Origin of the sequence: Paenarthrobacter sp. NPDC089307, from assembly GCF_040685055.1 — a bacterium.
Classification (GTDB): Bacteria; Actinomycetota; Actinomycetes; order Actinomycetales; family Micrococcaceae; genus Arthrobacter.
Genome location: NZ_JBFBHE010000005.1, coordinates 227,980 through 340,304, shown reverse-complemented (window position 1 = coordinate 340,304; position 112,325 = coordinate 227,980). Strand labels below are relative to the sequence as shown.

Genomic DNA, 112,325 nt, shown 5'->3' with positions numbered 1-112,325 from the left:
GATGGCCACCACCGCATGACTCCCATCCAGGCGGCCAAGCTCGGCAAGGCCCTGGAACCGTATGACCTCTTCTGGCTTGAAGACTGCACGCCTGCCGAGAACCAGGAGGGCCTGCGCGTGGTCCGCCAGCACACCACCACCCCGCTGGCGATCGGCGAAATCTTCAACACGGTGTTCGACTTCCAGACCCTCATCAAGGAACAGTTGATCGACTACGTCCGTGCAGCATCCACGCACTTCGGCGGTATTTCCCCGCTCAAGAAAGTCATGGATTTCGCGGCTCAGTACCAGATCAAGTCCGGCTTCCACGGACCCACGGACATTTCCCCGGTGGGCTTCGCAGCGCAGTTGCACGTTGGCCTGGCCATCCACAACTACGGAATCCAGGAGTACATGCAGCACTCGGACAAGACCAACGAGGTCTTCCAGCAGTCCATGACCTTCACGGACGGTTACCTGCACCCGGGCGACGAGCCGGGCATCGGCGTCGAATTCAACGAAGAAGCCGCTGCCGCCTTCCCCTACCAGCAGGCGTACCTGCCGTACAACCGGCTCGTGGACGGCACGGTCCACGACTGGTGATCTTCCGGAAGCCCGGCACTGCCACGACGGCGGTGCCGGGCTTTTCTGCGTCCGGACAGTGGGGAGGGGTATTGTGAACGCTAACAACGTTGTAAATCAAGTGCTGGGGCCGGGCTAATGAGCTGCAATCATTTTGTGATCCGCAGCACTTGACCGCCCGTGTTGTTAGCGTTCACAATGGCATTCGCAATACGTTTTTACTGGCTTGTGCAGCCCCCAGCACGCAGGCCACCACCCAGCTTCACCGTGCCGGACGCGCAGATGCTCCGGCTGCATCAGAGTTCGCGGCATTGCTGCCGCGGAAGGAGAGCATCGTGAGATTGAAAAAACTCCTGGGCGCCGTAGCGGTTGTCCTTACCTTAACCGTCGGAGCCACAGGCTGCGGAAGCCGTGGAGGCGGGGCGGAGTCTTCCAGCAGCGCTGCCAAGCCGGCCGACTCACTGGTGGGCATCTCGATGCCGACGCAGACGTCGGAACGCTGGATCGCCGACGGCGCCAACGTTGAGAAGTCCCTGAAGGACCTGGGCTACAAGACGGACCTGCAGTTCGCCAACGATGACATCCCCACGCAGGTTTCGCAGATCGAAAACATGCTGACCAAGGGCGCTAAGGCCCTCATCATCGCTGCCATCGATGGCACCACCCTGACGGACGTCCTGGCCAAGGCCAAGGAACAGAACGTCAAGGTCATCGCGTACGACCGCCTGATCAACGGAACCCCGAACGTGGATTACTACACCACCTTCGACAACTACACCGTGGGCGTCCAGCAGGCCACCTCGCTGTTGACCGGCTTGGGACTTGTTGATGCAAGCGGCAAGAAGGTTGAGGGCAAGGGCCCGTTCAACGTGGAACTGTTCGCGGGAAGCCCTGACGACAACAACGCCAACTTCTTCTGGACCGGCGCCATGGACACCCTTAAGCCGTACCTGGACGCGGGCACCCTGAAGGTCCCCAGCGGCCAGACCAAGTTCGAGCAGGCCGCAATCCTTCGCTGGCAGGCACCCGTAGCCCAGAAGCGCATGGAAGATATCCTCACCTCGGCTTACAGCTCAGGAACCAAGCTCGACGGCGTTCTGTCACCGTATGACGGCCTGTCCATCGGCATTATTTCCGCACTGACCAGCACGGGCGGCTACTCCACCGGCAAGCTTCCCGTAGTGACCGGCCAGGATGCCGAAAAGGGCTCCGTGAAGTCCATCATCGCCGGCGAGCAGTACTCCACCATCTTCAAGGACACCCGCCAGCTCGGCGCCCAGGCCGTGAAGATGGTAGACGCCGTGCTCAAGGGCAACGAGCCTGAAACCAACGACACCAAGACCTACAACAACAAGGTCAAGGTTGTCCCGGCCTACCTTCTGAAGTCCGTCATCATCACCAAGGACAACTACAAGAAGGAACTCATCGACTCGGGCTACTACAAGGATTCCGACGTCAAGTAACCACGTCCCCAAGCTGTGGCCCCACCGCCCTGTGTTGCAGTGCGCAGTGAGGCGGGGCCACAGCATCCCCAGCGCCTGTCGAGTCCTCGGCCCGGCCCAGTTTCAACCAGTCAGCAGGAATTGACGATGAACGTACCCATTCTTCAAATGCGAGGAATCACCAAGACTTTCCCCGGTGTAAAAGCCCTTCAGGACGTCACCCTGGACGTCAACCGAGGTGAGGTTCACGCCATTTGTGGTGAGAACGGCGCCGGGAAATCCACCCTCATGAAGGTGTTGTCCGGCGTCTACGCGCACAATACCTTTGACGGCGACATTCTCTTCGAGAATGAACCCTGCGAATTTTCGAGCATCACGGACAGCGAGAAGCGCGGCATCGTGATCATCCACCAGGAGCTGGCACTGAGCCCGTACCTGTCGATTGCCGAGAACATCTACCTCGGCAACGAGCTCGCCAAGAACGGTTGGGTGGACTGGCGCAAGACCAACCTGGAAGCCGCCAAGCTGCTGGCCCGCGTCGGCCTCAGCGAGAATCCCGTAACGCCCATCCAGCACATCAGCGTGGGCAAGCAGCAGCTGGTGGAGATCGCCAAGGCGCTCTCCAAAGAGGTGAAGCTGCTCATCCTGGATGAACCCACCGCAGCACTGAACGACGAAGACTCAGACCACCTGTTGGACCTCATCCTGCACCTCAAGGGGCAGGGCGTCACCAGCATCATCATCAGCCACAAGCTCAACGAAATCCGCAAAGTGGCCGACGCCGTCACCATCATCCGCGATGGGAAGTCCATCGAGACGCTTCGCCTGGACCAAGGGCAGATCACCCAGGAACGCATCATCCGCGGCATGGTGGGACGCGACCTCGAAAGCCTCTACCCGGACCGGACCCCCAACATCGGCGAAGAAGTCCTCCGGATCGAGGACTGGACGGTCCAGCACCCGCAGGACCACTCACGGACCGTGGTCAGCAACGCCAACCTGAAGGTCCATAAGGGTGAAGTAGTCGGTTTGGCCGGCCTCATGGGTGCCGGGAGGACCGAGCTTGCCATGAGCGTCTTCGGCCGCACCTATGGACGTGCCGTCTCCGGCAAGGTGTACAAATACGGCCAGGAGATCAACACCTCCACGGTCTCCGATGCGATCGATCACGGTATTGCCTACGCAACCGAGGACCGGAAGCACTACGGCCTGAACCTGATCGAGGACATCAAGCGGAACATCTCCATGGCCGCCCTGACCAAGCTGGCCAAACGCGGCTGGGTGGATGGCAACCAGGAAACCACGGTGGCCAACCACTACCGGAAGAGCATGAACATCAAAGCTCCCTCGGTCGCTGCCATTACCGGCAAGCTTTCCGGCGGAAACCAGCAAAAAGTAGTGCTCAGCAAGTGGATGTTCTCCGACCCCGATGTCCTGATCCTGGATGAACCCACGCGCGGGATCGACGTCGGTGCCAAGTTCGAGATCTACACGATCATCAATGAGCTGGCTGCTTCCGGGAAAGCGGTCATCGTGATCTCCTCCGAACTCCCGGAACTCCTGGGCATCTGCGACAGGATCTACACGCTTTCCGCGGGACGCATCACCGGCGAAGTCCCCATCGCCGAGGCCACGCAGGAAACCCTCATGCACTACATGACTCAAGAGAAGGAATAGCCACCATGTCCGCCCTACGAGAATCCCTTGGCTTCCTCACAAGCCGCCTCCGCCAGGTTGGCATCTTCGTCGCCCTGATCCTGATCGTCATCCTCTTCCAGGTCCTGACCAACGGCATCCTGCTTGAACCCCAGAACGTCAGCAACCTGGTGGTCCAGAACAGCTACATCCTTATCCTCGCCATCGGCATGGTGATGGTCATCATCGCCGGCCACATCGACCTCTCCGTCGGCTCGATCGCGGGCTTCATCGGCGCCGTGGCCGGCGTGATGATCGTGCATTGGGGCTGGGCCTGGTGGCTCGCCATCCCGGCCTGCCTCCTGGTCGGTGCCCTGGTGGGTGCATGGCAGGGCTACTGGATCGCCTACGTGGGCATCCCCGCCTTCATCGTCACCCTGGCCGGCATGCTGATCTTCCGCGGTTTGACCCTCATTACCCTCAAGAACCAGCAGATCACCCCGTTCCCGAACGAACTGCGTGCCTTGGGTGGCGGCTTCCTCCCTGATATCTCCGGTGGCACCTCCGTCCTCGAATGGCTGACCGTCATCCTGGGCGTCGGCGGCACCGCGGCCATCCTCTTCCAGGCGCTGAAAGAACGCCGGGTCCGCCGCAAGTTCAACCTTGAGAACGAACCGATGGCATGGTTTGCCGTCAAGAACGGCTTCATTGCGCTCCTGATGCTGATCATCACCTTCCTGCTGGCCAGCTACCGCGGTACTCCGATTGTGTTGATCGTGCTGGCCGTCCTGGTGATCCTGTATTCGGCCCTGATGAACAACAGCATCTTCGGCCGCCACACCTACGCCATCGGTGGCAACCTGCACGCCGCTGAACTTTCCGGCATCAAGACCAAGAAAGTCACGTTCCGCCTCTTCGTCAACATGGGCGTCCTGGCGGCCCTCGCGGGCTTGGTCTTCACCGCCCGCCTGAACTCCGCACAGCCTGCCGGTGGCACCGGCTTTGAGCTGGACTCCATCGCGGCAGCCTTCATCGGTGGCGCAGCGGTGCAGGGTGGTATCGGTACGGTGGCAGGAGCCATGATCGGTGGCCTGATCATGGGTGTCCTGAACAACGGTATGTCCATCCTCGGCCTGGGCACTGACTACCAGCAGCTCATCAAGGGCCTGGTGCTCCTGCTGGCCGTAGGTTTCGACATCTTCAACAAGAACCGGACGGGCGCAGGTGGAGGTTCCTCCATGGGCCGCCGCTTCAAGTGGAAGACCACGCCTCCAGCAACCGAGGCGGCCCCTGCCGCCAAGGCGGAGCCTGTGGGCGTCGACGCGAAGTAGCATCCGATGCCACGCGGCGAACAGCCGCCCACGGTGCGGCCCCGGGTACTGCCCGGGGCCGCACCCGACTCGCCAACCCGGCCCCCGGTCATGGGGGACGTCGCGAAGATGGCCGGGGTTTCGCACCAAACCGTCTCCCGCGTCCTGAACAACCACCCCAACGTCAGCAACAACACGCGGGAGCGCGTGGAAGCGGCGATCGCCCGCCTCGGCTATCGCCGGAATACAGCGGCGCGGAGCCTGGTGACGCGGCGTTCCCGGACCATTGGTGTCCTGGCGTGCGAAACGGGCCAGTTCGGACCGGCGAACACCCTTCTGGGCGTTGAGCAGGCCGGCAGGGAAGCCGGCTACTTCGTCAGCATCGCCAACCTGCGCGAAGTGACCAGCGAAAGCATCAACGACGCCATGGGACACTTCAGCAGCCAATCCGTGGACGGGATCGTGATCCTGGTTCCGCATCCCGATGTCCTTGCAGCCCTGCGGGACGTCTCCGTTCCCGTGCCTATTGTGGCCGTGGGTGCCGGTGCTGGAAACCAGCTCACCGGTGCCTCGCTCAACCAGCGATTGGGTGCCCGCCTCGCCGTTGAGCATTTGATCGGGCTGGGGCATCGCAGCATCGCGCACATCTCGGGGCCAACGCACTGGATCGACGCCGCGGAACGCATCATGGGCTGGCGGGAAGCGTTGGAGGCGGCCGGACTTGAAGCGAACGTGTTGCTCCAAGGTGCCTGGGATGCCGCATCCGGGTATCGGGCCGGCCTTGAACTCCTCCAGCACGACGCCGTCACCGCAGTCTTCGTGGCCAATGACCAAATGGCCGTCGGCGTCCTGCGCGCCGTCCAGGAAGCGGGCTGCCAGGTGCCCGCAGACATCAGCATTGTTGGCTATGACGACCAGCCAGAGGCGGAGTTCTTCATGCCGCCGCTGACCACCATCAAGCAGGACTTCGAAGAACTTGGCCGCAAATGCATGGAAGAGGTCCTGCACCAGCTGGAAGGGGAGCCCGGAACACGGGACCAGATCGTGGATCCGCGCCTGGTCATCCGGGCCACGACGGCGGCGCCAGCACACCAAAGGCGGGCACACTAAACTAGGAGCCATGACTTCCACCAGTATCCCTGCAGTCGACACTGCTGCCGCCCGTGCCCGTCTTCTTGAACTCATCAAAGAGCTGGCGGTGGTCCGCGGCAAGGTGATCCTCTCCAGCGGCAAGGAAGCGGACTACTACATCGACCTCCGCCGTATCACCTTGCACCACGAGGCCTCCAAGCTGGTGGGTCAGGTCATGTTGGCAATGATCGACGACGCCGGCGTTCCGGTTGAGTGCGCGGGCGGACTCACCATGGGCGCGGACCCCGTGGGTACCGCTGTGATGCACGCTGCCGCCGAGGCAGGCCGCGCCGTGGACGCTTTCGTTGTCCGCAAGGCCCAGAAGTCCTACGGCATGGGCCGCCAGGTGGAAGGCCCCTCGGTTGAAGGCCGCAATGTGGTGGTCCTCGAGGATACGTCCACCACCGGCGGGTCCGCGCTGACCGCCGTCGAGGGCGTCCGCAAGGCTGGCGGCAACGTGGTAGCCGTCGCCGTGATCGTGGACCGCAACACTGGTGCCAAAGAGAAGATCGAAGCCGAAACCGGCGTTCCGTACCTCTTCGCGTTCGGCAAGGATGAGCTCGGCCTCGACTAAGGAGTTTTTGTACAGCTAATGCCCTCAAGAGCGCATCTTAAGGGCATTAGCTGTACACAAACTGCGGGGATGTAAGGGAGTGCCCGCGAAGCCTATGCTTGCTGCGTGGACGTACAAGTAGGGAAGCTCCCGGCGCCGCCGGAGGTGACTGAAAACCTTCCGGCGCCGGTTGTTCCGGAGCCGGACAAGGCCGGGGATCCGGGCTCCTGGGCCCGGATCCTGCCTTACGCTGCCCGGCTGAAGAAGACGTCCCGCCGCAACTTTTTGATCACCGCCGGGGTTTCCGCAGCGCTCGCCGGCGACATGCTCTTCACTCGCCGGGTCCAGGCTGAACGTCGGGCCACCAAGATCCTCCGCGTCCCGGACGCGTACTCGGACCTGTACTTCCCCAAAGCCAGCTGGATCCTCTTCCCCGGGTACAAAACCAGCTGGGAAGAAGCGCAGTGGATACTCAACTCACTGCGTCCTGCCCTGCACCAACGCGGCCGGCTGGCCGCCGTCGGGTATTCCAACCTCGGCCTGGACGTTGACGAGATCGTCCGCGAAATCATCCTCCACGTCCGTGAACTGGAGCTTGAGAAGCTGTACTTCTACGGCCACAGTTTCGGCGGAATGCTCGCCACCCAGGTCGCTGCGCGCCTGCTGGAACTCCACGGAGTGGAAACCCAGGTGATTGTCCTGGATTCGAGCCCGTTCAGCCGCGCGGATGTCCTGGACCAGAGCTGGTTCGACGGCGTGGTGTTCCTTTACGAGAATGGTTTCCGCATTCCGTCGGTACTGCGGGGCGGGTACGAACTGGGGGAGCGCGTGGTCCACAAGGACGAGCGCACCTGGCGTCAGATCCTTGACCAAACGCTGGAGCAGCTTTCCCCGATTGCGCCGTCGAGCGTGCTGATCCAGACGGAATCGGCCTATATCTACCACTTCGACGGGCTGCGGTTCGCGGGCAAGATCGGCGGGACGCGGATGGCGTTCCTGGGCAACCCGCAGGACGGAACGGTGGACTACGAGTCGGCGCGAGCAGGGTGGAGCAAGGTTTTCGGCGCCAACATGGCGCTGCCCACGCTCAGCACGGATGGCGCCCGGCCCGCCCACGCGAGTCCGCAGTGGAATGGCGGCGTGTACCGGCCGTTGCTCGAGCGTGTCCAGGATGAGCTGGTGCCACTGCCGCCGGAACCCGAGGAACCTGAGTACCTGGAGCCCAACGGAAAGGTCATCCGGCCGGCCTAGCGGGGGCCACTCATCTCAGCGCAGTGCTTCAACCTCGACGGCGGTAAGGCCCGCCTCGCGCAGGAAGCGGCCGACGTCCCCGAACTCCTTGGAGAAGCCTGCCAGGAAGTGCCGCATGGCGGCCTCGGGGGACTGCAGGATCATCAGGTCCGGGCTGAAATACTCCGCAGGGGTGGAAGGGACGCTGAGGCGCCACGTTTCGGCCATGATCTTCAGGACGTCCGGAAGGTTGGCGGTGGTTGCCGCGTAGTCCGCCACGACGTCGTCCTCGGTCCCGCCCGCCGCAAGGAGTCCGATCGCCGAGACCACCCCAGTCCGGTCTTTGCCCAACGAACAGTGGACCAGGGTGCGCTTGCCGCGGGCCACGGGCCGCAGGGCGTCGGCCACCCAGCCGGGGCGAAGCCGGATCCAGCCCAGATATAGCTCGCCAAGATCCTCCCCAGTTTCCACGGCCTGGAGGGAACCGGCAATGGCGTTGGGGTCGAGCGGGTTGTTGATGAGTTCGACGGCGGGCGAGGCTGCCGCCGCAGGTCCACCGCCGTCGTCGTGAGCTGAACCGCTATGAACCATATCGTTGTGAACCAACCACGGAACCAGCGACCGCTCGAGGTCGCTGCGGAGGTCCACGATGGCCTGGATGCCGTGTTCCGCCAGGAAACCCGACGTTGCAGCGGCATCCAGGCCAAACGGCTGGCTTCCCCTGAGTATCCGGCCGCCGGCCAGTGGACGCAGGTTGAGGACAGCCATGGATGTTCCTTCTTAGATCTGGCTCTTGAGGTCGGCCACGGAGTTCAGGATCTGGTTGGGCCGGAAGGGGAAGGACACGATTTCCTCGCGCTGCGTGATTCCACTGAGCACCAGGACCGTGTGCAGGCCCGCTTCCATCCCGGCCACAATGTCGGTGTCCATGCGGTCGCCGATCATGGCGGTGGTCTCGGAATGGGCATCGATCTGGTTCATGGCGGAGCGGAACATCATGGGGTTCGGCTTGCCCACGATGTAGGGTTCGCGGCCGGTGGCTTTGGTGATCATGGCTGCGATGGCACCGGTTGCGGGCATGGGGCCGTCCTTGGAGGGGCCGGTAGCATCCGGGTTGGTGGCGATGAAGCGGGCGCCGGCCAGGATGTGCCGGACGGCCATGGTGATCGCTTCGAAGGAGTAGGTGCGGGTTTCACCGAGGACCACGAAATCGGGCTCGGTGTCCGTGAGGATGAACCCGGCCTCGTGCAGTGCCGTGGTGAGGCCGGCCTCGCCGATGGTGTAGGCGCGGTTGCCCGAATCGGAGGACTGCACCTGGTCCTTGAGGAACTGGGCCGTGGCCAGCGCCGAGGTCCAGATGTTCTCTTCGGGGACTTCGAGGCCCGATGCGCGCAGGCGGGCGGCAAGGTCGCGGGGAGTGAAGATGGAGTTGTTGGTCAGTACCAGGAACCGCTTGGACGTATCCACCCAGCGTTGGATCAGCTCGGCTGCGCCGGGAATCGCCTGGTTTTCATGGACGAGGACGCCGTCCATGTCCGTAAGCCAGCATTCGATCTCGTGACCGTTCCGGTAAACGGATGCGGACGGGTGGGGCGTGGTTTCTTCTGCCATATTTGCCTCCAGCTGGGGTTGTTTATGCACTGCGTCCCAGTCTTTCATCATTCGGGCCGCTGGACATCCCGGAGGTCTCCTTATGTGGGTAGTTCTGTCCATGTGGATAAAGGTTTTGACTTGTGCCACGCACAGTGGTCTGCACTACGCTTATGGCTGCGCGGTACGGGCAACACCGTGGGTCGGGGGATCGACGCGGTGGGTTTCATGTCGTCCCGCTTCAGCAGGTCCCTCGTTCCGGATCGACCACTGGGTGTGTCCGCAGGGATCTCCCGGTGCCCACAGCATGTGAAAGGGCCTTGCCATGAGCACCAACAACGGCGTACCGCAGCCTCCATACAATCCTGACGGCGTACCCCAGCCGCGCTATGACACCGGCCAAGAACAGTACCGCCAGTACCAGCCGGGCCAGACGCAGCCCATGTACCAGCCGGAAGCCCAGCAGCCGGAAGCCCAGCAGCCGGGCCAGCCACAGGACGCGCCGACGCAGGCTTTTCCTGCACAGCAGGACCCCACCCAGGCCTTCCCTGTGCAGCAGGGCCAACCCACCTACCCCGGCCAGCCCACCTACCAGGGCCAGCCCACCTACCCGGGCCAGCCCACGGGACCTGGCCAGAACCCCGGCGACCACAACAAGAAGTCCTTGTTCCTCATCCTGGGCGGTGTCGCCGTCGTCGTGATTATTGCGCTGGTTGTGGCGTTCACGTGGCTGATTCCGTCCATGACCAAGCCGACTGCCGTGGAGTCTCCGTCGCCGTCCGTGACGTCCTCGGACGAGGCGTCCGACGCGGCCGCCGAACCATCCGCAGAGGCGGAGCCGACCGGCGAAGCCTCAGCGTCCACCGACATTCCCGCCGGCGCCATCCCGCTGCCGGCAGCCTGGGAAGGGCTTGCCGGGCCCAGCAATGTTCCGGCCGACGACGACCCCTTGTTCAGCAAATGGGTCACGGGAGAATCGTCGTTCCAGTACCTGGCGGAGTGGACGCACGACGAGTCGTTCGGCATCACCAAGGACCCCACCACGGGCGAAGAGATCCAAAAGAAGGCCCAGGGAACCGTGGAGACCGACGGCGACGGAATCGCCTTGGCCTACGCCTTCTTCGCAGAGTCCGAGGAAGGGAAGTTCGGCAAGGACCCGGCGGAGATCCAGAAGGCACTCAAGGACATCGAAGCCAGGTACAAGGGCATGACCGCCACAGAACTTCCGCAGAACCTGGTGGGCCACAAGTGCGCGTCCGACTTCAAGACCAGCATGCCCGAGATCCGTGAGTTCCGTCGCGGCGAGGCAGTGGTTGTCAGCTTCACCTGCACCAACGCGCGCGGCGAAGCCATCCAGGCAGTGAACCTCTTCGCGGTAACGCCATGGGGAACGCCGCAGATGCTGGGAGTCAGTGGGCACAAGGAATACTGGGACGCCCACCCGGGCCTCATGGAGAAGCTGGCCAACTCGTACCGCATCAATAAGTGGAAGCTCGGCTAAGTCCGGCCAGGTACCGACACGGGCAGGGCTAAAGTTGAGGGGTGACTGACCTTCCCCCCAACACCGCCCTGCCCACCCCTGCCCAGGCTCCCGCGGAAGCCACAGCGGAAGGCGAGGCCGAAGCGAAGCCGGAGGTCGGCGTCGGACCCTGGGAAGGCGAGTGGCCGCTCGGCGAGCACTGGGATCCGGACCTGTTGAGGGACGGTGACCGCCGCAACGTGGTTGACCAGTACCGGTACTGGAAGCACGACGCGATCGTCGCGGACCTGGATTCCAAGCGGCACGAATTCCACATCGCCATCGAGAACTGGCAGCACGACCTCAACATTGGCACTGTGGTGCGGACCGCCAACGCCTTCCTCGCCAAGGAGGTCCACATCATCGGACGACGGCGGTGGAACCGGCGCGGGGCCATGGTCACCGATCGCTACCAGCACGTCCGCCACCACCCCACCGTCGAGGATTTTGTCCAGTGGGCCGAGGGGGAGGGGCTGGCTGTGATCGGCATCGATATTTTCCCCGATTCCGTGCCATTGGAGACCTACGACCTCCCCAGAAAGTGCGTCCTGGTGTTCGGGCAGGAAGGCCCCGGCCTCACGCCCGAGGTGCACGATGCCGCCGTCGCAACCCTTTCCATCGAGCAGTTCGGCTCCACGCGTTCCATGAACGCGGCATCGGCAGCAGCGATCGCCATGCACGCCTGGGTGCGCCGGCACGTCTTCAACCAGCCGGTGTAACGCGCCCGCCGCCGCCGAGATGGCATTTAATGACAGTCCCAGAGCCTCGGATTGTCATTAAATGCCATCTCGCGGAGCGCGTGGGTGGCCAAGCTGTGGATAACGCCCCGGAGGCCGGACTGAGCAGCCAAAATGGGGCATGCGCAGGGCGACACTTCCGGAACATCTGACCACGGGTTCCTTCTCTGTGCGTGCTTCCGACAAAGCCGGCGTGACCCGGTCCCGGACCCGTGCCAAGGACTTGCTGCAGGTATCCCGGGGAATCCGGATGCCGACAGGGTCCGAGGCTTCCGGGGCCTCCGCCTTGAGGGCTTACACGGAACTGGACGATTCATCCATCCTGGTCTCCTTGTCGGCCGCCCGGATCTGGGGCGTCCCATTGCCGGGCCACCACAGCGGGGATTGGCGCATTCATGTTGCCCGACGGAGGGGGGTTCAGCTTTCCACGGCGGGTCAACGTGGCCGGACATCTCCTTACCCTTCTTCCGGAGGAGGTAGATGAGTACGACGGCGTCAGGGTCACCTCGCCCGCGCGGACGTGGTTGGACCTGGCTGCGCTACTGACTTTGGAAGAGCTGGTCGCAGCGGGCGACCACCTTGTGTGCTCCCATGGCGCGGACTTCCCGGCTCCCAAAGACGCCTTATGCAGCATCGCGGAACTGACGGAGATCGTGCGCCGCCATCCAGGCATGCGTGGGGTGCGGACGGCCCGCGCCGCACTCGAGCTCATCCGTGTGGGTGCGGATTCCGCACCGGAAACGCACATGCGGCTGGCGTTGGTCAACGCGAGTCTGCCTGAGCCCGTGCTGAATCACGTTGTGCGCAACCACTTCGGTGATCCCGTGCTGTGGCCGGACGCCGCTTACCTCGAGTTCAGGGTCTCGCTTCAATACGACGGACAACACCATGGCGGCGCGGACCAGCACGTCAGGGACATCGAGCGCCAGGAAAGGTCCCTCGCCCATGGCTGGCTGGAAGTCCGGATCTCCAAGAACGACCTCCAAGGTGACAGACCCGCCGTCGTGCATAAAGTACGCCGCGCGCTCGAAAGCCGTGGCTGGTGCGCGAGATGACACTTAATGGCAATGTCAGCGCGCAGGATTGTCATCAAATGCCAACTCGGCGGAAGTGTTAAGGGCCACAGTGACCCGAAACACGGCGTCCCGGCGGATATCGCTAGGATGGGTGCTAGCCGTAAGCGGTCTACTCCAGGGTTACCAACCCACAGACGAATTCAGCATAGGAGTCACCATGCCCATTGCAACCCCAGAGATTTACTCCGAGATGATCGACCGCGCAAAGGCTGGCGGATTCGCTTTCCCCGCGGTCAACGTGACGTCGTCGCAGACTCTGAACGCTGCGATCCGCGGTTTCGCCGAGGCCGAATCCGACGGCATCATCCAGGTTTCCACCGGTGGCGCAGCCTACTGGTCCGGCGCTTCGGTCAAGGACATGGTGGCCGGTTCCCTGGGCTTCGCCGCGTTCGCCCGCGAAGTTGCCAAGAACTACAACGTCAACATCGCCTTGCACACGGACCACTGCCCGCAGGACAAGCTTGCAGACTTCGTCCTGCCGCTGCTGGCTGCTTCCGAGGAAGCCGTGAAGGCCGGCAAGGACCCGATCTTCAACTCGCACATGTGGGACGGCTCGCACGAGACCCTCACCGACAACCTGCGCATCGGCCGCGAACTGCTGGAACGCGCAGCAGCCGCCAAGATCATCCTCGAGGTTGAAATCGGCACTGTCGGCGGTGAAGAAGACGGCGTTGAGAACGAAATCAACGAGAAGCTCTACACCACCACCGAGGACGCCCTCGCAACCATTGAGGCCCTCGGCGCCGGCGAAAACGGCCGCTACCTCACCGCTTTGACCTTCGGCAACGTGCACGGCGTGTACAAGCCGGGCAACGTGAAGCTCCGCCCGGAACTGCTCAAGCAGATCCAGTCCGAGGTGGGCGCCAAGATCGGCAAGGAAAACCCGTTCGACCTCGTGTTCCACGGCGGCTCAGGCTCCACGGAGCAGGAAATCGCCGACGCCGTTTCCTACGGCGTGATCAAGATGAACATCGACACCGACACCCAGTACGCGTTCACCCGCCCGGTGGCCGGCCACATGTTCTCCAACTACGACGGCGTCCTGAAGGTCGACGGCGAAATGGGCAACAAGAAGACCTACGACCCCCGCGTCTGGGGCGCTTCCGCCGAAGCCGGCATGGCCGCGCGCATCGTCGAAGCAGCACAGCAGCTCGGATCGGTTGGCAAGACCTTCTGATGTCCGACGAATTCCGGAAGAACCTGATGGGGCCGGAGCCCACGCTCCTGCCCGCCGAGAACGAGATCTACCAGCACCTGGCCCTTGGCAAGGAAGCACTGGACCTCGTGGCCCAGAACCCTACCTCGTCACTTTTGTGGGCGATCCTCGCTGAGGAAGCCTGGGCCGAGGGCCGGACCATCGAGTCCTACGCCTACGCCCGCGTGGGCTACCACCGCGGCCTGGACTCGCTGCGCCGCAACGGTTGGCGCGGCGTCGGACCAATCCCGTGGGAGCACGAGCCCAACCAGGGCTTCCTGCGTGCGCTCTACGCATTGGGCCGGGCAGCTTCGGCGATCGGCGAAGCCGAGGAACCGGAGCGGATCGAGAAGTTCCTGAACGACTCGGACCCCAAGGCCAAGGCAGCGATCGAAGCCCGCTAAGGCGTCGAGCAATTAATGACGGCGACCCTCACCAAAAGGTGAGGGTCGCCGTCGTCGTATGTAGCGGGTAAGGCTAGGCCTTGCGGGGGATACCCGTGCGTGCCATGGCCTCGGCGTAGGCGCCGTGGATGGCGTCCAGGTATTCCTGCTGGCGGGTCGGAGTGCCGGCAAAGGAGCGGCCACCGAGCGAGCGGACCTTGAACGTCTTGAAGCCGCGGCGCGCGATGCTGGCCGGGGCGGCCTTCATGAGCTGGTCGGCCAGGCGGTGGGCTTCGTTGCCGTGGGCCACCAGAGCGGAGGTGCGCGGCAGGAGCTGGAGGAGGCGCAGGAGCGGCTTGAGACCCTCGGTGATGTTGGCTGGCGTGAGCTTGCCCGGTTCCTCGTTGGGTTCAATCCACGGGTAGGCGTTCCACGGCATCATCAGCTCGGGACGGAGGCCCAGCTGCCACTGCATGCCAAGCATGCGCGTGGTGGCTTCCTCGTCGCCGGGAGTGATGAAGCCCTCACCGGACGTGGTGCGCTGATTGGAGAAAAGGCTGACGATCCGGCAGTCATCCATGCTGTGGGCGGGGTCGATGTAGAGGACCTCGCTGCCCGGCTTCTGCTCCTTGATGGAGTCGCACAGCTCGTTGACCTCAGCGATGTGCGGTTCGTAGCGGCGGTTCCAAAGGATTTGCTCGGGTGATTCAGTCGCCAGTTCTTGCATCAGGGGTTAGGTCTCCTAGGTGTTACAGCGCACCGTTCGGAGGGGCCGCGGGCATGCCGAAGCCGAACCTCAAAGGGTGCTGTTGGGGGCTAACTAACCTTACCGGACTTAGTGCGTCGATGGTGGCCGAACCGGCGCGCCACCGAATGCGACACGGCGTGTTGCCCGGGAAACGTGTCAGGCGTCTCGACGGCGGTGCGGCCTTTCGGGCAAGATGCCCGGTATGGAGAAACAAGAGTCGTCCGCTGCCGCCGTTTCCGCTTTCCAGGAGCTGGGTTCAGAACTCGCCCCGGCAGGAGTGGTGATGGGGAAGATGTTTGGCGCCAGCTCGCTCATGCTGGACAAGAAGGCGCTGGCCTGCCTGAACGGCGACAAAGTGGTGTTCAAACTGGGCAAGGAAACAGCAGAGCACGCGCGTGCCCTGGCTCTGCCGGGGGCTGTGCTCTTTGACCCCTCGGGCATGAACCGGCCGTTCAAGGACTGGGTGGAGGTGCCTTCGAGTTCACGGGCTGATTGGCCCGCGTTCGCCGAAGCAGCCCTGCGTTTCGTGGCCGGCGGCTAAGCTGCCCAAGGCGCCCCGAGCCGGCGTCGAAAGCTGCCGTTAACCCAAAAGTGCAGTGCGGCCGGATGGTGCTTTTTTTGCCCCGGATAATGACGGTGAAACCACTGGTTTCGGGGAAACCGTTCGGCCTCCCCACCAGCTCAGCATCATCAACCGTGGGGGTTACACAATGGTCGCAAAGACGGCATCCAATAAGGCAACAAAGGTTCGTGCGCTTCTTGCGGGCGGGCTCGTCCTGGGCGTAGGGGCCGCATTCACGTTGGCTGCATGGACGGACAACGAATGGGTCTTCGGTAATTCCGGTGGGGACAAGGGTCCCGGCACGCTGACTTACCACATGGAGCAAAACACCTTCAGCAACACCAACGGCACCGGCGCCGATGCGTGGAGCGACAAGCCGAACATTCCTACGGTGCCGAGCTCGGCCACCGACGGCGCATTGACGTTCGGCGCCATCTCCGCCGCCTTGAAGCCCGGCGACACTGCCTATGCGCCCATGCAGCTCCGGGCCGCTGCGGGTTCTGAAGCCCTGACAGCCACGTTGGCAGAGGCAGTGAAGCTTGGCGGCACAGCTCCGGCCGCTGACACCACCACCAACTCCCTGGCCTTGTACAACGCGTTGAGCTACCGGGCAGTGCAGGGCGTGACTCCGGCGAACTGCGCAGCAGGAACACTGACGGGCGGCACCGACATCGTAGGCTCAGCTGCGGCCAGTGTCCCGCTGACCACTGTCTCCGCCACTCCCATCTCCCTCCCGAAGGGTCCCGACGCGTCAACGGCCGGATCGGCTGTGAACCTTTGCTTCGCCATCACCCTCCCGTCCGCCGTGACCGACGTGACGCTGCAGGGTAAGCAGACGGTTCCGCTGTGGAGGTTCACCAGCATCGCCGGCTCGTAGTACCGCTCTGTGACAGAGCCCTTGACCCGGACCAGAAGCTCGTCCCCATTGCCCCCTTCGGCCCCTGCCTTAGGCGGGGCGGGCTTCTGGGCCGTCGTGCCCACCATCCTCAAGGTCTCCCGCGAGATCGCACTGACCCTGGTGGCCCTGCTGGGGTTGCTGTGCATCGTGGCGTTGGTCCTGGGATTCGTTTATAAGGCCTCTTTCGTGGTCTTCAGGACCGGATCCATGGAGCCGCTCTACCCGGTGGGGGCATTGTCCCTGACTGTCCAGGTACCAGCAGCGGATCTCGTCCCGGGGGACGTCGTATCGGTTAAGCGCCCCGAATCCGGCGTCCTGGTCACCCACCGCGTGGTGTCGGTGGAATCTGGCGGTTCCGGCGCCTCCTTACGGCTCAAGGGTGACGCGAACAGCTCAGAGGATCCGCTGCCCTATCAGGTGGACACAGCCCAAAAGGTACTGGCAACGGTACCCGCGGTGGGTTCCTGGGTGATGGCAATGAGGGGACCAGGTTTTATCGGCGCCGCCACGCTGGCCGTGGCAATGCTCGTTGTATGGGCGTACTGGCCCAAACGGGCGGCACGTCACAAAGGTGTGGTGGCACAAGGGAGGTGATCGAGCAGTGAAGCAGTGGATCCGGATGGTGGGGCACGCAGCGGCGGTGTGCGCCGTCGTCGTCAGCGCCCTGAACTTTGCCGTTCCCGCCCAAGCTGCCGACAACCTCATCCCCATACCCCAGACAGGGACTCCAGGCCTCCTGTGGCTTTCGTCGTCCGTGTACCCGCTGGAGTTCCCGCAACTGGCGCCCGGCGATTCCTTCGTGTGGCAGATCGGTTTGTCGTTGGAAAAACCTGAAGCCACGTCCTCGCTCCAGCTCACGGCCGCAGGGGGCCTGGCCGCTTCCGGCGGCTATGCCATTGCCGTGGACGAATGCCCGTCCCCGTGGCAGGGCGACAGCGGCCTGAACAAGCAGCTTGAATGCCCCGCCGGATCAACGCAGAGAATCCAGCCCACCCGCCTCAACGACTGGAACCAGGGCGTCCGCGTCCCGCTCAGCAACCTCCGGACTGGAACCTCGCCGTACCTGCGGTTCACGCTCGCCGGACCCGTCGACGCCGTTCCTCCCCAAGGCGCAGCGCTCACCTTGGGAATCGGGATCACCGCCATGGGAGACGACGACGGCGGGAGCGCACCTTCGCTGCCACCGGTGGCCGGTGGCGGAAGCAAGGAGCCGTTGGGAAACACCGGGGCGTCGTCACTGCCTGCCCTGTTCGCCGGGGGTGCGCTGTTGCTCCTGGGAACGGCGGTCCTTGCATTGCTGAGGCGCCCACGTGAAACACCGGAGCAGGGCGCATGAGGGCCCGGCGTTCGATCCTGGTAGCGGCAGTTTCGGCGATAGCTTTGGCGGCCACAACCAGCCTGACCACTGCGGCGTGGACGGACAGCGAATGGGTGAGGAGCGCCGTCGGAGTCAGTTCCCCCGGCGACTGCAGCACCAACTCCATGTTCACCAACCAGGCCTGGGCCAGGGAACTGCACGGCACTGTGCTCAATACCAACCTCGATACCGTGGCCGGAGTCCAGGGGCTGACCGTGGTGAACAACGGCACGGCCGCCACCCCCACGCCCCCGTCCGCCGTGCTTGTCCCCGGCACCACGGATGCCTACGTCACCAAGATCCCGGTGACGGCGTTGGGAAGCAGCCCCGTTTCGTTGGGGTTGGGACTGGGCGCGCCTGTGGGCGGTTTGGGCACATACACGCAGTGGGCGCGCTCGCAGAAAAGTGGGCAGGCGCATGGAGCTGCCGGCCTGGTGTCCGATCAGACCGGTGCGTTGGACGTCGCGGGCACCTCGCAGGGAGCTGCCACCGCGCCAAAGTCGGCCAGCATTTCATTGGGGAACATTGTTCCGGCCTCCCTGTCCGGCGTCACCCTGGATGTGGGAGCCGTCGCGTCCTCGTCCGCCCTGGATGCCTGTGTCATGACGAATGGCTGGCCTATGCTGAACGCCTCGCCCACGGTCCAGCGGCAATACGGGATCGCCGGGCTGGACCTGACAGCGGCGATTCCCGCCGTCGGGACGCTGTCCACGCAGGGGGCATCCTTGGTGGGTGCCGTTCCGACGCAGCTGAACACATTCTTGGGCACCACCGGCTTGGCCAACCAGATCAATGATGGCATCAAGGGAATCGTCAATCCTCTCTTGGGGGGCTTGGCGGTGGGGTCCTTCAGTACTACGGCTTCCTTGACGACCGATCTCAACGGGGTGACCGCAATGATGACCGAGTCCATGACCGATGGCATCGTCACCATCAACCTTGGGGCGGGCACCGTGAAGGTCAACATTGCCTCGCTTGCCGGGAGCGCGACCACTGGGCTGAATGGCATGGAACCAAACCACGCCGTGGTCCTGGACGCGGCCATGACAGCCGCGGTAACCACCAGAGTCACGGCATTGCTGGATTCCTGGAAGAACCGCGTGCTTTCCGCGCTCACTTCTGCTCTGGGAAATGCCCAGTTGGCCTCCACTACAGTGGTTGACTTGCGGGCCCCGATCCTCGGCACCCCTTTGGCCAAGATCACCGTCAAAACGGGCCCCGCGACCGTGGCGCAATTTATTGCGGGCTCGGCCTCCGGTCCTGACGTTTCCGTCGAAGTCCTGGGCGGAGGCGGTGCGGTTGCTGCCCTGGTCAACACCTTGCTGACGACTCTGACCAACAGCGCGAACGGGGTCGTGCAAACCGCCTTGGCAACGACCGATTTCGTCGCCAAGTCCACGGTCTTCAACGCGAATCTGGTTTCTAACCTGGGCAGCAGCCTCCAGTTACTGATCACACCGGTGATCAACGCCGTCGGGCCTGTCCTCACGGCAGTCCGCACCCTGGTGGCCATCAACGTTAACGTGCAACCCGATCAGGTCTGGCCCGGTACCAAGCCGGCGGATGTCACGGCTGCGGCGGGGGAGTACAAGGTTTCTGCGATCCGGGTGGGGCTGGTGGACAGCTCGGGCCTGCTGAGCTTGTCGTTGGGCAGTTCGTCGGCCGGCCCTGCCGCACTGGTGGTTCCCTGACTTGTCCACAACTGAACGCCAACGCCGGGCAAACACCAGAGAAACCGTTGCCATCGGCTAAACTTGGCTGGTAAGAGCCCCGAACCTCTTGCGTATGCCTTGCCCCCGGGCAGGCTGCACCTGTAAGCATCGGGGCGTTCTCATGTACGGCGTCGAGTCCTGGTCATCCGGCTGGGCCTCGCCCGAAAAGAATGGGGGAGGATCCCATGCCCGCTATCGTGATCGTCGGAGCCCAGTGGGGCGACGAAGGCAAAGGCAAAGCAACCGATCTGCTCGGTGGCCGCGTTGACTACGTGGTCAAGCCCAACGGCGGTAACAACGCCGGGCACACCGTGGTTGTTGGCGGTGAGAAGTATGAGCTGAAGCTCCTTCCCGCGGGCATCCTGAGCCCCAACGCAATTCCCATTATTGGCAACGGCTGCGTGGTGAACCTCGAGGCCCTGTTCCAGGAAATCGATGGCCTGGAAGCCCGTGGCGCGGATACCTCCCGCCTGCGCGTTTCAGCCAACGCCCACCTCGTTGCCCCGTACCACCAGGTGCTGGACAAGGTGACCGAACGCTTCCTCGGCAGCCGCGCCATCGGCACCACGGGCCGCGGCATCGGACCGGCGTACATGGACAAGGTGGCCCGCCTGGGCATTCGTGTCCAGGACGTCTTTGACGAGTCCATCCTCCGCCAGAAGGTCGAAGGATCGCTGCGCCAGAAGAACGAGCTCCTGGTCAAGGTGTACAACCGCCGCGACATCATTGCTGACGAGATCGTGGAGTACTTCCTGTCCTTCGCCGAGCGCCTTCGCCCGCTGGTCATCGACAGCACGCTGGAGCTGAACAACGCCCTTGACGAGGGCAAGGTGGTGCTCATGGAGGGCGGCCAGGCAACGTTCCTGGACGTGGACCACGGCACCTACCCGTTCGTCACCTCGTCCAACCCCACGGCCGGCGGCGCTTCCGTTGGCTCCGGCATTGGCCCTACCCGCATTTCGCGGTCCATCGGCATCATCAAGGCCTACACCACCCGCGTTGGTGCCGGACCGTTCCCCACGGAACTGTTCGATGAGATGGGTGTCTACCTGCAAAAGACCGGTGGCGAGTTCGGTGTGAACACCGGCCGTCCCCGCCGCTGCGGTTGGTACGACGCCGTCCTGGCCCGCCACGCTTCCCGCGTCAACGGCTTCACGGACTACTTCGTCACCAAGCTGGACGTCCTCACGGGCATCGAGCAGATCCCGGTTTGCGTTGCCTACGACGTCGACGGCGTGCGCCACGACGAAATGCCCATGACGCAGACCGAGTTCCACCACGCGGTGCCGATCTTCGAGTACTTTGACGGCTGGACCGAGGACATCACCGGCGCCCGCACGCTGGAGGACCTCCCCGAGAACGCCCGCAACTACGTGCTGGCCCTGGAAAAGCTCTCCGGCACGCGCTTCTCGGCCATCGGCGTCGGCCCGGACCGGGACCAGACCATCGTGGTCCACGATTTGATCAACGACTAAGTAGTTATTGGCTTACGACGACGGCGGGTCACCTTGGTTCCTCACGGAGCCGAAGGTGACCCGCCGTCGTCGCTTAATGCTTTGCGCCTAACCCCCGAAGCGGGAGCCGGTCAGGTCAGCTGCCGCTGCCGAGGTGAATGGTGACCACGGTACCCGAGCCGGGTGCCGCCCCGATCTCAAGGCGCCCACCCGCTGCGGCAACTATCCGTGCGCAGGTTGCCAGCCCCAGCCCGGTTCCGGGAGGGTCGTCTTCCCGGTGCAGACGGACCAGCGGGTCCAGAACGCGTTCGCGGTCGGGTTCGCTGATCCCCTTGCCGTTATCGATCACCCGAAGGGCTGCGCCGTCATCCGTCCGGAACCCGGTCACATGGATGGCCGGGGGAACGCCCGGCCGGCTGTAAGTGGCCGAGTTTTGAATGAGGTTTTGAAGCAACACCCTCATCTGGACGGGATCGGCGTTGAAGCCCAGATCATCGCAGTCCACCGAGGCGCCCCTTGCCTCGAGGCTCGCCGCCAAATCCTGAACTACCTCGCCGACCAGCGCCTTGAGTGAGAGCGGTGCGGGCCGGACATCTCCGCCGATTGTGGCATAGGCGAGGACGTCCTCCACCATGTTCAGCATCCGCTGCCCGGAGTTGGCCACAACGTCCAGGTACTGGGAGATCTTGGCAACCGGGGTGTCCTCCGCGACCGTCTGGCTGAGTTCGACGAAGCCGAGAATGGAGGTCAGGGGATTGCGCAGGTCGTGGCTGATGCGGCCCGCGAACTCGGCAAGGAGGGTGTTACTGCGCTGCGCTTCTGCCAACGCTGCGGCCAGTTCCCGCGCCCGGTGTTCCAATGCGAGGGCTTCGACCACCTCCGCTGCCAGGATTTCCAGACCTTGGCGTTGCCGGTCGCTGAGCAGGCCGGTTTCCCTTGCCCCAGCGCAAAGCGTTCCGAGCACAAATCCGTCGTCGCTGACCAGCGGCACGGAAGCGTAGAACCTGATTGCGCCGCGGCGGCCATCGACGAACGGGTTGTCGCGGTACCGCGGGTCAAGCGATGCATCCTCCAGGACCGTGGAGCTTCCGCTTTGGAAACCGACGGCGCACATGGAGTCCTCACGGCTGCACAGATACGGCTCCAGCCCTGCGGTGGCCACCTGGTACTGAAAGTCTTCGGTGATGATGTTAATGGCCGTCACTGGCTGCCCACACACTGTGCGGGCCAACTCCACAAGGTTCTGTAGCCGCTCCGAAGGTACGGGAACCGATATCTCCAACCCCGGTCCGGGGACCGGCAGGCCCTTGCGCGACAGCACCGCATCCCTGGGCAACTCGCCTACGCTCATCCGGCTATCCTGCCAGATGAACACGGCACGTCCTTGTCACAAACAGCAGCCTGGCCTTGGTGTGCGCGGCGCCAGGCGTCCCGTCACGCTACTAGCGGATCTCTAAATGAGTCAGCGCCCGGACTCGGTGCCCGCAAAACAGGTGCTGAGCACTTGGCTGAGGATGTCGTCGGGAACGGCGTGGCCGTGGCCACTCACGACTAGCGATTCCCCCTGGGGTGCGCAGTCGACGATCCGTGTGATGACCTCAATGGCCCATGGGCTGTTGCTGCCGGCGATGGCCAACAGAGGGGTCTGGATCCGGGCGAGTTCTCCTTCCGGAATCTGCCCTTCGTTGCAGAGTGTTATGTCGATGGGCAGAGTGTGCGCCAGTGCTTCGAGGTGCCCCCAGTAGGGTCCTTCTTTCATTCCTTCAATCGCCTGGGCAGGTGTTCCCATCAGTTTCAGGAAGAGTTCCACTGCACGTGAGCGATCGCCCGCGGCTACCAGGGATGCCAGCTGCCCGGCGAACGCGGAGCTGGGGCCGGGAGTGAATGGTGGCTCGTAGACGGCAATTTTGCGGAAACCGACCCCGGCAGAGGCGGCCGCGATGGCCAGTGCTCCTCCGGAGGAGTCGCCAAAAATGAATGGTTCTTCGCCGATGCGGGAGACCACAGCTGCGAGGTCTTCGACTTCGCGTTCGACGGAGATTTCCCCGAGTGGTCCGCTGTCGCCACGGCCGCGACGATCGTACTCATGAACAGTGAATCGATCGCTGAGCAGTGCCGTCAGACCTTTTTTGGATTGCCGGTCGCAGAATGCCCCTGCTGCGATAACAAGGGCCGGCCCGCTCCCCGTGGTGTCGATTGCCAAGGTGGTGCCGTCGAGTGATGTCGTCGTAATCATTGCTGACCTCCGTGCGCCAGGTAGTGGACATAGTCTGCGAGCTTGTCGAGTGTTGTTATGAACCCTGCCTGGTTCCGGGGGAGCCTGACGATGTCGGGTACATGTGTTTGATGCAGGCGAAACAGGGTATTTCCTTCAGGAAGCCCGGTGAGGGTGATGCGGACGGTCATGCCCGTATGTTCTTCGTGCCAAACGAGGCTGGACGGCGCTTGAACTTCCAGGAAAACCGAACGTGTGGCGTAGGTCGCCCCGGAGCTGTCATTGACTATGAGTGTTTCAAAACGCCCGCCGGGGTGCGGGTCGATGTGAATTTCTTCCACGGGTGCGCTGGCCCCGAGCGGTGCCCAGAAATGAGAGAGGTGTCCGGGTTGCGTCAGGCATGCGAAGACGAGCTCTGGTGGGGCATCGAAGACCCTTTCGAACATCAACCCCGTGTCGGTGTCCTTGCTGCTACTTTCCATCCCGGCCTTCTTCGCCGCGTTGGAGCAACTTGAGGTGCTCATCCAGTTTGTCCAGGCGCTCGTCCCACACCTTGCGGTGTTCCTGGATCCAGTCACCAACGTCGTCCAGGACGGCCCTCTCCAAATGGCAAGGCCTGAACTGGGCGCTTCGGGTCCGCGAAATGAGGCCGCTGGCCTCAAGCACCTTCAGGTGCTTCGAAACGGCTGGCAATGACATGGAAAATGGTGCCGCCAATTCCGAAACCGTGGCGTCGCCCTGGGCGAGGGCGGACAGGATCGCCCGCCTCGTGGGATCCGCCAGTGCAGCAAAGGCCGCATCCAACACACTGGCCCGGCCGTTCACGTTGAAGTCTCCATGTGCTTACTTTACCTTTTGGTTAATTAACTAACCAGTTAAAAGTGAAAATGACTGCAACCCCATCTCCGGGACTAATTTCGTCAGCAATGCGGTTACCTCATTTGGGGCTGGACCCGGAATACGAACGCAACGAAATGACGACGGGGAACGAGATACATGACGACAGAAATTGCCGACGGCGTCGGGTTCCGGTCCCGGCGGGGGCCCATCCTGATTGCCCTGATGCTTTCCACGGGCCTGGTGGCCATCGATTCAACAATTGTCGCCACGGCGGTGCCGTCCATCGTGGAGGACATCGGCGGCTTCAGTTCCTTCCCTTGGCTTTTTTCTGCGTACCTCTTGGCGCAGGCCGTCTCCGTGCCCATCTACGCCAAGCTGTCCGACGTCGTGGGCCGAAAGCCGATCATCCTGAGCGGCATTGGCTTGTTCCTTTTGGGTTCCATCCTCTGCGGGCTGGCATGGAGCATGCCCGCGCTCATTGCGTTCCGCGTCCTTCAGGGCCTGGGAGCCGGCGCTGTGCAGCCGGTGTCGATCACGATCGCGGGAGACATTTACACCTTGGCCGAGCGGGCCAAAGTGCAGGGTTACCTGGCCAGCGTCTGGGCTATTTCTTCCGTGGTCGGGCCGACGTTGGGCGGCATCTTTGCGTCCTTGGGAATCTGGCGGTGGATCTTCCTGATCAACATCCCGCTCTGCTTCCTTGCCGGGTGGATGTTGGTGCGTACTTTCCACGAGAACGTCGAGCGTGCCAAGCACAGGATCGACTACCTGGGCGCCGGACTGCTGACCGTGTCCTTGAGCCTGCTGATCCTGGGCGCTCTTGAGGGTGGCCAGGCGTGGGCCTGGAACTCACCGGTCAGCATCACGGTCTTCGCGGTGGGCGCATTGCTGTTCGGCGCTTTTGTCCTTGCCGAGCGGAGGGCGGCTGAGCCGATTCTGCCTGCGTGGGTGATTTCCCGGCGGTTGCTTGCCACCACAGCGTTGATTTCCTTTGGCGTTGGCGCGGTCATGCTGGGCCTCACGTCCTACGTCCCGACGTTCCTGGAAGGAGCGTTGAAGACCTCTCCGATCCTGGCTGGCCTTGCTTTGGCTGCCCTGACCTTGGGCTGGCCCATCAGTGCGTCCCAGGCCGGCCGGTTCTATCTCCGGATCGGGTTCAAGCGGACCGCGCTGATTGGGATCTCCATCTCGGTGGCGGGCGCTGCGGTCCTCGCGTTCACGGCGTCCTCGCCCAATGTCCTGTTGGTGGCGCTGGCCTGCTTCATTGTGGGTCTTGGCCTCGGGCTGGTGGCGACCCCCAGCCTCATCGCCGCCCAGTCAAGCGTGGAGTGGAACGAACGCGGGGTGGTCACGGGAACCAACCTGTTTGCCCGTTCCATCGGCAGCGCCTTGGGGGTGGCCGTCTTCGGTGCGATCGCCAACGCCATCTACGCCGGCGGCCCGTCTGCCGGAGCTGATCCGCAAACAACTGTGAACGCTTCCGCAGCTGTGTTCCTGGCCGTGCTTGTCAGCGCTGTTCTCACGGTGGTGGCCGTCATCGCCATGCCCGCTGCCCAACGCGCCGACACCAACACTCCGGCAGGCGCGAAGGCCGCCGCAGCACCTGTGGAGGACTAGTCTCGAACCCATGGATGAACTGATCACCGGCACCCTGGAAAAGCTCTTCGAAGGCACCGTATGGGCCGAAGGGCCGGTCTGGGTACCGGGATCGCAGACAGTTCGGTGGAGCGACATCCCCAACAACCGCATCCTTGAGTTCAATCCCACCACAGGCGCCACGCGCGAGTACGCCACCGCCGTCGAATACACCAACGGCCGCACGCTTGACCGCGACGGGAGCGTGGTGCAGTGCAGCCATGGTCGCCGGCGGGTGGAACGGGACCACGACGGCGAGGTGACGGCGATCGTCGACTCGTTCGGTGACCACCGGCTCAATTCGCCCAACGACGTGGTGGTCGCCGCTGACGGGACGGTGTGGTTCACCGATCCTCCCTACGGAATCCTGCCGGGCACAGTTGAGGGCCACGAAGGCGAGCAGGAGTACGGCGGCTGCTACGTATTCCGGTTCGACCCAGTCGCGGGAGAACTGAGGCCCGTGGTCACGGACCTGGTCCATCCCAACGGGCTGGCGTTCTCACCCGACGAGTCGCTGCTTTACGTTTCGGACACCGCCGGGGCTTCCCATGGCGTTCCGCTTCGCATCGCCGCCTATCCGGTGGAGGGTGGCGTGTGCGGGGCCGGAAAGACGTTCGTGGAGCTTGAGGAGGACAGGGCCTCTGACGGTTTCCGCGTTGACGTTGAGGGGCGCGTCTGGACTTCCGCAGGTGCGTCCGTGCGGGTGTACGCGCCCGACGGCGGTCTACTGGCCGCCGTCGAACTTCCGGAAAGGGTCTCGAACCTTTGTTTCGGCGGGCCCGATGGCCAGGACCTCTACATCACGGCCACGACGTCCCTGTACCGCCTGCGCACGGCGACGCGTGACGCTGTGGGTGGGCGGTAAGCAGAGTCACCCCTGATTTGTAAGGCTGCTGTGGTTCTGGCCGGGGCGGTTCGGTACGCTGGGTCAAAGCGTCACCACTGCTATCAGGGGAGCCAAGGTGTCAGGACCCAATCCGGACCCGTACGAGGACAAAATCACGGGTTTGGAACCCGGCGGGGGAGTGCCGCCGGGCGAAACCCCTCCGGGCGAATCTTCGGTAGCCGGACCCCAAGGCCACGATGAGGGCGGCCCGGGGAAGGGCAGCCAGATTCTGTGGATGTCGATCATAGGTGTCTTCGTACTGTTGTCGATGCTCTACTTCATCGGGTACATCGTGGGGTTCTTCGACTAAGGCTGCGGCGGAGGAATAGCTTGGCACAAGTGGCAGTTGACGCTCACATGAAGGCAATCACCTACAGCAAATACGGAAACCCGGACGTCCTGGAACTGACGGACCAGCCCATGCCGAAAGTTGGGCCCGGCATGGTTCTCGTCAGGGTCAAAGCAGCCTCGGTGAATCCAGTGGACTGGAAGATCATGGCCGGCTACCTGGACCCACTCATGGACCTCCAGTTTCCGGCCATTCCAGGCTGGGACGTTGCCGGGGTGGTGGAGTCCACCGGTATTGACGCACCGCACTTCAAGCCTGGTGACGAGGTCATCGCCTACGGCCGCAAGGACTACGTCCACGGCGGCAGCTTCGCTGAGTACATCGCCCTCCCGGAGCGGCTCCTCGCCCGCAAGCCTGAGACCCTGGACTGGAACCAATCTGCTGGCCTGCCCCTCGCCGGGTTGACGGCCTTCCAGGTGCTGAAGCGCCTGGAACTCGCGGCGGGCCAAACCGTGTTGATTCACGGTGGGTCAGGCGGCGTGGGTTCCCTCGGAATCCAAATCGCGAAAACCTTCGGAGCAACGGTCATCGCGACGGCTTCTGAGAAGAACCATAAGTTTCTCCGGACCTTGGGAGCCGAGCCCGTTGCGTATGGAGAAGGCCTGGCAGACAGGGTGCGCGCCCTCCGTCCGGACGGTGTCGACGTCGTCGCCGACTTTGTGGGTGGCAACCTCTCAACCACCCTGGAGGTCCTGAAGGAAAACGGCAGGCACGCATCCATTGCCGACAGCGACGTCGAGGAGCACGGAGGCACCTGGATGTGGGTCAACCCGATCGGTGCGCAACTGCAGGAGCTCGCTGACTTGGTGGATGGGCACAAGCTCCAGGTGGAGGTAGCGGAGACGTTCCCTTTGGCTGAGGCAGCAGACGCGTTCCGACTCAACATGGATGGACACACGCGCGGCAAGATTGTGGTCACCGTGGGTGCGGACTCTTAGCCGGCTTGCCTTCAAGGAGCATTTTTGTGAGACTGAACTCCTCTGTTCCCCAGTGTTAGGCCGATGTTTTGACGGACATTCAAGGTTTCGCGACGCAAACCAAGCGCTGACACGCACCTGATGTCCTTCCGGGCCGGTGGTTGCAGCGCATTCGCTGAAATCACTGGAGTCCACGAAACATCATGTTTGGAACAAAGAACCCGTCCATCACCCTGACCGACGTCACGCTCAACTGGCCGGACGGCACCGCTGCCCTCGCCGGGATCTCCGGAACATTCGGAACCGGTCGCACAGGCCTGGTGGGATCCAACGGTGCCGGAAAATCGACACTGCTGCGCCTCATTGCCGGAATCCTCACCCCGACCAGTGGCCGAATCACAACTACTGGCGATGTCGGCTACCTCCCGCAGACACTCACCCTCATCACGGATTCAACCGTGGCGGACATGCTCGGCGTCGGCCATAAAGTGAGGGCCCTGCGGGCCATCGAATCCGGCGACGCCTCAGTGGAGAACTTCGAGATCCTGGGCGACGACTGGGACATCGAAACCCGTGCGGACGAGTCCCTGCGCCACATCGGCTTTTCTGCCACGGACCTTGACCGGAACGTTGGCGAAATCTCCGGAGGCGAAGCCATGCTGGTAGCCATCACTGGGCTTCGACTCCAGAGGACGCCGATCACCCTCCTGGACGAACCGACGAACAACCTGGACAGGGACGCGCGGGCCAAACTGTCCGGCCTTCTATCCTCCTGGCCGGGAACGCTGGTGGTGGTCAGCCACGACCTCGCCCTGCTGGAGCTGATGGACAATACGGCGGAGCTGCACGGCGGGGAACTCACCGTGTTCGGCGGCCCCTATAGTGCATGGCGGGCGCACGTGGATGAGCAGCAGGCCGCCGCGGTCCAGGCTGCCCAGGCCGCGAAACAAACCGTGAAGGTTGAGAAGCGCCAACGCCAGGAAGCTGAAGCGAAGTTGGCCAAACGAGCCCGGACCGGCCAGACGAGCTATGACAACAAAAAGGGCTCCAAGATCCTTATGAACCAGCGGGCCTCCGACGCCCAGGTTTCCGCAGGGAAGTTGCGCTCGGGATCGGACGACAAAGTCGATGCCGCCCGAGCTGTCCTCGACGCGGCCTCTTCCAGGATCCGGGAAGAGGAGCGAATCAGCGTGAACCTGCCGGATCCGGACGTCCCCCGGAGCCGCCGGATTGCCGAGTTGCGGGGAATAAACCGGACTTTCCTGGTGGAAGGTCCGGAACGGGTGGCAATTGTCGGTGGCAACGGGGTAGGAAAGACCACACTCCTGGAACGGGTGTTTCGCGGCGTCGAGGCTGGCGCCCCAGGCGGCCGCCTCCTCACTGAGCGGGCCGGTTACCTGCGGCAGCGACTCGATGGCCTGGACGACGCCGCGACCACACTGGAAAACGTGCAGGCCGCTGCGCCGGATGTGCCCGTGGGTGAAATCCGCAACCAATTGGCTCGTTTCCTGCTGAGGGGTGACAGTGTCTACCGGCCCGTTCATAGTCTGTCCGGCGGAGAACGGTTCAGGGTCTCGCTTGCCAGGCTGCTCTTTGCCGATCCGCCCCCGCACGTACTGATCCTCGATGAACCGACCAACAACCTGGACATCCAGAGCGTGGACCAGTTGGTGGACGCGTTGAACGCCTACCGGGGTGCCGTCATCCTGGTGAGCCATGACGACGGCTTCCTGGGCCGCCTCGACCTGGACCTGGTGCTGGGCCTGGACCGCGACGGGTCACTCACCGAAATGCCGTCGCTGTCACGGGAAGGCACCGCCGAGGCGTGAAGTTGCCTTAGCTCCGCGCTTCCGAGGGAGTGAAGGTGGCCAGCGAATCAATGGCAGTCGTGAGCAATGCGCGGGCATGGTCCGCGGTGATGACACCACTGAGCCAGCGGCCAGAAATGCCTTCCACGAGGCTGGTGAGGATCTCGGCGGTCACGGCTGCCTGGTGCTCGTCGAGTCCTTCATTTGCGGCCGATATGGCCTGGGAGATTTGCTGGTTCCACTGGACAGTGGTTCGTCGAAGGGGCTCGGCGAGGTCCTGCTCGAAGATCGAGCAGGCCCTCAGCTCGTTCCACGCCACCGAATTACGGCGGACGTCGGCGTCGTCCCTGATCTCATCAAGCAGTAGGTGCCTGAAATGATTGGTGCGGCCTTCGGCGCTGGGTGAGGGGACGCCGTCGTTCTTGCTGACCTGCTTGTTGATGTGTTCGAGCGTTGCGGCCAGCAGGCCGGCGCGGTCCGTGAAGTGGTAGTACAGAAGCCCCGGCGAGACACCGGCTTCTGCCGCAACATCGTTGACCCGCATTCCCCGAACCCCGTTCCTGGCGATGCAGGTGGTGGCGGCACTGAGAATCCTGTCCAGTTTTTCACTCATGCTTTGACAGTAGTGCGTGCTCACCACTTTCGGGCACGGCAGGGGTGGGTGGGGTGGGTGGCTCGGGCCAGAGCCGGAGCGCGGCGAGGTAGCCCAGGGCTCCGATGAGGGTGGACCCGAGGAAACCAACGTCGATTCCGCCGGCGAGCTGCGAGAACGGTCCAGTGTAGAGGGATGTGTCGGTGGCGAGGACGCCAAACAGGGAGCCGACAGCCCAGGGAATGACCGCACGCAGGTTCCAGCCGTGGGTAAACCAGTACCGACCGTGCGGCCCGTCGGCACGGAAGAGCTGCAAATCCGCCGCGTGGTATTTTCCGCGGCGCGCCACCAGGAAGCCCAGGACGTTGATGGCCACCCAAGGTCCGGCGAAGCCGTTGAGCACCAGGGTCATGGCGGTGATGGAGTCCACTGCGTTGAAGACGAAGACACCCAGGTAGAGGAGTCCGACGGCGATCACGGACGTGATGAGCGTGGTGTGGATGCGGCGCAGCCGTGGGAAGAGGGCTTCGAGGTCCAAGCCGCTGGCATAGAGGTTCAACACCCCTTGGCCGAGCCCGCCGGCCAACGCAATGATGAGGATCGGGAGCAGGTACCAGGCGGGAGCCGAACGGACGAGGTCGGTGACGTATGAGGCCCCGAGTCCAGGCATGGCAGAGGCTGTAAAAGCGCCGAACAAGGCCGTCACAAAGAGGCCCAGGAACACACCCAGGCACGTGGCGCCGATGACAGACCGGTCCGAGTAGCGCTTTCCGGAGATGCGCCGGCTGTAGTCGCCCAGCGTGGGCGCGTAAGACAATGGGCCGCCGACGGAGATGACGGCCGAGAGAATCCACGTAGGCCAGAAATCACCCAAAAGGTAGTCGGCGTGCGAAGAGCCGGGGCTGAACGTCGGAGCGAATGCCACAACGCCGATGAGCAGCAGGACGCCAACCACCGGAGCGACGAATTTCTGCATCGCCACCACGGTGCCGTGCCCGAAGAGTGCGACCAGGACGATCTCCACCGAAATCACGGCGTAGCCGATGCCCAGCGTGACGCCGTCGACAGGAATACCCAGGAGCCGTTCGGCAGCAGCAACCAGGGCATCGCCCGAGGTCCATACCGCGATGGCAGCGTAGGCAAGGGCGAACAGAAGGGTCAATGTGGACCCGATCAGTCGTCCGCGGGTTCCGAAATGTGCGGCGCTGGAGACGGTGTTGTTGGTACCCGTCCGCGGTCCCAGGAGCGCCATGGGGGCGATGAGGGCGGTGCCGAGGAGAAGGCCGGTCAGGCTGGCCGTGGCTGCACCGACGAAGTCCAGGCCGAAGGTGATCGGAAGCCATCCAAAAACGATGACCGAGAAAGCGAAGTTGCCACCGAAAAACACGGTGAACAGGTTCCGGGGGCGGGATGTGCGTTGTTCGTCGGGAATGAATTCAATACCGGCCGACTCAATGCGGCCAAAGCGGTCCTTGTGCGCGGATGCGGCACCGGCGGAATCCGCGTCTTTGCGGAAGCGCGTGCTGATCATGGCAAGCCTTTCGTGAGGTGCATCACTCGATGCAACGCCAACCATAGTCCTGACTGAATTTTCAGTCAATATGACCCAACCGCACCCTGGTGACCGGCGGGCTCCCTACCCGCCGGACAACGAGCCGCGGGCAGCCCCCACCATCCCCTCGACCGCGCGGGCAAGGTGCGTGCCGCGGTCGTTGACGCCGTCCCATCGGACCAAGGCCTGCGCATTGAGGCCATCGACCATGCCGAGGATCTGCCAGGCTACGGCTGCGGCATCGGAAACGTTGAACACCCCGGTGGCGTTGCCGTCCTCGACAACGCCTTGGAAGACCTTCTGCCAGGCATCCATTTGCTCCCGGACGGAGGCGGCAAGGGTTTCGTTGCGACGTCCCAGCGTCCAGGCCTCTACCCAGATTGCCGTGACGTCGAGCCTGCTGTTGTCCAGGAGTGTCTCAACCAAAACGCCAAGCCGTTCCGAGGGTCCGGGCTGCTGGCTCAGCAGGCTTGCGACTTCCCGCGTCTCCGCGGACACGATGGTGGCGAAGGTGCTTGCGACCAAAGCGTCCATGGTGGGCTGGTAGTGCGCCACCAGGCCCGAAGCGACTCCCACCCGGGCGGCAACATTGCGCAGGGTCAGGGCCGTGAGTCCTGATTCGAGAGCGATCAGGCGGGCGGCTTCGGTGATTTCTGCAGCGCGTTCTTCGGGGGACTTCCGGACTATGCGCTTTTGTGGGGTGCTTGACATCACGGACCAGTCTAGTCTACGTTTTGTGAATTGTTGATCAGTTGGTCAACAAAGATCCCACAGCACTAAAAGAACAAGCTTTGACCGACGAAGGAGTCCCCATGGTCTGGAGAATGCCAGCCGAAACCGCACCCCACGAGCGCACCTGGATGGCGTTCCCCCGTGCCGGCGTGACGCTCGGGGAGGACCCCGCATCGGCTGACGAAGCGTACGCGGCGTGGACAGCAGTGGCCCATGCCGTTGCCGAATTCGAGCCGGTGACCATGGTGGTGGACCCAAGCGAGCGCAAGCGCGCAGCACGCATGCTGGGCGCCGGCGTCGAACAGGTCGAGGCGCCGTTGGACGAATTCTGGATGCGCGACGTCGGACCCACCTTCGTTGTGGACGACGAACGCCCCGGCGTGCTTGGCGCCGTGGACTGGATCTTCAATGGATGGGGCGCGCCCGCCTGGTCCGAATGGCAGAAGAGTGCCGGAATGGCCCGGTTTGTCGCCGCAAATTCCGGTGCCGAGCTGGTTGGCTCGCTGCTGGTCAACGAAGGCGGGGCCATCCACGTTGACGGTGAAGGAACTGTGCTGGTTACTGAAACCGTGCAGCTGGATCCGCGGCGGAACCCTTTTGCTGACAAGGCAGCCGTTGAGGCTGAGCTCGCCCGCACCATCGGCGCCACCAAGGTTATCTGGGTACCGCGTGGACTAACGCGCGACTACGAGGATTTCGGCACCCGGGGACACATCGACATGGTGGCCACCCTGCCCACATCTGGTCGCATCCTTCTGCACTCCCAGACCAATCCGCAGCACCCGGACTACGAGGTCAGCCGGAAACTCCGGGCATTCCTCGAAACCCAGACGGACGCGGCCGGCAAGCCGTTCGAGATCGTCCCGCTGCCTGCGCCGGAAACGCTGACTGATGACGAAGGCTTTGTTGACTGGAGCTACGTCAATCACTTGGTGGTCAACGGTGGCGTGATCGCGTGTGGCTATGGCGAGGAACGTGCGGACGCCCTTGCCGCTGAGATCCTGGCCGAGGTCTACCCTGGCCGCCGGGTGGTTACTGTGGATGCCAGGCCCATCCTGGCCCGTGGCGGCGGCATCCACTGCATCACCCAGCAGCAGCCCAAACTTGCCGAAGGTGCAGCGTAATGGCCCGGTTCGACGTCGTGGAGGCTTCCATCGCGCAATTGCGTTCGGCGTTGGAAGCAGGCGAGGTGACCAGTGTGGAGCTCACCCAGGCATACCTGGACCGCATCGAAGCGTACGACCGCAACGGCATCAGGCTCAACGCGATGGTGGTCATGAACCCCGATGCTTTGGCCGACGCCAAAGCCTCGGATGAACGGCGGGCCCAAGGTGCGGTGCGGGGCCCGTTGGATGGCATTCCCTACACGGCCAAGGACAGCTACCTAGCAAAAGGCCTCACTGCCGCGGCCGGTTCGCCGGCTTTCGAGCACCTCGTGGCCCAACGGGACGCGTTCACCATCGAACGGCTCCGCGATGCCGGTGCGGTGTTGATCGGCCTGACCAACATGCCGCCCATGGCCAACGGCGGAATGCAGCGCGGCGTGTACGGTCGCGCCGAAAGTCCCTACAACCCCGACTTCCTGACAGCAGCGTTCGGTTCCGGCTCCTCCAACGGTTCCGGCACTGCGACGGCGGCAAGCTTCGCGGCCTTCGGCCTGGGTGAAGAGACCTGGTCAAGTGGCCGCGCACCGGCGTCGAACAATGCCCTGTGCGCTTACACCCCGTCGCGGGGCGTCATCTCGGTGCGCGGCAACTGGCCCCTGGTTCCCACTATGGACGTCGTTGTCCCGCATACCAGGACCATGGCCGACATGCTTGAGCTGCTCGACGTGGTCGTGGCCGACGACGCCGATGCGCGCGGAGATTTCTGGCGGGCGCAGCCATGGGTCCAGCTGCCGAAGTCCTCGGAGGTCCGGCCGGAGTCCTATGTGGCGCTGTCCCCGGAAAAGGTCGACGGCGGTCAGCGGGCTTTGCGGGGCAAGCGTTTCGGGGTGCCGCGCATGTATGTCAACGCTGACCCGGACGCCGGGACCAGTACGAAGCCGGGCATTGGCGGACCCACCGGGCAACGGATAGAAACGCGGAAGTCCGTGATGGAACTCTGGGAGGCTGCGAAGCGCGACCTCGAAGCCGCGGGGGCCGAGGTAGTCCTGGTGGACTTCCCTGTGGTCTCCAATTACGAAGGCGACCGGCCCGGCGCACCCACTATCGCCACGCGGGGCCTGGTCTCGCCCGAGTACCTGAAACGGGAGATCGTGGACCTCTCGGCGTGGGCGTGGGACGACTTCCTGCGCGCGAACGGCGATCCTGCCCTCAACAGGCTTGCCGATGTGGATGGTGAACAAATCTTCCCCCACCCCAACGGCGCCCTCGCTGACCGGTACAACGGATTCGATGACCACATCTCCGAATATCCCCGGCATATCCGCGAATACGGCGTTTCCCGATTCACCGAAATTCCCGAGCTGGAAAACGGTGTGCGCGGCTTGGAAGAGACCCGGCGTGTTGACCTGGAGGAATGGATGGACGGGCTCGGCCTGGATGCCGTGCTGTTCCCGGCAGTGGCGGACGTGGGGCCCGCTGACATGGACGTCAACCCGGCCTCTGCGGACCTTGGCTGGCGCAATGGCGTGTGGGTGGCCAACGGCAACCTCGTTCCCCGCCACCTCGGCATCCCCACGGTCACTGTGCCCATGGGAACCATGGCTGACATCGGCATGCCTGTGGGCCTTACCTTCGCGGGCCGCGCCTACGACGACACGGCGTTGTTGACGCTGGCGGCAGCTTTCGAAGCGAGCGGTTCGCGTCGCACGGTCCCGCCGCGGACGCCACAGCTCGCCTAACCGGCAGCGGCCACGAACGACGGCGGCAGCCCACCTTTGGTTCTTTCCGGAACCAAAGGCGGGCTGCCGCCGTCGTTGTTTATGCGGTTGGCGCGGAAGGCCTACTTGGCAAGGAAGCGGAGCAGGATCTCGTTGATCTCGGCGCCGTGCGTCCAGAGGAAGCCGTGCGGTGCGTCCTCGATCTCGACGTACTCAGCCGAGGGCAGGCGCTTGGTGAATTCGCGGCCGGTGGCGTCGATGGGCAGGATGCGGTCGCCGGTGCCGTGGACGATCAGGGAAGGAACGGTGACCTTTTCGATGTCGGAGCGGAAATCGGTCAGCCAGGTGTCGACCACTGCGAACGACGCGTACCAGGAGGAGCCGGCGGCGACGTTCCAGGAGTTGCGCAGTGCTTCTTCGCTCAGGCGGTTTCCGAGGAAGTTGTCGGTGTTGTAGAAGTCTTTGTAGAAGTTGGTGAACCAGGAGTAGCGGTCCTCGATGGCGGCGTTGCGGATGCCGTCGAATACGGAAGAGGGTACGCCGGTGGGGTTGTCGTCGGTCTGAAGGAGGAACGGTTCCAGCGATGCCAGGAACACGGCCTTGGCGACGCGGGATTCGCCGTAGGTGCCGATGTAGCGCCCAACTTCGCCGGTGCCCATGGAGAAGCCGACCAGTACTGCGTTTTGCAGGTCCAGGGTTTCCAGGACTGTGTTGAGGTCGGCTGCGAAGGTGTCGTAGTCGTAGCCGGTGGTGGTCTTGCTGGACTTGCCGAATCCGCGGCGATCGTAGGTGATGACGCGGTAGCCGGCATTCAGCAGGGCGGCGGTCTGCTTCTCCCAGGAAGCGCCGTCGAGGGGGTAGCCGTGGATCAGGACAACTGGCTGGCCTGTGCCGTGGTCCTCGTAGTAGAGCTCGATGTCCGTGGTGTTTTCAGTTCCGACTTTGATGAAGCCCATGATTCTGTCCCTTTTCTCGAAGTAGAGAACGACCGTTCTCTCTCTGCTTCCAAATACTATAGAACGATCGTTCTCATTTCAAGTAGTATTGGCATATGGATATTTCCGAAGTCCGGCAGCGCATCGTTGCCACGGCTGATGGGCTCTACAACGCCAAGGGCATCCAGTCCGTGGGAATGGACGAGTTGCGCACCGCGGCCGGGGTGTCACTGAAGAAGCTTTACCAGGAATTCCCGTCCAAAAGCAGCATCGTCATGGCTGTGCTGGAGCGACGCCACGAGTCCTGGACCGAAGGATTGGACGCTACGGTAAGCCAGGCTCCGGATCCGAAGGCCAAGCTGCTGGCCATTTTCGACTACCTCGCCGGATGGTTCTGCCAGGATTCCTTCCGGGGCTGCGGCTTCATCAACAGCTTCGCGGAGTTGGGGGCCATCAGTCCCGAGGTTGCCGAATATGCGCGGAAGCACAAGGAGTCATTCCAGGTATACGTCGCCGGCCTCGCCGCGGAGGCGGGCGCACCGCCGCACCTTGCTCCCCAGCTCTCGATCCTGGCCGAGGGGGCGCAGACGACGGCGGCAATCGCCGGATCGCCCGAAGCCGCCGGACAAGCGCGGCAAGCCGCCGAAGTGTTGATCGAAGCCGCCCTGGCCCAATCCGCCGTCGTTCGTTAAGGCCTGCGATAAGGGTTTCAGCGGGCCTCGAGCTCGTCCAGCGTCTTGCCCTTGGTGTCGGAGGACATGAGGGTGGCGACCGCCGAAACCAGGCAGATGCCGAGCGTGGTCAGGCCGATGACCACGGGGATGTTGGCTGATCCCGGCGGGGCAATGGCTGTGAACAGGCTGGGGAAGAACGAGGCGATCATGAGGCCGATGTTCTGGGAGACGGCGAAACCAGTGACGCGCATCCGCATGGGGAACTGCTCTTGGAAGAACGTGGCGAAGGTGGCGTTCCACATCTGGAAGAGGATGCCCTGGACGATCACGACGCAGACGAAGACCAGTGGAAGGCTTCGCTGTTCGATGGCCCAGAGGTAACCCACGGTCAGCAGTCCACCGGTGACCCCTCCGGCCACCATCAACGCCCGCCGGCCGATCTTGTCGGACAGTGCACCGAATGCCGGGATGGTCAATACCGCGGTGACGTTGGCGGCCATCGTCACCCACAGGAATTCGCTGCTTGAGAAGCCGATCCCGTAGCCCTTTTGGGTGGCGAAGGAGACGCCGAAAATCAGGGTGGCCATGCCGATGACGTTGGTGAATGTCATCGCGATGCAGCGGACCAGGACCCAGGGGTGGGTCCGAAGCAGGTCGACCAGTGGGAAGCGGCGTTTGGCGGGAGTCGCCTCGGACTGTGCCAGATAGGCCGGGGGCTCCTGGACGCGGCGGCGGATGACGTATCCGGCCAGGATCACCACTGCGCTCAGCAGGAACGGCAGGCGCCAGCCCCAGGAATGGAAGTCCTCGTCCGGCAGGAGCGCGGCGAGCGGAATCAGCACTGCGGTAGCCAGGATCGAGCCGACCTGCGTGCCCTGCAGGCTGAAGCTGGCAAAGAAGCCGCGCCGGGCATCGGGGGAGTGCTCCACGATCATGGCACTGGCACCACCCAGCTCGCCTGCGACTGCGAAGCCCTGGATCAGGCGGAGGATTACCAGGAGGGCCGGGGCAAGAAGGCCCACCTGTCCGTACGTGGGCAGGAGGCCGACGGCGAAGGTCGCAAAGCCCATGAGCAGCATGGCGAAGACGAGCACCTTCTTGCGCCCGTGCCTGTCGCCGTATGCGCCCAGGACCACTGCGCCCAAGGGCCGGGAAACATATCCGACGGCGTACGTCGCCAGGGAGGCGATGATGCCTACGGTGGGATCCGCAGTGGGGAAGAAGATGGTGGGGAACAAGAGCGTTGCTGCCAGCGAGTACAGGGCGAAGTCGTAATATTCGAGCGCGCTGCCGATCCAGCCGCTCATGGTGGCCTTCTTCGGGTCCTTGCGGGCAATGCTGCCGCTAGGGGCTGGAAGGGCTTCCTTACGGTGCATGACGGTCACGTCGCTGTACTCCTCTGGCGTCGTTGGCAAGGAACAAGAACACGTCTTGAATCGATTCATAAAGCATACGACGTGACCTGCGTTACGTCAAAGGCATGAGGCTCCTCGCCGGGCCATGGAAGACTGGGGGCATGTCTTTCCGTCCCGTAAGGCCGCGACCCACCTCCAACGCCGGCACCAGCCTGACGCCACCCCGCGAACAGGCCCGCCACATCGCCATGAGGCTCGACGACGCGTGGCTGAGGCTCCAGACCCGCTTGGCGATCCGGCGGGGCCGGGTGGAGACGGTCATCCCTTACACCGGTTACGGGAGCACGTCCTGGATACGGGTCCTGGCCAGGGTGGTCCGCAGCGATCCAAGGGACGCCACCGGCCATGCAAATCCCCTGCAGGAGAGCATGCGCGGTTGGCGCAACTTCACCAGTGCCCCGGTTGCCCACGCAGCCGTGCAGGTCACGATCGACGGCACTACCCACGACGTCGTGGCCGACCGCGGTGGGGTGGTGGATGCCCGTATTCCGGTGGCACTTCCCGCCGGGTGGCACACCATAACGTTGAAGTCCGGCGACTCCCGGACGGTGGAGGCGCCGGTGGAGGTAGTGGCGGACCACGCTGAATTCGGTGTCGTTTCGGACATCGACGACACCGTGATGGTGACCGCGCTGCCGCGTCCCTTCCTCGCGGCCTGGAACACTTTCGTGCTCAACGAGCACGCCAGGACTCCGACGCCCGGCATGGCCGTGTTGTACGAGCGCATTGCCCGCACCGCGCCCTCCGCCCCGGTGTTATACCTCTCCACAGGGGCATGGAACGTGGCTCCCACGCTCTCGCGGTTCCTGTCACGTAACTTGTACCCTGCCGGACCCAAGCTCCTGACCGACTGGGGCCCCACTCCGGACCGCTGGTTCCGCAGCGGCCAGGAACATAAACGGACATCCTTAGAACGCCTGGCCGAGGAATTTCCCAAGATCAAATGGCTGCTGGTGGGCGATGACGGCCAGCATGATGAAGCCATCTACTCCGAGTTTGCCCAGCGCCACCCGGAGAACGTGAGGGCCATCGCCATCCGCCAGCTCTCCGCCGGTGAGGCAGTCCTGGCAGGCGGCCGGTCAAAGTCCGGCGGCCAGCCCACGCCCGGGGTTCCGTGGATCTACGCTCCGGATGGAGCCGGGATGTCAGCGCAGCTCGAGGAACTGGGCATTATCCGCAACGATGTCCGGTCTGCCGATGACCCTGAGGAAGGCGACGTCCAGGCCTGATCCGAGGGTCCATGCCAAGGGAATATCAACTCACAGTCAGCGGCCTGGCGGCGTCTGACCTGAAGCGGGCCACTTGCGTGATGATGCCGAGCGTGGCGAAGGCCATGAGGACCACGGTGTAGGCCTCCAGTGTGGGAACCAGCCCCCAGATGGGAGCCCACAGTCCGGCAAAGACCACCGGGATGCTGAAGGACAAATATGCGGCTGTGTAGATACCGGAAAAGACGCCTGCCCGCTGCTCTGGCCCAATGTGGGGTGCGATCAGTCGGAGCTGGCCACCGAATGAGCCACCGAAGCCGATCCCGCCAATCACCGCACCGATCCAGATCACGGCAAGCCAGTGTTCGCTGATGCCAAGGAGCGTTGCGAGTGCCCCGGCGAGGATGAGGGAAACCCCGATGAGTGAACCATGCCGTGCTGGGTGCCTCGCGAACACGAATCCGGCAACTGCTGCGGAAAAAGGACCGATGAAGGCTGTGAAGCCGGCTACCAGGCCACCGTCCAAGGAGAAATGGAGTCGCAACAAGGCCGGTGAAAGCCCGAGGAACAGTGCGGGGAACATCCACCCCGCCACATGGACCGGGATGCTCGCGGCAAACTCGCGCCTGATGCCGGCCGGAAGGCTGAGCCGTGGCATGAGCGAGCCTGCTGCGCCGGGTCGTTTGACGGCAGTCTCCGAGGTCAAGCTGACAAATACGATGCCGAGGACCATCGCGACCGCGAGTCCTGCGAAGATCAAGGTGTTGGCGTCGCGGCTGAATTGAACTGCTGCCCCGGTCACCAAGGCGCCGATTCCCAGGCCTCCAGCAACGGAAGCGCCCGTCAGTCCGCCAGCGAGCTTTTTGAGGTGGGCAGGTGCTTGCTCGGCTATGGCTGCGTTGAAGGCGCTGGTTGCCAGGCCCGTGGCGACGCCTTGGAGGGCCCTGGCGACAATAACCCAAGTGATGCCCGGCGCCACAAGGAAGACCACCATGGATACCAGTTCCAGGCCGAGCGCAATCAGCATGACAGGACGGCGGCCCAGGTGATCGGACAGTGAGCCCGCCACCAGCAGCGCCACCAGCAGGCCGATGGCGTAGATGGAGAATGCCACGCTCAAAATGCCTGACGAGAAGCCCCATTCCTGTTGCCGAAGTGAAAGCAGGGGAGTGGGAGCGCCGGCGGCGAAGAAGAAGGCCGCGAAAACCAGCGCGAGCCCGGCAAACGCAGTTTTTGGGGGCAGGCTATGGGACATGGGAACTCCTTGGACAGATCGGTCTAATTAATCCAAGTTAGACAGGTCTGTTCAATGAAGTCAAGAATTTTTAGACAGATCTGTCTGATATGATTGAGTATGGCTTCAACAAAGGTTTCAGCCCGGCAGCGGCTCCTTGATGCTGCCGACAGGTTGTTCTACTCCGAGGGCGTGCACACGGTGGGCATCGACCGCGTGATCGGAGAGGCGGGCGTGGCCAAGGGCTCGCTTTTCTACAACTTTTCCGGCAAGGACGAGCTCGTCGCGGCGTACTTGGCAGGCCGGGACCATCAGCGGCGCGAGCGGATTTCCAGGCACCAGCAAGGCTTGGCTGATCCCATCGACAGATTGCTCGCGATGTTTGACGCGCTCCAGGAAGCCGTGGATTCTGCGGGCTGGAAGGGCTGTCCGTTCGCGAACGCCAACGCAGAGGCGCTCCCTGGAAGTGTTGAGGCTGTCGCGCTCCGGACCTTCCGCGACTGGCTTGCCGGTGAGATGGAGGCCCTCTGCCAGGAAGCCGGGATCGCCGAACCTGCCGGCGTTGCCTCCAGGCTCCGGCTTCTCTATGACGGCGCGGTCGCGAATTCGCACCTCGATGCGCAGCCGGAAGCCGTCCGGTGGGCGAAAGAGCTCGCGTCATCGGTCCTGGAGAACTCGCCCCGTGTCCCGGACCAGGCGATGAAGGCCGTTTCCGGGGTGTCGTCGTCCGGGTCAGGCGGAGGTTTGGCTTAGTTCAGCCGCCTTTCTTGGCGCCCCAACGGATCCCCGCCGGATGAGGCGAGCCACGAGTTCCGGGCTGGGCGAGGCCGTTTTCCTGCCCTCGATCTGCCGGATCAGGGCGGCGGCGGCAGCGGCTCCCATGTCGTACACGGGCTGGGCGATGACCGTCAGCGGCGGGGTGGTGAGGCGGGTCCAGGCGAAGTCGTCGTACATCAGAAACGAGACGTCGTCGGGAATGGCCAGTCCCGCTTCCTGAATGGCTTCCACCACGCCCAATGCGATGAGGCCGTCGGAGGCGATGATGGCCGTGGCGGCGTCTGGACCGGATAGCAGTTCGCTGGTAATCCGCTTGACTGATTCACCGTCCCCGGCGTTGAGCCTGACCAGGTCCTCGGGAAAGTCCAGGCCTTCTTCATCGAAGGCGCGGCGGATGCCGTCGAGGCGGTCCGAAATCTGCGAGGAGTCCAGTGTCATCCCCTGCACATAGGGCTGTTCGGTCTTGAGGGTGGAAACGAAGGCGATCCGCTGGTGCCCCGCTTGGATCAGGTACTTGGTGGACTCGTGGGAGATGGCACCCATGTCCACGGCGAAAGTCTCTGCGTCCAGTCCTTCCGCGGCTCGGTCCAGAAGTACCAGCGGCCGCCCGGACTCCCGGACCTGTTGCAGGTGCGCGGTGTCCACCGACGACGCGGGGGCCACGATGAGCCCGTCCACCCGCTTGTCCAGCAACACGCGGACGGCGTCCACTTCCGCGGCCCTTTCCTCGTCGGTGTTGATGAGGATGACGTTGTAGCCACTCTTCTTGGCGGTGTCCGTGATGCCCCGGGTGGCGAGGCCGAAGTGCGGGTTTTCGATGTCTCCCACCACCACGCCGATGGTGTTCGACTTGCCGGTGTTCATGCTCCGGGCGAGCTCGTTGGGGCGGTACTCCAGCTCTTCCGCAGCGGCCAGGACCCGCTCGCGGACGTCCTCGCTCACCGCGCCGTAATTGCCCAGCGCGCGGGCCGCCTGGGCTTTGGAGACTTTTGCGGCTTTGGCGACGTCGGCAACCGTTACGTCCCGCCGTCGGGATCCCCCAGTGCTCATCTTGACCTTTCACGTTGGGTGTTGACGCGGCTTTGTGAGTTCCGCTACATTTCTTATCAATCGATGTGAGTCCGGTCTCAATCCTAGGGGCTGAGACCGGACTCAACAAGACCCGGCATCGAGCAATAACTTTCAGCGGCTCCTGACAGCACCGCTTTCCCTCCCACGATTGGACAACGCTGTGATCAAACTGAACTTCCGCCCGGCAGCGCTCGCAGCAGCAGCCTTGGCGGCAATCCTCGCCCTGGCCGGCTGTGGTGGAGCTCCCGCAAGCAGCTCGCCCTCAGCCGACAACCCCTACGGACTCATCCAGCCCGGCACCATCCGTGTTGCCAGCCTGGGGGACTCCAAGCCGTACACCTTCACCGATGGCTCCGGTAACTTCACCGGCTTCGATGTTGAACTGTTCAAGGACGTGGCCCACCGGGCCGGCGTGGACAATGTCGTCTTCACCGGCCAGGACTTCTCCGGGCTCCTGGCGGCCGTCGCGAACGGCCAGTTCGACGTCGGCGTGGCCGCTATCGGCATCACGGGCAAGCGCAAGGAGACCGTCGACTTCTCCGATGGCTACCTTGCCGGGTACCTGACGGTCATCACCACCAAGACCTCCGGCATCAAGGACGTAGACGGCCTCAACGGCAAGCGCCTGGGCGTAGTCCAAGGCACACTCCAGGAAGCCTATGCAGTAAAGAACTTCACCTCGGCCCAGCTGGTGCGCTTCCCGGACAACAACACCGCCATAGCCGCGGTGAACAGCGGCTCCGTGGACGCACACTTCCTTGACTACGAGGCCGCCAAGGCCTACCAGGAGCAGTTTGGTTTGGTCAGTGCCGCCGACATCCCCTCCTTTGACGCCCCGGCCGGTTTCGCAATCGCCAAGAATAAGCCCGCCTTCAAGGAAGCGTTGAACAAGGGCCTCGCCGCAGCCATGGAAGACGGCACCTGGAAGAAGCTGTACCAGAAGTGGTTCCCGGGTTCGCCGATGCCCGAGCAGTACCTCCCCAAGGCCGAGCAGACTTCCAGCCCGTCTCCTTCGGCCAGCAAGTAGCCGGCCGGCAAGCAAGCCGTTCCGAACAACCAACAACGTCTGAGAGCACCCAATGGATTGGCTCAATACCATCAGCCGCACGTTCTTCGATTTTGACTCAATGGTCGAAGTGCTGCCCCAACTCCTGGGAGTTGGCCTCCTCAACACCCTGATCATTTCCATCGCAGCAACCATCCTCGGCGTAGTGATGGGCATGGTGGTGGCAGTCATGGGCATTTCGCGGTCCAAGTGGCTGCGGATTCCGGCGAGGATCTACACGGACCTGTTCCGGGGGCTCCCCGCCATCCTCACGATCCTGCTGATCGGCCAGGGGTTTGCCCGGCTGAGCCAGTCGGTCTTCGGACCCTCTCCGTACCCGCTGGGAATCATTGCGTTGAGCCTCATCGCCAGCGCCTACATCGGAGAAATCTTCCGTGCCGGCATTCTCAGCGTGGACAAAGGCCAAGGTGAAGCCTGCCGGGCCCTGGGCATGAGCTACGCCAAGTCCATGACCCTGGTGGTGGTGCCGCAAGGCGTTCGCAGGGTGCTGCCCGCCTTGGTGAACCAGTTCATTGCGATCGTCAAGGATTCTTCCCTGGTGTACTTCCTGGGCCTGCTGGTCAGCGAACGGGAACTCTTCAGGGTAGGCCAGGATGCAGCTGTACTGTCCGGCAACTTATCCCCGCTGGTCATGGCAGGCATCTTCTACCTGGTCATCACCGTTCCCCTGACCCACCTCGTCAACTACTTCGACAACAAGTTCCGCACCGGCCGCCGTCGCCCTTCCGCACCCACCAGTGGCCTGAAGGAAGTCAAGGAACTCGATGCGGCTTCGCCGCTCATCACCGGGAGCAACACGTGAACCTCACAAGCAGCAGCACCAGCACGGGCAACTCAAGCAAGCCGGCCCCAGACATCGAAAAGTTCCACGGGTCCAGCCTGGAACTGCGGAACCTGACCATGGCCTACGGGGATGTGGAGGTACTCCGAAACGTCAGCCTCACCGTGGCTCCGGGCACCACCACCTGCATCATCGGCCCCTCCGGTTCGGGCAAGTCGACGCTCCTGCGTGGCGTCAACCGCCTGCACGAACCCAAGAGTGGCGACGTCCTGCTGGCCGGAGACAGCGCCCTCAAGGTCAAGCCGGACATCCTGCGGGCCCGCATCGGCATGGTGTTCCAGCACTTCAACCTCTTCCCGGACCACACGGCACTGGAAAACGTTGCGCTCGCACTCTGGAGCGTGAAAGGAATGTCCAAAGCCGAGGCCCGGCAACGCGCCCAACGCCGCCTGGCGGAAGTAGGCCTCGCCGAACGCGCCGATCACCGGCCCAGGGACCTCTCCGGGGGACAGCAGCAACGCGTCGCCATCGCCAGGGCACTGGCCATGGAGCCCGAGGTCATGCTTTTCGATGAAGCCACCAGCGCCCTGGATCCCGAACTGGTCAAGGGCGTCCTGAACCTCATGGCCGGCCTGGGCCGCCGCGGCATGACCATGCTGGTGGTCACCCACGAGATGGGCTTTGCCCGCAAAGTGGCCGACCAAGTGGTGTTCATGGACGAAGGCGAAGTCGTGGAGGTCGGCACACCCACCGAACTCTTCGACAATCCACGCAGCGAACGCCTCCAGCGCTTCCTTTCGGAAGTCCTCTGATGGGTGCCGTAACAGCGGCAGCCATCCGCACCGCCGTCGTCGGGTTCGGCGTGTCCGGCAGCGTGTTCCATGCGCCGCTGATCCAGGCCGACCCGGACTATTCGCTGGATGTCATTGTCACATCGGACCCTCGACGCACGGCCGAGGCGGCGCGCCTCTATCCGCAAGCGAGGATCGTCCCCACTCCGGAGGACATGTTCGCCCTCGCCGGCGACCTGGACCTGGTGGTCCTTGGAACCCCGCCACTCACTCATCTGGAGCTTGGTGCCACGGCCATCGCCCACGGGCTGAACGTTGTGGTGGACAAGCCTTTCGTGACGACGGTTGCGCACGGCGAGGAGCTGGTTGCCAAGGCGTCCGACGCCGGCGTGCAGCTCACCGTCTTCCAGAACCGCCGGTGGGATGCCGACTTCCTGACGCTCCGAAAGCTGCTCCTGGAAGGTGCCCTGGGCGAAGTGCGGGCCTTTGAGTCGCGCTTCGAATGGTGGCGGCCGGACGGCTTCGGCAACTGGCGTGATTCGGCCACCTTGGCCGAGGGCGGGGGGCTGCTCCATGACCTCGGCGCCCACCTGATCGACCAAGCCATCCAACTGTTCGGCCCTGTGGAGGAGAGCTACGGGGAGACCGCCAACAACGGTCCCTATCCTGACGCGGCAGACACAGAAGCCTTTGTATCGTTGCGCCACGAATCAGGCGTCCGCACACGCTTGTGGATGAACGGCATGGCCGCGCAAGTGGGCCCGCGGTTCCACGTCCTCGGCTCCAAGGCCGCGTACACCAAGTGGGGACTCGACGGCCAGGAACCGGCGCTCGCGGCCGGCATCACGCCGTCGAACGCTTCTTACGGCGTTGAACCCCAGGAGGCTTGGGGGCTCCTGGGAGTGGACGGTTCAGCCGTGGCAGTCCCGGCGGAAAAGGGCGACTATCCGCAGTTCTACAGGCAGCTGGCAGCCTCGCTCCGTGGGCATGGCCCACTGCCAGTGCAACCGGCCGAAGCGCTGGAAACCCTCAGGATCATCGAAAACATTCACGCCTTCGCGTAAAGGCGTCCCACCGCATCAACACATAGAAAGGGAGAACCATGTCCTCCACCAAGCACGTCGCCGTCATCGGCGGCGGCATCCTGGGCGTTTCCACCGCCGTTCACCTGCTCCGCCAGGGCGCCACGGTGACCCTCCTGACGGAGCAGGGGCTGGCCAGCGAAGCCACCGGCCGCTCCCTGTCCTGGCTCAATTCTGCCGGTGAGCGATCCACCCCCTACCACCAGTTGCGGGTAGCCGGAATGGACCGGTACCGCACGCTTTTCGCCGCCGATCCTGGCCGTGAATGGCTGCAGTTCGGGGGAGGGCTCATGTGGAATGCCGTCGGGCAGAGCCGGGTCACCGAAGCCCGCCACGCTTACGAGAAGTCGATCGGCTACGACTCCAAGCTGCTGGCCCCTGGGGAAATCGCCTCAGTGACCCCTGGCATCGATGCCGGCGCCGTCCCCGAGAACGCCATCTTCAACCCGGGCGAAGGCTGGGTGAGCCTCCCGGACCTGGTGAACTTCCTGATGGAGGACTTCCACGCCTTGGGCGGCGAACTGGTCCTTAACGCGGGCAAAGTGTCGGTAACGGTCGACGGCGGCCGGGCCACCGGCGTCGAAACTACCGGGGGTGCCACTTATCCCGCGGACGCTGTGCTCGTGGCCTGCGGTGCCGCGACACCCGCCGTGGTGAAACCTTTGGGTGTTGAGATCCCGAATGGTTCCCCGGTGTCGATGCTGGTTGTCACCAAACCGGTGGAACACCAGGTCACCGCAGTCATGAACACCCCCCGGGCTGCCGTGCGTCCCAACCCAGGCAACACCTTCGCCCTGGATCACGACTGGTACGAGGAAAGCATCACCGAGCACCCCGATGGTTCGTTCACGATCCCGGATGACGTGGTCCAGGAGCTGGCCGACGAGTCGTCCAAACTCATTGCCGGCAACCCCGAGCTCAAGCCGGCATCGTGGAAGATCGGCTACAAGCCCATCCCCGGCGACGGTGAGCCGGTCTTCGGGGAACTGGACCAAGTGCCGGGTTGCTTCGTGGCGTTCACGCATTCGGGTGCCACGTTGGGCCTGATTGCGGGCGAGCTGCTGTCCGGGGAGATACTGACCGGCGAAAAGCACCCGATGCTTGCGACGTTCCGGCCCGGGCGCTTCTCGTAGCTCCTCCCTGGCGGGCCGCCGGCGCCGCACCTACCGGGACCGCACATAACCGGCACCGCACTTAACCGGCACCGCACTTAAAGGCCAACGGCCCCGATACGCCATCTGCATAAGCGTGTCGGGGCCGTTGGAGTCTGTGAACTCGCCGGGCCTGATCGGGCTGGGGGGAAAGGAAACCGATCAGACCCGGCGGGGCTTTGTTGTTTGGTGGTCTTACTTGGTGGTTTCGGTGCGTTGGGTGCCGGTGAAGGCGAAGGCGATGGTGGAGGTTGCGCCTTGGAAGGTGTTGTCGGCGGTGGTGGGGAACGCGGTGGTGACTTTGAGGTTGTCGGTCTTGGCGGAGGTCACGGAGGTGAGGTTGTTCAGGACCTTGTTCGCTGCGATGACCGGGGCTGAGGCCAGGACGGTGGTTTTGGTTCCGCCGCAGGTGTAGGGCGCTGCGGCGCCGGTCCAGGCCACGGAGCAGTTTTCGATGGTCAGCTGCAGGCCGTTGGTGGCATCGGTAGTGAGCAGGGATGCGGTGGCCCCGGCGGAGGTGGTGAGGGTGACGTTGTTCAGGTCCGAGTTGCCGGTGTTGGCCAGGGTGACGAGTTTTTCGACCTTGTCACCGGGGAGCAGTCCTGCGATGGGGACGTTGAGGGTGTTGGCCGGTCCGGGGGCGCCCAGGGCGATGGTGACGGTGCCTGCGGTGACTGCTTGGGAGGCGGAGGTGGAGGAGGTGAACGCGCCGTAGGTTCCCATGCCGGCGACGGCGGCTGCGGTGCCGACCAGTGCGACGGAGGCGAGGATTTTGCCGGAGGTGGTTTTGAGGCTGATGGCCATGGGGATCAGTGTTCCTTTCGGTTGGCCACCGTGAGACCGGCCGGCCTGTTGTTCCAGCCTTCCTGGCTGACAGGAATTACTTTGCCGGGCCTGGATCAAGAACAAATCCTGCAAACCCACAACACTTCCTCAGGAAAACCTCAAGATCACCTCAGCACCATGTCCCGGTAAACCTTCCCTTGCAATACCCACGGGACTGTGGCTAAGATCTCATTCATCAGGGTTAGAAAAGAGACCTCCTGCTGGAGGTTATTTTCTGCCCTTTTTTGCTACCCGTGAAAAGGTGACCTCAGGCAGGGGCAGTTTCCCGACAGAGAGGTCGGACGAAATGTCCAGTATTGTCATCCGCGGTGTGCACGATGTCGTGTCTTACATCGACGCCCGCCCCCGGATCTCCGGGCGTGCAGGGCTAATTTGGTGGCTCGCCTTAGGCGGCCTGTTCCTGGATGCCTTCTCCAACTCGGCTCTCAGCGCTGGACTTGGCCCCATGACCAAGGATCTGCACTTGAGTGCCACGCAGGTGGCCGTCCTAACGTCTCTTGCGTCGTGGGTTGCCATTGTTTTCAATCCCATTGGTGGGTGGATGGCCGATAAATGGGGGCGAATTCCTCCGCTGATATTTGCAAAGTTCCTTGCACTGGCCGGCGCTGCATTCGCAGCGTTTGCTCCCTCTTTCGAACTTGTCCTGGTTGGCCGGTTCTTTGTCGGCGCCGCCTACGGCATTGACTTCGCGATCGCGATGGCGCTCCTGGCCGAGTTCACGCCAGCCCGGTTCAAGAGCAGGCTTAACACGTGGCAAGGAATTTGGTATTGCGCCGTAAGTGCCAACCTGCTGCTGGCCATCACGTTCTACAACATGGGGGTGGGCGAATCGATCTGGCGTTATGCCGTCGGCTCTGCAGGCGTGGTGGCGTTGACGCTGTTTTGCGCCCAACTGCTCTACATGGTGGAGAGTCCAACATGGGCCGCCCGTAAAGGCCTGGTGGAACGGGCTGCGGCATCCATGAGCAAGATCTACGGGGAGAAATTCCTAGCCGCGCCGGTTGAGGACCGCTCCCCGATCCTGAACCAGGCAACCAGAGGATTTGCCAACATTGCGTTGATTTTCCGTGGTATCTACCTGCCCCGCACGATCCTGGCAGCAACCATTCAAATAGGGCAGTCAATCCAGTACTTCGCTGTGGGCTGGTACCTGCCGATCATCAGCCTGACGCTGTTTGGACAGGATTTTGTGGTTGCCACGCTGGGGGCGCTGGTCTTCAACCTGTTCGGCATACTCGGTGGATTCCTGTCACCGGCCATCGGCAAGAGGTTCGGGCTACGCAAGGCCTCCGCCATCGGGTTCGGCGCCGTGTTCATCATGTTGCTGCTCCTGGGACTCTTTTACCAGAGCCTGCCGACTGTACTCGCCTTCCTTATTCCATCGCTCTTTATTCTTTTCCATTCGGGCGGTCCGGGGGCCAATGGAAAGAGCATCTCAACGCTGTCATTCCGAAGCGAACTCCGGGCCGGCGCCAATGGAGTCATTGGGGCCCTTGGCAGTACTGGCGCCGCGCTTGGGCTGTTGGTCTTCCCGCTTCTCAAGCAGAGCTTGGGCCTCGGCCCGACGTTCTTGATTCTGGCCGCCGTTCCGCTTGCAGCCTGCGTTGTCTGCAGCGTTATCAAGTGGGACCCAACACGCGCATCGGTCAGTCCTGACGAGGAATTGAACGCCCCGCAATTCAAGAGTGGGCTGCAGCACCCAGAGTTGAACCGCGTCTAGAAGGTAGGTCATGAAGCAACGAGCAATTCTCTCGATAGATGAAGGAACCACTGGGACACGCGCAGCCTGGGTCACCGTCGATGGGGCGGTTCACGGCCTGGAATACCGGCACCTTGCCGTGGCAAGCCCGCGGCCGGGCGTCGTGGAACAGGACGCCGACGAAATTCTCGCAAAGACCATTGATGCTTGCAGGGTCGTTGTGCGACGGGCGGCCGAGGCCGGCGTCGAACTCGTAGCGGTGGCCCTGGCAACGCAGAGGTCGACGGCGGTGCTCTGGGACACTGCCACCGGCAGGGCTTTGGTGCCTGCAATGGTTTGGCAGGACAGCCGCCACGCCGCAGAACTCGCGCAACTAGGCAAAGAATGGAACGAGCGACTGATTTCCTTAGTCGGACGTCCCGCCGGTGTCCGATCGCCCTACCTGTGGGCGGCCCATCATCTGCGAGAAACTGAGGCCGTTCGTGAAGCCCACGCAGCGAACAGGCTGGGTTTCGGCACGGTGGAGACGTGGCTCCTGTGGAGTCTCACCCGGGAAAAGAGCTACGTTGCTACCGCCACGAATGCATCCTCGGCCGGGGCGTACGTGCTCGCAGGGCACAGCTATGAAACAGCATGGATCGATACCCTCGGATTCCCGCAGGAGCTCCTCCCGGAACTCCGGCAGGATGCCGACCGGCTGGGGCACACTGATCCGGCCACCTTGGGAATCGAGCTGCCGGTCCTGGCTGCCATGGGAGACCAGCACGCCGGCACCGTGGGCCTTGGCTGCCTGCGCGCCGGCCAGGCAATGTGCGTCCACGGCACGGGCAGCTTCGTTGACCTGGTCACCGGTGTACACCCGCCGGTTAAATCCGGGCTTTATGAGGGAACCCTGACGCTGACGGCGTGGAGGAGGCAACTCCAGACTGTCTACGCCGTGGAGACATTTACGGCCACCACCGGCTCGGCCTTGGACTGGATCTGCAACACCCTTGGCTGGTTCGAATCATCGCGGCAAATCAGCGAACTCGCCTCTCAAGCTTCAAGCGCCAACGGCGTCATGTTCGTGCCCGCTTTGACGGGTATCAGGATTCCGGTGGTGGAGCCCGCGGCCCGTGCTTCCCTGACTGGCCTGTCCATGGCCAGCACCAGAGCGGAGCTGGCCTACGCAGTTCTGGAAGGCATCGCCCACTGCGTAGCGGGCAGTGTTGAAGCCAACCAGGAAGTGGCGGGCCTGGCGGTGGCACAGATAGTCGTCGGCGGCGGCATGTCCGCCAGCGACTCCCTCATCCAAATGCAAGCGGACCTGACAGGTCTGCCCATGCAACGGCTGGCCCATTCGGAAACCGCCAGCCTTCGTGGCGCCGCCTTCATGGCGGGCTCGGAAGGACTCCTTTGGGAAACCCTCGGCGCTGCGGCAGCCAATCTCAGAGGCGGCGAAGTCTTTGAACCCCGGCTGTCACCCGAGGAACGGATGGAGCGCAGGGACGGATGGAAGCGGCGAATAGACATTGAGTTGCAGGTTGCACGTTCCTGACAAGGACCTCCTCCTGCGCTGTTGCGCACCAATCAACAAACAACTTTGCACCGGAAAGACAAGCACATGATCTCCATGCCCGCACGCAAACCCAAGCTGAAACGAGCCGGAATGGTCTCGGATACGCCACTCAAACTGAATCGGAAGGAACACCTCGACGCCCTCGACGGCGGCACATTCGACATGATCGTCGTCGGCGGCGGGGTCACTGGAGCCTACACTGCGATGGACGCATCCCTTCGGGGCTACCGGGTTGCATTGCTGGAGAAGGACGACTTCGCTTCGGGCACCTCGTCCAAATCCTCGAAGATGATCCACGGCGGCCTGCGCTACATCGAACAGGGAAACCTGCCTCTGGTCAGGCACTCGCTCTTGGAACGCCAGAGGTTGCGCAAGAATGCCGCCCATCTGGTCCAACGCCTGCCCTTCCTGTTTCCTGTGCTCTCCCAAGACGGGGTGTTCGACCGCCGATTGGCCGCCGGCTTCGAGAGCCTGCTGTGGACCTACGACCTCGCCGGGGGCTGGCGCGAAGGCGTCCTGCACCAGAAGCTCAGTAAAAACGAGGTGCTGTCCCACTGTCCTACGTTCAAGGCTGAAAACCTCGAGGGCGGCTTCATGTACTACGACGCACGCGCTGACGATGCCCGGCTGACGCTGGCGCTGGCCAGAACAGCGGCATTCCATGGTGCCACTGTTCTGAACGGTGCCAGGGTCAGCGAAGTGACGAGGCGCAGCGGCAAGGTTGATGGCGTCGTGGTCGAGGCGGATGGGCGGGAACTTTGCGCCCGCGCCAAAGTAGTCATCATCGCAACCGGTGTGTGGCTCCGGGACTGGACCGGCGCAGCCAAGGACGCCGATGCGCCCGCCATCCGCCCGGCGAAAGGTGTTCACATCGCGGTGCCTTGGAGCAAAATCCGCAATGACTGCACCGTGACCATCCCCGTCCCGGGCAGGAACCGGCGAGCAACCATAACCCGTTGGGGCAACACCTCCTACCTGGGGACCACCGATGAGGACTACGCCGGCGATCTTGACGATGTGAATTGCACCAGGGACGAGATGGATTTTCTGCTGGACGGGGCCCGGACTGCGCTGAACATGGACATTGAGGCGAGCGACGTGCTCGGCAGCATTGGGGGCTGCCGTCCATTGGTTGGACCTCCCGGCGGAAAGACCATCGAGGTCAAGCGCAACCATGAAATCAGGACAGACCACGACGGGCTGGTGACCGTCGTCGGCGGAAAGCTGACCACGTCCCGGCATATGGCGCAGCAGACCGTGGACGCAGCGCAGAAGGTGCTGGGACAGAGCCGTCGCTGCCGCACCTCCAACGCCTACCTCCTGGGTGCTGCCGGGTACGACACCGAAGCCGTTGTTGCCTCGGGCGGCCTCGCCTCCCACCTGGGTGAAAGGTACGGCACGGAGGCCAGGTTCGTGACGGACATCCTTGCGGAGGACCCGTCATTGAACAGTCCCATCGTTGAGGGGCTTCCCTATGTGGAAGCGGAGGTGGTCTACGCCGCACGCCACGAGATGGCCCGGAGCGTTGATGACATCCTCTCGCGCCGGACACGGGCCAGGATGATGGCCCGCGACGCGTCCGCGGCGGCGGCAGCGAGGGTAGGGGAGCTGCTCATGAAGGAACTGGATCTGCCGGCCACCGTCGTAGAAGCCCAAGTGAATTTTTACAAGAACCAAACAGCGCACGAACGCGCAGTCCTGATGGGAGAGAACCGGAAATGATCAGCAAAGAGGCCGTCAAACGTGGCTACAACAGGGGCAACTACACCGTAGGTGCACCCACCCAGCCGCACCACGCAGCCACCCTCGGGGCCCTCCCGGGCGAACCGTACTACGCCTCGGCCAACCCATGCATGGTTAACGGAGAAACGCTGGAACTCCTTTCTGCTGCGACTGACAAGGTGGTGACCGACGCTGGGCTGGTCCGGGACGGAACCCGCGACTGGTGGGCCGGAACCATGATCGCCGAAACGAGCGGGTGCCGGGCCACCCCGGACGCAGTGATCGTGCACGTTTCCAGCACTGAGCAGGTGCAGGCCGTCATGCGTATTGCGCATGCAGAGAACATTCCGGTGACCGTTTCCGCCGGCCGAAGCAATGTCACCGGGGCGGCCCTGCCCGTATCCGGAGGAATCGTGCTGGACGTCTGCGGGCTGAACAAGTTCGTTTCCTTTGACGGGATCAGCCAGATCGTCGAGGTGGAAGCGGGGGTCTTCGGCGACGTTTTCGAAGAGACCATCCAAAGCCGATACGGCATGACAATGGGGCATTGGCCGTCGTCCTATGCCATCAGCACCGTGGGTGGTTGGGTTGCCTGTCGTGGGGCCGGGCAGCTCTCCACCCGGTACGGCAAGGTTGAGGACATGGTCTACGGCATGGATGTTGTGCTGGCGAACGGTGATCTTGTCACTGTGGGTGAGAGTGCCCGCTCCGCCGTGGGCCCGGACCTCCTGCAACTCTTCATCGGTTCCGAAGGCACCCTGGGAATCATCACGCGCGTGCGTTTCAAGCTGCACCGCCTTCCGGACTACGGCAAAGCCCTTGCCTACGGTTTTGACACGTTCGCGGCCGGGCTGGAAGCTTGCAGGCAGATCATGCAGGAAGGTGCCACCCCGGCCGCCTTACGGTTGTACGACCACTTGGAAAGCGGCGTGCAATTTGGTCTGCCCGACACCAACGTGCTTCTCGTGGCAGACGAGGGGGCCAGCGAAATGGTCGACGCCGGCCTGGACGTCGCCGAGCGGATTTGCGCCTCCACGGGCACCCGGCTGGATGGTGATGCCATTTTTGAGCGCTGGCTGGACACCCGGTACCTGACCGGTAAGAGCGCCGAGGGCTTCAAAAAGAGCCCTGGGTTCGTGGCCGACACCCTGGAGATGATCGGCACATGGAGTGCCCTTCCGGCGATCTACGGGGAGGTGGTCGAGGCGATTAACAGCGTCCCTGGCACCTTGGCCGGATCGGCGCACCAATCCCATGCCTACGTTGACGGTGCCTGCCTGTATTTCTCCTTGCGGGGCGAGGTCGAGGTGCAGGACCGCGCAGACTGGTATCGGGCGGCCTGGGACGCCGCCAATGAGGTGATCATCCGGCACCGGGCAACCCTTAGCCATCATCACGGCGTCGGATTGCTTCGTGCCCCTTACATGGAGAGGTCGCTGGGAAGCGGCTTCGAGGTGCTGCGTGCTGTCAAGGCCGTCTTGGATCCGCGAAACCTGCTCAACCCGGGCAAGCTGGGCCTGTGAGGTACGGCCGGGCGGACTTCCATGGAGCAGAATTAGCTGATGATTGATTTCCCGCCGGAGCTGGAAATGCGGCTCACAAGGAACCCTGTGATTGCTTCGGTTTTCGGGGCGCACTCGATACCAGGATTCGTCAGCTCCGAATGCAGAATCTGCATTCTGGCGCACCTGGAACTGCACGAGCTGGACGGCGCACTCAAAGTGTTGGACAGGGCGGGAAAGTTCACATTCGTCAATATGGACGCCTGTGCCGGCCTCGGGCAGGACAAAGGTGCCCTCGAATACTTGAAGAAGATCGGTACACGCGGTGTGGTGAGTACCCGGACGGCCATGATCCAGCGGGCGAATGCCATGGGCATGGTGACCATGCAGAAGGTATTCGTGACGGACCGGTCCAACCTGCCCCGCAGCACCGCGGCCATCGAACAGAGCAGACCGCATCTGGTGCAACTTATGCCATGGCCCGTTGTGTCCCATCTCTCCCAGGGCGAGCTGAAGGGCTTGTCTCCGTTTGTGGCCGCCGGGTTTGTCGCGACGGCGGCAGACGTGGCCAAAGCGCTCCAGGAAGGTGCCAAGGGGATATCCACCAGCGCCGCAGAGCTGTGGGACCTCGCGGTTCGATAAACCGAAATCTCAACCACCAAGAACAAAGGAACGTGAGCATGGCCGGGACTTATTTTCAGGTAATCGCGCACTACCACGTAAGGAATGGCGAAGAGGATGTCGTTGCCGGCTTCCTCAATGAGCTCGCCGCTGCCAGCAGGACCGAGGCGGCCAACTTGTCCTACGACTATTTTCGGAGCCTGGAAGACCCGGGTCACTTCGTGATCCTTGAGCGGTACACAGATGAGGCCGGGTTTGCCGCGCACCGGGAGTCAGCCCACTTCGAACGTATCGGCTTCCAGCAGATCATCCCCAGGTTGGAACACCGCCGCGTTGAAAGCTATGAAGGAGTGGACGTTGCTTAGCGCGGTCCTTTACAGCGCCGGGGCCGGGCGCCCCTACGCGAACAGCAACCCGCTCGCACTTGAGGACCTGCCAGTGCCGGAACCACGCAGGGGCGAAGTTCTGATCAGGATCGAGCGCGCCAGCCTTTGCCATTCTGATCTGTCTGTTGTTGACGGATCCCGTGAGAGGCCGCTGCCCATGGTGCTCGGGCACGAGGCGGCGGGAACCGTGATCGAGGTTGGTCCGGGCGTGGGCGACCTCGCGCCGGGGGACCGTGTGGTGGTGGTGTTCGTACCAAGTTGCGGGACATGCCGGTCCTGCGCTGCAGGAAGGCCTGCGTTGTGTCACCGCGCCGCCGAGGCCAATGGGAGCGGTGACTTGCTGAACGGAGAGGCCGCGCTGAGAACTGCGGACGGCAGGCGGATCAATCACCATTTGGGAGTTTCAGCGTTTTCCGAGTACGCGGTCGTGGCCCGTGAATCCTTGGTAGCCGTGGATTCCGATGTCCCTTGGGACGTTGCCGCGATGTTCGGCTGCGCAGCGCTCACCGGGATGGGTGCGGTACTGAACACTGGAGCCCTCCAACCGGGACAATCCGTTGTGGTCTTCGGTCTCGGCGCGGTGGGTTTGATGTCCGTCATGGCCGCCGCCCAAGTGCCTGGCACCACCGTTATCGCCATCGATCCACTCGAGGAAAAGCAGCAGTTGGCATTACAGTGTGGTGCCGATTTCGTCGGCTCCCCGGAATCAGCCCCGGCTCTGGTTACGGCGCATACCGGACAAGGCGTGGATCTGGCCGTCGAGGCCGTTGGCAGTGCACGCGTCATGGAAGCTTGCCTCGGCCTCCTGGACCGCGGAGGTGCCCTTGTGTCCGTGGGGCTTCCTCACCCGGACCAGCAACTGAACATCCAGGCGCTGCAGTTCGCGGGCAGGGGTATTCGGCTCCTGGGATCCTACATGGGGGACTCAGTCCCTGAGAGGGACGTTCCCGCGTACCTGCAGCTCTGGCGCGACGGCAAGCTTCCATTGGAGCTTCTGCACACCGATACCAAACCACTGGCAGAAATCAACGCAGGCCTCGATGCCCTCGCCGACGGGCGCGTGGTGCGCAGGCTCTTCGTCCCGGGCGGCTGATGTCCCGTCCGGATCGAGCAGTTTCGAAGAAGCCATCGCCGGGGGCCGAGCCATAGCGTTTTGAGTATCGGAAACATCCACGGCAACTGAGGAGATGGGTCACATGGCAGGGACTACAACCACTGGCAAGGACAAGTCCTACGACGGCTTCACCGAGGACGAGCGCGCCGCCATGAAGGAGCGGGCGCAGGAGCTGAAGAAACGCCCGCGTACAAAATCAAGCGCCGCTGACGGCGAGGCCGATGTGTTGGCCAAAATCGCGGAGATGCCTGAATCCGACAAGGCAATGGCTGAACGACTGCACGCAATCGTGAAGGAACAGGCCCCGGAGTTGACCCCGAAGACCTGGTACGGGATGCCTGCGTACGCCAAGGACGGGAAGAACATCGTCTTTTTCAAGAGCGCAGACAAGTTCAAATCCAGGTATGCAACGCTCGGGTTCGAGGAGAACGCCATGCTCGATGACGGGGCGATGTGGCCCACCTCCTTTGCCCTCACGGAAATCACGCCGGACGTGGAAGCCAGGATTGTTGAGCTCATCAATAGGGCACTCGGCTAGCGGACCAGGTGCCGATGACGTTGACCAGCTAGTAGGTAGGGTCCGGGTTCGGGTGTGGCGGAACCGGGCCGGGGTCAGGCACTGGTGTTGGGCCCGGCGTTGGGTTGGGGTCCGGTATGGGACTCGGAGGAAACGGCGTGGTGGGATCCGGCGGCGGTGGAACAGGGCCCGGGTCCGGTGGGAACGGCTCTGGCTCATGGGTTGGGGGCAGTGTCATGATCTCTCCTTTGCGTACTGATGCATGGTGCTCCGGGTAGATAACAGCAGCCTAGGCACGGGCACGCTGATGCGCCACCACCTTGCGGGCACTTTCCGATTTTAGGTCATATGACCTAAAATCGGATCATGAATGATCTACTCAAGCTCGATGTCGCAGGTCCTGTGCTGGTTGTCGGCGGTTACGGAACGGTTGGCGCCGCACTCACGCGCCACGCCTCAGCCCTCTGGCCCTTGCTCCTGACGGGCAGGAATCCCGACCGCGCGGCACACCTGACCAATGAAAACGTCCGTGCGCAAAAATGGGACCTAAGCCAGCCCGAACCCTTCGATGCCCAAGTCAGGGCAGTCATCAGCACTGTCAACGACCCCGAGGACAGGGTGCTCCGGGCAGCAGTCAACGCTGGCATTCCATACGTCGATGTCACCCGTTGGACCAGCCGGGTCACCCGGGCCATCACGCTTGCCGCTTTGTTGAAGCCGACGGCGCCCGTGCTTTTGAGCTCGGGATGGATGGGTGGCGTCACCAGCACGGTGGCCGCAGCCCTCGCGCAGGAGGTGGGTGCAGTTGCCGACGTGGACATCTCCATCAGATACGACGTCAATGACAAAGCGGGAGCGGATTCCGTCGACTTCATGGACCGGCTGGGGCTGGACTTCGAGGCACGAAAAGGCGGCAAGGCCGCCGTCGTACGTCCTTTAACTGACACCCGCTGGGTGGATATCGCCGGGCACCGCACCAAAGTTGCCCGCCTCGACACCCCCGAGCAATTCACGCTGCCGCTCACTTTGGGAGCAGGTTCGGTGGCCACGCGGATCGGGTTCAGTTCCAATACGTCGACGACGGCGTTGCTCGCCGCGCGTGCGCTGGGACTGTTCCGCTGGGGGAGCGGAGAGAAATGGGCGCCGTTGCGTCGGTCGCTTCTTTACTCGCCCGGATCGGGCGGGACAGCCCATATTCGCGTGGATGTGCGTGGCTCCGGCGGCACCAGAACCGCAGTGATTTCCGATCCGCTGGGCCAGGCGCATCTCACAGCGGTGGGTGGGCTCCTTGGGCTCCACGAGGTCCTTCGCGAAGAAGCCCATCCCGGCGTTTCCTTCCCGGAATCCTCGCCGGAACCTGCGGAGCAGCTCGCCAAACTCGAGTCATATGGTGTGACAATATTGAGGTCATGACCGAAAGCAAGGGTGCGCTGCGGAAGGCGGCCCTCCTGGATGCTGCTGAAGAAGTACTGGTCACCAAAGGCAACGCAAACGCTGCCATGCGGGACTTCGCAGCCGCCGCCGGGGTGCGGATCGGTCACCTCCAGCATTACTTTCCCACCCGGGCGGACCTCATTCGCGCAGTCCTTGAGCGGGCCCTCGTGCGCTCGCTCCAGCGGCTCAACAACGTTACCGAGGTAGACCTTTCGCCAGGAGCGACCGGCCGGCTGGACTCGAGTGATTCCTACCGACTGCTGTCTGCATTGCTCCAGGAGCATTCGGACATGGCGGACATCAGGATGCACCTGGAGATCTGGGCACTTGCTGCCTCGGACGAGCCAGCTGCCAGTGCCCTGCGGGGATTCTATTCGCAATATGCCGCGCACGTTCGGGGCCTGGTCCAGAGAGGCCGGCCGGGGCTTTCGCAGCAGGAAGCCAGCGCCGTGGCGGCCACGGTTGTGAGCTTGTTCGAGGGCGCAGCCGTCACACGTTCAGACATTGCGGGCCTGCGAACGGTGCAGGGCGACGAGGCAATTATCCGCACTGCACAGTGGCTGATTCACGAACACTAGTGGGTGATTTACGAACGCTAACGGTTGATTCACGAACACCAGCGGCAGGGTTTGCCCAGTGCGCCAGGAGGGCAAAACCCAGGTCCGCGAACAGTCTCAAAAAAGTTTGTACTTCTGCGTAACCCTTTGGCATGCCCTGACGATTACGACTTTGAAAGGGCCGAGCTGGAATTTGTCCCCCATCATCTTCCAGCTCGGCTCTTCCATGCCCGGGAATTTTACCGGCCAGTAGGTTCCTCCTTTAGTAGGCCGGGCAGAGCAGTTACCCTTGGTGGAGTCATCCGTGGTGAAAGGCGGATGACCTGGCTCCCAGCCGGACCAGCCGCCGATCGAAAGTCCGAATTCTGTGACCGACGCATTGACCGACGAAGCGCTCCAAGCACTCCAAGGCAATAACGCGGAACTGTTCAGCGTCGTTTACCAGTCGTACGCGGGCCAGGTTCTCGGGTACTTGACGGCCAAAGGCGTCGCGGATCCGGAAGCAACCACACAGGATGTCTTCCTGGCGGTCCTGCCCCGGTTGGATGCGATCAGCGGGGGCGTGAATGGCCTGAGAACCTTTATCTTCTCCGTTGCCCACGCCCGTATGGTCGATGAGCATCGGAAGGAAAGCCGGGCACCTGACCAGCATGAGTTCGAACCCGAGCGGGATGGGCGCGAATCAAGCTCTGCAGAGACCGAAGCCATGCTCCGCCTGGCGCCCTACGAGGTGATGGGGCTTCTGGAAAATCTGGGCGACGAGCAGCGGGAGGTACTGACCCTGCGCATCGTCGCCGGCCTTACCGTGGACCAGGTGGCCGGAATCATGGGGAAATCTGCCGGCGCAGTGAAGCAACTGCAACGGCGGGCAGTTATTGCACTCCGTGAGCATTCGGCAGTAAAGGAATACGTGTCGCCATGACATTCAAGGATCTGGAACGCGAACAGATCGTGGACGAGCTCCTGCTCGACGCCGATCTTGTGGAAGCATCGGACGTTCGGCAGGCGCTTCTCGCCATGGGCCGCTTCGCAGACGCAGCGGCCCCTGCGCCCAGCGCGGAACTCGCAGCCATGCTGGCTGGACCACACGACGAGGTGGCCAAGCGCCGTTGGCGGCATAAGCACCGGACTGCAGTTGTGGGGGTCGCCGTGGTGGCGGCGATGGGCCTCGGCGTCAGCGGTGTTGCCGCGGCGAGTTCCGGATTTACCCGGAGCCCATCCTTCGAGGTGCTCGTGGAAGGCCTCGTGCCTCAGAGGGCCGCTGCGGCCCCCGTTGTACTGGTACCCGATGCACCCAAGGTCAGCACTGCGCCTGCCCCGTCGGCAGACCCCGCGACAATCCCGCAGCTGCCGCAGCTTTCCCAACCGGACCAGACCACCAAGCCCACTCCGGCTGCCGCGGCGACCCTCCCAGGGCAAATGCCGGTGCCGGCTGCCCCACAACCGGTGGAGCAAACGCCAGTGCGCACCCCCGCCGTCGTCCCGGCAGTACCAGCAGCACCAGCAGCTCCGCCAGTCCCAGGCCCCAAGCTGCAGCCCGGCCCAGTTGTCCCCGGCAACCAGCCGAGCAACGCCATTCCCTCACTTTCCGATCAGCGGCCCCCGGAGCAGCTCAAGGCTGCGGCGGAAAAGCTGAAGCAGCTGAAGAAACCGGTGGAACGACAGGGGGCCGGCAAGGCTCCCGCCGTGATTCCCAACATGGGGCGGCAGTAGGCTTGGTCCATGATGCACGTCAACGATCCCGCCGTCGTCGAGCGGTTGATGCGGACAAAAGGTACGTGGGCCATCGTTGGCCTCAGCAACAATGAGTGGCGTTCTGCCTACGATGTTTCGCTGTATGTCCGGGACAAGATGGGCATGGAGATCATCCCGGTCAACCTCAAGGGCGAGGACGTGCACGGCGAGAAGGGGTACAAGAGCCTGGCGGACATTCCCGCGGAAAAGCACCCCATCGATGTCGTGGATTGCTTCGTCAATTCCGAGCGCGTGGGCGCGGTCATCGACCAGGCGATTGCCGTAGGCGCCAAGGCTGTCTGGCTCCAGCTGGGCGTATTTGACGACGACGCCACGCAGCGCGCCCGGGATGCGGGCCTGGACGTCGTGGTGAACTCGTGCCCGGCCCGTGAAGGCTGGCATTACGGCCCTTAATCTGCCGTTGTGTTTCTTCTGCTAGATTGCTGCTGACTCATCTCTCTAGCCCCGGGGGAAAGCCATGTTTGGCGACCGCTCTGCAATGCCATTTTCCATTTCCAGTAGACGGACCGCCTTAGGTATTTTCGGCGCTTCCATAGTGGCTGGCCTGACTGCGTGCACTGCCGCCGAAGGGGCAGAAAGTTCGACGCCGGAGCTGACGCCCACGGACGCGGCAGAGCCGACCGCTACGCCGACGCCCACACCAACGCCTGCTGCAACCAAGCGGATCCGTCGCACCTTCATCCCGGACTTCCAGTTGCCGCCCATCGTGGGTGGCCTCGCGCCGGTCATCACCAAAATTCCCACCAAACACCCGGTGGTTTTCCTGACGATCGATGACGGCAACATCAAGACTCCGGAATCGGTCAAGCTCATGGCCGAGTACGATTACCCGGCATCCCTGTTCCTGACCAGGGACACCATTGCAGAGAATCCGGCGTTCTTCACAGCGTTCAAGGCACAGGGCAGCCTGGTGGAAAACCACACCGTGACCCACAACATCAACATGGTGCGGCAATGGGGATACCAGCAGCAGCTCAACGACATGGTGGGGATGCAGGAGTATGCCCTCCAGCAATACGGTCGCCGGCCTACGCTCTTCCGTCCGCCTGGCGGGGCGTACTCGAACGTGATGCGGCAGGCTGTCGCCGCTGCCGGAATGAAAGCGATCATTACCTGGGAAGCCAAGGCCAACGCGGGCAAAATGGACTACCAGGTGGGCAACTCACTGCGGCCGGGTGACATTGTGCTCATGCATTTCCGGGCGGAGTTCGCTGCGGATCTTGCAGCTTTTCGGGCAGCCCAGCTCGCGGCGGGGCTGGAAGTTGTCCTGCTGGAGGATTTCCTGGGCGTGGCGTAGGCGTGCCGGGACCGATCACAAGACAGTAGGCTCGCTCCATGGACGTTTCCCAGCTCCGTGAGATCTGCCTTGGCTTTCCGGGCGCCTTCGAGGACTTTCCGTTCGGGCCGGAGACGTCCGTGTTCAAGGTTCGAGCCGCCGTCGCCGGCGGTGCCAGGCACGAGGCCAAGATGTTCGCACTGTCCTCCATGGACCCTGACAACTGGTCCGTGAGCTTGAAGTGCGAGCCCGCGCTGGCCGAGCAACTGCGGGCCGCCCACCCGGAGATCACCGGAGCCTGGCACATGAACAAGACCCACTGGAACGGTATCCGGCTGGACGGTGCCCTGCCTGATGGCATGGTCCGGGACATGGTGGAGGACTCTTATGACCTTGTGGTGGCCACGCTGAGCCGCAAGCAACAGGAGCAACTTGGCTGGGCCCGGCTGGCGCGTCCACAGGGCGGCTAACACACCTGCGGAACCCCTCCCCACGGCGCTGACATGGGACTAGATTGATACTGCATACCTAAGGACCTCAGCCAGCAGGCTGGTCAGGAGCGGTTTGATGCTGGATCAGAGAACACAGGACCATCTGTGGAACTTCCCACGAGCGCGCTGAGCAGGCAAACCGATGCGCAGACTCCCCGAATGTGCCTCCGTTCTTCAGGATGAGCGAACCCAGCGATGGGTGATTGCTTTGCGCGCTGGCGCAGGAGTGTTTCTGAGAGGTAAAAACGGGCTCACAGGGGCCGTGACGGACTTCCGAATCACCGGAAAAGCCGCGGAAATACAGGGAACCAGGCATCAAAACCGGTGTCCTCGTGTGGTGATCACGTCCTGCGGAAAGGCTCTCGCGGAGGGCCCGTGAAAAGATCACACTTTGACAAATGTTGATCGAAACTGCGGAGAAATATTGATTTTCGATCACTCGTGGTGAAGTATGTCACACGAAGGTTGGTGCTGCCAGAGCGTCAGCCCAGACTGTCCGACTGGACGGCCCTAGCCGCCGGAGTCGGCCTTACGAGTCACAAAAGGGGTATTGAAATGACCATTCAGCACCAGTCCGTCGGTCGCCGTGGATTCCTGCGCGGAGCACTCGCAGCAGCCGTACTCGTGCCCATGGGGGGAACCATTGCATCCTGCGCCGCAGGTGGAGGCAGCACCAACACCGGCCCCACCGGCACCGTCTCCGACACCAACCCGTTCGGTATGGCAGACAAGGCCACCCTGGACGCCGTGATCTTCAAGGGCGGCTACGGCATTGACTACGTAGATTTCGCCGGCAAGATCTTTGAGAAGACGCACTCGGGCTCCACCGCCAAGATCGCCCCGTCCACTGACATCGCCCAGGAACTCCAGCCCCGTTTCGTCGGCGGCAACCCGCCGGACCTGATCGACAACTCCGGCGCGAAGGCCATCGGCTTCAGCACCATCCTGGCCCAGCTCGAGGACCTCACCCCCGTGGTGGAGGCCAAGAACCTTGAGGGCAAGGTCATCAAGGACACGCTGTACACGGGTGTGCTGGCCCCGGGCACTTTCGATGGCAAGCTCGCAGCCCTGAACTATGTGCTCACCGTCTACGCCGTCTGGTACTCCGACTCCCTGCTCAAGGAAAACGGCTGGACCGTTCCCAAGACCTGGGACGAGATGTACGCGCTGGGCGAGCAGGCGAAGGCCAAGGGCAAGTACTTGTTCGTGTGGGGCAAGGAAGCCGCCACGTACTACCAGGAACTCGCCATCGCATCCGCCATCAAGGAAGGCGGGGACGAGGTCCGCCTCGCGCTGGAAAACCTCAAGGAAGGTTGCTGGTCGCACCCGGCCATCCAGTCCGTTTTCGCCGCGCTGGACAAGATCGTGAAGGCCGGCTTCTTCAAGCCGGGCGGCTCGGGTACGCAGTTCACCGCTGCTCAGGCGCAGTGGAGCAACGCGCAGGAAGCCGTGTTCTACCCGTCCGGTTCGTGGATCGAAAACGAGATGAAGGACCAGACCAAGGCAGGCTTCAACATGATGGGTGCTCCGGCCCCGTCGGTCAGTGCCAGCCCCAAGATGCCGTACACCGCCCTGCACAGCGCCGCCGGCGAGCCTTACGTCGTCCCGTCCCAGGGCAAGAACGCCGCGGGCGGCAAGGAAATGCTCCGCATCATGCTTTCAAAGGAAGCTGCCACCAACTTCGCCAAGACCAAGCTGGCTCCAACCATTGTCAAGGACACGGTTCCGGCCGATGGCTTCGGTTCCACGGCCCTTGTTTCCCAGACCAAGATGCTGGGCGACGCCGGCGACAAGATCTACACCTGGAACTTCATTGACCTGTATGGAACAAACAAGGACCAGCTGGTTGTCTGGAACACCTTCCTGGACGGCAAGTCGGACGTCGCAACCCTGACCTCCGCCCTCCAGAACATCACCGACAAGGTCCGCAACGACAGCTCGGTCAAGAAGATCGAAGTGAAGTGACCGTAGTGAAAACAAAGCAGAGCCGGAACGACGACGGCCTGGCCGCCGTCGTTCCGGCCATGGCCCCGCCGCAGCTGGTCAAGAGGCGGCGGAAGCCGCTGACATGGGACAAAGTGAGTTTCTTCGCCGTGTTCCTCGGACTGCCGCTGGCGATCTACCTGCTGTTCGTGATCTGGCCCTTCATCCAGGCGTTTGGCTACTCGCTGACGGACTGGTCGGGCTTCTCGCCCACGCAGAACTTCATTGGCCTCCAGAACTACACCAAGATCTTCACGGACGACATCTTCATGAAGGCCATGGGGAACAACATCCTCCTGGTCATCTTCCTTCCGATCATCACCATCATCCTGAGCCTGGTTCTCGCGTCACTGGTGACGGTGGGTGGAAGCAGCAAGGGCCAGATCAAGGGTCTTCGGAATTCGAGTTTCTACCGCGTTGTGTCGTTCTTCCCGTACACAATCCCGGCCATCGCCATCGGCATCATGTGGGGGCAGATCTACGATCCCTCCGGCGGCCTGCTGAACGGCATCCTCACCGGACTGGGCCTGGACCAGTTCAAGGACTTCGCCTGGTTGGGTGACAAGAACACGGCCATGATTGCCACCATGTTCGTGATCGTGTGGGGCTTCGTCGGCTTCTACATGGTGTTGTTCGTGGCCGGCATCAAGGGCATTCCCGCTGAACTGTTCGAGGCCGCGAGGATCGACGGCGCCGGACGGTTCCGCACCGCTGTATCCATCACCATTCCGTTGATCCGCGACAACATCCAGACCGCCTACATCTACATGGGCATCCTGGCCTTGGATGCCTTTGTCTACATGGCGGCATTGAACTCGGGCGGTGGTCCTGACAACTCCACGCTGGTCATGGCGCAGCAGTTGTTCTTCACTGCCTTCAGCAAGGGACAGTTCGGCCTCGCCAGTGCAATGGGCGTGGTGTTGGCCATTGCGACGCTGATCTTCTCCGGCTTGGTTTTCCTGGTCAACCGGCTCACCGGCGGCGATAAGGATGTGAGCCTCTAATGATCACAAAAGTCTCTACTCCCGAAATGAAGTCCCTGCACTTCCAGCCGCGGACTCCGGCAACATCCACTGGCGACAAAGTGGTGGGAGCGGTGTCGCACACCGCCCTGACCATCTGGACGCTCATCGTGATCCTTCCGCTCCTTTGGACGGTCATGTCGTCCTTCAAGACGTCCAGCGAGATCTTTGCCTCGCCATTCGCCTTGCCGTCCCAGTGGAACCTGGACAACTACATCAAGGCGTGGAGCGAGGCAGGCATCGGATCCGCCTTCCTTAACTCCGTGCTGGTTGTGGCTGTGGCCTTGGTGATCGTCATGGTCCTCGGTGCCATGTGTGCCTACGTGCTTGCCCGGTACACCTTTCCCGGCAGCAGGGCCATCTACTACCTGATGCTTGCCGGCCTGACGTTCCCGATCTTCCTTGCCATGGTGCCGCTGTTCTTCGTCCTGAAGAACATGGGACTGCTGAACACATTGCCAGGGCTGATTCTGGTGTACGTCGGCTTTGCCCTGCCGTTTACCGTGTTCTTCCTCTTTTCCTTCTTCAAGTCACTGCCGCACGAGATCACCGAAGCGGCCGCCCTTGATGGTGCAGGGGAGTGGCGGACGTTCTTCCAGGTCATGCTGCCGATGGCCAAGCCTGGCCTCGCCTCGGTTGCCATCTTCAACTTCCTGGGCCTGTGGAACCAGTTCCTGATTCCGGTGTCCATCAACGCCGCCGGTCCGCGCGTCTTGTCCCAGGAGCTTGCAGCTTTCGCGGGCCAGATGGGGTACGCGGTGGACTTCGGGGCGCTGTTTGCCGCGGTGACGGTCACGGTTGTTCCCGTGCTGATCGTCTACATCATCTTCCAGCGCCAGCTGCAGGGTTCCGTCTCGCAAGGCACCTCAAAGTAGTACGACTGCGCTAAAAACAGCGCTCGACGGCGGTCCGCACCCAAGGCGCGGGCCGCCGTCGGGCGTTGGCGTAGCATTGCCTGATGTTTGAACCATGCCTGCTGGGCAACGATGTCACCATGCGTTTACTGCGTCCCTCCGATGCGCCTGCCCTCGCGGCTGCGTACGTGCGCAATCGTGATTACCTGGCGTCCTGGGAGCCTGTGCGTTCGGAAGAGTACTTCACGGAGGAGTGGCAGGCCGCTGACATTGCCAAGCGCCTGGCCGCACATGAGGCCGGTGAGCAGTATCCGATGGCTTTGATTGCCGGGGACGAACTGGTGGGCCGGTTCAACCTGGCGGGAGTGGTCCGCGGCCCCTTCCAGAGCGCGGGTTTGGGCTACTGGGTGGACAAGGACCAGGCGGGCAAGGGCCTGGCGTCAGCCGCGGTTGCCGTGATCGTGGACAAAGCCCGGAGCGGGCTGGGGCTCCACCGGCTGGAAGCCGGGACCCTGCTGCACAATATTGCTTCCCAGCGTGTGCTGCTTAAGGCCGGCTTCCGGAAGATCGGGATGGCACCGAACTACCTGCAGATCGCCGGAAAATGGCAGGACCACAACTTGTACCAGGTCATCCTGCACGACTAAGCATCCTTAGCTTTCTGACAGGATGGAATGGAACCGATAGTGCAACGAAAGGCAACAGCCGTGATTTTTATTGTGGTCAAGTTCAACGTCAAGCCCGACTGGTCCGATCGCTGGCTGGACCTCGTGGCCGACTTCACCGAGGCCACCCGCGCGGAGCCGGGGAACCTGTGGTTCGATTGGTCGCGCAGTGTGGACAACCCGAACGAATTCGTCCTGGTGGAGGCATTCCAGGACGATGCCGCCGAGGCCCACGTGAACAGCGACCACTTCAAGAAGGCAATGGCGGACATGCCGCAGGCCCTCGCCGAGACGCCGCAGATCATCAGCCGCCAGATCGAAGGCAGTGGCTGGGACCGCATGGGTGAGCTGACCATCGCCTCCTGAAAAGCAACGCGGGGTCACTTATGGCCCATCCCAAGGGGATTTATGGGCCATAAGTGACCCCGCGTTGCTTCTAGTCTTCGCTGTGCAGTTCCCGCTGCCGTGCGCTGAGCAGCTCAAACTCAGGCCGGGCAGCCACGAACCGTTCAACGGCGTCGAGCATTTGCTGAAGGTGGGCGTGATCCGGCGCCACCAAAGCGGCACCGATCAAGGCGCGGCGGTGTTGGTCCTGAAGGCCGGTCTCGGCCGCAGAAACCTCAAAGCGCCGCTTGAGTTCGGCCACCAGTGGCCTGATCAGCGAGCGCTTCTCCTTGAGGCTGTGAACATCGCCCAGCAGTACGTCGAATTCGATCCACCCGATCCACATAAACCCCATTCAACAGCAACGCGGGGTCACTTAAGGCCCATGTCAGGGGCGTTTATGGGCCAAAAGTGACCCCGCGTTGCTAGTGGTCTTGACGGAATCTTGAGCGAACGCAGCAAGGGGTCTTGAGTTCGGCCCGGCAGTGTCTATGAGGTTGGCCCAAAATGGCCCCTGACTCATCCGCTGCTAGTTACCAGGACTGACATCGTGACCCAAAACCCTGCCAGAGCCCGCGCCCGCTCCCGTATCGCAGACATTTTGTTCGCCTGCACCGCAACCCTGGCTGTTTCCGCCGTCGCCGCTCCGATGGCACACGCCGAACCCGGCAAAGGAGCGGTGGTCCGGCCATCGTCCAGTGTTTCGGCCATGGCAGGGCAGGTTGAGCAGACCGTGGTGGTTCCGGTGACGGCGGGCTTGGAACCCACGCGGGTCAAGGGGAGCATAGTGGTGGCCGGGAAACCCGAGGGAACGGTGCGCGCCACCGTCAACGGCAGGGTCATCCTTGAAGCGCAGGCGGCCACGACCGTTGCCTTGGACCAGGCAGTCAACAGTGCGGACGTGGTCAACCAGCAGCTCACTGTGGGTCTCCAATTCATTCCGGCCACGCAGACCATGTGCGTCATTTCCAACGCCACGGCCACCCTCAACAACCTGGCGGTCGACTTCTCCGGAACCGCAGAGGTTCCCACCACGGTGGGCGGGTTCTTCCCGGTGTCCGTGCCCGCCATCGTGCTTCCCGTCCCTGCGGATCCCGGCGCAGATGTGTCTGCGGCGATCATGGCGGCTTCTGCCGCGATGACCCACCGCTACCCGGACGCCCAAGTCAGCGTGGTCCCGGAGGGCAGCCTCAGCGCCACGACGGCAGGCCTTCCGGCCGGAAGCCGCGTTCTCAGCGTCGTGGGCGATCCCGGCGAAACCAGCACCAAGCTCGCCACCACGGCAGGGCTCCCGCAGCTCATCCTCAGCGGCCACGAGGAACAACTCCGTGCCGCTGCCCGTGCACTTGCCAGCGACAAGACCGCGCTCGCCGTGACCTCCTCCGTGACCGGGCTGACGGCCGCCTTGCCCGCTTCACCCGGACTGGCGCAAAGCCTCAAGGACCTCGGCAGCAGCACGCTGAAACTCTCCGGTTACGCTGCGCCGGAGTCCTACGTGGGTGTCACCCAGTCCCAGTTCGGCGGCCCCGTCCAAGGGGTCAAGGTCCAGCTGAAAGGGACCCACACGGCAGTCCCGGCCAACGCCCAGGCCCAGCTTTCGGTTTTTTGGAACGACTACCTGCTGAGTTCCAAAAACCTCGACGGCGGTGACAGCTTCTCGGTGGACGCCGAGGTACCTGCCGGGCAGCTTCAGGCCAACAACGGTCTCCGGATACGGCTCGCCGCCCTTCCTGCGGGCGGGGATTGCACCGGACCGGCCGGCGTCATGCCCATGGAGGTAACCGTGGACACCGAGGGCAGCACCTTGACGGCAGTCCGGGGTGGTTCCCTGAAAGCCGGGTTCGCGCGGTTCCCGCAAGCCCTGGGCCAAAGCCTTCCCGTGGCGTTCGGCGATGGCAACGCGCAGGCCAACACGGTCAACGCAGCCACGCTGGTAGCTTCACTGCAGCGGGAGAGCTCCACCCTGCTGGACACAAGAATGGTGGGCCTTGATGCCCTGGCCGGCTCCAGTGAGTCCGGGCTGGTGGTGGGCGCCACGGGCGAGGTGGCCAACAAGCTCTCAGCACCCCTGCGCTTGGCGGAGTTCCGCACCATCTCCCCGGACGACGTCGAATACGGGGTTGGTACTGCGGCTCCGTTTGCCGTCCTTGAGGCTTTCGAACAAGGCGGCCGCGATCTGCTGCTCCTCGGGGCGTGGGCGCCGGAAGGCGACACGGCTGCAGCTGCATTGCAGGCATCGCTGACCTCGCACATCAGTGGCGTCGAGGGTGGCTGGGCATCGCTGTCCCGGAACCTGCTGGTCACCCAGCCCTCGGGAACACCTGTCCTGTTGGAAAGCAACGTGGTGGTTCCGCAAAAGGCCGTTACCGACGACTACCGCCCCTATGCCTGGTGGATCGGTGCAGCAGTTCTGGTGCTGGGCCTCGCGTTCGCCGTGCGGACTGTCCTGGCGCGACGCCACGCCAAGGAAGCGCGGGCCTATGTGGAGGCCGAGGTGAAGGCAACAACGCCTGCGGAACATGGGAAGTAGCCTCGCCACAGGCTGGGCACGGCTCGGAGCACCCGTTGCTGGCCGGAAGGTGCCCGGCACGAGGATCGTGGCCGTGGTGGCGGCGTTGGTGGGATACCTCGCCTGCCTCTACACCATTGGCCACGGCAACAACCTGGACTACTCGGACGCCCAGAGCCACCTGACCATCGCCCGGCGCATCTTCGACAGCAAAGCGCCCGGCTTCGAGCAGCTCGGCACGGTGTGGCTACCCATGCCGCACCTTCTGCTGGCGCCTTTCGTGCTGAACATGTGGTTGTTCAGCACCGGCTGGGCTGCGGGGCTGCTGGGCATCCTCGCGTTGTCCGGCACGGTGACCGGGCTCTACCTGATCGCTGCGCGCCTCGGTCTGGGCAGGGCGGGCCGCCTCGCCACGACGCTGGTGGTCCTGGCCAACCCAGCGGTCCTTTACGTCTACACCACGGCGTTGACCGAGCCCGTGCTGATCATGTGCATCGTGGGCGGCATGGCGGGCCTGGCACATTGGGCCACCAGCCGCCGACGGATGAGTGCCGGCGAACTGGCAGTGTTCGCGGGGATCCCGTCCGCCGCAGCGGTCCTCTCCCGCTATGAGGGGTGGGCCCTGGTGATGACCGGGACGCTGTTCGTGCTGATCGTCTCCAAACGACGCACGGGCCAGTGGCGGGAGGCCCTCACCATGGCCGGCGGGTACGTGATGATCCCGGCCGCGGCGGTGCTGTGGTGGCTCTCCTACAACTGGGCCATCTATGGCAACCCGCTCGAGTTCATGTTCGGGCAGTACTCCGCTTACGCGCAGCAGAAAAACATCACCGACGGCGGCCTGTTGCCTACCAAGGGCAACCTCGGACTGACGCTGACGACTTTTCATTGGTCGCTGCTGGAGACAGCAGGCGTGGTGGTCCTCGCAGCGGCGGCGTGCGGCGCCGTCGTGCTTGTTTTCAGGCGCGGCTTCGCCAACAGCACCCTCCTGGTAGCGGTGACCGGCAGCGCGTATGCCTTTGCGCTGCTCAGCCTTTACCTGGGCCAGACAGCCATCAACAACGATCATTCCCTCCCCACCACCTGGTGGAACAACCGGTTCGCGCTGACGGCATTGCCGCTGGTGGCCATTCTGGTAGCCGTGTTCGTGCACGAACTGGCGCGCATCCGGCCGGCACTCCTGCGACCGTGGCTGATCGGCACCTTGCTGGCGGCGTTGGTGGCACAGAACGCGTGGTGGATCGGCGACCCCACGGGCAGGCTCGCCGTCCTGGCAGAAGGAAGGATGTCTGCCGAATCCACCACCAACTCCACCGCGGCCGCGCGGTGGCTGAACCAGCACTACGAATCAGGTGGAATCCTGATGGACGAGAGCGCGCGCGGAAACGCGGTGCTGCCGGTAATGGGGATACCGCTCAAGGAAATCTACAACAGGGCCTCCGGGGACTATTTCGCCCCCGCGCTGGATGATCCGGCGAAGTACGCCAAGTGGGTCTTCGTCAATGTCGAGGCCGGCACCGGGGCCAGGGACTCGGGTCCCACCGACCTGGTTTACCAGGCAATCATGAAAAGCCCTTCGTTTGGCGTGCGGTACTCCGTTGCCTTCTCTACGCCAACCCACCGGATTTATGAAAGGTCCTCTGATTCATGACCCCCACTTCCCTTGTCAAAGGGCATTACAACCGGCAGTCGATCGGGCAGACGCTGCTGGCCGCCGGACTGGTGACCGAGGAACAACTGCAGCGTGCTCTGGACCGGGCCGCGAGCGAAGGTGGTTTGCTGGGACGGCACTTGATCCTGGAAGCGGGCTTGGACCGTCGTCGAATATATGAAGTCCTGGCCCGGCAGTGGGACGCCCCGCTGGTGGACCTGGTGGCCGAGCCGGCAGACGACGAGCTGATGGAGCAACTCATCTTCAGCGAGCTCGGGGAACCGCAATGGTTGCCATGGCGGATGGAAGGCGGCGTCCTGACCGTGGCCACTGCTGTTGCTCCGTCGGGGCGGATCGCGGAGGAAGCGGCGGCGAAGTTCGGGGCCGCCGACGTCGAATTCCGCACCACCACGGACTGGGACATCAACCAGTCCATCCAGCGCTCCTTCCGCCGGCACCTCCTGTACGAATCCGCCGAACGCCTGGCTGAAGAGCGGCCCGGGGACTCCGCCCGGATAGCACTGACGCCGTGGCAGCGTTACCTCCCGGTGGTCCTGGCAGCGGCGATCATGCTTGGCTTCGTGATTTCCCCGCTGACGGTAATCATTGTTCTCCTGACCGCTGCCAACGTTATCTTCCTGATAAGCATTGGATTCAAGTCGCTGGCCAGTCTCAGGCGGCCCTTCGACCTACTGCACGAAGCAGCGAGGCTGCGGGCGCGGAACAAGGAGCGCAGGCAACGCGGCCTGTCGCCCGTCGCAGCTGAACGGATCCCCGACTCGGAGCTGCCTGTCTACACCATCCTGGTTCCCGTGTTCCGTGAAGCCAACATCATCGACAAACTGCTGACCAACCTCGGGCAGTTGGACTACCCCCGGTCCAAGCTGGATGTCCTTGTCCTCCTGGAAGAAGACGACGCCGAGACCATTGCCGCGGCCAAGGCCTCGAAGCCGCCGGAGTACGTCCGCATCCTCATCGTTCCCAGGGGCGAGCCGCAGACCAAGCCCAGGGCGTGCAACTACGGGTTGACGTTCGCGCGGGGTGAATACGTGGTCATCTACGACGCCGAGGACCGCCCCGATCCCGTCCAGCTGCGGGCCTCCATTGCAGCCTTCAGGCAGGATGAATTCGAGCGCCGGCACCTGAACCCGGGCCGTAAACCCCTCATCTGCGTCCAGGCAGCGCTGAACTACTTCAACGCGGACCAAAACGTTCTCACCCGCATGTTCACCATCGAGTACACGCACTGGTTCGATTCGATGCTCCCGGGCCTGGACAATTCAGGAATTCCGTTGCCCCTGGGCGGTACCTCCAACCACTTCGTTACCGCCCTGCTCAAGGAAGTTGGCGCGTGGGATCCCTGGAACGTTACGGAGGACGCGGACCTGGGACTCCGGGCGGCGGTGGACGGATACCGTGTTGGCGTCATCGACTCCACCACCTGGGAAGAGGCATGCTCCCAAGTTCCGGCGTGGATCAAGCAACGAACCCGCTGGATCAAGGGCTACATGATCACCTCAGCGGTGAATACCAGGAACTCCCTGCGGTACATGAAGAGCACGGGCGTGGCCGGAACCATTGGCTTCCTCGGCCTGATCCTCGGAACGCCGCTGGCTTTTCTGGCGTACCCGCTGGTGGTGGGATTCACGGTGGTGACGTACATCGGCTACGACATTGTGGGCCTGGTCCTGCCCGGATGGTTGCTGGCAGGAGGTGTGGTGTCCATGCTGTTCGGCAACGCCATGATGATCATCGTCTCCGGCGTGTCCACGCTCCGCAGGCACGGTTGGCGGATTGCGGTGTTCGCGTTGCTCAACCCTTTCTACTGGGTGCTGCATTCAGTGGCGGCCTGGCGCGCGGCCTGGCAGATGCTCACCAGCCCGCACAAGTGGGAGAAGACCCCGCACGGCCTGGAGGCGGAATACCACGACGACGGCCACTGGGTCGGGTGAGGAACCGCACCTGATCTTGAGCCAATCTTGAGCAAATGCCGCACAGAGGTTGAGTAAGCAGCGCCACACTGATTCCAAAGCCGAGGGATGACCAGCTGAGGGGGTTGGACAGGTGCTTGATTCGTTTTCGGTCAGAGTCGCTTTGGGCGTCGTCACAGTGACCCTCCTGGTGTTGTTCTGCACCTCCTTCCACCGCACGCGCTCGCCATATGCCGGCTGGTGGAGCGTGGCCTTGCTGGAGTTCATGGCAGGCAACGCAGCTTTCCTGCTCAACGGAAGCTCCCATCAGCAATGGGCCAATCCTGCCGGAAACGTCCTGGTTGTGGCTGGCGCGTTCAGCGTTTGGGCCGGAGCCCGCTCCCTGCGGGACCTCAAAACCGCACGCTGGCAACTGGTCGCAGGCCCGGCCGTCACCGCCGTTGCTTCTTTCCTTGAAGGCCCCGCAACCAACGTCTGGTCCGGAGGGTTTGTGTACCTGGCCATGATGACCGCCGGCATAGCCCTGGCTGCACGGGACCTTTGGCTGATCAAGGCTTCCCACTCCCAGGTCCACAAGGCGTTGTCACTGGCCGCCGGTCTCCTGGCTGCGTATTACCTGGGCCGCTGGACCGTCTATGCGGTGGAGGGCCCTGCCAGCGATACCTTCCGGACCTACTTTGGGCCGGGACCGTCCGGGCTGGTATCGCTGGTACTGCTGGTGACCGTGTCCTTCAGCATGACGGCCCTCACCAGTGACCAACTCATCAAGGGATTGAAGGAGCGCGCAGCCCGTGACCACCTGACGGGCCTGCTCAACCGGGGAACTTTCCTTGAACTGGCCACCACCGAACTCAACCGCCTGCAATCCACAGGGTCAGGCGCGGCCGTGGTGCTGGCGGACCTGGACCACTTCAAGGCAGTCAATGACGAATACGGGCACGGTGCCGGTGATGAGGCATTGAAGGCTTTCGCGGCTGCCTGCGCCGCGTCAGTAAGGTCAACGGACCTTATCGGCCGCTACGGCGGAGAGGAATTCGTCCTTTTCCTGCCGGGGGCCACGCAGGAGCGGGCGGAAAGCATCGCCGTCGAGATCAGCCGCCGGATGGCTGATATGCGCGCTCCGGACGATGTCCCGTTCCCGACCATCAGCTATGGAGTGACCTCCAGTGTCTCTTCCGGGATCGATCTGGACTTCATGATCGAGGTAGCTGACGCAGCGCTTTACAGTGCCAAGGCACAAGGAAGAAACCGGATTGTTGGAGCCGACCGCCTTGAGGCGGCCACTATTGCGGATGAGGCACGATCATGACCCTTAACGAACTGACCACCAGGATCCAGGTCCAGCACAACCAGGAGCTGTCCGTGTTCAGGCGGGACATCACCAGCGCCCCCTACAAAGCCGGGACAGCCACGTCCCTGAACGCCGACCGCCGCTCGGTCCGGATGGGCCCGGTCCAGTCGGTTGAGGACGGCAATGCGAACCTGACCATCGTGGCCGACGTCGAAGGCCTCGCCTGGTTCACCGCGGACAAGGGGCTCCTGGGCAGTTGCGTCACAGTGTCCATCGCCGGCCACCGGAGGAATACCGGCACGCGCGTACACCTTCCGCTGCTTGAATGCGACGCCTGGATCGAGGCCATCCTGGGCGGATCCTGGATCTCCCATGTCTACCGCATGGGAAACAAGGCAAAGCCCGATGGCCGGTTGGACATTGCCTCCTATCGCCTGTTCCTGGACGAGCACCGCAACCCCGTTCCCAAGCCCCAGGCCGTGGCCGACATGTCGCTGCGCAGCCTGGATGAATCGTGACCAGCACCAAGCCACGCAAGCTGGTCTCCACTGACGATGACCCCCGGATACGAAGCATGGAGCTGCAGGTCCGGGAACTCATGGAGGAACTCCATCACGTCCGCAACGAACAACACCGCGATTCCCTCACTGACGCCCTGACCGGCGTCGGCAACCGGCTCGCCTTGGCTGGTGCCTTCACGCAAGCCACGGATGCCGCGGCCGACGGCGCTGCCCCGCCTGCCCTGCTCCTGCTGAACCTGGACGGCTTCAAGGCCTTGAAGAACTCTGCAGGCCACGCCGCCGCGGACCAGGTCCTGGTTACGGTTGCCATGCGTATCCGCTCGGCAGTGCGGGAGAACGACGTCGTTACCCGCCTGGGCGGCGACGAATTCGCGGTGCTGATGACCGACACCCCCAAAAACCGGGCCACCGCCGTCGGGAACCGCATCCTGGCCGCGCTGGAACCCACCATCGACCTCGGCAACAACAGCGTCCAGTGCGGCGCGAGCATGGGCCTACGGATAGCCGGGCCGCAGCACACGTTGGAGGACCTGCTCCAGGAAGCCGATTTCGCCGTGGAGGAGTCCAGGAGCGAGGGCCGGCACAAGCTCAAGATGTTCGATCCCGTGACGCTGCACTCCCGCCAGCTCCAGCGCCGGATCGTGGGTGACCTCCGCGAAGGAATCCATTCCGGGCAATTGGTCCTTTATTACCAGCCGATCGTGGACCTCGCTACCGGGACTATCCAAGGATGCGAGGCGCTGGTCCGTTGGAAGCATCCGGTCCACGGGCTCATCATGCCGGACCAGTTCATCCCGGTGGCCGAAGCCACCGGGTTGATTGCTGAGTTGGGCCGGTGGGTGCTGCGGACGGCAGTGAGCCAACTGCGGCTGTGGCGCGACAACCCGGCCATTCCACAGGCTCTCTTTTCCATGCGCATCAACGTCTCGGCCGCCGACCTTCAAAGCCTGGAATTCGTCGATGACGTCCGCGATGTGCTCCTGGCGGAAGGTTTGTCCCCGGATTCGCTGGTCCTGGAGCTCACGGAGAGCGCCATCATCCACAACAACGAGCTGGACCGATACACACTGCTGAGCCTGCAAAGGCTGGGCGTGGGACTGGAAATCGACGACTTTGGTGCCGGCTATTCCTCGATGGGCTACCTGAGGAAACTCCCGGTGGACCGTGTGAAGGTGGACCGGCAGTTCGTGAAGGACCTGGGCACGGACCCCACGCAGCTGGACTTCCTGGCCGCAATCCAGCAAGTCATCCGGTCCTGCGGACTCGAAGGGGTCTGGGAGGGCATCGAGACGGCCCAGGAAGCCGAGCTGCTTCGAAGCATCGGCTGCACAAGTGGCCAGGGGTATTACTTTGGCCGGCCCTTGCCGGAGCCCGAGTTCACGGAGCAGTTGCAACGCCTGAAGACCTGGCCCGCTTAAACAAACAACGCGGGGTCACTTAAGGCCCATCCCGAAGGGATTTATAGGCCTTAAGTGACCCCGCGTTGGGGTAATGCTTAGCCGAAGTACTTCGGCAGGGTGGCTTCGTGCGCTTCGCGGAGGGCGTCCAGTGAGAGCTCGTCCACACCGTTGATCTCCAGCTTTCCACCGGCAGCGTCAACAACGCCGATCCGGAGGTGGGCGAAGCCGCGGGCGGTGCACATGTCCTTGAAGCGGATTTCCTCGGAGCGCGGCACGGACACGATTGCCCGGGCCTGGGACTCGGAGAACAGGGCCGTGAACAGGTCCACGCCGTCGCGCTCCATGAGTTCCTCAAGGGCGATGCGGGCACCGACGCCGTAGCGCAGCGAGGACTCCACCAAGGCAGCTGCGAGGCCACCTTCGGAGAGGTCGTGGGCTGCGTCAACCATGCCGTCGCGTGAAGCGTTGATCAGGATCTCGCCCAACGCGCGCTCGGCCGCAAGGTCGACCTTCGGCGGCAAGCCACCAAGGTGTCCGCGCAGGTTGGACCACTCCGAACCGTCCAACTCAGCAGCCGTCGTACCCAGCAGGTAGATGGCCTGGCCATCTTCGCGCCAGCCCGACGGCGTGCGGCGGGCGACGTCGTCGAGCTTGCCGAGGACGGCCACCACCGGGGAGGGGTGGATCGGCGTGGTGCCGGTCTGGTTGTACAGCGAGACGTTGCCGCCGGTGACCGGGATGCCAAGTTCCATGCAGGCGTCCGAGAGGCCACGGATGGCTTCGGCCAGCTGCCACATGACATCCGGGTCCTCGGGGGAACCGAAGTTAAGGCAGTCGCTGACGGCCATCGGAACGGCGCCGGAAGTGGCGACATTGCGGTAGGCCTCGGCCAGGGCCAGCTGTGCACCCTGGTACGGCTCGAGGTAGGTGTAGCGGCCATTGGCGTCAGTGGCCAGGGCGACGCCCAGTCCGGTTTCCTCGTCCACGCGGACTACGCCGGCGTCGTCCGGGAAAGCCATGGCAGTGTTGCCGCCAACGTAGCGGTCGTACTGCTTGGTGATCCAGGACTTGCTGCACATGTTCGGCGATGCCACGAGTTCGGTGACGGCTGCGGCCAGCTCGGAAGGAGCCGACGGACGGCCTGCGTCTTCCACGGAACCGGTGAAGGAGTTGGCCTGTACCGAGTCCTGCCACTCCGGGCGGGCGAACGGGCGGTCGTAGACCGGGCCGTCGTGCGCTACGGTGCGGGGATCGACGTCGACAATTACTTCGCCTTCCCAGGTGATGATGAGGCGACCGGTGTCGGTGACTTCACCCAACCAGGAGTACTCAACGGCCCACTTGTCCATGACGGCTTCGAAGGCTTCGATGTTCTCCGGGGTCACCACGGCCATCATGCGTTCCTGCGACTCGGACATGAGGATCTCGCCCGGGGTCAGCGTGGGGTCGCGGAGCAGGACGGAGGTCAGCTCGACCTCCATGCCGCCGTCGCCGTTGGAGGCGAGCTCGGACGTGGCGCAGGAGATGCCTGCCGCGCCGAGGTCCTGGATGCCTTCAACCAGGGAGCCCTTGAAGAGCTCGAGGCAGCACTCGATGAGGACCTTCTCAGCGAAGGGGTCGCCCACCTGGACGGCGGGACGCTTGGAGGGCTTGGTGTCATCGAACGACTCCGAGGCCAGCACCGAAGCGCCGCCGATGCCGTCGCCGCCGGTGCGTGCACCGAACAGCACAACCTTGTTGCCCTTGCCCGATGCGTTGGCCAGGCGGATGTCCTCGTGGCGCATGACGCCTACAGCGAGTGCGTTCACCAGCGGGTTGCCCTGGTAGACGGAGTCGAACACCATTTCGCCGCCGATGTTCGGCAGGCCGAGGCAGTTGCCGTAGCCACCGATGCCGGCAACAGCACCGTGCATGACGCGGGCGGTGTCCGGGTGGTCGATCGCGCCGAAACGTAGCGGGTCCATCACGGCAACCGGGCGGGCGCCCATGGAGATGATGTCGCGGACAATGCCGCCGATGCCGGTGGCGGCACCCTGGTAAGGCTCAACGAACGACGGCGAGTTGTGGGACTCGATCTTGAACGTCACGGCCCAGCCGTCGCCGAGGTTGGTGACGCCGGCGTTCTCGCCGATGCCCACCAGCATGTCCTTCTTCATTTCCTCAGTGACCTTCTCGCCGAACTGGCGGAGGTGGTTCTTGGAGGACTTGTAGGAGCAGTGCTCGCTCCACATGACGGAGTACATGGCCAGTTCGGCGCCGGTGGGGCGGCGGCCAAGGACCTTGACGATCTCGTCGAATTCGTTCTGCTTCAGGCCCAGCTCGGCCCACGGGAGTTCCGTGTCCGGGGTCTTGGCAGCGTGCTCAACGGTGTCGATGTTGAACTTCTTGGTGGTTTCCGTGGTCACTTGTCGCCTCCCACAATCTTGGTCAAAACGGAGGTGAAGAAACCGAGCCCGTCGGTGTCGCGGGGAGCGCTATCAAGCGATTCGGGACCGAAGCCGGCCTCCACAGCGTGCTCGGGGTGCGGCATGAGGCCCACTACGTTGCCGGCAGCGTTGGAGATACCGGCGATGTCGCGGCGGGAGCCGTTCGGGTTGAAGCCGACGTAACGGAACACGACGCGGCCTTCAGCTTCAAGGGCGTCGAGGGTCTTCTCGTCGGCGATGTACTGGCCGTCCTGGTTCTTCAACGGCACAATGATTTCCTGGCCGTCCGCATAGTCCACAGTCCAGGCGGTGTTGGCGTTTTCCACGCGCAGCGTCTGGTCGCGGCAGATGAACTTCAGGTGGTCGTTCTTGATCATCGAACCGGGCAGCAGGTGCGACTCGGTGAGGATCTGGAAGCCGTTGCAAATACCGAGGACCGGCAGCTTCGCGTCGGAGTTTGCGGCGTCGATGATCTTGGACATCAGCGGCGCGAAACGCGAAATGGCGCCGGCGCGCAGGTAGTCGCCGTAGGAGAAACCGCCGGGGATGATCACAGCGTCAACGTCGCCGAGTTCGGAGTCGGCATGCCACAGCGACACCGCCGTGCCGCCTGCAAGACGCACTGCACGGGCGGCGTCGCGGTCGTCCAGGGTACCGGGGAAGGTGACGACGCCGATTTTGGCGCCGGCGAGCTTGGGCTCCGCGGCGACAGCCACGGCCTCGCCAATCAAGGGGATCGACGTCATATCAGGCCTCGACGACCTCGACGTTGACAACATCCTCGATTACCGGGTTGGACAGGAGGGTCTCGGCAGCTTCGCGGGCCTGGGCCAGGATAGCGTCGGTCACCTCGCCGTCGACGGTCAGTTCGAAGCGCTTGCCCTGGCGGACTGCGCTGAAGCTGTTGAAGCCGAGGCGGGGCAATGCACCCACGATGGCCTTCCCCTGGGGGTCCAGAATCTCGGGCTTGGGCATGACGTCAACGACGATCCGGGGCATCCGGTAACTCCTGTGCGTGAGTTGGGTGAACCTTAAATAAGGCTGCCGCGGAGGTGCCGTCTCACGCCGTTCAGCCGCATTCAAACTTCGTGATGAACACAGGGTTAAACACGGTTGTGAACTGCATTGTTTGAACGGCATGGGGGCGCTCCGCGAGCTTGCACCACCATTCTACCGGGAGCGGCGCTCATACCCTATTCAGGCCGGTTCCGCGAGGACCCCCCGCCGTCGCGGCCGAAATCCAGCGATGTGAACGCTCGACGGCGGCACTCGCCAATGCCTGCAGGCGCTGGCAGCTGCTGGCCAGCCTCACTAGGATTGGGGCATGGCGGAGAAACCGAAATCGATGGTGCTTGGCGTTGTGGCCGCGGCAGTTTTTGCGGGCCTGGGCCGCATGGTGATCCAGAAGATCAAGGCGGACAAAGCGGCCCGTGATCAAAGGGTGACCGCCCCCTTGGATGCCGAGACGCGGGCGAAGATCAGCGACGCCTTGCGCACGCCCCGCTAAGGGCACTGACAATAGCGCACGTACAAATGCGCTATTCCGCCGGGTTAAATGGCGTGGTTTCGTCGTAGGTTGGAAATACACGCGGGGGTTCACCCCCCTGGTAAAGATCAGCAACCAGGAGGAACAATGACCGAACACATTGCCGAAGTATCCGCCTGTAGCGTTGGCAGCTGCGGATTCAACCACGACGGATGCACCGCTTTTGGAATCACCATCGGTGGTACCCAGGACCATGCTTCCTGCGCAACGTTCATCGACACCAACGCCATGGGTGGGCTTCCCAAGGTGCTGGCCCACGTCGGTGCCTGCCAGCGGTCCGAGTGCGTCCACAACAACAACCTCATGTGCGAGGCACACGATGTCAGGGTTGGTCCCGGCCGTGAAGCCGCCGATTGCCTGACCTACGAGCACGCCTGAGTTCCTGTCCGAAACGTTCCTGTCTGAATCGTTCTTAGCAAAAAGCGGGCCCGCCTCCTCGGAGGGCGGGCCTGCTTTTTTGGTTATTCAGTCATGCCTTGGATGCCGGGCGTCAGCTGCCCTTGGGGTTGTCCGCATCCACGAGTTCCTGCTCGGCTACCGCCTGGATCAGGGCCAACAGTTCCGGATCCAGCCCCGGGGCAAATTCTTCCTTGCGCTCCGGTGCGATGGTCATGGGGAAGCCATCCGGCATCGTCTCGGTGCGCAGGTCAGTGCCATCGTTGGAGGGCGAGGCGCCGCGGTAGAGCTTGCCTGCTTCGCTGAGGTTGTCCGCGCTGAAGGTGTATTGGACGCTCTGCAACCCCAGATCCAGGAGCTTCTTCACCTCGGGGAACTGCTCGGCGTTGGTTTTGGGGATGGGGAGGACCTTTCCCCAATTGACGCCCAAGCTTTCCAAGGCCTTGGCATAGGCGTTCTCGTGGGCCTGGTCGCGGACGATCAGGTAGGCGATGGTGGAGCGTGCCGTCTTGTTGGCCGTCATTTCGTAGATGCGGCATTTCTGCAGGCGGCCCGTGGATTCAAGCATCAGGTTGTAGAGCAGGTCCAGCACCAGGTTTCCGCTGTTGTAGACCCAGGAGCCGTTCCACGGGTTGCCGGCCGCGTCCACGGGCAGTGCTCCCTGTGCGCCCACCAGGTAGTGGTGGATGTTGCTGGTATCCAGCGCGATGTTGAGCGGGGTAGCTCCCTTGGCTCCGGGTTCGTCCACGGGATCATTCTTTTTGCCCTGGTACTCCGGCGAGCCGTCCAGGAGCCGGGAGATGGTTGTTCCGATGAGCTCCACGTGGCTGATCTCTTCGGTGCCGATGCCTTGCAGTAGGTCTTTGTAGGGCTTGGAGGCCGGATCTCCGCGGAAGTTCATGCTTTGGAAGAGGTACTGCATCATGGTCCGCATTTCGCCGAACTGGCCTCCCAGACCTTCCTGGAGGGCGTTGGCGGCGGCGGGATCAGGCTCGTCTACGGCTATTTCGTTGATCAGAAGTTGGGTGTGCAGGTACATTGCGATTCCTCACGTTGTTCATGCTGCGTCCGTGGGATGGGAACCCTCTGCTGGCCACCCCGGAGCCCCCACCATAAGCATGCTTACTATTTGCAGGCAAGGAAAGAATCGAATTCCGTCAGCCGGCCACTTGGTTGGTGAGCGGTTTTCCGTCCTTGAGGGCGGAGATGTTGGCCAGGACCAGCCTCGCGGAACCCTTGGGACGGTTGCCCGCGACGTGGGGCGTGATGATCAGGTTGGGTGCCGACCACAATTCCGAGTCAGCCGGGAGCGGTTCAACCTTGGTCACATCCAGTGCTGCTGCGCGCAAGCGACCCTCTTTCAGGGCCGCCAGCAGCGCGTCCTCATCCACGGTGGCGCCGCGACCCACGTTGACGAAGACGGCTGAGGCCGGCAGATGGCGCAGAACGTCGTCGTCGAAGGCGTCAGCGGTTTCCGGGGTTGCGGGCAGTATCGAAACCAGCACGTCGGTGGAGCGCAGGACCTCCGGGAACCCGTCCGCAGCGACCACCGGGAAGCCATAGCGCTCGCCTTTGGAACTTGCGACGCCGGTGACCTCCGCGCCCAGCGCAGCCAGCAGGGGAGCCAGCCGCCCCGCGATGGAACCGAATCCCCAAATGGTGACCTTGGCGCCGTCGAGCGTGTAGAGCCGTTCGGTGGCGGGGTTCGCCTGCTCATCGTTGTACTGCGTGTTCCAGGTGCTTGCCCGCTGCGATTCCTGCAGTACGTCCAGGCGGCGGATGGCCGCCAGGACCAGCGCCAGGGCGTGCTCGGCCACGGGGCCGTCATGGAGTGAGCGGCCCGAGGTGATGGCCACGTGGTCAGCAAAACCCGCCGCGAGCACGGAGTCCGGTCCGGCTGCCAGCGTTTGAACCAGTTTGAGGGAGGGCATCTCCCTGGCGGCATCGGCCAGGTTTTCCGCCGTGTTCCTCCAGGCCACCAGTACCTCTGCGTCGCGGTGTTCGATGGGGATCGTTTTGTCCACTTCGTAGACCACCGTCTCGTCTCCCGAAGAGGCAAGATCGGCGAGGTCCAGTTCGATGGTGTCCGGGACGAGGATTTTCACTGCAGCTCCGTTGCTCGAGAGGTTTGCCGGTATTCAGTCGACGGTACCCCGTCGAGGCGGAGGCGCGACATTGTCACTTACTGCCATCTGGCGAATCGCATTTGTGACAAGACAAATTCCCTCAAATGTGCTGTATGTCATATTCGGCTCTCACTAGATACTCTATGACTCGGCTGGTTGCGCGGTTTTGACAAGAACTGTCAAAGGTTCAACCATCTGTTAGTTGACAGGCCTTGGCGATGGAGCCCGGGCCTCCCTCAGTGAAAGGTGCAACCACTCGTGAAATCACAAGGAAAGAGCTTCGTCAGAAGCGGGGGACTCCGGAAGGCCGCGGTACTCGCCGTCGGGCTGCCGTTGCTGCTCTCCTCCATGGCGATGCCGGCCCAAGCGGCTCCCGCCCCGGAGGCGCCTGGAAATGTTGCAGGCGTGGCCAAGAAGAACCTTGACCCCGGCTCCTACAAGGACGGCCGTTACATGGTTGTCCTCGCCGAAAAGCCTGCGGCAACATACGACGGCGGCACGGCGGGCCTTGCGCCCACCAAGCCGGAGGAAGGCAAGAAGCTCGACGCCGACAGCGCCGAGGTGAAGCAATACCAGCAGCACCTGCAGCAGAAGCAGAAGGAAGTTGCCCAGCAGGAAAACGTCACCATCAAGCGCGAGTTCACCACCGCCGTCAACGGCTTCAGTGCAAACCTCACCGCGGACCAGGCCATCAACCTTGCCAAGGACCCCAAAGTCCTGATGGTCGCACCTGACACGCAGTACGCCCCGGATTACTCCACCACCGATTTCCTGAAGCTCAGCGGCCCCAACGGGACGTGGGCAACGCAGTACGGCGGCCAGGAAAATGCAGGCAAGGGCACTGTTGTTGGCGTCATCGACACGGGCTACACACCCTCCAACCCGTTCTTCGCCGGCGAACCCGTCGGTCCGCTGGTAGGCAATCCGCAGGTAGGCGTTCCCTACCGGACGGCCGACGGCAAGATCGCCATGTTGAAGGCCGACGGCGACACGTTCGTGGGTGAATGCCAGCCGGGTACCGCTACGGGCGGCGACTACGATGGCAGCGCCTGCAACTCCAAGGTCCTGAGCACCCACTACTTCGCGGATGCCTTCCTTGAAACCGTTCCCCCGGAAAACCGGGCGCCGGAAGAAGTCATTTCACCGGTCGACGTTGCCAGCCACGGCACCCACACCGCCAGCACCGCAGCCGGCAACGGCAACGTGGACGCAGTGGTGGACGGCCGCAGCTTTGGAACCACCAGCGGCATCGCACCGGCCGCCAAGCTCTCCATCTACAAAGTCTGCTGGGAAGACACCGATCCCGCGACGGGCGGCTGCTACGGCTCCGCCTCCGTGGACGCGATCGAGCAGGCCATCCTGGACGGCGTGGACGTGCTGAACTACTCCATCTCCGGTTCCACCACCTCCACCACCGATCCCGTGTCGCTGGCCTTCCTGTCCGCGGCCTCTGCGGGTATCTTCGTTGCCACTTCGGCCGGTAACTCCGGGCCGACCGCCAGCACCGTCAACCACGGAGCCCCCTGGTTGACCACTGTGGCTGCAACCTCGTTCTCGCAGGAACTCCAGGGCACCGTTGAATTCTCCGATGGCAGCAAGTTCCGCGGAGCGAGCATCATGAACCGTGAGGTGAACGGGGCCGGCGTCGTGCTGTCCACCAACGCTGCAAGCGGTTCAGGTAACGCAGCGCTTTGCGCCCCGGGCTCCCTGGACCCGGCCAAGGTGGCCGGCAAAGTGGTGGTCTGTGACCGTGGCGTGGTTGACCGCACCGCCAAGAGCGCTGAAGTGCTGCGCGGCGGCGGCGTGGGCATGATCCTGGTGAACCTGACGGATTCGTCGCTGGACACCGACAAGCACGCAGTCCCCACCGTTCACGTGAACCCGCCTGCCACGCAGGCCATCAAGGACAAGATCACGGCCAACCCCGCCATCACGGTCTCCTTGATCAACAGGGACACCACGGGCCTGCCCGCAGAAGCACAGCCGCAGATCGCCGGGTTCTCCTCCCGCGGCCCGCTGCTTGCCACTGACTCTGACCTGCTGAAGCCGGATGTTTCCGCACCCGGCGTCGCCATCCTGGCGGGCGTATCCCCGATCGGAACCGGTGGCGACAACTTCGGCTTCCTGTCCGGAACCTCCATGGCAGCCCCTCATGTTGCCGGCTTCGGCGCGCTCATCCTGTCCAAGAACCCGCAGTGGTCCCCGGCCACGGTGAAGTCCGCCATGATGACCACCGCAGGTCCGGTCAAGCTGGCCAACGGTGCCGTCAACAAGGACGTCTTCGCCACGGGTGCCGGACAGGTCGACCCCGCAAAGGTCCTCGCCCCGGGCCTGGTGTACGACGCCACCACCGAGGACTACCTGAAGTTCATCCAAGGCACCGGAATGGACCTGGGCATGGAAGGGCTCGGCACCACTGCCGCGCGCGACATGAACGTCCCCTCCTTTGCGCTGGGCAACCTGGCCGGCAAGATCGAGGTCACCCGTACCCTCACGGCACTGACTCCGGGTACGTACCGGGCCTCTGCGGACGTTCCGGGCGTCAACGTCAAGGTGACGCCGTCCGTGCTTACCTTCGGCGCTCCCGGCGAAAAGAAGACGTTCAAGGTCCAGTTCGAGAACAAGAACGCCGAGCTCGGCAAGTTCGCCATGGGCTCGCTGAGCTGGCAGGGTGCCAACAAGGCGGTCACCTCGCCGATCGCTGTCCGTCCGCAGTCCGTGATCGCGGACAAGGCGCTGGCTTTCACGGGTACCGGTCCCAACGGATCCGGGACCATCAACATCACCTCCGGCACCAACCTGCCGGTGGGCGTGACCATTGATGGACTGTCCAAGGCTGATTCCTCAGCCATCGAACTCGTTCCGGGTCCGTTTGCGGGCGAGACCAACGCCTCCAACTTCGTGAAGAAGGTGACCGTTGGTGCGGGCAGCGCCCTGGCCAAGTTCTCGGTGATCTCCTCCAACGAAGCCGCCGACTTCGACATGCTGGTGCTCACACCGTCCGGCCAGCAGCTGCCGGCGGCAACGGCATCAGCAAGCGAAACCCTGTCCGTGCCGAATCCGGCGCCGGGCGATTACTACGTCTTCGCCAACCTCTACGCCAGCCCCAACAACCAGGCCACCAAGGCCACCGTTGATGCTGCCGTATTGGGCGCCAACCAGGGCAACGCCACTGTGACACCGAACCCGATCCGCCTGCCCAACGGCAAGAGGGGCCAGATCTCGCTGAACTGGAAGAACCTGGAACCGGGTTCCTACATTGGCCGCCTGACCTTCGCCGGAACCAGTGAGCCGAGCTTCGTCACGGTTCTGGTCAACCCCGGCGGAGCGGTAGTGGTTCCGGACGAGGAAGACCCCAAGAAGGACAAGAAGGACAAGAAGCCGCGGGGCAAGATCCGCGCTGACGAGCCGACGCAGAGCAACAACGCCGGCTAAAACTCTGCGGGCCACGCAAATGGGCTGAGGACACCGGAATCCGGGAGTCCCCAGCCCATTTGCGTGTCATGAGCCGGAAGGGGGGTCCTAGACAGCGCCGGATGCGCCCCCGGTGTTGCCCAGCAATGCGGCCAGGGTCTTCCAACGGGCGATCTCGCAGCCGTCAGTCCTGCTGAAGTGGCTGTGGACCTTGCGGCCACGGAACCACCCGGTCACTTCAGCCACCTGCGGGCCGCCATACTGCTGGGTGCAGATCCGGTCCGGTCGGGGCTGCGGGAAGAAGGCCTCCTCCCCGAACTGCTCGACGGCGGCAAGTGCCGCAGGCGCGTCCGGCAGGTTTGAGTCAACTGACTCCGGGTCCGGTGAAAGGACGCCTCCGGCGGACCGGAGGTGGAAGACCCTGCTTTCAGCGCCTGGCGACTCTGTCAGCGTGACTGTGAGGTCGACGTCGTACTCGCTGGTGTCGCTGTTTTGGGAAACCATGGTGACCTTTCGCTGATGGCGTCGGGTGCTCAGGCGGCCGAGCCGCTCAACTCGTCCAAGAGCGGGCGTACTGCCTGGAGCACGCGGGCACGCAGCTCCTGGGATTCGGCTGCGAAAGCCCGCTGGTATTCAACGTACTCGGCCTTGCCCTGCGGTGTCTCAATCCTGATGGGCGGGTAGCCCCATTCTTCAAGATCGTACGGTGAAGCCCGCATGTCCATGGCGCGGATCCGCCAGGACAACTCAAAGCAGTCCATCACCAGTTCACTGGGAAGGGCCGGTGTCAGCTTGTAAGCCCACTTGTAGAGGTCCATGTTGGCATGCAGGCACCCCGGCTGCTCCATGGTTCGCTGGTTTTCACGGGTAGGAGTGAGCTCGTTGAGGGGCGCGGCGTCAGGGGTATAGAAGCGGAAGGCGTCGAAGTGGGAGCAGCGGATGCGGTTCTCCTCCACCACGGTGTCTGTGCCCTGGCCGCCGAGCCTCAGCTTCAGGTACTCGTGGCGCAGCTCAAACTTCTCCTGCCGGTACACCATGGCCCACTCGTGCAGGCCGAAGCAGCCGAATTGCGCCGGGCGCTTCGCGGTGCCGGAGAGGATGATCCCGGCAAACCGTACCGCTTCGCTGCGGTCGGCCAGGAAGCCGGCCCGGTCAAAGGTGACCGCCGGCGTGTCCGCAGGCAACCCGAGCGAGGCGAGTTCGCCGTCGTCGAGGGTCCTGTAGAACTTCCATGTGCTGCGCTCCACTGCACGTTCACCGCTGAGGACCGCAGCGTCGCCGGGGTGCCAACGCGTCAGCTGGCCGGGTTTCTGGGTGTAGTAGGTGAAGAGGAAGTCCTCCACGGGATGCTTTTTGCCGGCCGAACGCCGGGCAAGGTATGGGTCGGAGTACTGCGCGACCCGGGCCTGATGGGCAGCCTCCAACCCAAGCCATTGCTCTTGGGGGAGGTGCTGCAGCCTAGAAACCGCCATCGGATCCGAGGACGGTCTTTGCAACGTCCCATTTGCCGATCTGGCAGCCATCAGTGCGGTTGAAGGCAGCGCTGACTTCCTTGCCGTCCACGGATCCGGTCACCGTGGCAGTTGCCGGACCGCCGTACTGCATGGTGCAGGCCCGGTCGGCCTTGGGGGGAGCAGGAGTGAGCATGGTGGGGTTGTTCTTGATCGCGGCGCAGGCTTCGGAGGCCGACGGGTGCTTGCTCTCCGCCGCGGCCGTGCCGCCCGTGCACACCAGCGTGAAGGTCTTGGGTGCGGCCTCCGGCGTCTCCAGGAGGGTGATGGACAGTTGGGCATCGCCCCGACCTGCAGCCGCCGTCGGGCTGCTGCTGGGAGTCACGCTGGTGCTGGACGGGCTGCTGCTTGAGGAAGCCGACGGCGGGGCCTGGGTATTGCTGCCTGTGGAACCGGGGGCGGTGGTGCCGGAGCATGCGGCGAGAGCGGCGACAGCAAGTACTGCAAATACGGGACGGGCAAGTCGCAGGCGCATCGGATCTCCTAGGTTGCCTCCATTTTACGTGGCTCTTCGGCGGCGCGCTGCTTCAGGCGGTGCGCTGGGTGGCTGCGATCAAACCCGTCATGGCCTGGTGGAGTTCGGCTACTTCCTCGCGGCTGAGCTGCAGGCGATCGCGGATTGCGCCGGGCACTGCCGTTGCCTGCGCGCGGAGTGCCGCTCCCTTGTCCGTCAGCGTGATGGCCAGGGCGCGTTCATTGCCTGGCACGCGCTCGCGGGTGATGAGCTGCGCTTCTTCGAGGCGTTTCAGCAGCGGGGAGAGGGTGGCGGGATCGTGGAGGAGGCTGTCGCTGATGTCCTTCAAGGTCCGGGGGCTACGTTCCCATAGGGCCAGCATCACCAAGTACTGGGGGTGGGTCAGCCCCAGTTTTTCGAGGACGGGCTTGTAGACCCCTACAACGCTGCGCGAGGCCACGGTCAGGGCAAAGCACAGTTGGCGTTCCAACAGGAGGTCATCGGTTTCCTGGGTGGTATCGCTGACGGTCGTCATGGCTTCCTCCTGCTTGCTGCACTGACGAGGCTACACTGCGTCGTATCTGCACCGATTAGTTAGTGTACTAATGATTAGCGTACTATGAACGTATTGAACCGTCGAATACTGAGGAGTCGATCAGCGTGGCAAAGGAATCCTTCACCCGGAAATTCATGCGCGCAACCGGGAAGTTCCGCGTCATTTTTGGTCCGGCGCACAGTAGCTCCCTCGATCACGAGATGACTGAAGCCAATCGGAAGCTGCTCGCCCAGCGCCAGGCCGAGACCCAGCAGTGGGAGACCCTCCGCCGTCCGGACGGCAGCACTTACGTGGTTCCCCGCAACCCCGACGACAAGTCCCTGCGCTAACCCCCCGCGCGAGATGGCATTTGATGACAGTGTTTGCCGGAAACATTGTCATCAAATGCCATCTCGGCGAAAGATTTCGGGCGTAAAATTGGGTCACGGACGGCGCGCCTGCCCTGCCGTTTTTTCTCTCCCGCAAGAAAGGGGGTGGAAGAGCATGGGACGCAAGTTGGAAGGCTTCCAGCACGTGACCGAGCGGCTCCAGTACGTCTTTGGGCCCGCAACCCACGGCGACACGGACGCTCCTATAGTGCACAAGCACGACGATTTTGAAACAGCCTCCGAGGCCGACTTGAAGAACTTCGACATCGAGACTGATTCAGAAGGCCATCACTACGCCGTCAGGAACAATGACCCGGGGCCGACCAGTACGGATTATTCAGTCTGACCACACCCTTGACCCCGAATCCACCGCCGTGCCACTGTTGAGCAACTAATCAGCATGCTTATTATATTGTCATGGACGCGGATATTGCTGGGGAACGAGGGGACTGACGATGAGTGCTCAGGATGATGCTGCAATGACCCGCGGGGGCAATGGGCCCAGCGGTTATACGCAGCCGCGTACCGCTCCGGGGAGTTCCCGGCCAACGCGCACGGCAGCTTTGTGGGTTGCCGTTGCCGTAGGCCTGGTGGTCCTGGTGATGCTGATTGTCTTCTTCGTCCAGAACCAGGACATGATTACGGTCCGCTTCTTCGGCTTTGAAGGAACGCTCGCCCTTGGCACCACGTTGTTCATCGCGGCAGTCGGGGGCGGAGTCCTTGTGGCCCTCGCGGGCGGTGCGCGGATACTTCAACTGCGGATCACCGACCATCGGCGCCGGAAAGCACTGGGAGAACCAGGAACAGGACCATGAGCCAGGACCCGGATAACGGCGGCAAACAGCCCGGGCCGGAAGAACAGGCCAAACCGGAGCAGGTCGAACCGGAACAGGGCGGCAATGCCGGCTTGGGCGACCTCGCAGATGCGTTGTCGCCAGTAGTTGCGCCCGAGCAGACTGACGAGAAGCGCCTCGCGGAGCCCGACGCCGGCAAAGACGGTTAACTGCGGAAGGACCGGAGCGCGATGCTCCGGTCCTTCCGCAATTTAATCCCGACGGCGGCACTCCCTGACGACGTTCAGTCCGCCGGGGTGGTGGGTCGTCTTAGCCTTCGCAGTCAGTGCAGTAGGCGACGCCATCTTTTTCGCGGGCAATCTGCGAGCGGTGGCGGACCAGGAAACAGGAGTTGCAAGTGAACTCGTCGTTTGCCTGCGGAATGACCTGGATGACCAGTTCTTCGGCGACGATTTCGCCACCGGGGCCACTGGCGTCAAGGCCATCGGTTTCGTCCAGTTCCAGCACGACGCTCTTGGCCGTGGGAGCACTGGCGGATTGAAGAGCCTGGAGGGATTGCTCCTGGTTCTCTTTTACATCGGTACGGAGTTCGTCGTAATCGGCTGCCACTTTTTAATGCCTCTTCGTGTTAGGGGGTTACCGGGTATGCAACGTACAGCATGCCATGAAAATTCCATACCATACCCCAGTTCTGCAGCTTGTGGCGAAAACCACGTGGGTGGCGGCCCCTAAGAGCCGCCACCCCGCTGTTTTTCCCCTGTATTACCGGAGTTCGATGTCCAGGTATTGGAAGTCGTCGGCCGCGTGGCGACCCACCAACAGGCGGAAGCTGCCAGGCTCAAACTGCCAGCCGCCGTCGTAATGCGCAAAAGCCTTGGCCGGCAGGCGGACCTCCACGCTTTCAGTTCCGGCGGGGGCAAGATGGGTCCCGGCGTAGCCGGCGAGCCAGCGGACCGGGCGCTCTACGGCGGAGACAGGCCGTTCCAGGTAAACCTGCACCACCTCGCGTCCCGTGCGCTTGCCCGTGTTCTTCACCGGTACATGGACCACAACATCGTTGCCGGCGGTGACCACCTGCGGGGCATGCGCCTTTCCAAACTCGAACGTGGTGTATCCCAGGCCGAAACCGAAAGGCAACGCGGGGGCTGGGCCTCCTGCTGCCTGCTGCTTCAGCCAGGCGCGGTAACCGATGTGGATTCCCTCGGAGTAGACCACCTTGCCGTCAACGGGCGTTGTGCTCAGCACCGGGACATCGTCAAGCGCGGCAGGCCAGGTGGTGGGGAGTCGGCCGCCGGGTTCTTCAGCGCCAAGCAGGATGTCGGCGATGGCGTTGCCGAACTCCTGGCCGCCGAACCAGCCCAACAGAACCGCATCCACTGTGTTCAGCCATGGCATAAGCACCGGGGAACCTGCGTTCACCACAACCACTGTGCGGGGGTTTGCCGCAGCGACAGCCTCCACCAGTTGGTTCTGGTGACCGGGCAGGTCCAGGTTCGTGCGGTCGAAACCCTCCGACTCAATCGCCGCGTTGGTGCCAACCACCACCACAGCAACATCCGAGGAGCGGGCGGCCTTTACCGCGGCGTCAATTTCCGCTTGGGGGTCCTCCACCACGGTTTCCTCGCCCAGCAGGATGGCCGTGAAGGGGATAGCCTGCTCCGTCGGCAGCTGGTACTCGGCTTCGATCCGGACGCGCTGACCGGCAGTGGTTTCGATTGCGTGGACAGTCTTGGGAGGGTCGAACAGTGCTGCGCCGAGGACCTCGGTGTCGTCTTCGAGTTCGTTGTCGAAGACTTCCGCGCCGTCCAGGGCGAAACGGATCCGGCCCACCGTGCCAACTCCCACATGGTGGACGCCTGCTGTTTCGGCAGTCCAGTCCGTTTCCATGCGGATGGAGGCGGCGCCGTCGGGAATTCCGATGCCGAACCAAATCAGGTGGGAAGCCAGGCGGTCTTCACCGGAAATCTCAGAGCCGTCGTGGGCCAGGAAGGTAACGCGCAGCCCGGGAACATCGGAGACGGGGTTGTGGAGGCTGGTGCGGGGGAACGGTTGGAGTCCCTCCGCTACCTTGGCGCCGCGTGCGTAGGTGACGTTGACGTCGTCGGGCAGTGCTTTCCGCAGACCCTCCAAGGGGGAGACCGTGTACTTGGGCATCACCGTGGCGCTGCCGCCGCCCTGCGTGCGCGCTTCTTCGGCGTTGTGGCCGATCACCGCAACACTGGTAAGTTTGGCCGGGTCCAGCGGCAGGAGGCCCTGGTTGCGGACCAGCACGGCGCCGCGAACGGCAACTTCACGCGCGACGGCGGCCCCGTCCAGTGGTGCGGGAAGCTGGGTGACTGCAGGCGTGAAACCTTCAAGTGAGCCCACGCGGGCCGCCAGGCGGAGGATGCGGGTGACCTTTTCAACGATGGCGTCCCGGCTGACCCGCCCATCGTTCACGGCCGCGAGCAGCTTGGGCCCCCAATGGCCCACTGGACCAGGCATTTCAAGGTCCTGGTGTGCGTTGGCCGCATCGATCGAGCGGACCCCGGTCCAGTCGGACACCACAACCCCGTCGAAGCCCCATTCGGTGGTCAAGGGCGTTTCCAAAAGTTTGTTCTCGCTGGCGGTGGTGCCATTGATGGAGTTGTAGGAACTCATGACCAACCAGGCGCGGGCCTCGGTGATGGCGTCCTCGAAAGCGGCCAGGTAGAGCTCGCGCAGCGGGCGTTCGTCCACCACGGAGTCCGCAGTGAAGCGGTCCGTTTCAGCCTCGTTGGCCAGGTAATGCTTGGGGGTGGCGCCAACGCCCATGGATTGCACACCGGCGACGTACCCGGCAGCCATCGTTGCCGTCAGCCGCGGGTCCTCGCTCATGCATTCGAAATGCCTGCCGCCCAAGGGGGAGCGGTGCAGGTTAATGGTGGGGCCAAGCACTGCGTGAACGCCCTTGCGGCGTGCCTCCTGGCCAAGGACCTGGCCGTAGCGGTGCGCTGTTTCGACGCTCCAGGTAGCGGAAAGTGCCGAGGACGACGGGAGGGACACTGAATCGTGGCGCTCATCGAAGTCCTCGCCGCGAACCCCGGCAGGACCGTCCGACAAGACCACGCGGGACAGGCCGATCCCGGGGATGGCGTGCGTGGACCAGACGTCGGCGCCCGTCAGGAGTTGGACTTGCTGCTCCAGGCTGAGGCCCAGGGCGAGCTCGCGGATTCGTGCTTCCGCGTCAGGGGTTCCTGCTTCGGGCGCAGTAACGGCTGCAGAGAGGATGGGATTCATCTATTTGACTCCTTTGATACGTGTGACGAGGAGGGCGCCGATGATTCCGACGGCGGCACCTCCGAGGAACAAGGCCGGGTAACCGCCAAGCGCGATGACGGGGAAGGCTACTGCGGGAACCAACGACTGCGGGAGGGCCTGCGCGATGTTGAATACGCCGAAAGTTTTGGCGTTCTCGGACTGGTTTGCCGGCAGGAGGTCGGAGATGAGGGCGACGTCCACGGCACTGAAGACGCCGAGACCGAGGCCCAGTACTGCCTGGCCTGCAAGGACCTGTCCGGTGTTGGAACTGGTTGCGATGATGATCAAGCCGGCCATCATGACCAGGGCTGAGACGATCACCATGGCCTTGCGCTTCCCGATCCGGTCGCTGATCCATCCTCCGGCGAGGCTGGAGACTACGGTTCCGGCAGAGCTCACCAGCGTTGCCTGGAACACCAGGGAGGTCACTTGGGTTTCAGCGACGTGCAGGTGGTCGGCGAAGAAATACGGCAGATAGAGCAGGCCTGCGCAGTAGCCGAGGTAGACCATGAATTTCGTCAGCCAGGCCCATCCGAGGCCAGGGTTGACGCGGGGATCAAAGTAGAACGATCCGAGGATCTCTTTGAGGTTCAACGGGGCCGGCTTGTCGGTCAGGACCCGGTCTTTGAAGGTGAAGGCAAAGGCAATGGCCAAGGCGGTGCCCACGATTCCCGGGACAACCGCCATCTGCAGGGCGTTATCGAACATCTGGGCAAAGAACGCTGCCGCAACCAACCCTACGGGCAGGGTCATTCCGATCAGGCCGGAGAGGCGTCCCCGTTCTGCGGGAGCAGCTTGGTCCGGAAGTGTTGCAACCAAGGCTGCGAGGGCTGCGTTGAAGCCGAGCTGCGCAACAACCCAGGCAATGAGGACGGTTCCTACCTCGGTAGCCGAACCCAGCAAGAACAGTGACGCCAAGCCAACAAGGGAACCACCCACGATCCACGGCTTGCGCATTCCGAAGCGGGACGTGGTCCTGTCGCTAAGACGCCCGAAGAGGGGGTTGGCGAGGAGTGCAACTGCGGCACCCACTCCAGCCACAAGGCTCAGGGCGCCTGCCCTGGTTTCCGGGGTAGTGATTTCTGACATTTTGATGGCAAGTACAACCAAGGCTGGGGCGAGGACTGCCATCCACAACCCTGCGCTCGCGATTGGCATGCCGATGACATAGGCGCGCGGCGCCCGCGGCGTTGCTGGAACCTCGGACTGGGCGCCGATAGGCCCGACGCCGGCTGCCGATGACTGCTGATTTAGATCGAGGGCCACATTGCCTCCTGATGAACGGATGACCCACCGTTGGGCCTCAGGAAAACTGTAGCGACAAAAATCTAGTCTGACTAGGTTTTTGTAATATGTCCGTGAAATAGACTGGATGGATGCCTACTTCGAGGGCCCGTGGCCCGTACGCCAAGGGAGCGGAACGCCGCGAACAGATCATCCAGACGGCCACTGATGTCTTCGCGACGGAGGGTTTCGAAGGTACGGCTCTCAAGCGCGTGGCCGAGCTCGTGGGGGTGAAGGAAGCCACCCTGTTCCACTACTTCAAAGGCAAGCAGGAGCTTCTGACCGCCGTCCTGGCCGAACGTGACAGGCGGTCCCTTACTGCTGGCGGCACTGAAAACATCGGACTGGACCTCATGCCCGCCACCGCCGAGCGGAATGTGCGGGAGCCCGGACTGACAACCCTCTACGCCGTAGCCTCAGCCACCGCCAATGACCCCGGGCATGACTCGCACGGCTACTTCAAAGACCGCTATGAGTCACTGGTCCGGGATGTCGCCGCAGACATCAAGCGTCGCCAGGAGGCCGGCGAAGTCCGTACCGACGTCGAATCCGTTTTGCTCGCGCGACTGACAATCGCAGCGTTTGACGGACTTCAGCTGCAGTGGCTCTACGACAAGTCCGTGGACATGGCAGATGGCCTGACGCAGCTGGTGAAGGTTCTCCTGGCGCCGGCACAAGCTGAGTAACAGCTGACGCCGTCCTGAAAGGCTCAGAACGGCGTCAGCTGCGACTTACTTGGGCTCGTCGCCCGGGTGATTCCTAGCGGCCGGTGCCGCCGTAGACGGTAGCCGCGGCGTCGCCGTCGAGCTCAAACGCATTGTGGATGGCGCGCACGGCGTCGTCCAGGGCGTCGGCGCTGGTCACTACCGAAATGCGGATCTCCGAGGTGGAGATCATGTCGATGTTGATGCCGGCGTCGGAGAGTGCCTTGAAGAACGTGGCCGAGACGCCCGGGTGCGAACGCATGCCCGCGCCGATGAGGGACAGCTTGCCCACGTGCTCGTTGTACTCGATGCTCTCGAAGCCGATCTGTCCTTCGGCGGCGCGGAGGGCGGCCAGGGCGTCGGCGCCTTCCACGATGGGGAGGGTGAAGGAGATGTCCGTGCGTCCCGTGCCGTGGGTGGACACGTTCTGGACGATCATGTCGATGTTCGAGTGGGCGTCAGCGATCACCTGGAAGATCGCAGCAGCCTTGCCGGGAATGTCCGGGACGCCTACAACGGTGACCTTGGCTTCGGACCGGTCGTGTGCAACGCCGGAGATGATTGGCTGCTCCAAGGCAACTCCCTCTTGAATCGTGAACTTTTCGTCGGCACCCGGGATGACCCAGGTGCCTTCCTTCTGGCTGAATGAAGAACGGACGTGCAGGGGCACACCAAAACGGCGGGCGTACTCCACACACCGGAGGTGCAGGATCTTTGCGCCGGAAGCGGCCAGTTCCAGCATTTCCTCGCTGGAGATCCGGTCGATCTTCTGGGCCGAACTCACCACGCGGGGATCGGCCGTGTAGATGCCATCGACGTCCGTGTAGATCTCGCAGACATCGGCTTCAAGGGCCGCAGCCAGGGCGACTGCGGTGGTATCCGAACCGCCGCGGCCCAAAGTGGTGATCTCATTGGTGCTGCGGCTCATGCCCTGGAAACCCGCGACGATCGCGATGTGTCCCTTGTCCAGGGCAGTGCGGATGCGGTGGGGGTCGACGTCGATAATCCGCGCCTTGCCGTGGATGCCGTCGGTAATCATGCCGGCCTGGGAGCCCGTGAAGGACTGCGCGGAGGCGCCGAACTTGTTGATGGCCATGGCGAGAAGTGCCATGGAAATCCGCTCGCCTGCGGACAACAGCATGTCCATTTCGCGGGCAGGTGCGGAGTCCGTCACTTGGGCGGCAAGGTCCAGGAGCTCATCGGTTGTGTCGCCCATCGCGGAGACGACCACCACAACCTCGTTGCCGGCCTTCTGCGCATCCACGACGCGCTGTGCGACCCGCTTGATGCCATCAGCATCGGCAACCGAGGAGCCGCCGAACTTTTGAACGATCAGCTGCTTGGTAATGGCAGCCTCGCCGGAGAGCTCTTCGATCTTCACTTCGGTAGTGGGCATAGTCATGCGCGCACCCTCACTGCATCAATAGGGTTCGAACGCGGCATGCTGAATTCCAAATTGGAGCACGCCTGCGTAGCTTATTTGCCCAGTTTATCGCCGGGTGCAGCGAGGGCAGGAATTGTGACCACATACCGGCCCGGGAGCAGTTATTGGACGCTGGCGGTCTCACCAATCGGAAGTGGCAGGTCCGCCTTTGAACGGTCCCACGATGCGCTCCGTGATCCATCCGCCGTAGAAGCCGCCTTGCTGGAAAGCCACCTGTTCGCCGTCGACCTGGCACGAATCCATTTGCGCCGGGTAGAGCGCTACCCGCCCCCGGAGAGCTTCGAAGCCCCGGGCCGGATGGGGGTAGGTCCAGCCTCCACGCGGAACAACGAGGCCGCCGGCAGCGACGTCGAAGTAGCTTGCCTTGCCCTTGAACTCGCAGAAAGTGGTGCCATTGGCAGGGATCAGCACGCCTGCCGGGAAGGCCTCAATGGGCAGGTAATACACGGGTGGGTGGCTGGTCTCCAGAACACGCAAGGAGTCGGTGGTATCCACTATCACCTGGCCGCCAAGCCGGACAACAATCCTTTCCGAACTGGGTTCGACCCTTGGTGGGCGTGGGTAATCCCACACGGATTCCTGGCCGGGCTTGGGCTTTATGGGCCGGGGGCGATTGGATCCGGGGAGACCGGAGAGAGGGGCCATGTGACCATGGTGCCACCTTCTTCCGGAAATGGATGTTGGAGCTGGCCCTCCCGGCGTACCATCCACCTCATGAGGACAGCGAGCGTCAATGGTCCGCGTTCCTGACCGCCCCGGCCAGGGTCCCGGCGGGGATGAGCCGGGTTACGAGGTCATCGGGGGCGGGCTGGTTGATGATCAGCCCCGTGCCGAGCCGCCCGGGATTGGTTCCCAGCCAGTGCGTGACACGGTCTTCAAGAACGCCGCCGCACACGCTTGGCACGATGCACGGACGTCGTTCTCATCGTGGCTTTTTTGGTTGTCTTGCTGCTCAGGCGTGGCCCTTGCCGCGGGCACGGCCGCCGGGCTGGTTGCCTGGGCGTTGCGGAATGGGTGGATTGGGAACGAGATGCAGGCGGCCACTTTCGTGGTCATGACGGCCTTCCTGGGACTCCCGGCTGCCGTGCTCGGTGTTGTCTGGGGCTTCCGGCACGTCCACGAAAGCCTCCTGGTAATGCTTCTGGGAGGCGCCCTGCGGGGACTGGCACTGGCCGTGTTGGCGTTGCCGGTCCTGCTCGTGGTGGGCATCAGCGGCGGTGGGCCTCCCGCGTTGGCGGGTGCCGCCGTCGTTGTAATGGTCCTGGAAGTAGCCCTGTTCGGGCTCCTTGGGGCGGGTTGCCGAGGCTGCTTCGCGTTGGAGGGTCCCGGTGTTGCCCTGGCCACCGTGCTGGCGGCTTTCTTCTGTGTGGGAAACGTGGTTCTCACTGTTCTGTTGCTGCCTGGCACGTCGGAGGAGGCCGGCGCTTCAGTTCCCGTGAACATACAGCGCGATGACGCCCGAAGGATCACTACCTACGAGTGCGTCGGCGATCTCCACCCGGTGGAGGTGGCACACACGGACCGGGTTGCGTGGCTGGCTGCTTCCAATCCGGCGTTGTTGCTGGGCAGTGTCGGCGCGGGATTCGTTGAACCTGACAGCGACGTCGCTTGGGTGCTGTCAGGGCTGCAGTTCGCCGCCGACGGGCCCGCCGCGGAGGTTCCCTGCCTCAATGGTGTGGCAAGTGATGGGTTGCCGCCGGCCATGGCCGTGCCCGTGATGGGTTTTGCGATGCAGGCCGGCATCGCTGTTTTGCTTGCCGTCCTGGGGCGCTGGCTGGCGTCCCGTCGATTGGCTACCAAACCCTGGGCCGCGGGGGCTTGAAGGACTACAGCAGCGCGTTCCGCCGGCCTTCGAAGGCGCGGCCCAAAGTGACCTCGTCGGCGTACTCCAAATCCCCGCCGACGGGCAGTCCCGAAGCCAGCCGCGTCACTGTGATACCGATGGACTTGAGCATACGGGCCAAGTACGTGGCCGTGGCTTCGCCTTCAAGATTGGGGTCCGTGGCTATGATGATTTCCTGGATGGCGCCGTCGTTGAGGCGCGTAAGGAGTTCACGGATCCGCAGTTGCTCCGGGCCGATCCCGGCGATCGGATTGATGGCCCCGCCCAGCACGTGGTACCGGCCGCGGAAGGAACGGGTGCGCTCAACGGCCAGCACATCCTTGGACTCTTCGACCACACAAATCACCGACGGGTCCCGGCGCGGATCGCGGCAGATATTGCACGTCTCCTGCTCGGTGACGTTGAAGCAGACGGAGCAGAACTTCACACGCTCCTTGACTGTGGTGATGGCCGTGACCAGGCGCTTCATGTCCTCGGGGTCGGCCTCCAGGATGTGGAACGCCAGGCGCTGCGCTGATTTGGGGCCTACGCCGGGAAGCCGGCCGAGCTCATCAATCAGCTCCTGAACTGCACCTTCGTACACAATGTCCTCGTTTGTTTGAAATCAATGCCGGAAGTCAGCGGGTTTGCAGGGGAGAACCGTCCAGGGCGCGCTCTTCGATCAGCTTTCCGCCCAGAATACGCTCCACCGCAGCCCGCCCAAAGACCCTCGATTCCTCGATGGTTTCGTCCTCAGGGCTTGGAATATCTTCCGGCGCGACGGCCGGCGTTGCCTGCGTCCGCACAGGCGCCTGGACGCGCCCCGCTTGGGCTTCGGGGCTGTTGGTCAACCGCTGGTACAGGCTTTGGCGTCCGTTCGGAGTGCCCGACGGCGCGTCCTCCTGGAGCGTGGCCACGGAACCGCGCGCCTCCTCGGTCTGGGTCGCCAAGGAGGGCCAGGTGGGGATGTTGCCTGCGGTTGCCGGGACGCTGCTTGCGGCAGAGACGCTGCTTGCGGCAGGGACGCTGGCGGCTTGCGTCGCTGGCCAGCTCGACGCCGGTGCAACGTCCCAGCTGGAGCTCGGGTTCTGCTCGGCGTTGGTTGGGTGGCCGTACGCTGCGGTTGCTGTCTCCGGGACCTGTGCTGCGGCCGGTTCGTAATCCGGTGCATCCGTTGCGGGTGTGGCGGGTACTTCCGGAGCGGTGGTCACCTTGCCCACGTTTGATTCCTTGCCGACCACCCACGTACCCGGAGCCTGTTCCACTGCCCGGGACCATGGGTCGTCGGAGGGGGTGTGCCCTGGGGCTGTGCCGGCCGAGGCCGGGACAGCGTGTGTGGGCGCGGATACTGAAGCAGATGCTGCTGGGGCCGGGGATGCCTGGGCTGCCTGTGGGTTGCTCCGGATTTCTGCCTGGCGGCCGTAGGGTGGCTCCCAATCAGCGGGGGGCTCTTCGTCCAGCGGAGGCGCATCCTCGTCCAGGGGCGGGCCCCAGTCGTCGTCAGGGTAGGAGTACTCGCCAGCGGAGGAGGGGACGGCCTCGGCGACGGCAGCCGCCGGGGCAGCCGGAGCCGGAGCCGGCGAGGTAGCCGTAGCCGGAGCGGGGGTGGCTGCATGTGCGGGCGCCGCTGCCGTAGGAACGGCCGTTGCTGTCGGTGTGGGCATCGCCTGGGGCTGCGCCGTCTGTGCCGGAGTCGCGTCAACTGGGCGGGGCGGAATCGGAGACGCAGCTGTGCCCGCTGGTGGGGTTGCCGACGGAACGGTCGCCGAGGCGGGGCCGGCTGGAGCGAGGCCCCATGCAGAGTCGACGGACGACACCGGAGCCGGTACCGACGCCGATGCGGCCGGGGACTCCGTGGCAACGGCCGGTGCGCCCGCTGGTGGCGCGGCAACCGTTGAAGCAGCCGGGGTTTCCCGGCTAGTAGGCGCTTTTGGGTTTGGCTCAGAGCTCGCTGAGCTGTTGCCGCCAGCCACTGCGACGATCTGGCAGTCGATGCCGATGGTCTTGTGGATTGCCTGGCGTAGGTTCTCGGAGTGGTCTGCGCGTCCAAAAGCACCAGCGAGGCCGCCCGTAGTGAACGCGAGGGTGAGCAGTTGCCCGTCGAACTGGGCAACTTGGGCGTTGGGTTCCACCAGCGCCCACGTACTGCGCTTAATCTTGGTCAGCGTTTGCAGCACGTCCGGCCATGCCCGGCGGAGGGCCTCGACGTCTCCTGCACCTGCGGGAGCTGGGGCCGCAGCAGCGGCTGGCGCCGGAGCGGCAGCTGGGGCCGGAGCAGCGGCTGACGCCGGAGCGGCAGCTGGGGCGTGGGCCTGCGGGGCGGCGCTTTGCTGTGCCGGTTGTTCGGACGGCGCCTGTGCCGGGGCTGGCTGGGGAGTCGCGGCTTGGGGAGCTGCCGCCTGCGGTGAGCGGCCGACGGCCGGACGATCCTCGACCGGCCAGTCATTCGTTGAGACGCGCGGTTCTGTGATTCCGTCCCGTGCAGCGTCCGAGGTGGAGGGTTCCTGGGCGGCCGCTCCTGAGACAGGAATCGGAGAAGTTGGAGTGGCCTGCGCTGGCGTCGATGGAGCAGCGGCCGGTGCGGACTGAACCGGCGCCGCCTCGGCAGAAGGGACAGCGGCAGAAGTGGCTGAAGCAGAAGGAGCTGCCACAGCAGACGGGGCCCCAGCAGAAGGTGCCGCAGCAGCAACGGCCGCCGCGCCGCCGTCGCCCGCGTAGTTCAGGCGACGTTCGACGCGGTCGATGCGGGCAGCGATACCGCGCTCAGTCTGCTCGGCGCTGGGCAGCAGGATACGTGCGCAGAGCAGTTCCAAGTGCAGTCGGGGCGATGTTGCGCCCGTCATCTCGGTGAGGGCGGTGTTGGTGACGTCCGCCGCCCTGGAAAGTTCAGCCGCACCCAGGTTGGTGGCCTGGTTCCGCATCCTGGCGATTTGGTCTTCCGGCATGCCACGCAGAATCGCCTGGGCGCTCTCGGGCATGGCCTGGACGATGATGAGGTCGCGGAAGCGCTCCAGAAGGTCCTCAACGAAGCGTCGGGGATCATGTCCGGTCTGGATCACGCGGTCAACCGCGCGGAAAACCGTGGCGGCGTCGGCGGCGGCGACGGCATCAACGATGTCGTCCAGCAAGGAGGCATGCGTGTACCCGAGCAGCGCCACAGCGAGCTCGTAGTCCAAGCCATTGGCTCCGGCGCCAGCCATCAGCTGGTCCAATACGGAGAGTGTGTCGCGAACGGAGCCTCCACCTGCGCGGATGACCAGCGAGAGCACCCCCGGAGCGACCGGAACGTTCTCCTGGCGGCAAAGGAGCTCAAGGTATTGCATCAGCGGCTCGGGCGGCACCAGCCGGAAGGGGTAGTGGTGCGTACGGGAACGGATGGTCCCGATGACCTTGTCCGGCTCCGTGGTGGCAAAGATGAACTTGATGTGTTCCGGCGGCTCTTCGACGATCTTGAGGAGCGCGTTAAAGCCGGCCGACGTGACCATGTGGGCCTCGTCAATGATGAAGATCTTGTAGCGGTCCCGGACAGGGGCAAACGTTGCGCGTTCGCGGAGGTCGCGGGCGTCGTCCACGCCACCGTGGCTGGCGGCGTCGATCTCGATGACGTCCAGGGAGCCCGATCCGCCGCGTGCAAGTTCAATGCAGCTGGGGCACTTGCCGCAGGGGGTGTCAGTGGGCCCTTCGGCGCAGTTCAGGCAGCGCGCCAGGATGCGGGCGGAAGTGGTCTTGCCGCAGCCGCGGGGGCCGGAGAAGAGGTAGGCGTGGTTCACGCGGTTCTTCCGGAGCGCCGTCATCAGCGGCTCCGTGACGTGTTCCTGCCCGATAACGTCCGCGAAAGAGTCCGGGCGATACCTTCGATACAGGGCAGTTGTAACAGTCACAAGTGAAACCTACCTATAGAGACTGACATTTAAATAAGTGACCCCTCATGCACCCGCCAGAGCCCATCTACCCTTGCTACCTTCCGGTCCTGGGGGAGTTCAACAGGATGACGCCACATGAGGGGCCGTCGATAAGCTTACCCGAACTTGGGTTGGGGTTCGAATCGGCGTGGAGGCTGTGGAAAACGCTCGACGGCGGGTGGTTCAGCAGGCGGCAGGGTCACCGCCACCCATCAACCGGCCACGTCATGAAAGCCGGTTCCTCGTAGGGGTGGGCGGCGCGCAAAGCCAGCACCACGCCGTCGAGCGCTGCTTCCTCAACAACGCACTCAACCCGGATTTCGGGCACCTGCTCCTCGATCCCAACGCCGCCAATAAAAGGCGTGGCTCCCGGCAGGGGAGTGAAGCGACCTGTGCCCGGCGACGTGAAGGCGCAGTGGGAGTAGTCGCCGATCCGGCCCGCGCCGGCGTCCCCGATAGCCGTCAGGAGTTCTTCGATGTGCGTCTCCGGCACGTAAACCACCAAGGCATGAAGCTGCGTCATGGAGACATCTTGTCAGTAAATTCGGCTACAAAGTGGTCTCAACCATTGCCAAACCAAAGGCCACAGCGGACCATGTTTATGTACACCGATTGGGGCAATCTCAAGGTTGTGAGCTGCGGGGCCTGGGGGCGAGGGGCCGGACCCGGTAGCTCAACGGTTGTGCCGCAAGAATGGGCGCGTTGGGGGCGTCCATTTTTCCGTTAAGCGGGGTATTCCCCGGGCGTCCCGGGAGCGGCGATTCAGCCCGATTACACGATGCCGAAATTCTCAGGTACAGTAGTATCTGCTTTCGAATCGGAAGCAAGGAGAATTCGCCTAGCGGCCTATGGCGCACGCCTGGAACGCGTGTTGGGTTAACGCCCTCGGGGGTTCAAATCCCCCATTCTCCGCGTTTGGCCCCGGTCCTCGGACCGGGGCCTTTTGCGTTCCCGGGACGCCCAATTTCGTTTGTGCCACGGAGGCGGGCTGGCGACACCCAAATTCGGGTGTCGTAGGCGCAGCTCTGTGTCGCGCAGGAATATGCGCGTCGAAAGCCGGACGCCGTAGTGCCGCCAATGGCCCCTATCCGGCGTCCGCCTGTTGTTCTGCGTCCTGCTGCTGGGCTTCGGCCACCCGCTCCAGTACCTCGCGGCAGGCTGCGGTTGCGGGGTGGATCCGGCCGGCCGTCCGCGTGGACGTGAACACGGTTCGCTTGGGCAGGCCCGGAAGATCCAGAAGCTGCACCGTCCTGCTGCGTCCTGTCCAGACAAGGTCCGGCATGAGGGCCACGGCATTTCCGGACTCAATGAGCCGGATCTGCGCCTGGAGGTCGGCGGTTTCGTAGCGCACGTCCGGTTCGAAGCCGGCTGAGCGGCAGGCCTGCTCTGCCCAGTGCCTGGAAGCGGCACCACGGGGTTCCATGACCCACGGCATGGAGGCGGTGTCAGCCAAGGAAGTCACGGCCTCGCCGCCGAGCCCGATGGGGGGAGTGGCCAGGCGGATTGCGTCGCTGGTGAGAATCACGCGATCCAGTCCGCTGTGATGCGGCGCAGCGTGGCCCGGGTATTGCTCGGCCACCACCAGGTCGAAGTCACGGGCCCACGTTTCATACAGCGCCGTTTCCGGCTCGCGTTGGGTCATCTCCACGCGCACTTCGGGGTACTCCTGGCGCATGATGCTGAGGAAATCAGGCAGGAGCGCCAGGGCGGCGGACTGGAAGACGGCCAGGCGCACTGTTCCCGTGACCATGGACAGCGAAGCGGCGAGTTCGGTTTCGGCCCGTTCCAGCGTCTCCAGCAACGCGGCCGTGTGGGCAACCAGGATCTCCGCCTGGGGAGTCAGTTGCACCCGGCGGCCCGCCTTGCGGAGCAGTTCCACGCCCGCTTCCTTCTCCAGCAGGGTCAGTTGCTGGGACACGGAGGAGGGGCTGTACTGCATCGCATCCGCTACTTCGGCGAGGGTTCCGCGGATCTTCAATTCGTGCAGCAAACGCAGCCTGCGGACGTCGAGCAAGACGGCCTCCAAAGGTTCGGGATGGGTAATCAATATTCGTCAGAAAAGATCGCTTTTCCTAATGAGATTGTAGATCCATACTGATGGAAACAAACAAACTTCTCCGCCTCAGAAGGAGCCCCCATGACCAGCACCCTCCCGGATGCCACCACCCCGCGCACCCAGGATTCCGGGCAATTTGATGCCCTGGCCCAGGAAGCGGTTGCGCTCGTCCGCCACTGGCTGACCGAAGCCAGCAAGATCCCCGTGGATGTGTCCGCCCAGCGCCTCGCCGGCGTCCTGAAGGACCCGAACGGTCTGGACTTCACGGTTGGATTCGTCGACGGCGTCATCCGCCCTGAGGATCTGTCGGTCGCCGGCCGCAAGCTCGCCGAGCTCGCCCCCAAGGTGCCCAAGTTCCTTCCGTGGTACATGCGCAGCGCCGTGCGGGTAGGTGGCGTGATGGCTCCGATCCTGCCCCAGGTTGTCATCCCGATCGCCCGCCGCGTGCTCCGGGAAATGGTGGGCCACCTGATCGTGGACGCCACCGACGCCAAGCTCGGTCCGGCCATCGCCAAGATCCGCCAGGACGGTGTGCACCTGAACGTGAACCTCCTCGGCGAAGCCGTCCTGGGCGAGCATGAAGCCCAGCGCCGCCTGGAAGGCACGCTCAAGCTGCTGGCCCGCGAGGACGTTGACTACGTTTCGATCAAGGAATCTTCCACCGTGGCGCCGCACTCCCCGTGGGCCTTCGACGAGGCTGTCGATCACGTCGTTGAGAAGCTCACCCCGCTCTACCGCCTCGCCGCGTCCTTCCCCAAGCCCAAGTTCATCAACCTGGACATGGAGGAGTACAAGGACCTGAGCATGACCATCGCGGTCTTCAAGCGCATCCTGGACATGCCCGAGTTCAAGAACCTTGAGGCCGGCATCGTCCTCCAGGCCTATCTCCCGGACGCCCTCGGCGCCATGCAGGAACTCCAGGAATGGGCTACCGAACGCCGTGCCCAGGGTGGCGCTCCCATCAAGGTCCGCGTGGTCAAGGGCGCCAACCTTCCCATGGAGCAGGTTGAGGCTTCCCTGCATGACTGGGCGCTGGCTACCTGGGGGACGAAGCAGGACTCCGACACCAGCTACAAGAACGTCATCAACTACGCCCTCACCCCGGAACACGTTGACGCGGTGCGCATCGGCGTTGCCGGACACAACCTGTTTGACGTTGCTTTCGCTTGGTTGCTGGCCAAGCAGCGAGGTGTGACTGAGGGCATCGAGTTCGAGATGCTCCTGGGCATGGCAACCGGCCAGGCAACTGCTGTCCGCAAGGACGTCGGCAGCCTCCTGCTCTACACACCGGTGGTTCACCCGGGCGAGTTCGACGTCGCCATCGCGTACCTGATCCGCCGCCTCGAAGAGGGCGCCAGCCAGGAAAACTTCATGTCCGCAGTCTTCGAACTGAGTGAAAACGAAGCTTTGTTCAAGCGCGAAGAGCAACGCTTCCTGAAGTCCCTGGCCAACATGAAGGACGAAGTCCCGGGGCCGAACCGCAAGCAGGACCGCAGCCTTCCGGCTGGGCCCGCCCCGACCGAAGGCTTCCGCAACACCCCGGACACCGATCCTGCCCTTCCGGCCAACCGTGCCTGGGGCCGCGAGATCCTCAAACGCATCCCCGGTTCCACCGCCGGCAACAAGATCGTGGAATCCACCAAGGTTTCCGACGCCGCCGAACTGGACCGCATCATTGCCACCGCAGTTGACGCCGGCAAGGCCTGGGGCGCCCGCCCCGCCGTCGAGCGTGCCGCGATCCTGCACCGCGCCGGCGAGGTTCTTGAGTCGCGCCGCGCTGAACTTTTGGAGGTCATGGCTTCCGAAACCGGCAAGACCATCGACCAGGGCGACCCCGAAGTCAGCGAAGCAATCGACTTCGCGCACTACTACGCCGAGCGCGCCAAGGACCTGGAAACGGTCGACGGCGCCACGTTCGTACCAGCCAACCTCACCGTGGTGACTCCTCCGTGGAACTTCCCGGTGGCGATCCCCGCAGGCTCCACGCTCGCGGCACTCGCCTCAGGCTCCGCCGTCGTGATCAAGCCTGCAAAGCAGGCCCGCCGCTCCGGTTCGGTCATGGTGGACGCCCTGTGGGAAGCCGGTGTGCCGCGCGAAGTGCTGGCCCTCGTGCAGCTCGAGGAGCGTGACCTCGGCACCCAGCTGGTCTCGCACCCGAGCGTTGACCGTGTGATCCTGACCGGTGGCTACGAGACCGCTGAGCTGTTCCGCTCCTTCCGCCAGGACCTTCCGCTGCTCGCGGAGACCTCCGGCAAGAACGCCATCATCGTCACCCCCAGCGCGGACCTGGACCTCGCTGCCAAGGACGTCGTGTACTCGGCCTTCGGCCACGCCGGCCAGAAGTGCTCGGCTGCATCCCTGGTGATCCTGGTGGGCTCGGTGGCCAAGAGTGCCAGGTTCCACAACCAGCTCATCGACGCCGCCCGTTCCCTGACCGTCGGTTACCCGGAAGACGCAACCACTCAGATGGGCCCGATCATCGAGCCCGCCAACGGCAAGCTCCTGAACGCCCTGACCACCCTGGGCGACGGCGAAACCTGGGCCATCAAGCCTGAGCGTCTCGACGAGACCGGCCGCTTGTGGTCCCCGGGCATCCGTTCCGGCGTGAAGCGTGGCTCCTACTTCCACCTGACTGAGTTCTTCGGCCCGGTCCTGGGTGTCATGACCGCCGAAACGCTCGAGGAAGCCATCGCCATCCAGAACGAGATCGAGTACGGCCTCACCGCCGGCCTGCACTCCCTGGACTCCGCAGAAATGGGCATCTGGCTGGACAAAATCCAGGCCGGAAACCTCTACGTCAACCGCGGCATCACCGGTGCGATCGTCCAGCGCCAGCCGTTCGGTGGCTGGAAGAAGTCGGCCGTCGGCGCCGGAACCAAGGCTGGTGGACCGAACTACCTCATCGGCCTGGGCAGCTGGCTCCCCGCCGAAGCCAAGGCCAAGCGCGGCACCGTCCTCCAGGGTGCCGCCGCTCAACTCCTTGCTGCCGCCAAGTCCGCTGATGTGACCGCCGAGGAACTCCAGACCCTTCAGCAGTCGCTCTTCAGCGACGCCGTAGCCTGGGAATCCGAATTCGGAACGACCAAGGACGTCTCGGCCCTGACCGCCGAGCGCAACGTCTTCCGCTACCGCTCCCTCCCGGTGACCATCCGCCTTTCCGAAGGCGAGCGGCTCGCTGAGCTGATCCGTGTTGTAGCAGCCGGCGCCGTGGCGGGCTCGAAGCTGACGGTGAGCTCCGCCGTCGTACTTCCTGACGCCGTGGTGACCGTGTTCGCGAACCTGGGCGTCAGCGTTCGGATCGAGGACGACGCCGCGTGGCTGGCTCGTGCAGCAAAGTTCGACGCCGGCCGCATCCGCCTGATCGGTGGCGACTTCGCCGCGCTGAGCGCGGCAATGGGTGGCCGTCCTGACGTCGCGGTCTACCACGGCGCTGTGACCCAGGCCGGCCGGATCGAGATGCTCCCGTTCCTCCGCGAGCAGGCTGTGTCCATCACGGCGCACCGCTTCGGCACCCCGAACCACCTCTCGGACCACCTGATCTAGGGGTGGCCGCGGAAGGCCGGGTGGGACGGATTCGCTCCGACCTGCCCGGCCTTCGTCGTTGTCGCTCAGTCAGCCCATCAGGCCGCGTAGCCGAGCCTCTGCAACCTGCGCCGGGCGGCCTGCTCACTTGGGCCATGGGAACCCAAGGCAAACCGGACCATTGCCAGTACCACCCTGGCCGCAGTGATCACAGGCAGGGGGACCGGGCCTATCCGGGCGCGACGAAGGCCCAGTAGTTCCCGGTACTTCGGTTCGAGGCTTGCGACGGCGGCCGCGAACAGGACGGTGTAGCCGGGCTTGAGGAGCGGGCTCAGTGGGGGATGCCGGATGAACCACACCGTCTCGGCAAGCCGTTCATCGGCCCGCAGCACCCCCGAGGCATACCATTGCTCCAGTTCGTCACGGACCTGGGCTTCGGTGACCGGAGGATCTGTCACTCCCATAAGCCTGCCGGCTGCGGCCCATTCGCGGACGTACGCGTCGGCTCCGCCGGGGATGGGCCGGCCCCAAATGCGGTTTGCGGTGATGAAGGAGTCGGCGTACGTGACGTGAACCCAGCGGAGGAGTACGGGATCGTTGGCCGCGTATTCGCGCCGGACGCCGTTGCCGTCCAGGTAGGTCCCGCGGACGCGCTCATGGATCCGGCGGACCACCGCCGTGGCTGATTCGGCGGCCTCCGTGGAACCGTAGGTCACCGTGAAGATCCACCTGACGGTATTTGCCAGCCGGCCCAGGGGATCCTTTTGGAAGCCGGAGTGCTCGTACACCCCTGCAAGTGCCCCGGGGTGCAGGGCCTGCATCAACAGGACCCTGATCCCGGCCACGATGGTTGCCACGTGGCCGTGAACCGCCCAGACGGCCGAACCCGGAAGGTGATATCCGGCGTCGTTCCCCTCCGCAAGGCGCGGCACCCACTCAGGCGGCGTCCCCGACGTCCCGGTGAACGTGCGCTGGAGTTCGTGGCGGTACTCCGTGAGGTAATTCCTCATGCATCCCATGAGACCGCGCTTTGGCGGACGTGTACAGGGGGAGTTTTCGTACAGCTAATGCCCTTATGAGCGGCTCATAAGGGCATTAGCTGTACAAAAACTACGCGGTGGTGCGGCGTCGGGAAGGTACCGCCGCCACCAGCAAGGCGGCAATCGCGACGGCGGCACTCAGGATGAGTCCCGGACGGTACTGTTCCAGCATTGCCTGGGCGCTGACGGTCCCGGCAGCTTGGCCGTGGCCGCTGACCAGCGCTGTGGTGACGGCCAGGACCAGCGCGGCACCAACCTGTGTGCTGGTTTGGATCAGCCCTGCAGCCAGGCCCTGTTCCGAGTCCTTGATTCCGGCCGTGGCCTGCACGTTGATGGACGGGAAAGCCAGGGCAAAACCGATACCCAGAAGGACCACCGACGGCAGGATGTCCAGCGCGTAGTTCGGTGTGGTGCCTACCCGGAGGAACAGGACATACCCAAGGCCCAGTGCGGTGAGGCCGGTGAGGATCAGCTGCGTGGCTCCGAATTTCTCAATGAGCCGGTCGGCGAACGGCGCGCTGGTGGCCACCAACAGCCCGGCAGGCAGCAAGGCCAACGCCATCCCCAGCGGAGTCCAGCCGAGCACGGACTGCAGGAACATGGTGACGATGAACTGGAAGCTCAGGTAGGAGCCGAAGAGCCCGACTGCGCTGAGGTTGGCCCGGGCTACCCAGCCCTCCTTGAGGATGCCGAAACGGATCAGCGGGTGCTTGACCTTGTTTTCGATGACGGCGAATGCTGTCAGCACTGCGGCAGAGACTGCGAATCCGGCGATTGTTGCCACAGATCCCCAGCCCTGCTCAGGTGCTGAAACCAAGGTGTAGACCAGGCCGAGCATGCCCAGCGCCAGGGTCACGGCGCCCCAGATATCGTGGCCGCTGTCTTCCGCCGATGGCTTGTCCTTGGGGATGAATTTCATGCCCAGCAGGACAACCACGACGGCGATGGGCACCGAGACCAGGAATGTCCAGCGCCAGCTCAGGCTGGTCATGAGGCCGCCGACTACAAGGCCAAGCGAGAATCCGCTGGCGCCGAAGGTGGTGAAGATGGAGAGCGCCTTGTTCCGGGCGCGGCCCTCGGCGAAGTTGGTGGTGATGATGGAGAAGCCGGTGGGCGCTGTGAAAGCGGCAGCCAGGCCTTTGACGAACCGCGTTGCGATCAGGATCGCGGGGTCGTCCACCAAGCCGCCCAAGAGGGACGCCGCGGCGAAGACCGTCAAGGCGATCAGGAAGATTCGACGGCGGCCCAACAGGTCCGCAAGACGGCCGCCGAGGAGCAAGAGGCTGCCGTAGCCAAGGACGTAGGCGGAGACGATCCATTGCAGGGAGTCGGTCCCGAGGTTGAGTTCATGTCCGATGGAGGGCAGGGCAACGCCAACCATGGAGACATCCAGCCCGTCGAGGGCAAGGACGGTGCACACGACCATCAGCAGCAGCCACTGGGCCCGCGTCCAGCGGACGGCTGTTGCTGCTGAAGCCAAGAGTGGCTCGGCAGAGGTTTTGAGGGTGGTGGGTGAGGTCATGCGATCAATCTATATGACACGTCATTCAATGACAAGGAATATGACGCGGAATCTTATGACGTTGATTTTATATGGCTAATGGCCTAGAATGGGGGCATGGCAACGACGCGTGACCGCCAGCTGGAAGACCGTCAATTGGTTGAGCAGTGGCGCAGCATCCAGGGCTCCTACTTCCGCACCGCAGGAGCAATCGACCGCGCCCTGGAAGCCCAGTTCGATATCGGGCTGAATGAGTTCGAAATCCTGGATCTGGTAGCCGACAGCGAAGAATCCTCGTGCCGCATGAAGTCGCTGGGGGAGCGGACGCCCATGACGCAGAGTGCCGTCTCCAAGGTGGTCGACAGGCTGGAAAAGGCCGGTCTCGTCTCCCGCCAAACCTGCGAGGAAGACCGCCGCTCGCTGTTCCTGGAACTTACCGAGGCAGGCCGGGCGCTCCACGCGACCGCCGCCGTCGAACACCGCGCGTTGCTCAAGGAAAACCTGGGCTGAAGCGGCTTCAGCAAACCTCAAGATGTCTTGAGCAAAAACTGATCCAACCTTTCGCTTCATGGCCCCCGCGAAGCCTTTATTTCTGGTGTGATTCCCGCAAGAATGGTGCTTGCACGCCAGGCTGGGGTTTGGTGCCGCTGGCTTTGGGGAGTGTTTTGTGGGCAAGCATCATGAATCAGACCGGGCGATCGACTTGGTCCGCACTGAAAAATTCCGCCGCGTTCTTATCGCCGGATGCCTCGCGGTCCTGGCCTTCTTCGCTTTTGGCTTCCAGCCGCTCACAGCCGTTCCCACGGGAACCGTGGACGGAACACTGGCCCAAGGCGTCGTCGGACCCACAGCGTTGGGAAGCC

The 112,325-nt window shown here is 63.5% G+C and carries 107 protein-coding genes, 1 tRNA gene and 1 other RNA gene (2 of these 109 only partly in view); 72 read left to right on the top strand and 37 right to left on the bottom strand.

Features of this window, described 5'->3' with window-relative positions; genetic code table 11:
• The 7 genes from manD to AB0N72_RS14400 all read left to right on the top strand — a co-directional run.
• Nucleotides 1-582 carry the 3' end of a D-mannonate dehydratase ManD gene (gene manD / locus AB0N72_RS14430; protein ID WP_363931048.1) on the top strand. Its footprint begins 648 nt before the window's first position, so 582 of the gene's 1,230 nt are visible here — the last part of the coding sequence; the start codon falls outside the window, past its left edge; its stop codon occupies nucleotides 580-582.
• Between the two features lie 314 nt (nucleotides 583-896).
• A complete protein-coding gene (gene chvE, locus AB0N72_RS14425) occupies nucleotides 897-2,024 on the top strand; it encodes a multiple monosaccharide ABC transporter substrate-binding protein (protein WP_363931047.1) in 1,128 nt (375 codons plus the stop codon).
• A gap of 126 nt (nucleotides 2,025-2,150) precedes the next feature.
• Nucleotides 2,151-3,680, top strand: coding sequence for a multiple monosaccharide ABC transporter ATP-binding protein (mmsA, locus tag AB0N72_RS14420; RefSeq protein WP_363931046.1), 1,530 nt, complete (start codon nucleotides 2,151-2,153; stop codon nucleotides 3,678-3,680).
• A gap of 5 nt (nucleotides 3,681-3,685) precedes the next feature.
• Nucleotides 3,686-4,969, top strand: coding sequence for a multiple monosaccharide ABC transporter permease (mmsB, locus tag AB0N72_RS14415; RefSeq protein ID WP_363931045.1), 1,284 nt, complete (start codon nucleotides 3,686-3,688; stop codon nucleotides 4,967-4,969).
• A 90-nt stretch (nucleotides 4,970-5,059) separates the two neighbouring features.
• Nucleotides 5,060-6,058, top strand: coding sequence for a LacI family DNA-binding transcriptional regulator (locus AB0N72_RS14410; RefSeq protein ID WP_363931248.1), 999 nt, complete (start codon nucleotides 5,060-5,062; stop codon nucleotides 6,056-6,058).
• Between the two features lie 10 nt (nucleotides 6,059-6,068).
• Entirely contained in the window at nucleotides 6,069-6,653 is a 585-nt protein-coding gene (gene pyrE / locus AB0N72_RS14405) for an orotate phosphoribosyltransferase (protein WP_363931044.1), read from the top strand.
• Nucleotides 6,654-6,758: 105 nt separating this feature from the next.
• Nucleotides 6,759-7,883, top strand: coding sequence for an alpha/beta hydrolase (locus AB0N72_RS14400; RefSeq protein WP_363931043.1), 1,125 nt, complete (start codon nucleotides 6,759-6,761; stop codon nucleotides 7,881-7,883).
• Between the two features lie 15 nt (nucleotides 7,884-7,898).
• Here the strand turns inward: AB0N72_RS14400 and AB0N72_RS14395 are convergent, their stop codons facing one another.
• The gene (locus AB0N72_RS14395; RefSeq protein ID WP_363931042.1) at nucleotides 7,899-8,630 is read right to left on the bottom strand and encodes a tyrosine-protein phosphatase; all 732 of its coding nucleotides are present in this window, start codon (nucleotides 8,628-8,630) and stop codon (nucleotides 7,899-7,901) included.
• Nucleotides 8,631-8,642: 12 nt separating this feature from the next.
• Entirely contained in the window at nucleotides 8,643-9,473 is an 831-nt protein-coding gene (locus AB0N72_RS14390) for an HAD-IIA family hydrolase (RefSeq protein ID WP_281450637.1), read from the bottom strand.
• A gap of 304 nt (nucleotides 9,474-9,777) precedes the next feature.
• On the opposite strand from AB0N72_RS14390, the gene AB0N72_RS14385 reads away from it, so the two are divergent.
• The 5 genes from AB0N72_RS14385 (at nucleotide 9,778) to AB0N72_RS14365 (ending at nucleotide 14,383) form a co-directional block, all read left to right on the top strand.
• Nucleotides 9,778-10,953 carry a hypothetical protein gene (locus tag AB0N72_RS14385; RefSeq protein WP_363931041.1) on the top strand — a complete coding sequence of 392 codons (1,176 nt, stop codon included), beginning with the start codon at nucleotides 9,778-9,780 and terminating at the stop codon, nucleotides 10,951-10,953.
• A gap of 41 nt (nucleotides 10,954-10,994) precedes the next feature.
• A complete protein-coding gene (locus AB0N72_RS14380; protein ID WP_363931040.1) occupies nucleotides 10,995-11,690 on the top strand; it encodes a TrmH family RNA methyltransferase in 696 nt (231 codons plus the stop codon).
• Nucleotides 11,691-12,148: 458 nt separating this feature from the next.
• Nucleotides 12,149-12,763 (top strand): hypothetical protein, encoded by a 615-nt coding sequence (locus AB0N72_RS14375; protein ID WP_363931039.1) that lies wholly within the window; start codon nucleotides 12,149-12,151, stop codon nucleotides 12,761-12,763.
• A 178-nt stretch (nucleotides 12,764-12,941) separates the two neighbouring features.
• A complete protein-coding gene (gene fbaA / locus AB0N72_RS14370; RefSeq protein WP_363931038.1) occupies nucleotides 12,942-13,961 on the top strand; it encodes a class II fructose-bisphosphate aldolase in 1,020 nt (339 codons plus the stop codon).
• Nucleotides 13,961-14,383 (top strand): DUF3151 domain-containing protein, encoded by a 423-nt coding sequence (locus AB0N72_RS14365; protein ID WP_235521348.1) that lies wholly within the window; start codon nucleotides 13,961-13,963, stop codon nucleotides 14,381-14,383. The genes fbaA and AB0N72_RS14365 overlap by 1 nt, the downstream gene beginning before the upstream one ends.
• Before the next feature lie 73 nt (nucleotides 14,384-14,456).
• Here the strand turns inward: AB0N72_RS14365 and AB0N72_RS14360 are convergent, their stop codons facing one another.
• A complete protein-coding gene (locus AB0N72_RS14360) occupies nucleotides 14,457-15,089 on the bottom strand; it encodes a uracil-DNA glycosylase (RefSeq protein ID WP_363931037.1) in 633 nt (210 codons plus the stop codon).
• A 223-nt stretch (nucleotides 15,090-15,312) separates the two neighbouring features.
• Between AB0N72_RS14360 and AB0N72_RS14355 the strand changes: the two genes are divergently transcribed.
• The 6 genes from AB0N72_RS14355 to AB0N72_RS14330 all read left to right on the top strand — a co-directional run bounded on the left by AB0N72_RS14355 (nucleotide 15,313) and on the right by AB0N72_RS14330 (nucleotide 21,114).
• Entirely contained in the window at nucleotides 15,313-15,651 is a 339-nt protein-coding gene (locus tag AB0N72_RS14355; protein ID WP_363931036.1) for a hypothetical protein, read from the top strand.
• A 169-nt stretch (nucleotides 15,652-15,820) separates the two neighbouring features.
• Nucleotides 15,821-16,549 carry a SipW-dependent-type signal peptide-containing protein gene (locus AB0N72_RS14350; protein ID WP_363931035.1) on the top strand — a complete coding sequence of 243 codons (729 nt, stop codon included), beginning with the start codon at nucleotides 15,821-15,823 and terminating at the stop codon, nucleotides 16,547-16,549.
• A 96-nt stretch (nucleotides 16,550-16,645) separates the two neighbouring features.
• Complete coding sequence (locus AB0N72_RS14345; RefSeq protein WP_363931034.1) at nucleotides 16,646-17,164, top strand: signal peptidase I; 519 nt, start codon at nucleotides 16,646-16,648, stop codon at nucleotides 17,162-17,164.
• Nucleotides 17,165-17,171: 7 nt separating this feature from the next.
• The gene (locus AB0N72_RS14340; RefSeq protein WP_363931033.1) at nucleotides 17,172-17,906 is read left to right on the top strand and encodes an LPXTG cell wall anchor domain-containing protein; all 735 of its coding nucleotides are present in this window, start codon (nucleotides 17,172-17,174) and stop codon (nucleotides 17,904-17,906) included.
• Nucleotides 17,903-19,618, top strand: coding sequence for a choice-of-anchor G family protein (locus AB0N72_RS14335; RefSeq protein WP_363931032.1), 1,716 nt, complete (start codon nucleotides 17,903-17,905; stop codon nucleotides 19,616-19,618). Before AB0N72_RS14340 ends, AB0N72_RS14335 begins: the two co-directional genes overlap by 4 nt.
• A gap of 206 nt (nucleotides 19,619-19,824) precedes the next feature.
• Nucleotides 19,825-21,114 carry an adenylosuccinate synthase gene (locus AB0N72_RS14330; protein ID WP_011773318.1) on the top strand — a complete coding sequence of 430 codons (1,290 nt, stop codon included), beginning with the start codon at nucleotides 19,825-19,827 and terminating at the stop codon, nucleotides 21,112-21,114.
• 115 nt (nucleotides 21,115-21,229) lie between these two features.
• On the opposite strand, the gene AB0N72_RS14325 is transcribed toward AB0N72_RS14330, so the two are convergent.
• The 4 genes from AB0N72_RS14325 to AB0N72_RS14310 all read right to left on the bottom strand — a co-directional run bounded on the left by AB0N72_RS14325 (nucleotide 21,230) and on the right by AB0N72_RS14310 (nucleotide 24,133).
• Entirely contained in the window at nucleotides 21,230-22,444 is a 1,215-nt protein-coding gene (locus AB0N72_RS14325; protein WP_363931031.1) for a GAF domain-containing sensor histidine kinase, read from the bottom strand.
• Between the two features lie 111 nt (nucleotides 22,445-22,555).
• A complete protein-coding gene (locus AB0N72_RS14320; protein WP_363931030.1) occupies nucleotides 22,556-23,329 on the bottom strand; it encodes an alpha/beta hydrolase in 774 nt (257 codons plus the stop codon).
• Nucleotides 23,326-23,790, bottom strand: coding sequence for an SRPBCC domain-containing protein (locus AB0N72_RS14315; protein ID WP_363931029.1), 465 nt, complete (start codon nucleotides 23,788-23,790; stop codon nucleotides 23,326-23,328). Before AB0N72_RS14315 ends, AB0N72_RS14320 begins: the two co-directional genes overlap by 4 nt.
• Nucleotides 23,780-24,133: a metalloregulator ArsR/SmtB family transcription factor gene (locus AB0N72_RS14310; protein ID WP_363931028.1), complete on the bottom strand. Its 354-nt coding sequence runs from the start codon at nucleotides 24,131-24,133 to the stop codon at nucleotides 23,780-23,782. The genes AB0N72_RS14315 and AB0N72_RS14310 overlap by 11 nt, the downstream gene beginning before the upstream one ends.
• Before the next feature lie 171 nt (nucleotides 24,134-24,304).
• On the opposite strand from AB0N72_RS14310, the gene AB0N72_RS14305 reads away from it, so the two are divergent.
• From AB0N72_RS14305 to AB0N72_RS14285, 5 genes are all read left to right on the top strand, one after another.
• Entirely contained in the window at nucleotides 24,305-25,765 is a 1,461-nt protein-coding gene (locus AB0N72_RS14305; RefSeq protein ID WP_363931027.1) for an MFS transporter, read from the top strand.
• Between the two features lie 10 nt (nucleotides 25,766-25,775).
• The gene (locus AB0N72_RS14300) at nucleotides 25,776-26,648 is read left to right on the top strand and encodes an SMP-30/gluconolactonase/LRE family protein (RefSeq protein ID WP_363931026.1); all 873 of its coding nucleotides are present in this window, start codon (nucleotides 25,776-25,778) and stop codon (nucleotides 26,646-26,648) included.
• Between the two features lie 97 nt (nucleotides 26,649-26,745).
• The gene (locus AB0N72_RS14295; protein WP_363931025.1) at nucleotides 26,746-26,979 is read left to right on the top strand and encodes a DUF6480 family protein; all 234 of its coding nucleotides are present in this window, start codon (nucleotides 26,746-26,748) and stop codon (nucleotides 26,977-26,979) included.
• Nucleotides 26,980-27,026: 47 nt separating this feature from the next.
• Nucleotides 27,027-27,956, top strand: a complete 930-nt coding sequence (locus AB0N72_RS14290) for an NADP-dependent oxidoreductase (RefSeq protein WP_363931247.1) — start codon at nucleotides 27,027-27,029, stop codon at nucleotides 27,954-27,956.
• Nucleotides 27,957-28,138: 182 nt separating this feature from the next.
• Complete coding sequence (locus tag AB0N72_RS14285) at nucleotides 28,139-29,764, top strand: ABC-F family ATP-binding cassette domain-containing protein (protein WP_363931024.1); 1,626 nt, start codon at nucleotides 28,139-28,141, stop codon at nucleotides 29,762-29,764.
• 7 nt (nucleotides 29,765-29,771) lie between these two features.
• Here AB0N72_RS14285 and AB0N72_RS14280 read toward each other — a convergent pair whose 3' ends face one another.
• The 3 genes from AB0N72_RS14280 to AB0N72_RS14270 all read right to left on the bottom strand — a co-directional run bounded on the left by AB0N72_RS14280 (nucleotide 29,772) and on the right by AB0N72_RS14270 (nucleotide 32,598).
• Nucleotides 29,772-30,356, bottom strand: a complete 585-nt coding sequence (locus AB0N72_RS14280) for a TetR/AcrR family transcriptional regulator (RefSeq protein WP_363931023.1) — start codon at nucleotides 30,354-30,356, stop codon at nucleotides 29,772-29,774.
• Entirely contained in the window at nucleotides 30,349-31,866 is a 1,518-nt protein-coding gene (locus AB0N72_RS14275; RefSeq protein ID WP_363931022.1) for a cytosine permease, read from the bottom strand. Before AB0N72_RS14275 ends, AB0N72_RS14280 begins: the two co-directional genes overlap by 8 nt.
• Nucleotides 31,867-31,971: 105 nt before the next feature.
• Nucleotides 31,972-32,598, bottom strand: coding sequence for a TetR family transcriptional regulator C-terminal domain-containing protein (locus AB0N72_RS14270; protein ID WP_363931021.1), 627 nt, complete (start codon nucleotides 32,596-32,598; stop codon nucleotides 31,972-31,974).
• A 101-nt stretch (nucleotides 32,599-32,699) separates the two neighbouring features.
• On the opposite strand from AB0N72_RS14270, the gene AB0N72_RS14265 reads away from it, so the two are divergent.
• Nucleotides 32,700-33,743 carry an agmatine deiminase family protein gene (locus tag AB0N72_RS14265; protein ID WP_363931020.1) on the top strand — a complete coding sequence of 348 codons (1,044 nt, stop codon included), beginning with the start codon at nucleotides 32,700-32,702 and terminating at the stop codon, nucleotides 33,741-33,743.
• Nucleotides 33,743-35,464: an amidase gene (locus AB0N72_RS14260; protein WP_363931019.1), complete on the top strand. Its 1,722-nt coding sequence runs from the start codon at nucleotides 33,743-33,745 to the stop codon at nucleotides 35,462-35,464. The genes AB0N72_RS14265 and AB0N72_RS14260 overlap by 1 nt, the downstream gene beginning before the upstream one ends.
• A 101-nt stretch (nucleotides 35,465-35,565) precedes the next feature.
• Here the strand turns inward: AB0N72_RS14260 and AB0N72_RS14255 are convergent, their stop codons facing one another.
• Nucleotides 35,566-36,399, bottom strand: coding sequence for an alpha/beta hydrolase (locus AB0N72_RS14255; protein ID WP_363931018.1), 834 nt, complete (start codon nucleotides 36,397-36,399; stop codon nucleotides 35,566-35,568).
• 95 nt (nucleotides 36,400-36,494) lie between these two features.
• Between AB0N72_RS14255 and AB0N72_RS14250 the strand changes: the two genes are divergently transcribed.
• Complete coding sequence (locus AB0N72_RS14250) at nucleotides 36,495-37,070, top strand: TetR/AcrR family transcriptional regulator (RefSeq protein ID WP_363931017.1); 576 nt, start codon at nucleotides 36,495-36,497, stop codon at nucleotides 37,068-37,070.
• A 17-nt stretch (nucleotides 37,071-37,087) separates the two neighbouring features.
• Here the strand turns inward: AB0N72_RS14250 and AB0N72_RS14245 are convergent, their stop codons facing one another.
• A complete protein-coding gene (locus tag AB0N72_RS14245; RefSeq protein WP_363931246.1) occupies nucleotides 37,088-38,428 on the bottom strand; it encodes an MFS transporter in 1,341 nt (446 codons plus the stop codon).
• Nucleotides 38,429-38,568: 140 nt separating this feature from the next.
• On the opposite strand from AB0N72_RS14245, the gene AB0N72_RS14240 reads away from it, so the two are divergent.
• Entirely contained in the window at nucleotides 38,569-39,696 is a 1,128-nt protein-coding gene (locus tag AB0N72_RS14240) for a phosphatase domain-containing protein (RefSeq protein ID WP_363931016.1), read from the top strand.
• Between the two features lie 25 nt (nucleotides 39,697-39,721).
• Here the strand turns inward: AB0N72_RS14240 and AB0N72_RS14235 are convergent, their stop codons facing one another.
• On the bottom strand, nucleotides 39,722-40,930 hold the full coding sequence (locus tag AB0N72_RS14235; RefSeq protein WP_363931015.1) for an MFS transporter: 1,209 nt from the start codon (nucleotides 40,928-40,930) through the stop codon (nucleotides 39,722-39,724).
• A gap of 99 nt (nucleotides 40,931-41,029) precedes the next feature.
• Between AB0N72_RS14235 and AB0N72_RS14230 the strand changes: the two genes are divergently transcribed.
• Complete coding sequence (locus tag AB0N72_RS14230) at nucleotides 41,030-41,662, top strand: helix-turn-helix domain-containing protein (protein ID WP_363931014.1); 633 nt, start codon at nucleotides 41,030-41,032, stop codon at nucleotides 41,660-41,662.
• Here AB0N72_RS14230 and AB0N72_RS14225 read toward each other — a convergent pair.
• Entirely contained in the window at nucleotides 41,642-42,736 is a 1,095-nt protein-coding gene (locus AB0N72_RS14225) for a LacI family DNA-binding transcriptional regulator (RefSeq protein WP_363931013.1), read from the bottom strand. The two genes, AB0N72_RS14230 and AB0N72_RS14225, sit on opposite strands and share 21 nt — an antisense overlap.
• A gap of 181 nt (nucleotides 42,737-42,917) precedes the next feature.
• On the opposite strand from AB0N72_RS14225, the gene AB0N72_RS14220 reads away from it, so the two are divergent.
• Genes AB0N72_RS14220 through AB0N72_RS14200 form a run of 5 tightly spaced genes read left to right on the top strand, consistent with a single transcriptional unit; the run spans nucleotide 42,918 to nucleotide 47,610 of the window.
• Complete coding sequence (locus AB0N72_RS14220; protein WP_363931012.1) at nucleotides 42,918-43,784, top strand: ABC transporter substrate-binding protein; 867 nt, start codon at nucleotides 42,918-42,920, stop codon at nucleotides 43,782-43,784.
• A 52-nt stretch (nucleotides 43,785-43,836) separates the two neighbouring features.
• Nucleotides 43,837-44,625: an amino acid ABC transporter permease gene (locus AB0N72_RS14215; RefSeq protein ID WP_144663367.1), complete on the top strand. Its 789-nt coding sequence runs from the start codon at nucleotides 43,837-43,839 to the stop codon at nucleotides 44,623-44,625.
• Nucleotides 44,622-45,416 carry an amino acid ABC transporter ATP-binding protein gene (locus AB0N72_RS14210; RefSeq protein ID WP_363931011.1) on the top strand — a complete coding sequence of 265 codons (795 nt, stop codon included), beginning with the start codon at nucleotides 44,622-44,624 and terminating at the stop codon, nucleotides 45,414-45,416. Before AB0N72_RS14215 ends, AB0N72_RS14210 begins: the two co-directional genes overlap by 4 nt.
• Nucleotides 45,416-46,459 carry a Gfo/Idh/MocA family oxidoreductase gene (locus AB0N72_RS14205; RefSeq protein WP_363931010.1) on the top strand — a complete coding sequence of 348 codons (1,044 nt, stop codon included), beginning with the start codon at nucleotides 45,416-45,418 and terminating at the stop codon, nucleotides 46,457-46,459. The genes AB0N72_RS14210 and AB0N72_RS14205 overlap by 1 nt, the downstream gene beginning before the upstream one ends.
• Before the next feature lie 38 nt (nucleotides 46,460-46,497).
• A complete protein-coding gene (locus AB0N72_RS14200; RefSeq protein WP_363931009.1) occupies nucleotides 46,498-47,610 on the top strand; it encodes an FAD-binding oxidoreductase in 1,113 nt (370 codons plus the stop codon).
• Between the two features lie 213 nt (nucleotides 47,611-47,823).
• On the opposite strand, the gene AB0N72_RS14195 is transcribed toward AB0N72_RS14200, so the two are convergent.
• Nucleotides 47,824-48,432, bottom strand: a complete 609-nt coding sequence (locus AB0N72_RS14195) for a TasA family protein (RefSeq protein ID WP_363931008.1) — start codon at nucleotides 48,430-48,432, stop codon at nucleotides 47,824-47,826.
• 328 nt (nucleotides 48,433-48,760) lie between these two features.
• Here AB0N72_RS14195 and AB0N72_RS14190 point away from each other — a divergent pair, with 328 nt between their 5' ends.
• The 20 genes from AB0N72_RS14190 (at nucleotide 48,761) to AB0N72_RS14095 (ending at nucleotide 67,996) form a co-directional block, all read left to right on the top strand.
• Nucleotides 48,761-50,194 carry an MFS transporter gene (locus tag AB0N72_RS14190; protein WP_363931007.1) on the top strand — a complete coding sequence of 478 codons (1,434 nt, stop codon included), beginning with the start codon at nucleotides 48,761-48,763 and terminating at the stop codon, nucleotides 50,192-50,194.
• 10 nt (nucleotides 50,195-50,204) lie between these two features.
• Nucleotides 50,205-51,710: an FGGY family carbohydrate kinase gene (locus AB0N72_RS14185; RefSeq protein ID WP_363931006.1), complete on the top strand. Its 1,506-nt coding sequence runs from the start codon at nucleotides 50,205-50,207 to the stop codon at nucleotides 51,708-51,710.
• 66 nt (nucleotides 51,711-51,776) lie between these two features.
• A complete protein-coding gene (locus AB0N72_RS14180; RefSeq protein ID WP_363931005.1) occupies nucleotides 51,777-53,453 on the top strand; it encodes a glycerol-3-phosphate dehydrogenase/oxidase in 1,677 nt (558 codons plus the stop codon).
• The gene (locus AB0N72_RS14175) at nucleotides 53,450-54,976 is read left to right on the top strand and encodes an FAD-binding oxidoreductase (protein WP_363931004.1); all 1,527 of its coding nucleotides are present in this window, start codon (nucleotides 53,450-53,452) and stop codon (nucleotides 54,974-54,976) included. The genes AB0N72_RS14180 and AB0N72_RS14175 overlap by 4 nt, the downstream gene beginning before the upstream one ends.
• Nucleotides 54,977-55,015: 39 nt before the next feature.
• A complete protein-coding gene (locus tag AB0N72_RS14170; protein WP_363931003.1) occupies nucleotides 55,016-55,597 on the top strand; it encodes a glycerol-3-phosphate responsive antiterminator in 582 nt (193 codons plus the stop codon).
• Nucleotides 55,598-55,635: 38 nt separating this feature from the next.
• Nucleotides 55,636-55,941, top strand: coding sequence for a putative quinol monooxygenase (locus AB0N72_RS14165; RefSeq protein WP_363931002.1), 306 nt, complete (start codon nucleotides 55,636-55,638; stop codon nucleotides 55,939-55,941).
• Nucleotides 55,934-57,055, top strand: coding sequence for an alcohol dehydrogenase catalytic domain-containing protein (locus tag AB0N72_RS14160; protein ID WP_363931001.1), 1,122 nt, complete (start codon nucleotides 55,934-55,936; stop codon nucleotides 57,053-57,055). Before AB0N72_RS14165 ends, AB0N72_RS14160 begins: the two co-directional genes overlap by 8 nt.
• Nucleotides 57,056-57,158: 103 nt before the next feature.
• The gene (locus AB0N72_RS14155; RefSeq protein WP_363931000.1) at nucleotides 57,159-57,614 is read left to right on the top strand and encodes a DUF1801 domain-containing protein; all 456 of its coding nucleotides are present in this window, start codon (nucleotides 57,159-57,161) and stop codon (nucleotides 57,612-57,614) included.
• A gap of 345 nt (nucleotides 57,615-57,959) precedes the next feature.
• Nucleotides 57,960-59,006, top strand: a complete 1,047-nt coding sequence (locus AB0N72_RS14150; RefSeq protein ID WP_363930999.1) for a saccharopine dehydrogenase — start codon at nucleotides 57,960-57,962, stop codon at nucleotides 59,004-59,006.
• The gene (locus AB0N72_RS14145) at nucleotides 59,003-59,605 is read left to right on the top strand and encodes a TetR/AcrR family transcriptional regulator (RefSeq protein ID WP_363930998.1); all 603 of its coding nucleotides are present in this window, start codon (nucleotides 59,003-59,005) and stop codon (nucleotides 59,603-59,605) included. The genes AB0N72_RS14150 and AB0N72_RS14145 overlap by 4 nt, the downstream gene beginning before the upstream one ends.
• A gap of 346 nt (nucleotides 59,606-59,951) precedes the next feature.
• Nucleotides 59,952-60,506, top strand: coding sequence for a sigma-70 family RNA polymerase sigma factor (locus AB0N72_RS14140; protein WP_363930997.1), 555 nt, complete (start codon nucleotides 59,952-59,954; stop codon nucleotides 60,504-60,506).
• Nucleotides 60,503-61,297, top strand: a complete 795-nt coding sequence (locus AB0N72_RS14135) for a hypothetical protein (protein WP_363930996.1) — start codon at nucleotides 60,503-60,505, stop codon at nucleotides 61,295-61,297. The genes AB0N72_RS14140 and AB0N72_RS14135 overlap by 4 nt, the downstream gene beginning before the upstream one ends.
• A gap of 9 nt (nucleotides 61,298-61,306) precedes the next feature.
• Nucleotides 61,307-61,732: a CoA-binding protein gene (locus AB0N72_RS14130; RefSeq protein WP_363930995.1), complete on the top strand. Its 426-nt coding sequence runs from the start codon at nucleotides 61,307-61,309 to the stop codon at nucleotides 61,730-61,732.
• 85 nt (nucleotides 61,733-61,817) lie between these two features.
• Nucleotides 61,818-62,636: a polysaccharide deacetylase family protein gene (locus AB0N72_RS14125; protein WP_364081303.1), complete on the top strand. Its 819-nt coding sequence runs from the start codon at nucleotides 61,818-61,820 to the stop codon at nucleotides 62,634-62,636.
• Between the two features lie 38 nt (nucleotides 62,637-62,674).
• Nucleotides 62,675-63,085 (top strand): MmcQ/YjbR family DNA-binding protein, encoded by a 411-nt coding sequence (locus tag AB0N72_RS14120; RefSeq protein ID WP_363930993.1) that lies wholly within the window; start codon nucleotides 62,675-62,677, stop codon nucleotides 63,083-63,085.
• A gap of 576 nt (nucleotides 63,086-63,661) precedes the next feature.
• The gene (gene ngcE, locus AB0N72_RS14115) at nucleotides 63,662-65,071 is read left to right on the top strand and encodes an N-acetylglucosamine/diacetylchitobiose ABC transporter substrate-binding protein (protein WP_363930992.1); all 1,410 of its coding nucleotides are present in this window, start codon (nucleotides 63,662-63,664) and stop codon (nucleotides 65,069-65,071) included.
• Nucleotides 65,068-66,093, top strand: a complete 1,026-nt coding sequence (locus AB0N72_RS14110) for a sugar ABC transporter permease (protein WP_363930991.1) — start codon at nucleotides 65,068-65,070, stop codon at nucleotides 66,091-66,093. The genes ngcE and AB0N72_RS14110 overlap by 4 nt, the downstream gene beginning before the upstream one ends.
• Complete coding sequence (locus AB0N72_RS14105) at nucleotides 66,093-66,986, top strand: carbohydrate ABC transporter permease (RefSeq protein WP_363930990.1); 894 nt, start codon at nucleotides 66,093-66,095, stop codon at nucleotides 66,984-66,986. The genes AB0N72_RS14110 and AB0N72_RS14105 overlap by 1 nt, the downstream gene beginning before the upstream one ends.
• An 83-nt stretch (nucleotides 66,987-67,069) precedes the next feature.
• A complete protein-coding gene (locus AB0N72_RS14100; protein ID WP_363930989.1) occupies nucleotides 67,070-67,612 on the top strand; it encodes a GNAT family protein in 543 nt (180 codons plus the stop codon).
• A gap of 60 nt (nucleotides 67,613-67,672) precedes the next feature.
• A complete protein-coding gene (locus AB0N72_RS14095; RefSeq protein ID WP_363930988.1) occupies nucleotides 67,673-67,996 on the top strand; it encodes a putative quinol monooxygenase in 324 nt (107 codons plus the stop codon).
• A 70-nt stretch (nucleotides 67,997-68,066) separates the two neighbouring features.
• Here the strand turns inward: AB0N72_RS14095 and AB0N72_RS14090 are convergent, their stop codons facing one another.
• Nucleotides 68,067-68,360 carry a DUF503 domain-containing protein gene (locus AB0N72_RS14090; RefSeq protein WP_363930987.1) on the bottom strand — a complete coding sequence of 98 codons (294 nt, stop codon included), beginning with the start codon at nucleotides 68,358-68,360 and terminating at the stop codon, nucleotides 68,067-68,069.
• Between the two features lie 204 nt (nucleotides 68,361-68,564).
• On the opposite strand from AB0N72_RS14090, the gene AB0N72_RS14085 reads away from it, so the two are divergent.
• From AB0N72_RS14085 to AB0N72_RS14060, 6 genes are all read left to right on the top strand, one after another.
• Nucleotides 68,565-70,544: a cellulose biosynthesis cyclic di-GMP-binding regulatory protein BcsB gene (locus AB0N72_RS14085; protein ID WP_363930986.1), complete on the top strand. Its 1,980-nt coding sequence runs from the start codon at nucleotides 68,565-68,567 to the stop codon at nucleotides 70,542-70,544.
• Nucleotides 70,534-72,174 (top strand): hypothetical protein, encoded by a 1,641-nt coding sequence (locus AB0N72_RS14080; protein WP_363930985.1) that lies wholly within the window; start codon nucleotides 70,534-70,536, stop codon nucleotides 72,172-72,174. The genes AB0N72_RS14085 and AB0N72_RS14080 overlap by 11 nt, the downstream gene beginning before the upstream one ends.
• Nucleotides 72,171-74,126, top strand: a complete 1,956-nt coding sequence (locus AB0N72_RS14075; protein ID WP_363930984.1) for a glycosyltransferase — start codon at nucleotides 72,171-72,173, stop codon at nucleotides 74,124-74,126. The genes AB0N72_RS14080 and AB0N72_RS14075 overlap by 4 nt, the downstream gene beginning before the upstream one ends.
• Before the next feature lie 112 nt (nucleotides 74,127-74,238).
• On the top strand, nucleotides 74,239-75,414 hold the full coding sequence (locus tag AB0N72_RS14070; protein WP_363930983.1) for a GGDEF domain-containing protein: 1,176 nt from the start codon (nucleotides 74,239-74,241) through the stop codon (nucleotides 75,412-75,414).
• Complete coding sequence (locus AB0N72_RS14065) at nucleotides 75,411-75,914, top strand: hypothetical protein (RefSeq protein ID WP_363930982.1); 504 nt, start codon at nucleotides 75,411-75,413, stop codon at nucleotides 75,912-75,914. Before AB0N72_RS14070 ends, AB0N72_RS14065 begins: the two co-directional genes overlap by 4 nt.
• Complete coding sequence (locus AB0N72_RS14060) at nucleotides 75,911-77,335, top strand: bifunctional diguanylate cyclase/phosphodiesterase (RefSeq protein ID WP_363930981.1); 1,425 nt, start codon at nucleotides 75,911-75,913, stop codon at nucleotides 77,333-77,335. Before AB0N72_RS14065 ends, AB0N72_RS14060 begins: the two co-directional genes overlap by 4 nt.
• 77 nt (nucleotides 77,336-77,412) lie before the next feature.
• Here the strand turns inward: AB0N72_RS14060 and purL are convergent, their stop codons facing one another.
• Genes purL through purS form a run of 3 tightly spaced genes read right to left on the bottom strand, consistent with a single transcriptional unit; the run spans nucleotide 77,413 to nucleotide 80,742 of the window.
• The gene (gene purL, locus AB0N72_RS14055; protein WP_363930980.1) at nucleotides 77,413-79,722 is read right to left on the bottom strand and encodes a phosphoribosylformylglycinamidine synthase subunit PurL; all 2,310 of its coding nucleotides are present in this window, start codon (nucleotides 79,720-79,722) and stop codon (nucleotides 77,413-77,415) included.
• Nucleotides 79,719-80,489, bottom strand: a complete 771-nt coding sequence (gene purQ / locus AB0N72_RS14050) for a phosphoribosylformylglycinamidine synthase subunit PurQ (protein ID WP_363930979.1) — start codon at nucleotides 80,487-80,489, stop codon at nucleotides 79,719-79,721. Before purQ ends, purL begins: the two co-directional genes overlap by 4 nt.
• A gap of 1 nt (nucleotide 80,490) precedes the next feature.
• Nucleotides 80,491-80,742, bottom strand: coding sequence for a phosphoribosylformylglycinamidine synthase subunit PurS (purS, locus tag AB0N72_RS14045; RefSeq protein WP_011773385.1), 252 nt, complete (start codon nucleotides 80,740-80,742; stop codon nucleotides 80,491-80,493).
• Between the two features lie 325 nt (nucleotides 80,743-81,067).
• Here purS and AB0N72_RS14040 point away from each other — a divergent pair, with 325 nt between their 5' ends.
• Together AB0N72_RS14040 and AB0N72_RS14035 are read left to right on the top strand one after the other, a co-directional pair.
• Nucleotides 81,068-81,250, top strand: a complete 183-nt coding sequence (locus tag AB0N72_RS14040) for a hypothetical protein (protein WP_363930978.1) — start codon at nucleotides 81,068-81,070, stop codon at nucleotides 81,248-81,250.
• Nucleotides 81,251-81,376: 126 nt separating this feature from the next.
• Nucleotides 81,377-81,667 (top strand): DUF1540 domain-containing protein, encoded by a 291-nt coding sequence (locus AB0N72_RS14035; RefSeq protein ID WP_211713976.1) that lies wholly within the window; start codon nucleotides 81,377-81,379, stop codon nucleotides 81,665-81,667.
• 112 nt (nucleotides 81,668-81,779) lie between these two features.
• On the opposite strand, the gene AB0N72_RS14030 is transcribed toward AB0N72_RS14035, so the two are convergent.
• Together AB0N72_RS14030 and AB0N72_RS14025 are read right to left on the bottom strand one after the other, a co-directional pair.
• The gene (locus AB0N72_RS14030; protein WP_363930977.1) at nucleotides 81,780-82,724 is read right to left on the bottom strand and encodes a manganese catalase family protein; all 945 of its coding nucleotides are present in this window, start codon (nucleotides 82,722-82,724) and stop codon (nucleotides 81,780-81,782) included.
• 118 nt (nucleotides 82,725-82,842) lie between these two features.
• Complete coding sequence (locus AB0N72_RS14025) at nucleotides 82,843-83,790, bottom strand: NAD(P)-dependent oxidoreductase (protein ID WP_363930976.1); 948 nt, start codon at nucleotides 83,788-83,790, stop codon at nucleotides 82,843-82,845.
• 369 nt (nucleotides 83,791-84,159) lie between these two features.
• Between AB0N72_RS14025 and AB0N72_RS14020 the strand changes: the two genes are divergently transcribed.
• Nucleotides 84,160-87,246 carry a S8 family serine peptidase gene (locus AB0N72_RS14020; protein WP_363931245.1) on the top strand — a complete coding sequence of 1,029 codons (3,087 nt, stop codon included), beginning with the start codon at nucleotides 84,160-84,162 and terminating at the stop codon, nucleotides 87,244-87,246.
• An 87-nt stretch (nucleotides 87,247-87,333) separates the two neighbouring features.
• On the opposite strand, the gene AB0N72_RS14015 is transcribed toward AB0N72_RS14020, so the two are convergent.
• The 4 genes from AB0N72_RS14015 to AB0N72_RS14000 are packed head-to-tail and all read right to left on the bottom strand — an operon-like array spanning nucleotide 87,334 to nucleotide 89,725.
• The gene (locus AB0N72_RS14015; protein WP_363930975.1) at nucleotides 87,334-87,729 is read right to left on the bottom strand and encodes a serine protease inhibitor; all 396 of its coding nucleotides are present in this window, start codon (nucleotides 87,727-87,729) and stop codon (nucleotides 87,334-87,336) included.
• 29 nt (nucleotides 87,730-87,758) lie between these two features.
• The gene (locus tag AB0N72_RS14010; RefSeq protein WP_363930974.1) at nucleotides 87,759-88,697 is read right to left on the bottom strand and encodes a 3-methyladenine DNA glycosylase; all 939 of its coding nucleotides are present in this window, start codon (nucleotides 88,695-88,697) and stop codon (nucleotides 87,759-87,761) included.
• On the bottom strand, nucleotides 88,684-89,211 hold the full coding sequence (locus tag AB0N72_RS14005) for an SSI family serine proteinase inhibitor (RefSeq protein ID WP_363930973.1): 528 nt from the start codon (nucleotides 89,209-89,211) through the stop codon (nucleotides 88,684-88,686). Before AB0N72_RS14005 ends, AB0N72_RS14010 begins: the two co-directional genes overlap by 14 nt.
• A 52-nt stretch (nucleotides 89,212-89,263) precedes the next feature.
• Nucleotides 89,264-89,725 carry a MarR family transcriptional regulator gene (locus AB0N72_RS14000; protein WP_363930972.1) on the bottom strand — a complete coding sequence of 154 codons (462 nt, stop codon included), beginning with the start codon at nucleotides 89,723-89,725 and terminating at the stop codon, nucleotides 89,264-89,266.
• A gap of 125 nt (nucleotides 89,726-89,850) precedes the next feature.
• On the opposite strand from AB0N72_RS14000, the gene AB0N72_RS13995 reads away from it, so the two are divergent.
• The 4 genes from AB0N72_RS13995 (at nucleotide 89,851) to AB0N72_RS13980 (ending at nucleotide 91,117) form a co-directional block, all read left to right on the top strand.
• On the top strand, nucleotides 89,851-90,075 hold the full coding sequence (locus AB0N72_RS13995; RefSeq protein WP_018779981.1) for a hypothetical protein: 225 nt from the start codon (nucleotides 89,851-89,853) through the stop codon (nucleotides 90,073-90,075).
• A gap of 154 nt (nucleotides 90,076-90,229) precedes the next feature.
• Complete coding sequence (locus tag AB0N72_RS13990; protein ID WP_363930971.1) at nucleotides 90,230-90,460, top strand: hypothetical protein; 231 nt, start codon at nucleotides 90,230-90,232, stop codon at nucleotides 90,458-90,460.
• A gap of 109 nt (nucleotides 90,461-90,569) precedes the next feature.
• A complete protein-coding gene (locus AB0N72_RS13985) occupies nucleotides 90,570-90,929 on the top strand; it encodes a LapA family protein (protein WP_363930970.1) in 360 nt (119 codons plus the stop codon).
• Nucleotides 90,926-91,117: a hypothetical protein gene (locus tag AB0N72_RS13980; protein WP_363930969.1), complete on the top strand. Its 192-nt coding sequence runs from the start codon at nucleotides 90,926-90,928 to the stop codon at nucleotides 91,115-91,117. Before AB0N72_RS13985 ends, AB0N72_RS13980 begins: the two co-directional genes overlap by 4 nt.
• 100 nt (nucleotides 91,118-91,217) lie before the next feature.
• Here the strand turns inward: AB0N72_RS13980 and AB0N72_RS13975 are convergent, their stop codons facing one another.
• The 3 genes from AB0N72_RS13975 to AB0N72_RS13965 all read right to left on the bottom strand — a co-directional run bounded on the left by AB0N72_RS13975 (nucleotide 91,218) and on the right by AB0N72_RS13965 (nucleotide 95,453).
• On the bottom strand, nucleotides 91,218-91,517 hold the full coding sequence (locus tag AB0N72_RS13975) for a DUF4193 domain-containing protein (protein WP_363930968.1): 300 nt from the start codon (nucleotides 91,515-91,517) through the stop codon (nucleotides 91,218-91,220).
• 153 nt (nucleotides 91,518-91,670) lie between these two features.
• On the bottom strand, nucleotides 91,671-94,166 hold the full coding sequence (locus tag AB0N72_RS13970) for a glycoside hydrolase family 3 C-terminal domain-containing protein (RefSeq protein WP_363930967.1): 2,496 nt from the start codon (nucleotides 94,164-94,166) through the stop codon (nucleotides 91,671-91,673).
• Nucleotides 94,167-95,453 (bottom strand): MFS transporter, encoded by a 1,287-nt coding sequence (locus tag AB0N72_RS13965; protein WP_363930966.1) that lies wholly within the window; start codon nucleotides 95,451-95,453, stop codon nucleotides 94,167-94,169.
• Between the two features lie 110 nt (nucleotides 95,454-95,563).
• Here AB0N72_RS13965 and AB0N72_RS13960 point away from each other — a divergent pair, with 110 nt between their 5' ends.
• Entirely contained in the window at nucleotides 95,564-96,157 is a 594-nt protein-coding gene (locus AB0N72_RS13960; protein ID WP_363930965.1) for a TetR/AcrR family transcriptional regulator, read from the top strand.
• Nucleotides 96,158-96,230: 73 nt separating this feature from the next.
• Here the strand turns inward: AB0N72_RS13960 and AB0N72_RS13955 are convergent, their stop codons facing one another.
• Nucleotides 96,231-97,577: an aspartate kinase gene (locus AB0N72_RS13955; protein WP_363930964.1), complete on the bottom strand. Its 1,347-nt coding sequence runs from the start codon at nucleotides 97,575-97,577 to the stop codon at nucleotides 96,231-96,233.
• Nucleotides 97,578-97,739: 162 nt separating this feature from the next.
• The gene (locus AB0N72_RS13950; RefSeq protein ID WP_363930963.1) at nucleotides 97,740-98,264 is read right to left on the bottom strand and encodes a DUF427 domain-containing protein; all 525 of its coding nucleotides are present in this window, start codon (nucleotides 98,262-98,264) and stop codon (nucleotides 97,740-97,742) included.
• A gap of 88 nt (nucleotides 98,265-98,352) precedes the next feature.
• Here AB0N72_RS13950 and AB0N72_RS13945 point away from each other — a divergent pair, with 88 nt between their 5' ends.
• Complete coding sequence (locus AB0N72_RS13945) at nucleotides 98,353-99,441, top strand: hypothetical protein (RefSeq protein WP_363930962.1); 1,089 nt, start codon at nucleotides 98,353-98,355, stop codon at nucleotides 99,439-99,441.
• 4 nt (nucleotides 99,442-99,445) lie between these two features.
• On the opposite strand, the gene recR is transcribed toward AB0N72_RS13945, so the two are convergent.
• The 4 genes from recR to AB0N72_RS13925 form a co-directional block, all read right to left on the bottom strand.
• A complete protein-coding gene (recR, locus tag AB0N72_RS13940; protein WP_018778094.1) occupies nucleotides 99,446-100,045 on the bottom strand; it encodes a recombination mediator RecR in 600 nt (199 codons plus the stop codon).
• Between the two features lie 34 nt (nucleotides 100,046-100,079).
• Entirely contained in the window at nucleotides 100,080-103,322 is a 3,243-nt protein-coding gene (locus AB0N72_RS13935) for a DNA polymerase III subunit gamma and tau (protein ID WP_363930961.1), read from the bottom strand.
• 33 nt (nucleotides 103,323-103,355) lie between these two features.
• Nucleotides 103,356-103,452, bottom strand: an RNA gene (gene ffs, locus AB0N72_RS13930) — signal recognition particle sRNA small type.
• Nucleotides 103,453-103,542: 90 nt separating this feature from the next.
• Nucleotides 103,543-103,866, bottom strand: a complete 324-nt coding sequence (locus AB0N72_RS13925) for a hypothetical protein (protein ID WP_363930960.1) — start codon at nucleotides 103,864-103,866, stop codon at nucleotides 103,543-103,545.
• A gap of 304 nt (nucleotides 103,867-104,170) precedes the next feature.
• Between AB0N72_RS13925 and AB0N72_RS13920 the strand changes: the two genes are divergently transcribed.
• A tRNA-Ser gene (locus AB0N72_RS13920) sits at nucleotides 104,171-104,255 on the top strand.
• A gap of 172 nt (nucleotides 104,256-104,427) precedes the next feature.
• Here the strand turns inward: AB0N72_RS13920 and AB0N72_RS13915 are convergent.
• A complete protein-coding gene (locus AB0N72_RS13915) occupies nucleotides 104,428-105,357 on the bottom strand; it encodes a LysR substrate-binding domain-containing protein (RefSeq protein WP_363930959.1) in 930 nt (309 codons plus the stop codon).
• Nucleotides 105,358-105,480: 123 nt separating this feature from the next.
• Between AB0N72_RS13915 and AB0N72_RS13910 the strand changes: the two genes are divergently transcribed.
• Nucleotides 105,481-108,942: a bifunctional proline dehydrogenase/L-glutamate gamma-semialdehyde dehydrogenase gene (locus AB0N72_RS13910; protein ID WP_363930958.1), complete on the top strand. Its 3,462-nt coding sequence runs from the start codon at nucleotides 105,481-105,483 to the stop codon at nucleotides 108,940-108,942.
• 77 nt (nucleotides 108,943-109,019) lie between these two features.
• Here the strand turns inward: AB0N72_RS13910 and AB0N72_RS13905 are convergent, their stop codons facing one another.
• Together AB0N72_RS13905 and AB0N72_RS13900 are read right to left on the bottom strand one after the other, a co-directional pair.
• Nucleotides 109,020-109,940 (bottom strand): oxygenase MpaB family protein, encoded by a 921-nt coding sequence (locus AB0N72_RS13905; RefSeq protein WP_363930957.1) that lies wholly within the window; start codon nucleotides 109,938-109,940, stop codon nucleotides 109,020-109,022.
• A gap of 91 nt (nucleotides 109,941-110,031) precedes the next feature.
• The gene (locus AB0N72_RS13900; RefSeq protein WP_363930956.1) at nucleotides 110,032-111,483 is read right to left on the bottom strand and encodes an MFS transporter; all 1,452 of its coding nucleotides are present in this window, start codon (nucleotides 111,481-111,483) and stop codon (nucleotides 110,032-110,034) included.
• Between the two features lie 96 nt (nucleotides 111,484-111,579).
• On the opposite strand from AB0N72_RS13900, the gene AB0N72_RS13895 reads away from it, so the two are divergent.
• Both AB0N72_RS13895 and AB0N72_RS13890 read left to right on the top strand, forming a co-directional pair.
• A complete protein-coding gene (locus AB0N72_RS13895) occupies nucleotides 111,580-111,972 on the top strand; it encodes a MarR family transcriptional regulator (protein WP_363930955.1) in 393 nt (130 codons plus the stop codon).
• A 157-nt stretch (nucleotides 111,973-112,129) separates the two neighbouring features.
• A protein-coding gene (locus tag AB0N72_RS13890) for a M23 family metallopeptidase (RefSeq protein ID WP_363930954.1) crosses the window boundary here: on the top strand, nucleotides 112,130-112,325 show its beginning. It continues 1,334 nt past the right edge of the window; the window shows 196 of its 1,530 coding nt (coding positions 1-196); it begins with the start codon at nucleotides 112,130-112,132; its stop codon lies beyond the right edge, outside the window.

Excerpts from the sequence above, each read along its gene's own strand:
- mmsA (WP_363931046.1), top strand. The coding sequence starts at position 2,151 with ATGAACGTACCCATTCTTCAAATGCGAGGAATCACCAAGACTTTCCCC.
- mmsB (WP_363931045.1), top strand. The coding sequence starts at position 3,686 with ATGTCCGCCCTACGAGAATCCCTTGGCTTCCTCACAAGCCGCCTCCGC.
- AB0N72_RS14410 (WP_363931248.1), top strand. The coding sequence starts at position 5,060 with ATGGGGGACGTCGCGAAGATGGCCGGGGTTTCGCACCAAACCGTCTCC.
- pyrE (WP_363931044.1), top strand. The coding sequence starts at position 6,069 with ATGACTTCCACCAGTATCCCTGCAGTCGACACTGCTGCCGCCCGTGCC.
- AB0N72_RS14395 (WP_363931042.1), bottom strand. The coding sequence starts at position 8,630 with ATGGCTGTCCTCAACCTGCGTCCACTGGCCGGCGGCCGGATACTCAGG.
- AB0N72_RS14390 (WP_281450637.1), bottom strand. The coding sequence starts at position 9,473 with ATGGCAGAAGAAACCACGCCCCACCCGTCCGCATCCGTTTACCGGAAC.
- AB0N72_RS14385 (WP_363931041.1), top strand. The coding sequence starts at position 9,778 with ATGAGCACCAACAACGGCGTACCGCAGCCTCCATACAATCCTGACGGC.
- fbaA (WP_363931038.1), top strand. The coding sequence starts at position 12,942 with ATGCCCATTGCAACCCCAGAGATTTACTCCGAGATGATCGACCGCGCA.
- AB0N72_RS14365 (WP_235521348.1), top strand. The coding sequence starts at position 13,961 with ATGTCCGACGAATTCCGGAAGAACCTGATGGGGCCGGAGCCCACGCTC.
- AB0N72_RS14360 (WP_363931037.1), bottom strand. The coding sequence starts at position 15,089 with ATGCAAGAACTGGCGACTGAATCACCCGAGCAAATCCTTTGGAACCGC.
- AB0N72_RS14355 (WP_363931036.1), top strand. The coding sequence starts at position 15,313 with ATGGAGAAACAAGAGTCGTCCGCTGCCGCCGTTTCCGCTTTCCAGGAG.
- AB0N72_RS14350 (WP_363931035.1), top strand. The coding sequence starts at position 15,821 with ATGGTCGCAAAGACGGCATCCAATAAGGCAACAAAGGTTCGTGCGCTT.
- AB0N72_RS14335 (WP_363931032.1), top strand. The coding sequence starts at position 17,903 with ATGAGGGCCCGGCGTTCGATCCTGGTAGCGGCAGTTTCGGCGATAGCT.
- AB0N72_RS14330 (WP_011773318.1), top strand. The coding sequence starts at position 19,825 with ATGCCCGCTATCGTGATCGTCGGAGCCCAGTGGGGCGACGAAGGCAAA.
- AB0N72_RS14325 (WP_363931031.1), bottom strand. The coding sequence starts at position 22,444 with ATGAGCGTAGGCGAGTTGCCCAGGGATGCGGTGCTGTCGCGCAAGGGC.
- AB0N72_RS14320 (WP_363931030.1), bottom strand. The coding sequence starts at position 23,329 with ATGATTACGACGACATCACTCGACGGCACCACCTTGGCAATCGACACC.
- AB0N72_RS14315 (WP_363931029.1), bottom strand. The coding sequence starts at position 23,790 with ATGGAAAGTAGCAGCAAGGACACCGACACGGGGTTGATGTTCGAAAGG.
- AB0N72_RS14305 (WP_363931027.1), top strand. The coding sequence starts at position 24,305 with ATGACGACAGAAATTGCCGACGGCGTCGGGTTCCGGTCCCGGCGGGGG.
- AB0N72_RS14300 (WP_363931026.1), top strand. The coding sequence starts at position 25,776 with ATGGATGAACTGATCACCGGCACCCTGGAAAAGCTCTTCGAAGGCACC.
- AB0N72_RS14290 (WP_363931247.1), top strand. The coding sequence starts at position 27,027 with ATGAAGGCAATCACCTACAGCAAATACGGAAACCCGGACGTCCTGGAA.
- AB0N72_RS14285 (WP_363931024.1), top strand. The coding sequence starts at position 28,139 with ATGTTTGGAACAAAGAACCCGTCCATCACCCTGACCGACGTCACGCTC.
- AB0N72_RS14280 (WP_363931023.1), bottom strand. The coding sequence starts at position 30,356 with ATGAGTGAAAAACTGGACAGGATTCTCAGTGCCGCCACCACCTGCATC.
- AB0N72_RS14275 (WP_363931022.1), bottom strand. The coding sequence starts at position 31,866 with ATGATCAGCACGCGCTTCCGCAAAGACGCGGATTCCGCCGGTGCCGCA.
- AB0N72_RS14270 (WP_363931021.1), bottom strand. The coding sequence starts at position 32,598 with ATGTCAAGCACCCCACAAAAGCGCATAGTCCGGAAGTCCCCCGAAGAA.
- AB0N72_RS14265 (WP_363931020.1), top strand. The coding sequence starts at position 32,700 with ATGGTCTGGAGAATGCCAGCCGAAACCGCACCCCACGAGCGCACCTGG.
- AB0N72_RS14260 (WP_363931019.1), top strand. The coding sequence starts at position 33,743 with ATGGCCCGGTTCGACGTCGTGGAGGCTTCCATCGCGCAATTGCGTTCG.
- AB0N72_RS14255 (WP_363931018.1), bottom strand. The coding sequence starts at position 36,399 with ATGGGCTTCATCAAAGTCGGAACTGAAAACACCACGGACATCGAGCTC.
- AB0N72_RS14250 (WP_363931017.1), top strand. The coding sequence starts at position 36,495 with ATGGATATTTCCGAAGTCCGGCAGCGCATCGTTGCCACGGCTGATGGG.
- AB0N72_RS14245 (WP_363931246.1), bottom strand. The coding sequence starts at position 38,428 with ATGCACCGTAAGGAAGCCCTTCCAGCCCCTAGCGGCAGCATTGCCCGC.
- AB0N72_RS14240 (WP_363931016.1), top strand. The coding sequence starts at position 38,569 with ATGTCTTTCCGTCCCGTAAGGCCGCGACCCACCTCCAACGCCGGCACC.
- AB0N72_RS14235 (WP_363931015.1), bottom strand. The coding sequence starts at position 40,930 with ATGTCCCATAGCCTGCCCCCAAAAACTGCGTTTGCCGGGCTCGCGCTG.
- AB0N72_RS14230 (WP_363931014.1), top strand. The coding sequence starts at position 41,030 with ATGGCTTCAACAAAGGTTTCAGCCCGGCAGCGGCTCCTTGATGCTGCC.
- AB0N72_RS14225 (WP_363931013.1), bottom strand. The coding sequence starts at position 42,736 with ATGAGCACTGGGGGATCCCGACGGCGGGACGTAACGGTTGCCGACGTC.
- AB0N72_RS14215 (WP_144663367.1), top strand. The coding sequence starts at position 43,837 with ATGGATTGGCTCAATACCATCAGCCGCACGTTCTTCGATTTTGACTCA.
- AB0N72_RS14205 (WP_363931010.1), top strand. The coding sequence starts at position 45,416 with ATGGGTGCCGTAACAGCGGCAGCCATCCGCACCGCCGTCGTCGGGTTC.
- AB0N72_RS14200 (WP_363931009.1), top strand. The coding sequence starts at position 46,498 with ATGTCCTCCACCAAGCACGTCGCCGTCATCGGCGGCGGCATCCTGGGC.
- AB0N72_RS14195 (WP_363931008.1), bottom strand. The coding sequence starts at position 48,432 with ATGGCCATCAGCCTCAAAACCACCTCCGGCAAAATCCTCGCCTCCGTC.
- AB0N72_RS14190 (WP_363931007.1), top strand. The coding sequence starts at position 48,761 with ATGTCCAGTATTGTCATCCGCGGTGTGCACGATGTCGTGTCTTACATC.
- AB0N72_RS14185 (WP_363931006.1), top strand. The coding sequence starts at position 50,205 with ATGAAGCAACGAGCAATTCTCTCGATAGATGAAGGAACCACTGGGACA.
- AB0N72_RS14180 (WP_363931005.1), top strand. The coding sequence starts at position 51,777 with ATGATCTCCATGCCCGCACGCAAACCCAAGCTGAAACGAGCCGGAATG.
- AB0N72_RS14175 (WP_363931004.1), top strand. The coding sequence starts at position 53,450 with ATGATCAGCAAAGAGGCCGTCAAACGTGGCTACAACAGGGGCAACTAC.
- AB0N72_RS14170 (WP_363931003.1), top strand. The coding sequence starts at position 55,016 with ATGATTGATTTCCCGCCGGAGCTGGAAATGCGGCTCACAAGGAACCCT.
- AB0N72_RS14165 (WP_363931002.1), top strand. The coding sequence starts at position 55,636 with ATGGCCGGGACTTATTTTCAGGTAATCGCGCACTACCACGTAAGGAAT.
- AB0N72_RS14155 (WP_363931000.1), top strand. The coding sequence starts at position 57,159 with ATGGCAGGGACTACAACCACTGGCAAGGACAAGTCCTACGACGGCTTC.
- AB0N72_RS14150 (WP_363930999.1), top strand. The coding sequence starts at position 57,960 with ATGAATGATCTACTCAAGCTCGATGTCGCAGGTCCTGTGCTGGTTGTC.
- AB0N72_RS14145 (WP_363930998.1), top strand. The coding sequence starts at position 59,003 with ATGACCGAAAGCAAGGGTGCGCTGCGGAAGGCGGCCCTCCTGGATGCT.
- AB0N72_RS14135 (WP_363930996.1), top strand. The coding sequence starts at position 60,503 with ATGACATTCAAGGATCTGGAACGCGAACAGATCGTGGACGAGCTCCTG.
- AB0N72_RS14130 (WP_363930995.1), top strand. The coding sequence starts at position 61,307 with ATGATGCACGTCAACGATCCCGCCGTCGTCGAGCGGTTGATGCGGACA.
- AB0N72_RS14125 (WP_364081303.1), top strand. The coding sequence starts at position 61,818 with ATGCCATTTTCCATTTCCAGTAGACGGACCGCCTTAGGTATTTTCGGC.
- AB0N72_RS14120 (WP_363930993.1), top strand. The coding sequence starts at position 62,675 with ATGGACGTTTCCCAGCTCCGTGAGATCTGCCTTGGCTTTCCGGGCGCC.
- ngcE (WP_363930992.1), top strand. The coding sequence starts at position 63,662 with ATGACCATTCAGCACCAGTCCGTCGGTCGCCGTGGATTCCTGCGCGGA.
- AB0N72_RS14105 (WP_363930990.1), top strand. The coding sequence starts at position 66,093 with ATGATCACAAAAGTCTCTACTCCCGAAATGAAGTCCCTGCACTTCCAG.
- AB0N72_RS14100 (WP_363930989.1), top strand. The coding sequence starts at position 67,070 with ATGTTTGAACCATGCCTGCTGGGCAACGATGTCACCATGCGTTTACTG.
- AB0N72_RS14090 (WP_363930987.1), bottom strand. The coding sequence starts at position 68,360 with ATGTGGATCGGGTGGATCGAATTCGACGTACTGCTGGGCGATGTTCAC.
- AB0N72_RS14080 (WP_363930985.1), top strand. The coding sequence starts at position 70,534 with ATGGGAAGTAGCCTCGCCACAGGCTGGGCACGGCTCGGAGCACCCGTT.
- AB0N72_RS14075 (WP_363930984.1), top strand. The coding sequence starts at position 72,171 with ATGACCCCCACTTCCCTTGTCAAAGGGCATTACAACCGGCAGTCGATC.
- AB0N72_RS14065 (WP_363930982.1), top strand. The coding sequence starts at position 75,411 with ATGACCCTTAACGAACTGACCACCAGGATCCAGGTCCAGCACAACCAG.
- purQ (WP_363930979.1), bottom strand. The coding sequence starts at position 80,489 with ATGACGTCGATCCCCTTGATTGGCGAGGCCGTGGCTGTCGCCGCGGAG.
- purS (WP_011773385.1), bottom strand. The coding sequence starts at position 80,742 with ATGCCCCGGATCGTCGTTGACGTCATGCCCAAGCCCGAGATTCTGGAC.
- AB0N72_RS14040 (WP_363930978.1), top strand. The coding sequence starts at position 81,068 with ATGGCGGAGAAACCGAAATCGATGGTGCTTGGCGTTGTGGCCGCGGCA.
- AB0N72_RS14035 (WP_211713976.1), top strand. The coding sequence starts at position 81,377 with ATGACCGAACACATTGCCGAAGTATCCGCCTGTAGCGTTGGCAGCTGC.
- AB0N72_RS14030 (WP_363930977.1), bottom strand. The coding sequence starts at position 82,724 with ATGTACCTGCACACCCAACTTCTGATCAACGAAATAGCCGTAGACGAG.
- AB0N72_RS14020 (WP_363931245.1), top strand. The coding sequence starts at position 84,160 with ATGGCGATGCCGGCCCAAGCGGCTCCCGCCCCGGAGGCGCCTGGAAAT.
- AB0N72_RS14015 (WP_363930975.1), bottom strand. The coding sequence starts at position 87,729 with ATGGTTTCCCAAAACAGCGACACCAGCGAGTACGACGTCGACCTCACA.
- AB0N72_RS14010 (WP_363930974.1), bottom strand. The coding sequence starts at position 88,697 with ATGGCGGTTTCTAGGCTGCAGCACCTCCCCCAAGAGCAATGGCTTGGG.
- AB0N72_RS14005 (WP_363930973.1), bottom strand. The coding sequence starts at position 89,211 with ATGCGCCTGCGACTTGCCCGTCCCGTATTTGCAGTACTTGCTGTCGCC.
- AB0N72_RS14000 (WP_363930972.1), bottom strand. The coding sequence starts at position 89,725 with ATGACGACCGTCAGCGATACCACCCAGGAAACCGATGACCTCCTGTTG.
- AB0N72_RS13990 (WP_363930971.1), top strand. The coding sequence starts at position 90,230 with ATGGGACGCAAGTTGGAAGGCTTCCAGCACGTGACCGAGCGGCTCCAG.
- AB0N72_RS13985 (WP_363930970.1), top strand. The coding sequence starts at position 90,570 with ATGAGTGCTCAGGATGATGCTGCAATGACCCGCGGGGGCAATGGGCCC.
- AB0N72_RS13980 (WP_363930969.1), top strand. The coding sequence starts at position 90,926 with ATGAGCCAGGACCCGGATAACGGCGGCAAACAGCCCGGGCCGGAAGAA.
- AB0N72_RS13970 (WP_363930967.1), bottom strand. The coding sequence starts at position 94,166 with ATGAATCCCATCCTCTCTGCAGCCGTTACTGCGCCCGAAGCAGGAACC.
- AB0N72_RS13960 (WP_363930965.1), top strand. The coding sequence starts at position 95,564 with ATGCCTACTTCGAGGGCCCGTGGCCCGTACGCCAAGGGAGCGGAACGC.
- AB0N72_RS13955 (WP_363930964.1), bottom strand. The coding sequence starts at position 97,577 with ATGACTATGCCCACTACCGAAGTGAAGATCGAAGAGCTCTCCGGCGAG.
- AB0N72_RS13950 (WP_363930963.1), bottom strand. The coding sequence starts at position 98,264 with ATGGCCCCTCTCTCCGGTCTCCCCGGATCCAATCGCCCCCGGCCCATA.
- AB0N72_RS13945 (WP_363930962.1), top strand. The coding sequence starts at position 98,353 with ATGGTCCGCGTTCCTGACCGCCCCGGCCAGGGTCCCGGCGGGGATGAG.
- AB0N72_RS13925 (WP_363930960.1), bottom strand. The coding sequence starts at position 103,866 with ATGACGCAGCTTCATGCCTTGGTGGTTTACGTGCCGGAGACGCACATC.
- AB0N72_RS13910 (WP_363930958.1), top strand. The coding sequence starts at position 105,481 with ATGACCAGCACCCTCCCGGATGCCACCACCCCGCGCACCCAGGATTCC.
- AB0N72_RS13905 (WP_363930957.1), bottom strand. The coding sequence starts at position 109,940 with ATGGGATGCATGAGGAATTACCTCACGGAGTACCGCCACGAACTCCAG.
- AB0N72_RS13900 (WP_363930956.1), bottom strand. The coding sequence starts at position 111,483 with ATGACCTCACCCACCACCCTCAAAACCTCTGCCGAGCCACTCTTGGCT.
- AB0N72_RS13895 (WP_363930955.1), top strand. The coding sequence starts at position 111,580 with ATGGCAACGACGCGTGACCGCCAGCTGGAAGACCGTCAATTGGTTGAG.